We start from the raw sequence: 113,178 nt of genomic DNA, 5'->3' as shown, positions 1-113,178 counted from the left end.
CCTTGCCGCCGTGGCCCGGGTCGACCACAACGATGATGTCGCGCTTGGGGTGTGCCCGGTCCGACGCTGTTTCACGGGGCAACACAGGCGCGGCAACCGGCTGCGGGGCACGAACGGCGTTGCTCAGGTCCAGCACCAGGCGGTGGCCCTGGCCGTCCTGGGGCGGCAGCAAGAAGCTGTCGAGCCGCAGCGGCTCGACGAGGTCGAGGACGATCCGCGTATCGCCCTGGCCAAGGTGCCCGGAACGGATCGAACGAATCGGCGTGTTGGCCAGGGCCAGCTGGCTGAAATCGCCGCTGAGCTGCGCGCCACGAAGGTCGATGATCAGCCGCTCCGGGGCGCTGAGAGAAAACGTCTTGTATTGCACCGGCCCACTCAGGTCGAGCACCAGGCGCAGCTTGTCGGCCGAATTCCATAACCGCAGGTTGCGAACCTGGGTGGCGCAAACCCCCAACGGCAGAATCAGGACCGCACTGGCCAGCAACAGGTTGAGCAATTGACGTCTGTGCATGACTTACACCGCAGATTGAGGAGCTTCCGTACTCGATAAGGCTTGGTGAAAAAACGTTCAGGAAAAAGGTTTCATCGACTGCATTGTTATAATATAACATGGCGAATTGTTTCCAACGATGGACCTGCCCATGAATGCGCTGACTCTGCCGGATATCGCCGCGCAGGCCGCACGCCAGGCCCTGCCCCTTGAGTGGGTGGGCATGTGCGGCATTGCCTTACCTGTGTTGTTTGATGGCCAGCGGATTGGCGCAACAGCGGATGCCGGCGTCAGTCTCGACGACGGCGAAGCCCGCGGCATTCATATGTCGCGCCTGTATCTGGCACTGGAAATGCTCGAACAGGAAAACCTCACCCCAGCCCTGATGCGCCGTTTGCTGCAACGTTTCCTCGACAGCCACGACGGTTTGTCGAGCAGCGCCTACCTGCGAATCCATGCCGATCTGCTGCTGAAACGCCCGGCCTTGATCAGCCCATTGGCCGGCTGGAAAAGCTATCCGGTGAGCATCGAAGCGCGTCTGAAAAACGCAGTGTTCCACGTGGAACTAAAAATCGAGGTGCCTTATTCCTCGACGTGCCCCTGCTCCGCCGCGCTTTCCAGGCAGCTGATTCAGCAGCAATTCATCGATGATTTCGCCAATCGGCCGCTGCAGCATGAAGACGTACTGACCTGGCTCGGCTCCTCCAAAGGCATAGTCGCCACGCCCCACAGCCAACGCAGCAGCGCGCAACTGCAGCTGCGCCTGGATGATTTTCTCGACGAGCTACCGCTGATGGCGGCGATCAACGACGCCGAAGCCGCCCTCGGCACTGCCGTGCAAACCGCGGTGAAACGCGCCGACGAACAAGCCTTCGCCCTGGCCAACGGGCAAAACCTGATGTTCTGTGAAGACGCCGCGCGCCGCCTGAACCTGGCATTGCAACGCACGCCTGGCATCCGCGCCTTCCAGGTACGCGTGGTGCACGCCGAAAGCCTGCACGCCCATGACGCCGTGGCCGAGAGCCGCTGGAACTGGGAGCTCGCATGATCAGCCTGCAAGCGCTGCGTTGGGGCGCGCCCGGCCAACCCTTGGCGCCAGCGCTCGACCTGACGCTGGAGGCCGGCAGCCTGACGGCCATCATCGGCGCCAATGGCTCGGGTAAAAGCAGCTTGCTGAAGGTCATCGCCGGCCTGCAAAAACCCCTGGCCGGGAGGCTCGCCTTGCAGGTCCCGCGCCGTGGCGGCCTGTCCTATTTGCCGCAGCAGCAATACCTCGACCGGCAGTTCCCCATCACCTTGCAAGAGTTGGTGGCCGCCGGTTTCTGGGGCGCTCGACAAAACGCCCAACAGCGGGCCGAACGCTTGCAGCAGGTGCTCGCGGACTGGCGCCTGGACGGCCTGGACCAGCGCCCGCTGATGGCCCTGTCCGGCGGCGAATTGCAGCGTGCCCTGCTCGCCCGCCTGAGCCTCGCCGATACGCCGCTGTTGCTGCTGGACGAACCCCACGCGGCCCTGGACGAACTGGGCCAGGAGCTGTTGTGGCAACACATCCACGCCTGGCACCAGCAAGGCCGCACCCAAGTCGTGGTCTGCCATGACCTCGCCGCCGTGCGCCAACACATCCCCCAGACGCTGGTGATCAAGGCCGGCGGATGCCTGTTCGGCAGCAGCGAGGAGCTGATCGTCCAGCCCCTGCGGATGCAGGTGGCCTGATGCTCGCCGCCGCCCAGCTCTGGCAACCCTTCCACGAATTCGTGTTCATGCGCCGGGCGTTGCTCGGCGGCCTGGTGCTGGCGTGCAGCACCGCGCCGCTGGGAGTGTTCCTGATCCTGCGGCGCATGAGCCTGATCGGCGACGCCGTGGCCCACGGCATCCTCCCGGGCGCGGCGCTGGGCTTCTGGTTCGCCGGGCTGAGCCTGCCGGCGCTGACGCTCGGAGGGCTGGGCGCCGGCTTGGGCATGGCCGGCCTGGCCGCCTGGATTACCCGGCGCACCGGCTTGCGCGAGGACGCCAGCCTGGCCGCGATCTACCCGATCTCCCTGGCCAGCGGCGTGCTGATTCTCGGCCTGGCCGGCAAGCGCCTGGACCTGCTGCACCTGCTGTTCGGCTCGGCCCTGGCGGTGGACGGGCCGACGCTTGAGGGCATGCTCTGGGTCTGTGGGGTCAGCCTGCTAGCCATGGCGCTGATCTACAAGGCGCTGTTGCTGGACACCCTCGACCCGCTGTTCCTCAACAGCGTCAGCCGCCTCGGCCCCTTCGCCCACGGCGTGTTCCTGACCCTGGTGGTGCTGAACCTGGTGATCGGTTTCCAGGCCATCGGCGCCTTGATGGTGGTCGGCCTGATGATGCTGCCGGCCGCCGCCTCGCGCTTCTGGAGCCGTCGCCTGCCGGTGCTGATCGGCGTGGCCGCGGTGTTCGGCTGCCTCTCGGTGTGGCTCGGCCTGTTGCTGTCGTTCCACTACTCGCTGCCCAGCGGCCCGGCCATCGTCCTGGTGGCGGGCGGCCTGTACCTACTTTCCGTGGTGTTCGGGCCGGTGCACGGCCTGCTGCGCCGTCCGCCCTTGCCCACATCCCCATGAGGTGTTTCCCGATGCGCGCCCTACTCGTGCTCTTCAGTCTGTTGCTGCCGCTGTCGTTGTCGACCGCCCAGGCCGCCGACAAACTTGCCGTGGTCACCAGCTTCAGCATCCTTGCCGACATCACTCGACAGGTCGGCGGCGAGCATGTGCAGATCACCGACATGGTCGGCCCGGACGCCGACGCCCACACTTACGAACCGACTCCGGATGATGCCAAGGCCCTGCTCAAGGCCCGGCTGATCATCAAGAACGGCCTGGGTTTCGAGCCCTGGCTCGACCGCCTGGTGGCCAGCACCGGCACCCGGGCCATGGTGATCAGCGCCAGTCGCGGGGTCATTCCACGCTCGCTGGACGAGGACGGCGAAACCGTGTCCGACCCTCACGCCTGGCACAACCTGGCGAACGCCGAGCTCTATGTGGCCAACATCACCAAGGCGCTGGTCGCCGCCGATCCGGCGAACCAGGCCGACTACCAACGCAACAGCCAGGCCTACCTGAAACGCATCTACGCGCTGCTGGCCGAGGCCAAGGCCAAGCTCGGCTCGCTGCCGCCGGGCAACCGCAAGGTCGTCACTTCCCACGATGCCTTCGGTTATCTGGGGCAGGCCTACGGCATCGACTTCATGGCCCCGCAAGGCCTGTCCACCGAACGCGAACCCTCGGCGGCGGAAGTCGCGGCGCTGATCACCCAGATCCGCAACGCCAAGGTCAAGGCGGTATTCATGGAGAACATCAAGGACGCGCGCCTGCTCAAGCAGATCGCCGAAGAAAGCGGCGCCCACATCGGCGGCACCCTGTACTCCGACGCCCTCGCCGCCAAGGGCCCGGCCAGCACCTTCACCGGCTTGTTCGAATACAACCTGGACACCCTGTACGACGCCCTGAGCCAGCCATGAACAAGCGTCCGCCGCTGTCGATGCTCGACCTGGAAAGCGCGCCCCTGGACAGCCGCTGGCCGCTCACCGCTGTGCTCGAGGCGTTGCCGTGGAACGCCGACGGCCTGATCGCCGCCATCGCCCAGCAGCACGACACCGGCGAGGTGCTGATGCTGGCCTGGATGAACCGCAAGGCGCTGGCCGAGACCCTGGCCAGCGAGCAGGTTTGCTACTGGTCGCGCTCGCGCCAGCGGCTGTGGCGCAAGGGCGAAAGCTCGGGGCATCGCCAGCGGCTGGTCGAGGCGCGCCTGGACTGCGACGGCGACGCCGTCCTGCTGCTGGTGGACCAGCAAGGCCCGGCCTGCCACACCGGGCGCCCCAACTGTTTCTACAACGCCATTCGCGACGGCGCCGTACAAGTCATCAGCGCGCCGCTAGAGGAAACCCCAGCATGATTCGCAAGAACCCTTCCGGCGATCTGCCGGTCATCGCCGAGTCGGCCTACGTCGACAAGACCGCCATCATCTGCGGCAAGGTGGTGATCGGCGAAAACGTATTCGTCGGCCCCTACGCGGTAATCCGCGCCGACGAAGTCAACGAGCACGGAGCCATGGACCCGATCGTCATCGGCGCCAATTCGAACATCCAGGACGGCGTGGTGATCCACTCCAAATCCGGCGCGGCGGTGACCATCGGCGAGTTCACCTCCATCGCCCACCGCTCCATCGTCCATGGCCCGTGCTCGGTCGGCGACCGGGTCTTCATCGGTTTCAACAGCGTGCTGTTCAACTGCGTGGTCGGCAACCGCAGCGTGGTGCGGCACAACTCGGTGGTCGATGGCCGCGACTTGCCGCAGGGCTTCTACGTGCCCTCCACCACCCGCATCGGGCCCAATACCGACCTCTCGCAATTCCCGCCGGTCAGCGTCAGCGCCTCGGAGTTTTCCGAAGACGTGGCACGCACCAACGTCGACCTGGTGCGCGGCTACAAAGCCCTGCAGAACGAGTTTTGACCATGGGCAGCGTGCTGATTCGCAACGCCCGGCTGGTCAACGAAGGACGCGAGTTCGACGCCGACCTGCTGGTGGACCATGGGCGCATCGTGAAGATCGCCAGCAGCATCGAAGGCGAGAACGCCAGCCTCGAAATCGATGCCCGGGGCCAGTGGCTGGTGCCGGGAATGATCGACGACCAGGTGCATTTCCGCGATCCTGGCGCGCCGGAAAAAGGCAGTTTCTACAGCGAGTCGCGGGCGGCCGTGGCAGGTGGCATCACCAGTTTCATGGACATGCCCAACACCCAGCCCGCGACCCTGAGCCTGGCCGCGCTGGAGGACAAGAAGCGCCGCGCGGCCATCAACTCGGTAGCCAACTACGGCTTTCACTTCGGCGTCAGCCGCGACAATCTCGACACCGTCGCCGCCCTCGACCCGTGCCTGGTGGCCGGGGTCAAAGTGTTCATGGGCGCCTCCACCGGCAACATGCTGGTGGACGACCCGCAGGTCCTGGAGCGGCTGTTCGCCGAGGTGCCGACCATCCTCCTGGCGCACTGCGAACACACGCCCAGCATCCAGGCCAACGAGCAGCGCATGCAGGCACGTTTCGGCGAGGCGATTCCCGCCGTGGCCCACCCACTGATCCGCGATGCCGAAGCCTGCTACCGCTCCTCGTCGCTGGCCGTGGAACTGGCCAAGCGTCACGGTACGCGCCTGCACGTCTTGCACCTGACCACCGCCCGCGAACTGGTGCTGTTCGAAGACAAGCCCCTGGCGCAAAAGCGCATCACCGCCGAGGTCTGCCTGCACCATTTGCTGTTCGACGACCGTGATTACGCGCGCCTCGGGCACCTGATCAAATGCAACCCGGCGATCAAGACCCGCGCCGACCGCGACGCCCTGCGCCAGGCCTTGCTCGGCAATCGCCTGGATGTGATCGGCAGCGACCACGCACCGCACACCTGGGCGCAAAAGCAGCTGCCCTACCGGCAAGCGCCCGCCGGGTTGCCGCTGGTGCAACACGCCCTGCCCGCCCTGTTCGAACTGGTGGCCGACGGCGTGCTGCCCGTCACCACGCTGGTGGAAAAAACCAGCCACCGGGTCGCCGACCTGTTCGCCATTCCCGACCGCGGCTACCTGCGCGAAGGCTACTGGGCCGACCTGGTGTTGATCAGGCCCGAGCCCGAAGGCGTGGCCGTGGACCAGCAGCCGATCCTCGCCCAGTGCGGCTGGACGCCTTTCGCCGAGCGACGTTTGCGCCACAGCGTCGGCACCACCCTGGTCTCGGGGCAACTGGCCTGGCACGCCGGGCGCCTGCACGACAACTGCCAGGGTTTGCCGCTGCGCTTTACCCGCTGATCCCCCGCCGAATTCTTCCGCCCTGAAACACCAAGGAACACCCCGATGATTCACATCACCCTGCCCGACGGCTCACAGCGTGAGTACGACCAGCCACTTTCCGTATACGAGGTGGCCGCGAGCATCGGCCTCGGCCTGGCCAGGGCGGCCGTCGCCGGCCGGGTGAATGATCATCTGGTGGATTGCTCCTTCGTGCTCGAAAGCGCTGCCCGGGTCAGCATCGTCACCGCCCGCGAGCCCGAGGGCCTGGAGATCTTGCGCCACTCCTGCGCGCATCTGCTGGCCATGGCGGTGAAGGAGTTGTACCCCTCGGCCCAGGTCGCCATCGGCCCGGTGATCGAGGACGGCTTCTTTTACGACTTCGCCTACGAACGGCCCTTCACCCCCGACGACCTGCAGCGCATCGAGGCCCGCATGATCCGCCTCGCCGCGACCAACCATGCAGTGCGCCGGCGCGAGCTGAGCCGCGACGACGCGCTGGAATACTTCGCCAGCCTGGGCGAGCACTACAAGGCCGAACTGATCCGCGACATGCCCCAGGAGCAAGTGTTGTCGCTGTACCGCCAGGGCGATTTCGAAGACCTGTGCCGCGGCCCCCACGTGCCGTTCACCGGCATCCTCCAGGCATTCAAGCTGACCAAGGTCGCCGGCGCCTACTGGCGCGGCGACGCCAGGAACGCACCGCTGCAACGGATCTACGGCACCTGCTGGGCCACCCAGAAAGACCTCAAGGATTACCTGACCCGTCTGGAAGAAGCCGGCAAGCGCGACCACCGCAAGCTCGGCCAGCAACTGGACCTGTTCCACTTCGACGACTGCGCGCCGGGCTCGGTGTTCTGGCATGCCAAGGGCTGGACCCTGTTCCAGCAACTGATCGGCTACATGCGCAGGCGCCAGGACCAGGCTGGCTATCAGGAAGTGAACACCCCGGACGTGATGGACCGCAGCCTCTGGGAAACCTCCGGGCACTGGCAGAACTACCGCGACCACATGTTCAGCACCACCACCGAAGACCAGCGGGTGTTCGCCCTCAAACCGATGAACTGCCCCGGCGCGGTGTCGATCTTCAGCCGCGGCCTGAAAAGCTACCGCGACCTGCCGCTACGCATCGCCGAGTTCGGCAAGGTGCACCGCTACGAACCCTCCGGCGCGTTGCACGGGTTACTGCGGGTGCGCCATTTCACCCAGGACGACGCGCACATCTTCTGCACCCCGGCACAAATGCAGGCCGAATGCGCGAGCACCATCGCCCTGGTCTTCGACATCTATCGCGACTTCGGCTTCCACGATGTCGCGGTCAAGCTCTCCACCCGCCCAGCCCATCGCATCGGCAGCGACGCGCTGTGGGACCAGCTGGAAGGCGCCTTGTCCGGCGCCCTGGCAACGATGGCCATCGACTATCAGGTCAGCCCCGGCGAAGGCGCGTTCTACGGCCCGAAGCTGGAGTTCGTGCTGCGCGACGCCATCGGCCGCGACTGGCAATGCGGCACCCTGCAGGTCGACCTCAACCTGCCGGAACGCTTCGCCATCAGCTACATCGACGAACACGGCGAACGCCAGCGCCCGGTGATGCTGCACCGCGCGCTGTTCGGTTCCCTGGAGCGGTTTATCGGCATCCTCATCGAGCATTACAGCGGCGCCCTGCCGTGCTGGCTGGCGCCGCGGCAGGCGGTGGTGATCAACATCAGCGAAGGCCAGGCGGACTACGCCCGGTCAGTGGCCGACAGCCTGTCGCGCCAGGGCCTGCGCGCCGGCGCCGACCTGCGCAACGAGAAGATCAGCTACAAGATCCGCGAGCACAGCCTGCAAAAGGTGCCGTACCTGCTGGTGGTGGGCGACAAGGAAAAGGACGGGGGATTTGTCAGTTTGCGCAACCGCCATGGCGAGGACCTGGGACGGTGGCCGGTGAGCGAGGTGGCCGAACGGATGCGCTTGGGGTTGTAGCGGCAGCGCCTGGGCGGATGCTATCGCGGCCAAGTCGGATCGTCGTCCGCTCGCTCCTACCTCGCCTGTGTAGCGTCATGAACGCCCGCAGCGCGTCTTCTGTAGGAGCGAGGCTTGCCCGCGAAGCTTTCAGGCCCGGGGTTTGACCGTGCCGCAATCCTGCCCCAGCCACACCGCGCGGGTGTCCATGCTGCCCTTCTGCTGGAAGCCGGTGGCATTGAAGGTGCCGATGACGTTGGTGGTGAACTCGCGATCGCTGAGGAATTTCGCCACGCCCGAGCCTTGGGCTTTCGGGCAGCTGAAACGGAATTTCCATTGGTTGGAGGTACGGTCGGTGATCTCCTGGCGGCAGCCCGATTGCGGGTCTTGCAGCGGAATGCTGTCGGTCTTCACCTGCTCCGGCGTCAGGCAAACGCGAATGCCCTTGCCGCCCATGGTCACGCCCTGCTTCTCCAGCTGCGCCCGCTGCTCGGGGGTCAGCTGTTGTTGCAACTGGCCGAGAATCAACGACAGATCCGGCAGGTTCTGGTCATCGACCTTCATATTGCTGGTGGTCAGCTCCCACAGGCCCGGTTGCAGCATCTGGGCCTGCGCGGCCAGCGGAAACGACACAACGGCGGCCATGGCCAAACCCAGTAGACGAAGCTTCATCGAATGACTCCTAGACAGTAGTGGCCGTTAGACGCCAAAAATGCAGCGGCGTTGCATGGCGAATTAATTAGCGACAATCGTTGTGGAACATGGTCTGTTAGGGTCTGCACCAAGAGTTGGCGAGCACGTTCGAGCCTGTTTGCGCGTAGCGCCAAAGGCGCCCGGCACGCCGCTTTTCAAACGGACCCCAGCATTGAATCTTCAGGAGCAAGGCTGTCCCCATGGATTATTTTGGCCCACATATTTTTGGCTATCTGATTGCCCTGCTGCATTTTCTCGGCCTGATCGCCGCCATCCACGCCGTGCTGACCGTCAGGACCGCCCAAGGCTCCATCGCCTGGGCCCTGTCGCTGCTGTTCATGCCTTACCTGACCCTGCTCCCCTACCTGGTGTTCGGCCGCAGCACTTTCGATGCCTACATCAAGGCACGACGCCAGGCCAACCTGGAGATGCGCAAGGCGATCAACGACCTCAACTGGCGCCCCTGGGTCGAAGAAGCCCTGAGCGCCCGCGCCTCGGTGGCCTACACCTCGCTGCGGGCCATGCCCAAGCTGGGGCGCATGCCCTGCCTGGCCAGCAACCATGTGCAGCTGCTGGTCAACGGCGACGCCACTTTCGCGGCGATTTTCGCGGCCATCGAGCGTGCCCGCACGGCGGTGCTGATTCAGTTCTTCATCATCCATGACGACGACCTTGGCCGCCGCCTGCACAGCCTGCTGCTGAAAAAAGCCGGCGAAGGCGTGGCGATCCACCTGCTCTACGACCGCATCGGCAGCCATTCCCTGCCCCACGCTTATGTGCAGCCCCTGCGCGACGCCGGCATCCAGGTGCATGCCTTCGCCACCCGCAGCGGCTGGCTCAACCGCTTCCAGATCAACTTCCGCAACCACCGCAAGATCGTGGTGGTGGACGGCCTGCTGGGGTTCGTCGGCGGGCATAACGTGGGCGACGAATACCTGGGGAAAAAACCGCCCCTGGCGCCCTGGCGCGACACCCACGTGGCGGTCAGCGGGCCGGTGGTGGCTTGTTTGCAGGAGTCCTTCGCCGAAGACTGGTTCTGGGCCTCGCGACAATTGCCGCCGCTGATCCTGCCCGACGCTTACCCCGACGACGGCGTGCTGTGCCAGGTGCTGGCCAGCGGCCCGGCGGATTCCTATGAAACCTGCTCGCTGTTCTTCGTCGAAGCCATCCACGCGGCGACCGAGCGGGTGTGGATCACCAGCCCTTATTTCGTCCCCGACGAAGCCGTGTTCGCCGCCTTGCGCCTGGCCGCGCTGCGCGGGGTGGACGTGCGCATCCTCCTGCCGTCGCGCGCCGACCACCGGATCGTCTACGCGGCGTCCAGCCTGTACGCCTTCGAAGCGGTGCGCGCCGGCGTGCGGATCTTCCGTTACCAGCCGGGTTTCCTGCACCAGAAGGTGGTGCTGATCGACAGCGAAATCACCGCGATCGGCAGCGCCAACCTGGACAACCGCTCGTTCCGCCTGAATTTCGAAGTGATGTTGCTGACCGTCGACGAAGCCTTCGCCCGCCAGGTCGAACATATGCTCAACCAGGACTTCGAACAGTCGCGGGAAATCGCCAAGGAAGAAAGCCGGGAAACCCACCGCCTGCAACAGCTTGGCATGCGGGTCGCCCGGCTTATTTCACCGATTCTCTAGCGTCGGCGCTTCACGAGTAATACAGGTCGTCGCGGGTCCAAGGCAGCTCGTGGCTGCCATCGGCGTGCGCCTTGACCGCGAGAATCTGGTGCAGGTTGATCCAGCCGCGGGCGAAGGCGTAGGCACAGCCGGCCAGGTACAGGCGCCAGATGCGCAAGACCTGTTCCGGCACCAGCCGCGAGGCGGCTTCCAGGTTGTCTTCCAGGCGCTCGCTCCAGTGGTCCAGGGTGCGCGCGTAATGCAGGCGCAGGCTTTCCACATCGACGATTTCCAGCCCCGCCTCGCTGATCTCGGCCGAGATCATCGCCAGATGCGGCAGCTCGCCGTTGGGGAACACGTATTTCTCGATGAATTCGCCGGCCCCACGGCCCACGGGACGCCCATCGGTGTGCTTGGCGGTGATCCCGTGGTTCATCACCAGGCCGCCTTCACGCACCGCGCCGAACAGCGTCTTGCAGTATTGCGCCAGGTTGGCGTGCCCCACATGCTCGAACATGCCGACGCTCACCACCTTGTCGAAGCGGCCGTCCTGGGGCAGATCGCGGTAGTCCAGCAGTTGCAGCTCCACCTGGTCCTGCAAGCCTTCCTCGACGACCCGTTCCCGGGCCAGGGCCAACTGTTCCTTGCTCAGGGTAATGCCGAACACCTTGGCCCCGAATTCCCGCGCCGCATAGCGCGCCAGCCCGCCCCAGCCGCAACCGACATCCAGCAGGTATTCGCCGGGCTGCAAGCGCAACTTGCGGCACAGGTGGCGGAATTTGGCTTGCTGGGCCTGTTCCAGGCTTTCACTGCCGGTCTCGAAATAGGCGCAGGAATAGGCCATGTCGCTGTCGAGCCACAGCCGGTAGAAATCGTTGGAAAGGTCGTAATGGTAGGAAATGGCGGCCGCGTCAGTGGCCTTGTCGTGCAGGGAACGCACCGGCAGCGCTTGCTCTTCGCCGTCCAGCAACGCCTGGCTCAGCTCGTCGCAGACCCGGATGACTTCGCTGATCGAACCTTCCAGTTCAAGTTTGCCCTCGACGAATGCCGCCCCCAGCGAGTCGAGAGTGGGATGGGAAAACTGGGTAACCAGTTGTGGGTCCTTGACCACAATGGTGACGCTGGGCGACGGCCCCAGGTTGAATTCATGGCCGTCCCAGAGTCGCAGGCGCAGCGGAAGTTGCAGATTCTGTAAGGCCGGTGGAAGTTGCGCGAGCATGGATTATCCCCCTTGTTTCAGACGTCTGAGTGAGGTTAGACCATACTGAAAAATTAGCAGGCTATCGATCTGACAGACTGAAATTCATCAGTGCCGGCATTGCAACAATCCATGGGCGGCCACCGTTCCAGCCAGCCAACCCTCCGTGGGGCCGAACCCTCTTTCTGATGACCGCCAAGCGCGCGCACAGTTCGACCGGGCCGCCTTACGGCCCTGCGGCCCGAACCGTGCGATGACTGACCGCGACCTGCCTTTCTACAACTTTAGCAACGGCTCCTGGAAACGCAGCAACCGCCCGGCATTGCCCAGCACCAGCAACGTGCTGAGGTTGTGCAGCACCGCCGCGATCATCGCCCCGGCGGCGCCGAGCCAGCCGAACGCGGCAAAGGCGACGATGGCCAGGGTCCAGCCCAGGCCGATGATCACGTTGACCTGCAAGGTCTGGCGGCATTGGCGGCTCAACCGCACGCAGGTGCCGAGGCGCCGCAGGTCGCTGCCGATCAGCACGATATCGGCCGATGCCAGGGCGATATCCGCCCCGCCCGCGCCCATCGCCACACCGACCACGCCGGCCTTGAGCGCCAGGGAGTCGTTGATCCCGTCGCCCACCACCATCGGCCGGAAACCGCTGTCGATTTCCCCCAGCACGCGCTTGAGTTTGTCTTCCGGCAGCGCCTGGGCTTCGACGTCGCCAATGCCCACATCCCGCGCCAGGCTGTCGGCCACGCTCTGGCGGTCGCCGGTGAGCAACAGCTGGCGCCCCAGCCCCAGTTCGCGCAACTCGTCGAGGGCAAAACGCGCTTCCGGCTTGACGCTGTCGGCCAGCAGCAGCCAGGCGAGAAATTCGCCGTTCAGCGCCAGCCCGGCTATCGGCCCGTCATGCTCGGGCACCGCCGTGGTGGCGATGCCCAGCTGGCTGAACAATTCGGGGCGCCCCAGGGCGGCTTCGCCCTGCGCGGTCTGCGCCACCACGCCGAGGCCCTGGCGCTCGCGAATATCCGACAGCACCAGGAAATGCTCCTGGGCCACCAGCCCGGCCAGCGCGCGGCTGACCGGGTGGCTGCTGGCCGAACCGAGGCTGGCCGCCAGGTTCAGCAAGGCCTGGCGGTCTTCGCGCGGGCTGTCGATGGATTGCAGGCGCAAGGTGCCGAAGGTCAGGGTGCCGGTCTTGTCCACCACCAGCGAGGTCAGGTCCGCCAGTTCCTCGAGAAACGCCGAGCTGCGAATCAGGATGCCGTGCCGCGCCGCCACGGCGATCCCGGCAATTGCCGTGGCCGGCGCGGACAGCACCAGCGCGCAGGGGCAGGCCGCCACCAGCACCGCGAGCATGGCCTGGGCATCGTTGGTGATAAACCAGGTCACCGCCGCCAGCAGCAATACCAGCACCATGTAGCTGCCGGCATAACGCTCGAGCAAACGGGTGATCGGCGGCTTGGAACGCTCGGCGCTTTGCATCAGCGCGATGACCTTGCCCAGGGTCGATTCGTGGCCGGTGCGGGTCACTTCCAGGCGCAACAGGCCGTCGAGGTTGATCGCCCCACCGAACACCTGCATGCCGACCCCGGCTTCCAGCGGCACCGACTCGCCGGTGATCGGCGCGGTGTCGAGGCTGGCCTGCCCGGACAGCACCAAACCGTCGGCGGGCACCCGGTCGCCGGCGCGCACTTCGACCACATCGCCGGCCTTGAGCGTGGCGTTGTCCACTTCCAGAATGCTGCCGTCGGCCTGCACCCGGCGCGCGTGGCTGCGGGTCAAGCGGCCCAGGGCATGAATGGCTTCCTGCGAGCCGATGACGCTGCGCTCTTCCAGCACGTGGCCAAAAATCATGATGATCGGCAACAGCGCCGCGGTCAGCAGGTCGCCCGTGGCCCAGGCGCCGAGCATGGCCAGGGCGATCAACTGGTCGGTGATGCCGTGCAGGCTCGGGTAGCGCAGGCTGTACCAGGCCGAACGCATCACCGGCAACGCCACCAGCAACGAGGCGAACCCCAGCAGCAACTGGCTGACGCCGGCCTGTTCCGGGGCCAGCCAACGCCAGGCCAGGCCCAGGCCGAGCAGCCCCAGCGCCAGCATGGCCAGGGTCAGCTGGCGCGCGGCGCTGCGTTGTTCGGTGGAGGTCAGCATGCTCGCCGGCGCGGCGGCATGGGTGTGAACAGTCATGGTTGGGCTCCCTGAATAATCAGGCGGGAATCGTCTTGGGGATTGACCGTGGTTACCGAGCCGGCCTGCCCCAGGATCTTCGGCAAGCGTTCACGGTAGATGCGCAGGAGCATTTGCGGGTCGGTGCCGTTGCGTTGCGCCTGGGCCAGGCCCTGGATGGTCGCGGTATCCGCCTGGGCCTTGGCCAGGCGTTCACCGGCCTGGGCGTGCGCCACCTGCAAGGTGCGGTCGGCCTGTTCGTTGGCGGTCTGCGTGAGTTTTTCGGCTTCGGTGCGAGCGTTGGCCACCGCCTTGTCGGCCTGCTGGCTGGCGGTCAGCACGGCGTTGAAGGCGCTGACGGCCGGCCCCGGCAAACTGGACTGCACGTCGACCCGCGCCACTTCGATGCCGATCCCCTGCCCGGTCGCCGCCAAGTCCGCCAGGCGCTGGTTGATGCCTTGCACCAGATCGCCGCGCAACCGTTCGCGACGCTCGGCGGCCTGGTTGTCGGCGCCGATCAGTTCCGGACGCGCCACCAGAATGGTGTCCAAATCCCGCGCGGCGGTCAGGGCCAGGGCACTGCGCGTCACCAGCCGATCCAGCGCCGGCAACACATGCTCGCCCTGCCGTACAAAGGCATACGGCTCGGTGACTTTGTAGAACACCCGCACATCCAGCTGCACCACCCCGGCGTCGCCCGTCAGCAAGTAACCGGAACCGGCCAGGGCGTCGCTAAGGGGCACGGCGAAAGTCGCCACCTTGTCGCCCTGCAAGGCCTCGGCCGAGCGCAGCAAGCTTTCCACCCGGCGCTCGATCACCCGGTCCGCGGCCGGCAGCAGCACCACCTGTTCGAACGGCTGCGGCCAGGCCAGCAACAAACCGGCATTCTGGATGCGGTCCAGCGCGCCGAAATGCAAAACCACCGCGCGATTCTGCGGATCGATCTGCCGCACATTGGAGAAGGCCCAGGCCAACGCCGCCAGCACGGTTACCGCATACAGGGCGAGAAACGCCAGGCGACCGGCCTGAATCCACGGGCTGGAAAATTCATGTGTTCCACGTGGAACCAAACTCATGGTTGCGACCCGGCGGCTTTATTGCCGAGGCTCGGCGGACCGTCCACCAACACCCGGAACGGCGCGGCGTCGGTGCGCAGAATCAGCTTGGTGCCTGGGGTCACCACGGTGCCCAAGGTGTCCAGCGAGCGCAGCAAGTTGTACAGCTGCGGCGATCCGGCATAGGCGCGACCGTAGATCTCCGCCGCCTGCACCCGCGATTGCGCTTCGATATCGGCGGCTTTCACCGTGGCATCAGCCTGGACGATGCGCGCGTCGCGCTCGGCGGCGGAACGGATTTGCGCCGCTTCGCGCTTGCCGATGGCCGTGCGTTCGGTGGCGATGGTTTCACGCTCGGCGCGCATGCGGTCGACAGTAGCGGTCAGGGTCACCGAAGGCAGCGTCAGGCGTTCCACGCCGACTTGCAGCACGCGCACGCCGTAAGTGCTCAGCAACTGCTGTTCGATCTGTTTGCGTAACTGGGCTTCGAAGTCGCCGATGCGCACCTTGCTGGCGTCGGTGTTCACCAGGTTGGCCAGGTCGAAACTGCTGGCGGTGGTTTCCAGGGCCGAGCCGACAAAGGTGCGGATCTGCCGCGCCGCTTCGTCCGGCTGGTTCTGCACCGCGCGCATGAAGCGCTTCACGTTGTCCGCATCGCCCTGCACCTGCCACGCCACATAGGCCTGGACGATGATGCGCAGGCCGTCGCGGGTGCCGACATCCTGCAAGCCGCTGGAGGTGGTGCGCAGGCGCAGGTCCACCGGAATCGCCGCCTCGAACGGGGCCGGCCAGCGCCAGCCAAGGCCCGGCTCCAGCAACACCCGCGCCGGGTCGCCGAAACGGGTAATCACCGTGGCTTCGCCGGAACGCACCTGCACCAGGCTCGCGGCGGCGACGGCGAACAGCACCAGCAACAGCGCCCAGGCCATGCGCCGCCAGGGAAAGGGCCCCGCCTCTTCCGGCGCGCCGTGATGGTGATGATGGTGGCCGTGATGGTGATGGCCGCCATGGCCGTGATCGTGGCCGGCGTGATCCTGATGATCGTGGGAATGGGACTGGCTCAATGGACGGCTCCTGGCTGAGCGGTGTTACCCGGCACCGAAGGCTCGGTCGGCAAAGTGAATGTACGCAGGTCGAGGGTCGGTGCATTGGCGCCGCCCAGGCGATGATCGAGCACCAGCAACTTGGCGTTGCGCAGGCCCTGGCTCAGTTGGCTCAGGTACTGCTCCAGCACGAACGCCTGGCCGGCGCTGGCATAGGCCTTTCGCTCGGCGGTGAAACGCAGGTCGGCCGCCTGCGCCGTGGCTCGCACTTCGTGGGCCGTGGCCTGGGCCTGGTCGCGGGCGACGCTGGCCTGCAATTGCGCCTGGTTGGTCTGCTCGCTGGCGGCGCCGCGCTCGCGGGAAATCAGCGCCTGGGCGCCGATCTGTGCGGCCTGGACCCCGTGAAAGGCATTGGCGGCGCCCGCCGGCGGGTGAATGGCTTCGACCACGGTGGCGAGAATCTCCACGCCGCTGTCGAGCTTTTCCAGGTCGGCCTGCACCGCGCGGCCGATATCCTCGGCCAGGCTGGTTCGGTCTTCGCCCAACAGGCCATCGAGGGTGCGCGAGGCGAAATCGTGGACCAGGATGCGGCTGGCGGTGCTGCGAATCAGCAAGGGAATGTCGGCGCTGTTGTAGGTCGCCGCCAGCGCCGCCCGATCGCTCAGGCCGATGCGATAGACAAAACGCACGTCCATGTTGACGACCTGGAAGCTCTGCTGGTCGGCGCTGCCGCTGGCAATCACCTGGGATTTGTCATTCACATGGCTGGCGTCCCACAAGCGGTTGGCCACCAGCGGTGGCGGCCCTTCGGCGGGTGCCGGCTCGACCACGCCGGGCGCTTCGCCGACGCTGGTGGCCAGTTCGTGCACCACGCCGTTCTCGACACTCAACACCCGCCCCAGCGGCCAGGGCAACCCGGCGTGCAAGCCCGGGCCGAAGACCGCCACCGGCTTGCCGAAACGCTCGTAGATGCCCCGCCCCTGCAGCGGCACCTCATGCAGGCCGGTGAGCAGCCAGCCCACGCCAAGCACCACCAGCAGCACCGGCAGGAAGGCCCGGCGCATGTAAGTGAAGGCCCAGACCTGGCGCAAATCGATGCCGAAGCGGTTGTGCAGTTCGTGCTGCAAGGCCAGCAAGGGTTGCGGCGGCCAGCGCAGCAGATCGGCGACCACGCTGTGGGCCAGCATGCGCGGCTCCAGTTGCGCGCGGCGCGGGCTGAACAGCGAAAGCACCGCGCGCAGCAGCAATTCCACGGCCACCAGCGCCGGCAATGCCCCGATCAGCACGCCCAGGCGCACCGGCCACAGCGCCGTGTCGCTGCTGAACAGCAGGCACAGCGCCGCCACTACCAGGCTGATGATTGTCACCCGCGCCAACTGCGCCAGTGCCGCGGCTTCCGGCCATTCGGCCGGGTGTTCCTGGTTCAGCTGGCGCTCGAACACCAGCAAGCCGAAAGCCAGCAACAGCGCCAGCACCGCGCCGACATTGCCCGCCAGGCCCAGGGCCGCGGCGGGCAGGCCGAGGTTCCACGCTTGCTCGACGGCCAACAGCACCAGCAAGGCCCAGCCGCCCAGCCACAAGGTCGGCGCGCCGATCTGCGCCAGCCACGCCGAGCAACGCCGGCCGATGCGGTCCAGCAGGCGTTCGTACCACCCCTCCTCGGGCAGCGGTTCATCCAGCATCGGCTGCAGGAACCCAGCCGCTTCGGGCAACCGCAATGCCTGCACGCGCCAGGCGCTGACCCAGCCCGCCGCCTGCAAACCAGCGACCAGCACCAGCAAGGCCGCCGCCAGATTGACCAGCAACGCCGGCCATAGCGATTGCGGAGCAAACAGCTCGACGAAAAACGCCACGACCAGCCCCACTGCGGCCAGCACCGCCAGCCCGATGCCCCAACGCTTCAGACGGCGTTCATGAAAGGCCGCCCGCTGGAACCTCGGCAAGGCTTCGAGCCCCGCCCCCTCAGCCTCTAGATCGACTTGCATACCACTCCAACGTTGCTCGTTAACCGATTGCGGCCTGTGGATAAGTTCCTGGCAGGCCGCGATAAATCGCCATAAATCGTTACGATATAACGATAGTAGTGAAATTTTCGTCGCCCACCTATGCCTTTATTTGCCATGGATGCGTCACAAAGCCAGGGAAAACCGGCACTGCGCTGATGCCAGCCCGCAAGATCTGTGGCCATAATCCGTGGCCCACCGAGTGACAAGGAACCGTCCAGCCATGCTTTCTATCTACCAGCTCAAACCGCGCTTCCAGAACCTGTTGCGGCCGACGGTCCAGCGCCTGTACGACAACGGCACCACGGCCAACCAGATCACCGTGCTGGCCGGGGTGATCTCGCTGCTGGTCGGCGCCCTGGTCGCCAGCTTCGCCAGCCACCTTTGGCTGTTTATCCTGATCCCGCTGTGGATGATCCTGCGCATGGCGCTGAACGCCATCGACGGCATGCTGGCCCGGGAGTTCGGCCAGCAATCGCGCCTGGGCGCCTACCTCAACGAATTGTGCGACGTGATTGCCGACAGCGCGCTGATCCTGCCTTTCGCGCTGATTGCCGGCGTCAGCCTGCCGCTGGTCCTGCTGGTCACGCTGCTGGCGCTGTTCAGCGAATACGCCGGGGTGCTGGGGCCGATGATCGGCGCCTCGCGCCGCTACGACGGGCCCATGGGCAAGAGCGACCGGGCGTTCGTGCTCGGCGTGCTGGCCACCGGCATCGCCCTGGGCTGGCTGAGCGCCGCCTGGATCAACGGCGTGCTGGCGGTGGTCGGCGCATTGCTGGTCTACACCTTGATCAACCGGGTGCGCCAGGGCCTGCTCGACGCCCAGCGGCAAGACGCCCGGCCACACCCCCTGCCGCAACAAGAAGTGCCGCAAAACGCCCCCTCAGAATAAGGAAGTTGCCATGCGCGAAGCGCTCCATCAGACCTTCACCACCCACGACGGCGTCGAGCTGTTCTACCGCCACTGGCCGGCCACCGCCGTTCCCTCGGACGCCCCGCGCCAGGCCGTGCTGCTGTTCCATCGCGGCCATGAACACTCGGCGCGCATCGCCCACCTGGTGGACGAGCTGGACCTGCCGGCCTTCGATTTCTTCGCCTGGGACGCCCGCGGCCACGGCCAGTCGCCGGGCGCCCGCGGCGACAGCCCGAGCTTCGCCACCAGCGTGCGCGACGTGCAGACCTTCTGCGACCACCTGCGGGCCAGCCACGGCATCGAAGAAGAGCACATGGCGGTGGTGGCCCAGAGCGTCGGCGCGGTGATCGCGTCCACCTGGGTCCATGACTACGCGCCGCGCATCCGCGCCCTGGTGCTGGCGTCGCCGGCGTTCAAGGTCAAGCTCTACGTGCCTTTCGCCCGCCCGGGCCTGGCGTTGATGCGGCGTTTTCGCGGCAACTTCTTCGTCAACAGCTACGTCAAGGCGCGCTTTCTCAGCCACGACCCGGCGCGCGTGGCCTCCTATGACAGCGACCCGCTGATCACCAAGGCGATCTCGGTGAACGTGCTGCTCGGCCTGTACGAAGCCGCCGAGCGCGTGGTGGCCGACGCCCAGGCGATCCAGGTGCCGACCCAGCTGCTGATCTCCGGCGCCGACTTCGTCGTCCATCGCCGCCCCCAGGAGCAGTTCTTCGAGCGCCTGGGCAGCCTGCACAAGGAAAAACACATCCTGCCGGGCTTCTTCCACGACACCCTCGGCGAGAAAGCCCGGGCCCCGGCCGTCGCCAGCGTGCGGCGGTTCATCCTGCAGAACTTCGCGCGGCCCCTAAGCCGCCCTTCCCTGCTCGACGCCGACCGCCTGGGCCTGACCTGCGCCGAGTCCGAGGCGCTGGCGGCGCCCCTGCCCCGCAACTCGCTGCGCGACCTTTACTGGCGCATGACCCGCGCCAGCATGCGCCTGGGCAGCCGGCTCTCGGCCGGGGTCAAGCTGGGCTTCGACACCGGTTTCGACTCCGGCAGCACTTTGGACTACGTGTATCGCAACCGCCCGACCGGCACCTCGGCCCTGGGCCGGATGATCGACCGCAACTACCTGGACTCCATCGGCTGGCGCGGCATTCGCCAGCGCAAGCTGCACGTGGAGGAACTGCTGCGCCTGGCCATGGAGAAGTTGCGCGCCGAACAACGCGAAGTGCGCATCGTCGACATTGCCGCCGGCCACGGGCGCTACATCCTCGAAGCCTTGCAGGGCGTCAGCCCGCTGCCGGAATCGATCCTGCTGCGCGACTACAGCGACATCAACGTGCGCGACGGTAGCGCGCTGATCGCCGAGAAAGGCCTGGGCGAGATTGCCCGCTTCGTCAAGGCCGACGCCTTCGACCGCAACGACCTCGCGGCCCTGGAGCCCAAGCCGACGCTGGCGGTGGTCTCCGGCCTGTACGAGCTGTTCGCCGACAACCAGATGGTCAGCGACTCCCTGGCCGGCCTGGCCGCCGCCGTGGAACCCGGCGGCTACCTGGTGTACACCGGGCAGCCGTGGCACCCGCAGCTGGAACTGATCGCCCGCGCCCTGACCAGCCACCGCGCGGGGCAGGCCTGGGTCATGCGGCGCCGGACCCAGGCCGAGATGGACCAACTGGTGGAAGCCGCGGGGTTCCGGCGGATTAGCCTGCGCGTGGATCAGTGGGGCATTTTCAGCGTGTCGCTGGCGCAGCGGGTGCAATGATGACCGCCGCCGCGACATACACCCGCGAGCCCGGCCTGCTGAAACCCGCGGTGCTCTGGCTGTTGCTGCTGGCGCCGCTGTTTTTCGGCACCTATGGCTTCGCCACCTGGGTGACGGCGCAGCGCGCCGAGGTCGGCAGCCTGGTGTTCGACTGGGAGCGGCAGATGCCGTTCTGGGCCTGGACCATCGTGCCCTATTGGTCGATCGACCTGCTGTACGGCTTTTCCCTGCTGCTGCCCAACAGCCGGCAAGAGCTCAAGCGCCACGCCCTGCGCCTGTTGAGCGCGCAAGTCATCGCGGTCAGTTGCTTTTTGCTCTGGCCGTTGCGCTTCACCTTCCAGCGGCCGGAGCTGGATGGCCTGTTCGGCTGGCTGTTCGACGTGCTGGCCGGCTTCGACAAGCCGTTCAACCAGGCGCCATCGCTGCACATCGCGCTGCTGGTGGTGCTGTGGGTCTGCTACGCGCGGCATGTCCAGGGCGCCTGGCGCTGGCTGGTGCACGGCTGGTTTGCGCTGATCGGCGTGTCGGTGCTGACCACTTATCAACATCACTTTATTGATGTGCCGACAGGCGCCCTGGCCGGCTGGCTGTGCGTCTGGCTGTGGCCGCTGGACCGCCCCGGGATGCTGCAGAACCTGCGCCTGGCTCGCGATCGCCAGCGCTGGCGCCTGGCGCTGCGCTACGCCGTGGGCGCCGCGGCATTCGCCGCCCCGGCCTTTATCTTCGGCGGGGCCTGGCTGTGGCTGTTGTGGCCGGCGGTGTCGCTGCTGCTGGTGGCGCTGAACTATGCCGTGTTCGATGCCAGGGGCTTCCAGAAAGGCGCGGACGGCCGCCTCGACAGCGCCGCGCGCTGGCTGCTGGCGCCGTATCTGGCGGCGGCCTGGCTCAATTCGCGGCTGTGGACACGCAAACATCCACAGCCGGGCGAGGTTGTGGATAACGTCTGGCTGGGGCGCGTGCCGACCCCGGGCGAATTGCAGGACAGCCGGTTCAGCGCGGTGCTCGACCTGTGCGCCGAGCTGTCCGTGGATGGCCGCCACCTGGCCTATCGCTGCGTGCCGGTGCTCGACCTGACCGCGCCCACCACCGCGCAATGCCGCGAGGCCGCGCACGCCATCGAAAGCCTGCGCGAGCACGCGCCGCTGCTGGTCTGCTGCGCCCTGGGTTATTCGCGCAGCGCCACCGCCGTGGCCGCGTGGCTGCTGCACAGCGGCCGTGCCGCCAGCGTCGACGCGGCCATCGTGCAGATCCGCCGCGCCTGCCCGCACATCGTCCTGCACGCCGCGCACCGCGAGGCCCTGGAGCCTTTATCCACAGCCCGGGGGAGCGTCCATGGCCACTGACATGCAACTGCACACCGTGGCCAGCCTGTTGCGCCGCGGGCATTCGCTGGACCTGTTATCCACAGGCCTGGCGCTGCTCGGCGCCCTGCTCGGCCTCGGCCAGTTTTTGCTCGGCGTGGCCGCTCCCTGGGCCATCGGCCTGAGCGTCGCCCTGCTGGTGCTGGGCGTGCTGCAAAAATACTGGGCGCTGCGGGTGGCCTTCGACGCCGAGCTGTTCCAGCGGGTGGCGGACAGCCCGCTGCCGCTGACCGAGCGCGGCGCCGAGCTGGACCAGGCGCTGAGCGCCCTGGGCCTGCAACCGGCGCATGCCGGCGGTCGCCCGTGGCCACAACGCAGCCGCGGCGCCCTCGGCCTGTTGCGTCGCCAGGCCTGGCTGCTGGCGGCGCAAGTGCTGCTGACACTGGGTTTCATCCTGGCCAGCCCCTGGCTGGTCGTCGCCGGATAAGGAATTCTCATGCTCGAACCCCTGGTCGCTACCCTCATTACTTCCGCCGCCCGCACCATCACCGGGGCGCGCAGCCTGTGGCTCGGCTGCGGGCCGGAAGCGGTGCAACGCATCTATTTCGCCAACCACAGCAGCCACGGCGACTTCGTGCTGCTCTGGGCCTCGCTGCCGCCCGCGCTGCGCAAGGTGACGCGGCCGGTGGCCGGCGCCGATTACTGGCAGACCCGCCCGCTGCGCCGCTACATCATCAACCGCGTGTTCAATGGCGTGCTGATCGACCGCGAGCGCAAGGAGCCTGTGGATAACCCCTTGCAGCCGATGCTCGACGCCCTGGCCAACGGCGATTCGCTGATCATCTTCCCCGAAGGCACGCGCAACCTGGAGGAGGAAGGCCTGCTGCCGTTCAAGAGCGGCCTGTACCACCTGGCGAAGAGTTATCCACAGGCCCAGCTGATCCCGGTGTGGATCGCCAACCTCAACCGCGTCATGCCCAAGGGCCGTTTCCTGCCATTGCCGCTGTTGTGCACCACCCGCTTCGGCGCGCCGCTGTCCCTGGAAGACGGCGAAAGCAAAGAGCATTTCCTCGAACGCAGCCGCGCAGCGCTGCTGGCCATGGCCCCGGAGCATTGAGATGGATAGGCAAACCCTAATGTTGTTCGGCGGGATCGGCGCGGTACTGGTGCTGGCCTCGCTGATCGGTTTTCTGCTGAAGCTGCGCAGCCGCGGCGCGCCGAACTCGGTGATCGACAACCTCAACGCGCGCATCAACGCCTGGTGGGTGATGGTGCTGGTGATCGGCATCGCCTTCTGGCTCGGCACCAGCGCGGTGATCCTGCTGTTCTACGCGGTGTCCTTCTACGCCCTGCGCGAGTTCCTGACGCTGATGCCGACCCGGCGCAGCGACTACCCGGCGCTGGTGGCGGCGTTCTACCTGGCGCTGCCCCTGCAATATTTGCTGATCTATTTCGACTGGTACGGGCTGTTCTCGATCTTCATCCCGGTCTATGTGTTCCTGCTGCTGCCGATCCTCGCCTCGCTCGGGGGCGACAGCACGCACTTCCTCGAGCGCGCCTCCAAGGTCCAGTGGGGGCTGATGATCGCGGTGTTCTGCGTGTCGTTCGTCCCGGCGCTGCTGACCCTGGACATCGCCGGCTACGAAGGCCGCAACCTGCTGCTGATCGCCTACCTGGTGATCGTGGTGCAGATGTCGGATGTGTTGCAGTACGTCTGTGGAAAACTCTTCGGCAAACGCAAGATCGCCCCGCGGCTGTCGCCGTCCAAGACGGTCGAAGGCTTTGTCGGCGGCATCCTCCTGGCCTCGCTGATCGGCGGCGCGCTGTGGTGGATTACCCCCTTCACCATTTGGCAGTCGTTCCTGATCGCCCTGCTGATCAACCTGCTGGGCTTCGCCGGCGGCATCGTCATGTCGGCGATCAAGCGCGACCGCGGGGTGAAGGACTGGGGCCACATGATCGAAGGCCACGGCGGCATGCTCGACCGCCTGGACTCGGTGTGCTTCGCCGCGCCGATCTTCTTCCACCTCGTGCGCTACTGGTGGACCTGAACACCTCCCTTCTTCTGTAGGAGCGAAGCTTGCTCGCGAAAGCCGCGAAGCGGCGTGCCGTCAACCGGCACGCGTCATCGTTGGCGATCTTTTCGCGAGCAAGCTTCGCTCCTACAAGGCAGATGCAATCGCCATGCGGGGTGCGATCGCGGGCTTGACCGGGGTTGCTTCGCGCGCTCATATTACGACCGTAATTTTTTGCTCGACTATCTTTGAAAGCCTTCTTTTCCGATTGCAGGGAGAACAGCCATGAGCAGCTACGACGTCGTCATCCTCGGTGGGGGTCCCGGTGGCTACAACGCCGCTATTCGCGCTGGCCAGCTGGGGCTCAAGGCCGCCTGCGTGGAGGGTCGCGCGACCCTCGGCGGCACTTGCCTGAACGTCGGCTGCATGCCGTCCAAGGCCTTGCTGCACGCCTCGGAGCTGTACGACGCGGCCATGGGCAAGGAATTCGCCGAGCTGGGCATCGAGGTCGAGCCCCGCCTCAACCTCGCCCAGATGATGAAACAGAAGGACGACAGCGTGGCGGGCCTGACCAAGGGCATCGAGTTCCTGTTCCGCAAGAACAAGGTCGACTGGATCAAGGGCTGGGGCCATATCGACGGCCCGGGCCAGGTCACGGTGACCGACAGCGCCGGCGGCAAGACCCGGTTGCAGGCCAGGGACATCGTGATCGCCACCGGCTCCGAGCCGACGCCACTGCCCGGGGTGGAGATCGACAATCGGCGCATCCTCGACTCCACCGGCGCGCTGTCTCTTGCCGAAGTGCCCAGGCACCTGGTGGTGATCGGCGCCGGGGTGATCGGCCTGGAGCTGGGCTCGGTATGGCGGCGCCTGGGGGCCCAGGTGACGGTGATCGAATACCTGGACCGCATCTGCCCCGGCGTCGATGGCGAGGCGGGCAAGACCCTGCAACGCGCCCTGGCCAAGCAGGGGATCGCCTTCAGGCTCGGCACCAAGGTCAATAGCGCCAGCACCTCGGAGCACGGCGTGCAGCTGAGCGTCGAACCGGCGGCGGGCGGCGCCCTGGAACTGCTGGAAGCCGACTATGTGCTGGTGGCTATCGGCCGCCGGCCCTATACCCGGGGCCTGGGCCTGGAGAACGTCGGCCTGGACACCGATTCGCGCGGCATGCTCGCCAACCAGCGGCACCGCACCGCGGCCGCCGGCGTGTGGGTGATTGGCGACGTCACCTCCGGGCCGATGCTCGCCCACAAGGCCGAGGACGAGGCCATGGCCTGTATCGAGCAGATCGCCGGCAAGGCCGCCGAAGTGAATTACAACCTGATCCCCAGCGTGATCTACACCCGGCCGGAGCTGGCCAGCGTCGGCAAGACCGAAGAGCAGCTCAAGGCCGAGGGCCGGGCCTACAAGGCCGGCAAGTTCCCCTTCACGGCCAACAGCCGGGCCAAGATCAACCACGAGACCGAAGGTTTCGCCAAGGTCCTGGCGGACGCGCAGACCGACGAGATCCTCGGCGTGCATCTGGTAGGCCCGAGCGTCAGCGAAATGATCGGCGAATATTGCGTGGCCATGGAGTTCTCCGCCTCGGCCGAAGACATCGCCCTGACCTGCCACCCCCACCCGACCCGCTCCGAGGCCCTGCGCCAGGCCGCCATGGATGTCGAAGGGATGGCAACGCAGATGTAGCCCCGCTGCCGCGCCCTGTAGCCGCTGCCGCAGGCTGCGATCGCGACCGCAGGGCGCGCGCAAGGCCGCAAGATCGCCGAAGGCCTGCGGCCTTATCGCAGCCTTCGGCAGCGGCTACAAAAAACCGCGCCAGGCGTCGTTCCGCGAATTGCCCCTTCATCATTCCAGCAACCCCACCCCAGCCAACATTCACGGCCCCTGTAGCCGCTGCCGCAGGCTGCGATCGCGACCGCAGGGCGCGCAAGGATCTCAAGATCGCCAAAGATCTTCGGCAACGGCTCCAAACCGCGTCACGCCGGCAGATGCCCCAGCGGCAGCGCGCCCGGGGTTTTCACTGTGTGGATCGCGAAGTTGCTGCGGATATCGCTGACGCCCGGCAGTTTCAACAGGCTGCCGGTAAGGAAGCGGTCGTAGGCGCGCAGGTCCGGCACCACCACCTGCAGCAGAAAGTCCGACTCGCCAGACACCAGGAACGCCGAAAGCACCTCCGGCAGCGCCGTCACCGCGCGGTGGAAGGCTTCGGAATGCTCATCGGTGTGCCGCTCAACCTTGACCCCGACGAAGACCGTCAGCCCCAGGCCCACTTCATCGCGGTCGAGGTTGGCCTGGTAGCCGCGAATCACCCCGGCCTCTTCCAGCATCCGAACCCGGCGCAGGCAGGGTGAAGGCGACAGGCCGATTTCCTCCGCCAATTGCACATTGCTCAGGCGCCCGTCGCGCTGCAGCGCGGCGAGAATCTTGCGGTCGTAGGCGTCCAGTTTCATTTTTGGCATTTTCCGATAGTCACTCCAGGTCCAGGTGGAAGATTATGCCAATTTCCGCCTGCATGCTGGCTGACTACGCAAGCACCTGCCCTGCCCTTCGGCCCTAGACTCTGGTTACCGAATCGACAACGAAAGGGGGTGGCAAGGTGACGCAACTGTGGATGTTTTTCCTGGCATTGGCGGTGGTCTATCTGCTGCCCGGTCCCGATATGATCCTCCTGCTGCAAACCGGCGCCCGCCAGGGCAAGGGCCTGGCGCTGGCCACCGCGGTGGGCCTGGCGATTGCCCGGGGCTGCCATGTGGCCTTGGCGGCGCTGGGCCTGGCTACCCTGTTCAAGGCCGCGCCCTGGACCTTCGAGGTGGTGCGCCTGGGCGGCGCCGCGTACCTGCTGTGGCTCGGCGTGCAGTGTTTGCGCTCGAACATGCTGCCCAGCCTGCACAGCGACCAGGCCGCGAGCGCATTGCGCTGGCGCGAAGCGATCCGCCGCGGCCTGCTGACCAACCTGCTCAACCCCAAGGCGCTGCTGTTCTGCTCGGTGCTGCTGCCGCAGTTCGTCGACCCGCAGGCCGGCCCCGTGGCCGTGCAATTCGCCAGCCTGGGCCTGCTGCTGGTGCTGGTGGGGTTGCTGTTCGACAGCGTCTACGCCCTGGCCGGCGCCTGGATCGGCCGCTGGCTCGCACATAGCCGCACCGCCCAGCGGGCCCAGCAATGGTTGTTCGGCAGCCTGCTGATCGGCTTCGCCGTGCGCCTGACCTTCGTGCAACAGGCCTGAGGCAGGCCCGTAGCCGCTGCCGCAGGCTGCGATCGCGGCCGCAGGGCGCGCAAGACCTCAAGATCGCCGAAGGCCTGCGGCCTTATCGTCCGAACGCGGCCCGAGCCTTCGGCAGCGGCTACAAAAAACCGCGCCAGGCGTCATTTCGCAAACTGCCCCTTCGTCATTCCCGCAAAATCCACCCTTGCCCAACATTCACGCAGCCCCTGTAGCCGCTGCCGCAGGCTGCGATCGCGGCCGAAGGACGCGCAGGGTCGCAAGATCGCCGAAGGCCTGCGGCCTTATCGCCGCCTTCGGCAGCGGCTATAGGCCGGTTCAGGCCGGTTTGCGGGCGATGATGACTTGGCTCTTGGCGACCACGGCGTCCAGCGCGTGCTTGATCTGCACCCCGCGCGGCGAGTTGAGGATGGTCTGCCAGGTCTTCGCCCACTGGTCGAGCAACGGGTGGTCGGGGTTGCTGAATTCGACCTTGGCTTCCCAGAACAACAGCATCCACAGCGACCAATAGAAGCCGTACTGGCTGTGGCTGAGCACCTCCAGCCCGGCGTCGCTGACCATCTGCTTGAACTGCTCCTCGCTGATGATGCGGATATGGTTGGGCTTCTGGAAATACTCCGGCGCGGCGATGTCCTTTTGCAGGTCCTCGGAGCTCGGGTGCGGCACGCTCAGCAGGTACAGCGCGCCCGGCTGGCCGACCCGCACCAGCTCGGACAGGAACTGCGCCGGGTCGTCCACATGCTCGATGACCTCGGTGGACACCACGCGGCTGGCGGTGCCGTCGGCGATCGGCAGCGGGTTGCAGTCGGTGACATGGCATTCGACGCCGCGGGCCGGGGTATCGCTCAGCCGCTGGCGCGTCGCCTCGACCTTGGCCGCATCGATGTCGGCAATGATGATCCTCGCCCCGCGCATCGCGCAGTAATGCACGTTGCCCCCGTCACCACAGCCGACATCCAGCAGGGTGTCCTCGGCCGTCACCGGAAAACCGCTGAACAGTTCGCCGTTTTCCTGGTTGAACCAGCCACTGAGCATGGCGTCCTGCAGGCCCAGCATGTACGGGTCGACCTTGGCCGGCGGCGGTGCGTCAGGCGTTACGGCCGCAGGAGCGCTCGCCGTGAGTTTTTTCAGAAGGCTCAGCATGAAGTGACTCCAGTGGAGGGAACGGGAGAACGGGATGTGCCCAGGCGTTGCACCAGCTCGGCACCGCGGTTGCGCAGGGGCAATTCGATGACACGGTAGTTGAGTTCGCTCAGCAACAGCAGCAGGCCCACGGCGCAGGCCAGCGCCAGCAGCGGCTGGTCATTCAGCCCGTCCGCCCCATGGGGCGCCAGGCGGAACCAGGCTTCGCGGACCAGCAGAAACACCGGGACATGAATCAGGTAGATCCCGTAGGAACGGCTGCCGACCCAGGCCAGCAGGCTTTTCAGCCGGCCGCGGGGCAACAGGTAATCGCGGTTATAGGACGCGATCCACACCAACAGCGCGCAGAGCACCGCCAGGGCGCCAACCCGGTAACGGGTGACATTGAAACCATCGGTAGCCAACCAGCCCAGGCCCAGGCAGGACAGGATCAACAGCAGCGGGCCGAGCCCCGGATACCGTCCCAGCCACTTCGGTTCCCAGTGCCGGTAGCTGCCGCGGGCCGTCCACAGCGCCAGCAGCACGCCCAGGGCCATGGCGTCGGTGCGGATGACCATCAGCAGCGCCGAGCGCGTGGTCAGGAGTTGCACGAGCACCAGCGCCAGCAACACCCAGGCCAGGTATTTGCGGCACAGCAGCACCAGCACCGGCAGCAGCAGGTAGAACTGCTCCTCCAGCGACAGGCTCCAGTAGACGAAGCTGGCGCCGTATTCGTAATGGAAAAAACTGTCGGCAAAACGCAAGTTGGCAAATTGCAGCAAGCCGGCCAGGGTTGCCCACAGGTTGGCGTGCAGGCTGCCGAACGCTCCGGAACGATTGAGGAACAGGCTCGCCAGCAACATCAGCAGCAGCCATAACCACGCCGAAGGCAACAGGCGGAAGGCGCGGCGAATCCAGAAGTCGCGGGTCCGCTGCCAGAACTGCGCAGTGCTGGTGCAAGCGCGCAGTTGCGGGATCAGGCTGCGGGCGATGACAAAGCCGGAGATGGCGAAGAACAGGTCCACGCCCCACCAGAATTGCCCGTAGGCGGCGATGTCGCCCAGCCAGCCGACCCCGTCGCGAAACAGACTGCCTTGCAGATGATGGAACACCACCCCCAGCACCGCGAGGCCACGCAGCAGCTCGATGTCCATGATCCGCTTGTCGTTCAAGAGGCCGCGGCCCCTGCGCCGGAAAGCGGCTTGCGGGCGATGATGACCTGGCTTTTCGGCATGAAGCCGTCCAGCACCTGCTTGATCGCCAGCCCGTCGGGTTGCGCCAGCAGTTCATCCCAGGCCCGCGCCCAGCCTTCCATCAGCGCCGGGTAAGGCGCCTGGATGCGGTCGCGCACGGCGCCCGGCGGCTCGCGCCCGGCGGCCCGTTCGCTGGCCCAGAAGAAGATCATGCCCATGACCCAGAAAAAGCCCGTGGCCTGGCGGTGTTCGATGACCAGGCCGGCGTCCTCGATCATCTGGCCAAAGCCCTCGCGGGAAAATATCTGCACATGGTTCGGCGCGCGGTAATAGCCAGGCGGCGCGATGCCCTTCTGCAAATGCTCGCCCACCGGGTCCGGAACGCTGATCAAGTACTGCGCGCCGGGGCGGCCCATGCGCACCAGCTCGGCGAGAAACGGCTCGGGCTGCTCGATGTGCTCCAGCACCTCCATGCACACCACTTTGCTCGCGCAGCCCTGGGCCAGCGGCAGCGGCAAGCTGTTGCTGACCAGTCCCAGGGCGGGCACGTGCGATTGCTCGGCGACTTGCCGGGCCAGCTCGCGCACCTTGTCGAACTCGCTGTCGGTGAAAATCACCGAGGCGCCCTGGCGCATGGCGAACAGCGTCGCCACGCCCTCGCCGCAGCCGACATCGAGCAGGGTGTCCTCGGCGGTGATGGCAAAGCCCTTGAGCAGCTCGCCGGTTTCGGAGCGGAACCAGCCATCGAGCATGGCGTCGCGCAAGCCGCAATCGCGGGGAGAAACCGCCGGCCTCGGCGGCTCGGCCAGCACCGGCGAAGGCAATGCCGCGCCCCTGCGCAAACGCCGCAGAAACGCCCGCATCACGCGGGCAGCCCAGGTGCGGCGAGCGCCTTGCGCTGCTCCAGCACCTGCTCGAAGAACTCGCCCAGGCGCTGTTCGGCCGTGGCCTGGCTACAGAAGCGCCGCAGGCTTTCGATGGCCTGGGTCGACATCCGGGCATAACGCTCCGGGTCCTGGCAGGCGACGTCGTAGCTGGCGCGATAGGCCGAGCACAGCGAATCCCAGTTGGTGATGTAGCGCAGGGTGCGGTAGGCGGCCCGGGGGTCGTGGGGCCAGGCGGTCAGCTCGTCGGTGGAGTCGACGATGAAGGTGTTGCCGTGGTCGATGTAGTCGGCCATCGCGGTGTTGCACGGCGCCACCGCCGGCTTGCCGCAGGACATGAACTCCATCAGCGGCAGGCACTGCCCTTCGCCGAACGAGGAATTGACCACGTAACTGGTGGCCTCCACCAGCCGCTCGTAGTCCGGGTCGGCCAAAAAGCCGTGGATCAGCACGATCCGGCACTGGTAGGACTGGTTTTTGTAGAGGTGATGCAGCATGTCGGCCAGCGCGTTGCCGATGTCGTGGTGGGTCAGTTTCAGCACCAGCGTGGCGTCGGCACAGTCGCGAAAGGTGGTGCAGAACGCGCTGATCATGTCCTGCCAGTTCTTGCGCCCGTCGTAGGGGTTGAACACCGAGGTGTAGATCACCCCATCGAGCAGTAGCTGGCAATCGCGGGGCGCGGTATCGAGCGCCAGCGGCGTGCCTTCGCGCTGCGAGCCCGGGCCGTAGGCGTCCAGGTCCAGGGTCCGGCTGTCGAGCAGCAGGCCATGCAGGTTGAGGGTCACCCGCGACGCCCGCGCCTGCTTGCCCAATTGCTCGCCACGGTGGGCGAAGCGATCCCAGACCGGGGCCGCAATCGCGCAGATCGGATAGTCCTCGCCCATCGCATCGCGCACCGCTTGCACGGTAAAGCTGGAATGGGTGATCGCCGCGCCCGCGCGGCCCAAAACCAGGCGCCAGTCATGCCGCGGCTCGCCCTGCCAGCTTTCGGTGGGAATGGTGCTGAACTCCCAGGCAAACACCGGGATGGTCGGACAGGCGTAATGGTTGGGCGTGCGATGGGGTGGGGAGAACGACAGGAAGATGCACGCCTCGCCGCGGCTCTGGCAGTCGAAATACAGGCGGTCCACCTGCTCGTCGGGGTGGCTGACTTCCACCACCTGGCCCAGGCGTTCCAGCACCGGCCGGAATTCCTTGAGCACAAAGTAATAACTGTATTCGGGACGCCCCAGGTTCTGCTGGATGTTGCTCTTGTTGGTTTCCGAATGGATGAGGATCAGCATCAGGCATTCCCCGCCACAGCCAGGGAAGACGCGCCGTCGATCTCGCTCGCAGGAGGCAGTTCGAAAAAGTCCCGCAGGCGCCCCTGCACGCTGGCGAAGCTGCTGTATTGCTGCATGCGCCGGGCCGCGGCCAGGGACATCGACTGGTACCCCGCGGGGTTTTCCTTGGCCATGCGGTAACTGTCCTGGTAGGCGGTTTTCAACGATCCCCAATCCGGGCGATGGCGCAGGGTCCTGAACAGGATGCGCGAGTCCTGCGGCCAGATCGCCGGCTCCTGGCTGGAGGCGACGACGAAGGCCACCTCCTCGTCGATGTAATCGAGCATGGCCGTATGCCGTGGCGCGATCACCGGTTTGCCGCAGGCCATGAACTCCATCAGCGGCAGGCACAGGCCTTCGCAGCGCGAGGCGTTGACGTAGAAACTGGCCGCGCCGTAGAGCCTGGCGAATTCCTCGTCGTCCAGGTAGCCGTGCATGGCCACCACCCGGCAGCTGAACGGTGACAGCTGCGACAGCAGGGTCAGCATCTCGACGTAATAGGTCGACAGGTCGTTCTGGGTCATCTTCAACACCAGGGTGGCGTCTTCGACGTCGCGCATCGCCCAGCAGAACGCGGTGATCAACTGATGCCAGTTCTTGCGGCCGTCGTCGGGGTTGAACACGCTGACATAGACCACGCCCTCGACCTGGAACTGCACTTGCTGGTCGGTGGCCGGGAGGCTGGCCTGGGGGCGTTCCGGTTCAGGCGCGGGCTGCGGCGGGACGACAGGCAACGCCTTGTCCGGCCTGGACTTGGCCATCAGCGCCCGCAGGCGCTCGGGCACCTGGTCGCGCAGGCCCTCGCGATAGCATTGGCGAACATAGTGCTTGCTGATGAACAGCGGCCGGCGCCATTCGCCGCCGACCAGCGCCCGCAACCATTCGCGCAGGTAGTGCTTGGCGATGAACAGCCGGCGCCCGGCTGTCAGCGGCGGAGCCTCGACGACTTCAACTTCGACCGCGACTGGCGCGGCGGGCGGCGTTTCCTGCGGCACCGGGGCGATCAGGCCGTCGGCGGAAAGCCCGAGTATCCGGCTGTCGATGATGCAGCCGTTGACGTGCAAAGCCGTGCCGGGGTTGACCGCCACGTTGGGGAATTGCGCCCGGACGCCGTCGAAGCGCTCCCACAACGGGGTCGGCAGCACCAACACCGGAAACTGTTCACCCAGCGCCCGACGCACCGCATCGGCCGTATGACTGGACAAGGTGATCACCCGGCCATGGCGGCCGAGGACGCGGCTCCAGTCCTGGCGCGGGTCGTCGTCCCAGTATTCGCAGGGGATCGAGTCGAACTCCCAGGCCACCACGCACACGGTCGGGCAGTCCAGGTCGAAGAGGGTTTTCTGGGGTGGGGTGAACGAAAGGAACAGGCAGTCTTCGCCCTTGAGCCGCAGCTCGTGGTACAGCCGGTCGACCTCGTCCGGTGCCTGCACCACGTGAACCCGCCCAAGGCTTTCCAGCACCGGGCGATAAGCCTTGAGCACGAAGTAATAGCTGTATTCCGGACGCCCGAGGCTCTGGCTGATGGAGCCGTCGTTGACATCCGAATAAAGAATGAAATTCATGGCATCTCACGATGAAGCCGCCGTCCTGGCACTTCACACAATGACGGTAGAGCCATGGCGCCACGCCTGTGTCGAAGGGCGCGCGTCCATCGTCCTCATGCCCGTCTACGTTCTTGTTCTATTGGTCAGTTATGCATGGCTCCGAGACAGCCACTCTGATCGCTTTGGGGTCGAGACGAGGGGCATTCTAAACACATCCTCTGAAGATTCGGGAACCTCCCCGCAAGATTTTTCCTATGCTGAAAAACGAGAACTTACCGGTCACGGTAGGACCTGTTGAAATTCCAACTCAATTGGCACAGATTGAGCGCCAAACAACTACAACAAACTTCGTCAATAAGAACATTCTTCTTAAGTAGAAGATTTTTCGCTTTTTACACACGATTTGTGTATCCAAATATTGCCGAAGTCTCCCCGGAGAGGCTGCTTTTTGAAAAAGCGTTTGTTTGTCACAGGCCTGAATGGATTCGTGGGACGCCATCTGCGATCCCGCTTGAGTGCAGCCGACTCGCAATGGGAGTTGTTGCCCGCGCCCTCCTTCGACCTGACCCAACCGCAAAGCCTGCAAGACCTGTGGCCCGAATTGCCGGACGCGGTCATCCACCTCGCCGGCCAGACATTCGTCCCTGAAGCCTTCCGCGATCCTGGCAGGACCCTGCAGATCAACCTGCTGGGCACGCTCAACCTGCTGCAAGCCCTGAAAGCCCGTGATTTCAGCGGCACCTTCCTGTACGTCAGCTCCGGCGACGTCTATGGCCAGGTGAGCGAAAACGACCTGCCCATCGACGAGCGCCAGCCGCCCTGCCCGCGCAACCCTTATGCCGTGAGCAAGGCCTCGGCCGAACTCTTGTGCCTGCAATGGGGCATGAGCGAAGGCTGGCCGGTGATGGTGGCCAGGCCGTTCAACCACATCGGCACCGGCCAGCTGGAGAGCTTCGCCGTGGCCAGCGCCGCGCGCCAGGTGGCCCGGATCAAGCACGGCCTGCAGGCACCGCGGCTGGAGGTCGGCGATATCGACGTCACCCGCGACTTCCTCGATGTCGCTGACGTGGTGAACGCTTACCTCGCCCTGTTGCGCAGTGGCGTGCCGGGCCAGGTCTACAACATTTGCTCCGGCCAGGAGCACAGCATCCGCAGCCTGATCCTGCAGTTGGCCGACATCGCTCAGGTCGAAATGGAACTGGTGCAGGACCCCGCCCGTCTGCGACGGGCAGAACAGCGTCGCGTCTGCGGCAGTCATGCCAGGTTGCAGCAAGTCACCGGATGGACGCCTGAAACCACAATAAAACAATCCCTGCGGGCGATCCTGTCCGACTGGGAGTCACGGGTACGACAAGAATGACAAAAAGTGCACTGATCACAGGGATCACCGGGCAGGACGGCGCCTATCTGGCCAAGTTGCTGCTGGACAAGGGTTATCAGGTTCATGGCCTGGTGGCGCGACGCAGCAGCGACTCGCGCTGGCGCTTGCGTGAGATGGGCATCGAGGGCGAAATCCGTTACCTGGATGGCGACATGGCCGACGCCTGCTCCGTGCAACGGGCGGTGATCAAGGCCGCGCCCGACGAACTCTACAACCTGGCGGCGCAAAGCTTTGTCGCCGCCTCCTGGGACCAGCCGGTGACCACCGGCATCGTCGACGGGCTGGGCGTCACCCACCTGCTCGAGGCGATTCGCCAGTTCAGCCCGCATACCCGTTTCTACCAGGCCTCCACCAGCGAGATGTTCGGCCTGATCCAGGCCGAGCAACAGGACGAGAACACCCCGTTCTACCCGCGCAGCCCCTACGGCGTGGCCAAGCTCTACGGCCACTGGATCACCGTGAACTATCGCGAGAGCTTCGGCCTGCATGCCAATAGCGGCATCCTGTTCAACCACGAGTCGCCGCTGCGCGGCATCGAGTTCGTGACCCGCAAGGTCACCGACGCCGCCGCCCGGATCAAACAGGGCAAGCAGCAGGAACTGCGCCTGGGCAACATCGACGCCAAGCGCGACTGGGGGTTTGCCGGCGACTATGTCGAAGCCATGTGGCTGATGCTGCAACAGAGCAAGGCCGACGATTTCGTGGTGGCCACCGGCGTGACCACCACCGTGCGCGAGATGTGCCAGATCGCCTTCGAACACGTCGGCCTGAACTACCGTGACTACGTGAAAATCGACCCGGCGTTCTTGCGCCCCGCGGAAGTCGACGTGCTGCTGGGCAACCCGGCCAAGGCCCAACGGGTGCTCGGCTGGAAACCCAAGACTAATCTGGAAACCCTGATCCGCATGATGATGGATGCGGACATGAAACGCGTCGCCAAGGAGTAAGGCATGCTGATTCCAGTGATCCTTTCCGGCGGTGCCGGGACCCGCTTGTGGCCGGTTTCACGCGAAGGCCATCCCAAGCCCTTCATGCTCCTGCCCGACGGCCAGAGCCTGCTGGGCAAGACCTACCGCCGCGCCGCCGGGTTGCTGGCCGGTAGCGGCGATATCGTCACCGTGACCAACCGCGAGCACTTCTTCCAAAGCAAGGATCACTTCCTGGCCGCCCGGCTGGATCGGCATTACGGGCATTTCATCCTCGAGCCTTCGGGCCGCAATACCGCTCCGGCCATTGCCGCCGCGGCCCTGGCCCTGCAGGCCCGGCACGGCGACCAGGTGACCATGGTGGTGATGCCGGCCGATCACCTGATCCGTAACGAGGAGGCCTTCAAAAGCGCGGTCGCCCATGCCGCGCAACTGGCAGAAAGCGGCCACCTGGTGACCTTCGGCGTTACGCCGAGCACCCCGGAAACCGGCTTCGGCTACATCGAGTCCGGCGACGCCCTCGACGCGCATGGCGCCGCCAAAGTGCAACGTTTCGTGGAAAAACCCGACCTGAACACCGCCCTCGGCTACCTGCAAAGCGGCCGCTTCCTGTGGAACTCGGGGATGTTCTGTTTCACCGTCGCCACGCTGCTGGAACAGTTGCAACAGCACGCTCCCGAGCTGCTGGAACAGGCGCGCGCCTGCCTCGCCGCGAGCACGCCGGTGGAGACCGGCCGCATCATCCAGCATGAATTGCCCGCGGAGCATTTCACCGAGATGCCGGACATTTCCATCGACTATGCCTTGATGGAAATCTCGGAACGGGTCGCGGTCGTGCCCGCGCGGTTCGACTGGAGCGACATCGGCTCCTGGGGCGCGATCAGCGCCCTGGTCGACGCCGATGCCCAGGATAACCGCGCCACCGGCGAGGCCCTGTTCATCGACAGCCACGGCAACTTCGTACAGAGCGAAGGCCGGATGATCGCCACGGTGGGCGTCGACAACCTGATCGTGGTCGAGACCGCCGACGCGATCCTGGTGGTCCACGCCGACCGCGCCCAGGATGTGCGCCAGGTGGCCCGCCAGCTCAAGGATCGAAACCACGAGTCCTATCGCCTGCACCGCACGGTCAGCCGCCCCTGGGGCAGCTACACCGTGCTGGAGGAAGGCCCGGGCTTCAAGATCAAGCGCATCGTGGTCAAGCCGGGCGCGGCGCTGTCGCTGCAGATGCACCACCATCGCAACGAACACTGGGTGGTGGTCAAGGGCACGGCCATGGTCACCAACAACGGCGACGGCTCGCATCTGGTCAACAGCAACGAATCCACGTTCATCGCCGCCGGGCACAAGCACCGTTTGGCGAACCCGGGGGTGATCGACCTGGTCATCATCGAAGTGCAGAGCGGCGAGTACCTGGGCGAGGACGACATCGTCCGTTTCGAAGACCAATACGGCAGGACGGCCTGATGCTGCTCAATCTGTACCGTTCGCTGCGCAGCTACCGGGGCTTTATCCTCGGCAGCGTGCAACGCGAGTTCCAGGCCCGTTATCGCAACTCGCTGTTCGGTGCCCTGTGGACCGTGCTCAACCCGCTGTCGATGATCGTGGTCTACACGGTGATCTTTTCCCAGGTGATGCGCGCCCGCCTGCCAGGCGTGGAGGATGGCCTGGCCTACAGCGTCTACCTGTGCGCCGGGCTGCTGACCTGGGGCCTGTTTTCCGAGCTGACGCTGCGCAGCCAGAGCATGTTCCTGGAAAACGCCAACCTGCTGAAGAAGATCAGCTTCCCGCGCATCTGCCTGCCGGTGATCGTGCTGCTCAACGCCGGCATCAACTTCGCGATCATCCTCGGCCTGTTCCTCGGCTTCCTGTTGATTACCGGGCGCCTGCCGGGCCTGGCGCTGCTGGCGCTGGTCCCGCTGCTGCTGTTGCAGGTGCTGTTCTGCATCGGCCTGGGGATGATTCTCGGAGTGCTCAATGTGTTCTTTCGCGATGTCGGGCAGTTCTTCGGCATCTTCCTGCAGTTCTGGTTCTGGCTGACGCCCATCGTCTACCCCATCGGCATCCTGCCCGAGTCGATCCAGCGCCTGCTGGCGCTCAACCCGCTGACGGCGCTGATGCACAGCTACCAGAACCTGTTCCTCTACGACCAGTGGCCGCAGTGGAGTTCGCTGACCCCGATGCTGGTGATCAGCCTGGTGTTCTGTGCCCTGGGGCTGCGGCTGTTCCGCCAGCGCGTCGGTGAAATGGTGGATGAGCTCTGATGGGACATATACGCGTCACCGGCCTGGGCAAGGCCTATAAACAGTACCCGAACCGCTGGAGCCGGCTGTTCGAATGGATGATTCCGTTTTCCAGGCCGCGTCATCAGTTGCACTGGGTGCTGCAGGGCGTCGATTTCGAGATCGCGCCGGGCCAGGCCGTGGGCATTGTCGGGGTCAACGGCGCGGGCAAAAGCACCTTGCTGAAAATGATCACCGGCACCACCCAGCCAACCTGCGGCGAGATTCATCTGCGCGGGCGGGTGGCGGCGTTGCTGGAGCTGGGCATGGGTTTCCACCCGGACTTCACCGGGCGCCAGAACGCGGTCATGGCCGGCCAGCTGCTGGGCATGCAGGTGGAGGAAATCGAAGCGCTGATGCCGGACATCGAAGCCTTCGCCGAGATCGGCGAGGCCATCGATCACCCGGTGCGCACCTATTCGAGCGGCATGCAGATGCGCCTGGCGTTCAGCGTGGCCACCGCGCGGCGCCCGGATATCCTGATCGTCGATGAAGCGCTGTCGGTGGGCGACGCCTACTTCCAGCACAAGAGTTTCGAGCGCATCCGCAGTTTCCGGCGCGCCGGCACCACCTTGCTGATCGTGTCCCACGACCGCTCGGCGATCCAGTCGATCTGCGACACGGCAATCCTGCTCGAGCAGGGCCGCGTGGCCATGCACGGCAAGCCGGAAGAAGTGATGGATTACTACAACGCCATGCTCGCCGAACGCGAAGGCCAGACGGTGCGCCAGGAAATGCTCGCCAACGGGCAAGTGCGGACCATTTCCGGCACCGGCGAGGCCGGGATCCTCAGCGTGCACCTGCGCGACGAACGCGAACGCTCGATCGAGATGGCCGAAGTCGGCCAGCCGGTGGTGCTGGAGGTGCAGGTCGAGGTGCGCCAGGACATCGAGCGGCTGGTGCTGGGTTTCATGATCAAGGACCGCCTCGGCCAACCCATGTACGGCATCAACACCCATCGCCTGGACCAGGCCCTGACCGACCTCAGCGCCGGCGAAAAAGTCACCTTCCGCTTTGCCTTCACCATGGGCCTGGGCAAGGGCAACTATTCGGTGGCGCTGAGCCTGTCGCGGCTGGATTCGCACCTGGATCGCAACTTCGAATGGCGCGACTACGGCCTGGTCTTCCACGTCATCAATAACCGCCAGGAAGACTTCGTCGGCTGTTCCTGGCTACAGGCGCGGACCAGCATTGTCCGCTCGCCGTCGAAAACCACCCAGTCAACGCCTCAGCGAGCGGCCCAATGACCCGACTGTTGATTGAATGCACCTATGTGTTCGAACACCCCGAGACCAACTCGGGCATCCAGCGCGTGGTACGCAATGTGATTGGTGAATTGCCCGATACCGATGCCTCGGTGGAATGCATTCCGGTGGTCATGCTCGGCGGCAAACTGTATCGGGTCCTGAGCCTCAAGCCGCTACCGACCCGACGCTGGGATTTGATGAGCCTGCGTGTGCGCCTGGAGCAGATGGCCAATGTCTTCTGGCTGCGCCACCGGACTCTGGAGCGGCGCAAACCCTTTGCCGATTCATACATCGCCCGGCGCTTGCTCTATGTGGCGTGTCGCGTGACCGCCTTTGCCTTTCTCAGCATTCCCCTGCGCCTGTGCAACCGCTTGGTGAATGTGGATGACATCCCCCAGCGCTGCGTACCGCTGCAACATCAGCCGGGCGATCAACTGGTGCTGCTGGACTCGTCGTGGCACGCCGACTTTTTCCCCTTGGCCGAACAGCTCAAGCGCGATGGCGTGGGTATCGTCTCGGTGATCTACGACTTGATCCCGCTGACCCATCCGCAATTCTGCGACGCCGGGCTGGTCCGGGTGTTCAACCACTGGTTCGACTGGATAGCGCGCACCGCCGACGGCTACATCGCGATTTCCGCGACCATCCGCGACCAGGTCCGTGAAGAGATGCTCCGCCGGGTCGGGCGCCAGCAGGTGGCGCAGCGCTGGTTCGACTATTTCCACCTGGGTTCGGAGCTGGACCAGCGCAACGAACACTCGCGGATCAACCCGGACCTGATCCAGCTGTTCAAGCAGCCGGCGCCGGTGTTCCTGATGGTCAGCACCATCGAACCGCGCAAGAACCACGGGTTCCTGCTCGATGCCTTCGAGCGCGTCTGGGCCAGCGGGTCCCAGGCCCGCCTGTGCATCGCCGGGCGCATCGGCTGGAAATGCGAGGCGCTGATCGAGCGGATCCGCCGGCACCCGCAGCTGAACCGACGCCTGTTCATGTTCAATGCCCTGGACGACAACAGCCTCGAATACGCCTATTCCAAGGCCACGGCGCTGGTGTTCCCGTCCCATGTCGAGGGGTTCGGCCTACCCCTGGTGGAAGCCATGCAGCGCGGTCTGCCGGCCATGGGCAGCGACATTCCGGTGTTCCGCGAAATCGGCGGCGAGTTCATGGTCTATTTCGACCTCGACAACCCGCAAAGCCTGGCCGATCTGGTGATCCAGCAGGAAACCAGCGGCGTGTTCCCCGCGGCCCGCCATGTCGATGAGTGGCGCTGGCTGGGTTGGCGCGAAGCCAGCACCCAGCTGGTGGAACGCATCATGTTGCACAAGAGCCACGTGCCTTCGGTCAGGGAGACGCACGATGCGGATAGCCCTTAACGCTCGCATCCTGCAGTCACCGCGTACCGGAATCGGCCATTACGTAGCGGAGCTGGCCTCGGCCCTGGCGACCGAACAGGGGCTGGAATTGTCGCTGTTCCATGGCTGGGGCTGGAGCCCCGAGCTGCCGGCGGCCGCCCTGCCGGGCTATTCGCGACTGGCCCCTTGGCTGCGAAGGGTCCCCGGCGCGTACCAGGCCCGGCGCTGGCTGGAACAACAACGCTTCGACCAGGGGCAGCATCAGGCGATCGACCTTTACCACGAACCCAGCCTGTGGCCGCTGGAGTTCGACGGCCCGACCGTGATGACCCTGCACGACCTGACCCACCTGCATTACCCCGCCACCCAGCCACCGGCCCGCTTGAGGGAAATCGAGCGACGCCTCGGCGCAGGCGTGCAACAGGCGCTGCTGATCCTCACGGATTCGCAGTTCATCGCCGATGAAGCCCAGGACTATTTCGGCCTGCCACGCGACCGCTTTGTCGTGGCGCCGCTGGGAGTCGCCCCACGCTTTCATCCACGCACGCACACCGAACTGGAACAGGGTCTCGCGGCCCATGGCCTGCAACCTCAGGGCTATTTCCTGTGCATCGGCACGCTGGAACCACGCAAGAACCTGACCCAGGCCCTGCTGGCCCATGAGCAGATGGCCCCGGCGCTGCGGCGCCGGTATCCGTTGCTGATCGTCGGCATGGCGGGCTGGGGACAAGAGCACTTCAGCGAGCCCCTGCAAAAAGCCCTGGCCAGCGGCCATGTGCGCCTGCTGGGTTACCTGCCGGACGAACAAGTGGCCGAGCTGGTGGCCGGGGCCAGGGCGCTGATCTTTCCATCGCTGTACGAAGGCTTCGGCCTGCCGGTGCTGGAGGCCATGGCCAGCGGCACACCGGTCATCGTCACGCGGCGTTCGGCGATGCCGGAAGTCGCGGGTGCGGCGGGCAACTATGTCGAGCCTGGCGATGTGCACGGCGTGCACTACGCCATGCTGCGCCTGATTGACGACGAGCCTCATTGGCAGGCGTGCCGCGAAGCGGGATTGGCGCAGGCAAAACTTTTTTCCTGGGGTCGCTGTGCGCAGATCACTGCGCGTGCTTACCGTCAGGCCATGGGAGGCTGAATGCGGGTCTTACACTTCTATAAAACATACCTGCCTGATTCGATCGGTGGCACCGAACAGGTCATCTTTCAGCTCTGTGAGAGCGTTGCCCAGTACGGTATCGACGGCCAGGTCTTGACGCTGAGCAGCGCCCCCGCGCCCGGCGTGCTGAAAGTCGGCCAGCATGAGGTGCACCAGGCGAAGCTGGATTTCCAGTTCGCCTCCACCGGTTTTTCCTACAGCGTGTTCAAGCAGTTTCGCGAAATGGCCGCCGAAGCCGACGTGGTCAACTACCACTTCCCCTGGCCGTTCATGGACCTGGTGCATTTCATGAGCGGCATGAACAAGCCCTGCGTGGCCACTTACCATTCCGACATCATCCGCCAGCGCCACCTGCTCAAGCTGTACCGGCCGCTGATGAACCGTTTCCTGGACAGCGTCGACCGGATCGTCGCCGCTTCGCCGAACTACCTGCACACCAGCGATGTGCTGCAGCAATACCCGGACAAGACCCGGGTCATCCCCTACGGCCTGAACAAGGCCGGTTATCCACAGCCCGATGCCGAGCGCACGGCCCATTGGCGCCAGCGGCTGGGCGAGCGTTTTTTCCTGTTCGTCGGGGTGATGCGTTACTACAAGGGCCTGCACATCCTGCTCGATGCGCTCAAGGACGTGGACTATCCGGTGGTGATTGTCGGCGCCGGCCCGCTCGAGGCCGAACTGCACGCCCAGGCCGCGGCCCTGGGCCTGCGCAACCTGCATTTCCTCGGCCGCCTGGGGGATGAAGACAAGGTGGCCCTGCTGCAGCTGAGCTACGCCATCGTCTTCCCTTCGCACCTGCGCAGCGAGGCTTTCGGCATCTCGCTGCTCGAAGGCGCGATGTACGGCAAGCCGATGATCTCCAGCGAGATCGGCACCGGCACCAGTTACATCAATATCCATGGCGAAACCGGCCTGGTGGTGCCGCCGAGCGATCCCCTGGCCTTCCGCGCCGCCATGCGCCAGCTGTGGGACAACCCGCAGCAGGCCGCGCAGATGGGCCTCAAGGCCGAAGCCCGCTACCGGCAGCTGTTCACCGCCGAGCAGATGGGCCAGCGCTGGAACGAGCTGTACCACGAGCTGCTGGAAGAAAAAGCCCTGTCCTACGCCTGACCACTCCGTAGGAGCGAAGCTTGCTCGCGATAAGCGTTAACAAATACGCGTGCTCACCGGGAAAACGCGGTGTCCTGGCGTTTTTCGCGGGCAAGCCTCGCTCCTACGGGAAATGCCGGACCTCTCCGTAGGAGCGAGGCTTGCCCGCGATGCAGTCGCCGCCAGGTTAAGGTTTTACGCCAGGTCCGGCAGGCGCCAGCGCAGGGCCAGTGCCGCGGGACGGCGCAGCAGTTGCTCGACGTCGAAGTGCCACAGGCGTTCGGCGCCCGGGAAGGTGGCGATCTGCGGGTCGTCGAGGACGACTTCGGTGCGCCCGCTGAGCTGCAACAGGTCGCCGCGGTTGAAGTCGATGAACAACAGGCCGGCGCGGGGGTTGAGCAGCAGGTTGCCCAACGTGTTGAAGTGCAGGTTGCCGGCGAAATCCGCAATGCTCAGGCGGTTGCCCTCGACCCGCACGAAACCGGCCGGGCCGCCGCGGTGGGACACATCGACCCAGTACCGCCCCTCGACTTCCACATAACTGGCGACGAAAAACGTATCGGCGCCCCGGATCATCGACCTCGCCGCATCATCCAGCGCATCCAGGCGCTGCACGGGCCGATTCGCCGCCAGCGGCACCGCTTCGAACTGGCGCAATTGGATGTAGCGCGGGCAATTACCGAAGGATTGCTCGACGCCCAGGGTAAAACCGCGCTCGTCCAGCTCGATGACCCGACCGTTGAGCCGATTGCGTCGCCGAGTGTGCAGTTCGATGCCCAGCAGGCCGATGGCCGCGCCTGGCGTCAGCTGGGCGGGGTCCTCGGCGGCCGGCAGGCTACCCACCTGCAGCAGCCCGGGGGTCGGCGAATGGGCAAAGCCGACCGCCCCTTCGAGCACGCTGGCCCAGGGGTTGCCCTGGTTATCCACAGCCCCGAGCAGCATGAACGGCAACTGTTGATAAAACTGCCGGTGCTGGTCGGGCATCTCGCTGCGGATCACCTTGCGCCCGACGACGTCCATGCGCTCGGCAACGCCGGCTTGGGTTTGCAGGCGAGTCTCGCCCGCATGCCAGGGGGATAGGCTATTCATCATGGGTCTCCCCTGCGTCGAGGACGCAGCGTGCAGCCGGCCCGGGCGTGCCGGGCCGGCAGGTTCAGGCGCTTTGCAGGCCGACCGCGGTGCGCGGCATGCCGACGAAACCGGGCAAGGCTTCGATGCGTGCCAGCCAGGCGCGGACCTGTGGATAGTCGGCCAGCGACACATTGCCCTCGGGGGCGTGGGCGATGTAGCTGTAGCCGGCGATATCGGCGATGGTCGGCTCGCCGCCCGCCAGGTAAGGGCTGGCCGTCAGTTGCTGCTCGACCACCTTGAGCAGCTCATGGGAGCGGGCAATGGCCTCTTCGGCGTTGCGCTGGGCGCCGAATACGGTAATCAGGCGGGCCACCGCCGGGCCGAACGCAAGCGGTCCCGCCGCCGCCGACAACCAGCGCTGGACCTGCGCCGCGCCGAGCGGATCGGCAGGCAGCCAGCGGCCCTGGCCATATTTCTGCGCCAGGTACACCAGGATCGCGTTGGAATCGGCCAGCACCACGCCCTGGTCGTCGATCACCGGCACCTGGCCAAAGGGGTTCAGCGCCAGGAAGTCCGCCTGTTTATGCTCGCCTTTCGCCAGATCGACGATGATCGATTCAAAAGGCAGCCCCAGCAGCGACAACATCAGTTCGACGCGATGGGCATGACCGGAACGGGGGAAGTTGTAGAGCTTGATGGGGTGCATGGGCAGACTCCGCTGGCAAGGGTGCGACTCACAAGAGCGGCACTGAGGGCGCCATCTTCCCCCTCGCTTGAAAACAACGGAATCACCAAAAAACACAATCCATCATTTCAGCCAGTGCAACGGTGAGCGGCGCTACGCCTGCAACGCCGGATGTTCGCGCAGCGCCTGCACGGCGAAGTCGACGAAACCGCGCACCCGCGCCGGAGCCTTGCGCCCGCCCTGATACACCACATGGATCGGCAGCGGCGGCAGCTCGAATTCGGCCAGGATGATTTCCAGCTCGCCCGTCGCCACCTTGCCCGCCACCTGGTACGACAGCACCCGGGTCAGGCCCAGCCCGAGGCACGCGGCGCCGATGGCCGCCTGGTTGCCGGTGACTATCAGCCGCGGTTCCGTGCGAACGCTCAGGGAGGTGCCGCCCTCGTCGAACAGCCAGCTTCTGGACTGGCCGATGGACGATGGCGCAATCACCGTTGCCTGGCGCAACTCCTGGGGGTGCCGCGGCCGGCCATGCCGGGCCAGAAAGGCCGGGGAAGCGCAGATGACCCGCCGCACCTCGCCGACGCGCACCGCATGCTGGCCGCTGTCGGGTAGCTCGCCGATGCGCACCGCCACGTCCATGCCCTCCTCGACCATGCTCACCACCCGGTCGACCAGCAGGGCATTGATGCTGACCTCGGGAAAGCGCTCCAGGTAATCCACCATCAGCGGGGTCACGAACAGCTCGCCGAACAGCACCGGCGCGGTGAGCGTCAGTTGCCCGCGGGGCAACGCATGGACGCCGGCGGCCGAGGCTTCGGCGTCCTGCAACTCGGCGAGGATGCGCCGGCTGTCTTCCAGGTAGCGCTGGCCGGCCTCCGTCAGGTGCACGGTGCGCGTGGTGCGGGTCAGCAACGGCGTGCCGATACGCATTTCCAGCGCCGCCACCGCCCGCGTCACGCTGGGCGCGGACAGCCCCAGGCGCCGCGCCGCGGCAGCGAAGCCCTGCTCCTGGGCGACGCTGATGAACACCTGCATTTCCTGGAATCGGTCCATGACGGTCCTCGCTTTACGGCGCCCCGCCCGGCACGGTCCCGCTGGACCGCCCGGGGCTCAGGCAGGGACCTGGAGTCGCTGCCACAAGGCCTCATCGTTGAAGTCCCGGATGATACTCCGCGCACCCGCCTGGCGAAGCTGCGATTCCTCCAGGCCCGACAGCATGCCGAAGGTGTGGATGCCAGCCGCGGCCGCCGAACGCACCCCGGCCAGCGAGTCCTCGAAGGCCAGCGCCTGCTCGGCGCTCGCGTCCAGCAGGCGCAGGGCCGTCAGGTAAGGCAGCGGGTCGGGCTTGCCGCGCGCCAGTTCGCCGCCAATCACCAGCGCATCGAAGCGCTCGGCAATCCCCAGGCCCTGGAGCATGGCTTCGGCGTTTTCCCGTGGGGCATTGGTCACCACCGCCGTGGGGATGCCGGCGGCCTGGGCATGGTCCAGGGTGCGCAGCACGCCGGGCACCGGAACGGTGTCGCGCAGCTGGGCGCGGAACATGGCTTCCTTCTGCGCCGCCAGCTCCGGGTATTGCGTCGCCGGTGCCTGGGGAAACAGGCCGGAGAAAATCATATCGTCGGGAAACCCCATCACATGGGCCTTGTAGTATTCCAGGCTCATGGATTTCCCCCAGCGCGCCAGCAGTTGGTTGTAGGCGTTGAGGTGCAGGTCGTCGGTGTCGATAAGGGTGCCGTCGAGGTCGAACAACAGGGCGGATAGCTTCAAGGGCGTGCTCCAGGAATATGCAGACCGCGAACGATCGGCAGCATGAGAAAGGGATAGACGATCAACAGGCTGAAAGCCGCTTCGACACCGATCCGCGCCGACAGCAAGCCCAGCAGGAACGGCGCCAGCAACAACGCCACGCCCACCGCCTGCGAGGCCTGAGCGCTGATGGCCGAGCTGGCCTGGGGCGCGATGCGCATCGCCGAACCGAGGATCAACGGAAAGAAATTGCCCAGGCAGGCCCCCAGCACAAAGACGAACAGCGCGGTCAGCAGTCGGGTCTGGCTGAAGTACAGCACCAGCAAGGTGGCGATGGCGCCGAGCACCACGCCAACCAGCAACGGTAACGGGCGGATGCGGGTCAAGGCGTAACGGCTGGCCAGGCGCCCGCACACGGTGCCGGCAAAATACAGGCTCATCAGCGTGGCGGCGGCCGAGGCGCTGACCTGGGTGTGCACGGCCAGGTACTCCGCGCCCCAGAAGCCCACCCCCCACTCCGCCGAAATGCCCAGCAGCACCAGGGCCCACAGGCTCAGTTGCAGCCGCCGGTTCATTGGCGGTTGCCCGCCCTCGCCGGCTTGACCGGCCATGACGAAGCTCGGCGATACGTTCCAGGCGCTCAGCGACAGCAGGGTCAGCAGCAGCGCGAGGGCCGCGATACTGCCCGGCACCAGGCGCCAGGACAGCCCCAGGCCGGTCATGCCACCCACCAGCAAGGCTCCCCCGAGCACGCACAGCCCGGCGACGATATGCGCCTCCACCAGCCGGGGCGCGGCCTGTTCGCGGTAACGCTGGCCCAGGGCCGCCTGCCCCACCGCCAGCACGAACCCGCCCGACAGGCCCATCGCCGCGGCGGCGAGCAGGCTCAGCGACCAGTGCCCGGCAACCGTGAACAGGCTGCTGGCGACGACCACCGACAGGCACGCGGCGCTGGTCATGCTCGTCGAGCGCAGCCGTCGCTCCAGCCAGCGATAGGGCCAGCCGACCAGCGCCAGGCCGGCGGCATAGGCCGCGAAATGCAGGCCGGCCCAACTCAGGTCCAGCGCCAGGGTGCCGCGCAGGAACGGCATGATCGGCCCGAGCAAGCCTTGCTGGGCGCCGAACAGCCCGAACAGCAGGTACAGGAACCACGGGCGCGCCTCATGGACGAGGTCCTGGCGGGCAAGCGCCTGGCTGGAATCCGGCGCGGCTTCAGCCATGGGTCGACCCTCCGCCGAACAGCGCCTGCCAATGCCGGCAGCGCGCCGCCTTGTCGCGGCTGGCCTGCAAGGCGGCCAGCGGTTGCAGCGCGCCGACCGGGTGCGCCTGGCCCGGCACCACCTTGCCGTAACGCTGGCTGATCTGCGCCGCGGCCGGGGTGAGCATCCATTGCAATGCCTGCTGGGCATAGGCGGCGTTGGGCGACCCGGCCCGGCAGGCAAACACCTCGTCCTCATAACAGCGCGCATCCTCGGGCACGCACCAGCGCAACTGCGCGTGCTGTTCGGCGGCGCGGGTGGCGGCGGTCGACACCGTCACCCCCAGCCAGGCCCGCCCCTGCACGACGGCCTCGATCGGCGCGGTGGAGGAACCGCTGATCGCCGGGCCGTGCGCGGCCACCCGGGCCAGCAGCGCCCAGGCGGATTCACCGTAATGCTCGAGCAGCGCGCTCAGGTGCAGGTAGCCGGCGCCGGAGCGCCCGGGATCGGGCAAGGCGATGCGCCCGGCCCATTCGGGGTTTGTCAGGTCCTGCCAGCTGTGCGGCGCGACCAGGCCCTCACGGGCCAGGACCTTGGGGTCGTAACAGAAGGCCGGGACAAACCCCGATGCCGCGAACCAGCGGCGATCCGTGGCCACCGCGGCGTCCGGCAGGCCGGTGAACTCGACGTCGGTCAGCGGCATCAACTGCCAGGCCAGGCTTGGGTCGAGCAAGGCGGTGGCCGCCGTGCCCAGCAACAAGTCCCAGGCCCCGGCGCTGCCGTTGTGCAGGCGCTCGATCAGCTCCGAGGTGGAACAACGGGTCAGGCGCACCGGCATGCCGATGTGCTGGCTGATGCCCGCGACGAACTCGGCCAGCTCGGCGTTTTCCATCGAACTGATGGCGTTGAGTTCAGTCATCGGCGGCAACCTCCAGCAGCCGATGCAGCTTGGCGTACTGCAGCAGCATGATGGTCTTGCCGTCGCAGATCTCGCCGCGGTCGATCATCGCCAGGGCCTCATCGATCGGCAGTTCCAGCACTTCGATCTCTTCGCCCTCGTGCGCCAGGCCGCCGCCCTCGCCCTGCTTGTCTTCATCGAAATATTCGCCGACGAAAAAGTGCAGGCGCTCGGTGACCGAGCCGGGGCTCATGAAGGCTTCGAACACCTGGCGCACTTCGCGGATGCGGTAGCCGGTTTCTTCCTCCGTCTCCTTGTGGATGCAGGTCAGCGCATCGTCCTTGTCCAGCAGCCCGGCGCAGGTCTCGATCAGCATGCCGTCGTGCTCGTTGACGAAGGCCGGGAAACGAAACTGCCGGGTCAGCACCACCGTCTGCTTGGCCCGGCTGTAGAGCAAGATGGTGGCGCCGTTGCCGCGGTCGTAGGTTTCCCGGTCCAGGGTGCGCCAGACGCCGTCGCGGCCCTGGAAGTCGTAGGTGGTCTTGCGCAGCACGTACCAGTTGTCAGAAAGCACTTGGACCTGGTGGATCCGCACCCGGTCCTTGGTGGAGATGGCCTGGTTCATCGCTTCATTCCTTGTTCGCTGACAGATGGGTGGCATTGGGCGCGACGCTCAACAGGCGCTCGACCATGCGCGGGTCACGGTGTTCGGGCGCGGTCATTACCGCGGTGTCCAGGGCGCGGTCGCACCCGCAGGGGCAGGCACCGGCATGCCGGCCCAGGCGGGTCACGGCCGCGGTCACCAGGCGCCGGGTCAGGTTGAAGGTGTCGGCCATGCGTTGCGCCACCAGCGTGGCGTTCACCGGCTCGTGGGATTCGTGCCAGCAGTCGAAATCGGTGGGAATGGCGATCATCGCGTAGCAAAGCTCGGCCTCGCGGGCCAGCTTGGCTTCGGGCATCGCGGTCATGCCGATCACCGTGCCGCCCCATTGGCGGTACAGGTGGGACTCGGCGCGGGTGGAAAACTGCGGGCCTTCCATGACCACATAGGTGCCGCCGTTGCGCGCCTGGATGTCCTCGGCCTCGGCACTTTCGGCCAGCACCCCGCGCATGCGCGCGCAGACCGGCTCGCCAAAAGGCACATGGCCGACCAGCCCGGGGCCGAAAAAGGTCTTTTCACGCTGGATAGTGCGGTCGATGTACTGGTCGACCAGCACGAAGCTGCCCGGTGGCGCCTCGTGGGTCAGGCTGCCCACCGCGCTGACCGACAGCAGTTGCGTGCAGCCGACACTGCGCAGCGCGGCGATGTTGGCGCGGACATTGATCGAGGCCGGTGGAATCACATGGCCCACGCCGTGGCGCTGCACAAAGGCCACGGGCACGCCATTGAGCGTGCCCAGGGTGAGCGGCGACGACGGCGTGCCGAAGGCGGTCGTGCATTGCACCTGCTGGATGTCTTGCAGGCCGGGCAGCTGTTGCAGGCCGCTGCCGCCGATGATGCCGATACGTTGGACGTGCTGGGATGCGGTTGGGAATGTCACAGGCTACCTCTCGACTTCAGGGTGGACGGTTGGTGTTCGGTGCAGACCAGGCGCTCATAGAGTTCGGACAGGGCCGTGGGCGCATTGCCGCGCGGCAACAGCAGCCCTTCGCTGGCGTTGCTGCTGTAGCGCGGCTCGTGGATTTTCAGGTGCCGGTCGATCGCCGGCAGGTAGTTCCAGCGCACCCCGGGGTACAGCGAGTGCGCCAGGTGATAGGCGTCGGATGTCGGCGCGATGAACACCCGCACCAGCCAGCCGGAGATCCCGAAGTAATCGGTGGGCCGGCCGGCCAGGTATTCCAGCTCGCGGCGATTGCGCGCGTTGCCTTCGATGAACCAGCGGTGTTCGGTCAGCAGCGAGATCCAGGCAAAGACCGGATAAGACGTCAGCAATGGCAGCAACCAGGCGAACAACACGCCTTCCCAGCCGCCGAAGGCATACAGCAACGCCGCCACCGCCGCCACGCTCAGGCAGCGCACCAGGGTGGTCAGCCGGGAATGGTTGAGCAGGCTGCTGCGCACCAGGGTGCTGAGGTTCACCCAGGCCCCGCGAGGGGTCAGCGGGTACAGCAACAGGGCATAGAAACCGCTGGGCGTCAGGCCTGCCACATAGCCGCCGGCATGCACCCGCGCGCGGTTGGGGTCGAGCTGCGGATGGTTGGGGTGGCGATGGTGTTCCAGGGTGTGGGTCTGGTGCCGGCTGCGCATGTCGCGCTTGAACATCGGGAATTGGTAGAACACGTTGCTCAACCACCATTGCCAGCCGTGGTGGCGACACAGCGCGAAGTGCACCGCGTTGTGCCCGAATTCCTGCAACGCGCGCATGCGCCCGCCGCTCCACAGCAGCACGGCCAGCCAGGCCAGCGGCGACGAGTAGATCGACGCCGCCTGCACCGCGGCGACGATGTCCAGCCACGTCCAGACAAAGGGCAGCGGCGCGAGCCAGGCGTCCAGCGGGCGGTAATATTGTTCGCGCCGCCCTTCCAGGCGCGGTATCAGCTTGAGCAGGCGCAGCACCCGCTGCGCATCGCGGTAATAGAAAGCCACCAGCGCGCGCAACAGCAGCGAAGTGGCGATCAGGCCCAGCAGGACCAGGTGCGCGGTGTCCATATCAGGCTCCCTCCCGAACGACGGCGCGTCGCTCGTCACTGGCGTAATGCCCGAGCAGTTCGCCCAGCCCGGCGAAGACCGGGGCGCCGGCCTGCCGCAGGCGGTCGATGTCCTGGTGGCCGGTACCGACCAGCAGCGGCTGCCAGCCGACGGCCCGCGCCACGTCGTAATCGTGCAGGGTGTCGCCGATGAACAGGGTGCGCCCGGCCGGGGTGCCGAGCTTGTGCTGCAGCATCAGGGCCTCGGCGGTCTTGCTGGTGGCCTGGTTGTGGCTCAGCCCCACGACATGCTCGAAATGCCCGCGCAGGCCCTTGGCCTCCAGGGTCTGGAGCAGCACGTCGCTATGCGAGGCGGAGACGATGGAAACCCCGATGCCGGCATTGCTCGCCGCCTCCAGCACCTCGAACACGCCGTCGTGCAGCGGGCAGTGGGCAACGTTGGCGTCGAAGTGCTCAAGGTAGTGCTCGACGATTTGCGCAAAGGGCGTGCGTTGCAGGTCGAACCCCAGCGCGGCGTAGAAATCGGCGATCGGAAAGTCGAACAGCGCCCGGTAGCGCGGCGCATCGATGGGCGGCACGGCATAACGCTCGCCACAGCGATTGACCGCGCTGACGGCCAGCGCGATGTCGTCGATCAGGGTGCCGTTCCAGTCGAATACCAGGTGTTCGATCCCCGCGAAATGCAGTCGATCATCGATCATGGTCGGGTTTTCTCCGCAAGAAGGGCATTGAGGGCGATGCGTGAGGCGATCGCCGGTGTGTAGAGCTTGCTGGGCTCCATCACCAGGTTGGTGACGCCGATCTGGGTTTCCAGGGCGCGGCGATTGTTCGCCGAGACCTGGCCCAGGCCGGCGCCGTACCAATGATGGAAGCGCGTGCGCCAACTGCGCTGGCCAACGGTTTCGGGAAAGCGGAAGTCTTCGGTGGTGGCCATGCTCCAGGCGCCATCGACCACCCCGCACAGCCGGCCCTGCAGTTGGCGAAAGCTCTCGACGCCGCGCAGGGCCTGGTCGATGTGGCAATCGATGCAGTCGGCTTCCAGCGCGCCGATGGTCATGCCCTGGCTGTACAGCGGGTTCATGCTGCTCAGGGCGTCACCGACCACCAGCAGCCCGGCGGGCCAGTGCTCGACCCGGTCGAAATGCGTGCGGCGGCTGCCGGGCATCTTGAAGGTGTGGACCGGCGACAGCGGCTCGGCGTCGCGGATCACCTCATGGATATCCGGCACCGGCAACGCCGCCAGGGCTTGCAGGAACTCCTGCGGGTCCTTGCCGGGAAAGTGGCCGAACCAGCCCCCGGTGGTGACCATCCAGCGGTCGCCTTCGATGGGGCTGATCACGCCCATGGAGCGTTGCAGCGGCGCCTTGGGCAGCACCAGCAGCACCTGCCATTGCTCGGCATAGGCCGGAAGGCGCCGGTAGATGCGCGAGGCATACCCCAGCTCGGTCTTGACCACGCTGGTCTCGACCTCGCCGAAGCCGGCCTCTTTCAGCCACGTCGGCAAGCGCGTGCCCCGCCCGCTGGCGTCGACCAGCAGGTCGCAGCGCAGGGTCCGCTCGCTGTGGCCGTCGTCGACGGTCACCGCCTCGACCCGCCGCGAAGGATCGGCCCCGGCGAACTCGATGCGCGTGACCCGGGTACTCGACAACACCTCGACGTTCAGCACGCCGAGCAGGGCCCGGCGCAACTGGTTGTCGATCAGGCGCCGGCTGCAATAGTGGGCATAGATGCCACTGCGGTAACGGTTTTTCCAGCGCCCGCCCTGGTACCACTTCACGTCGTGGCCCAGGTCGGCCACTTGCGCGCCGCCCTGCTCCAGGGCGCCCAGGGTGCCGGGGAAGATGCCTTCGATGATCTGCTTGCCGCGCAGCAGCAACAGGTGCACGTGATGTTCCTGGGGCAGGCTCTGGCGCGGGCCGGTCTCGTCGAAGAAATCGCTCTTCTCGATCACCGTGACCCGCTGGAAACGCCGGGCCAGGACCGCCGCGGTCAGGCAGCCGGTGACGCTGCCGCCGATGACCACGGCGTGTCGGCCGTCCACGACGGTATCAGGCTGGGGAATAGTCATTGAGCACCTTTGCAATGTAAGCCAGGTCGTCCTGCGCCAGCCCCGGGTGCAGCGGCACCGTGGTCAGCGAACGCAGCAACCGGGCGGCGTTGGGGCAGTCGCGGCGGTACTGCGCCAGCAGCGGCAATTGGTACAGCGGCTGGTTGTCGTACTTGCCGATGTCCGAAGGGATGCCATGGCGCTGCTGGTAATGCACCAGCCGTCGCCCGTCGTGCCCCACCGCCTGCAACAGCAAGGCATAGGCGTTGGCTTCGCCCCCGGGGGTCAGCGGCAGCTCGCGGATCGCCGGGTTGTCCAGCTGCTCGAGCAATTGCCGGCGGTTGGCCTGGCGCTGGTGCAAGCGGCTTTCCAGCTGCCGCGAACGCGCCAGCCCGAGGGCGGCCTGCAGGCCGCCGAGCTTGAGGTTGATGCCCAGGGTTTCGCCGGTGAGGTTGCCAAAGCGGGTATAGGCGCGGATACGGCTGGCGCGCTCATCGTCATCGGTCATGACGAAACCGCCCTCGCCGGTGGACATGAACTTGCAGTCGTGGGTGCTGAAGCAGCTGATGTCGCCATGCTGCGCCAGCCAAGTGCCGTTGAGGCGCGTCAGGTGCGCGTGGGCCAGGTCCTGGATCAGCGGGATGCCGGCCTGGCGCGCCGCGTCCCAGGTGGTGTGCGAGGCAATCGGATACCCCCACATCGGCACCTCGATGATCGCGCAGGTGCGGGGGCCGATGCAGCGCTGCAGGTCGTCCGGGTCGAGCCCGAAGTTGTCCGGCGCGACATCGCAGAACACCGGCACCAGGCCCAGGGACAGGATCGGCAGGACGGTGCAGATCGGGCCCGTGGGCGCGACTATCACCTCGTCGCCCGGCTGGAACCGCACGCCGGCCAGTGCCGCGGTGACCGAGGCGGCCCCCGACGACACGGCAATCACGTGGCGCACGCCGTACAGCACGGCGAGCGCGGTCTCGTAGTCCTCGACGATCTGCGAGGTGCCGGTCAGCCCCGTCGCCAGGGCGCGTTGCAGCTCGGGCACATCGTCGGCGGTGTCGTGACCGCATTTTTCGGCGATGACCCGGGCGGGGCGGGAAAGGGCCTGGTTCATGGCGCCACCTTCCTGCCGACCATGTCCCACACCTCGGCATCGGCGAACACCCGGTCGACCATGCGCCGGAAGTTGGGGAACATCTTCAGCTCGGCGGTTTCCTGCCGGCTGAAGAAGCGTGCGTTTTCCACTTCGCGCTCCGGCGGGCAAGCCCGCAGGTCGGTGGCGGTGAGGTAGATCAGGTCCAGGTGGTAATGCGGCCCGCGCTTGTCATCGATGAATTCGCAGAGGATCCGGTAAGGCTGGTGCAACACAGTGACGTCGGTCTCGGCATCGGCCAGTTCCAGGTCACGCTCGCCCAGCAGGGCGGCGTGAATCCCGGTTTCCTCGTAGATCTCGCGCAACACCGCCACATCGGGGGTTTCCCCCTGTTCGATATGGCCGCCCGGGTACAGCCAGACCCCCAGCTTGCGATGGTGCAGCAGGAGCATTTTGCGGTCCGGGTTCAATACGAACGCCGAGGCCGTAAAGTGCCGATCCAGGGTCGAACGATCAGGAACGTCGCTCATCATGGCGCCCCGTACTGGTTGATCCGCTCCACCATGTAGTCCAGCTCGGCGTGGGTGATGTCCGGATGCACCGGGATGGTGGTCATGCTGGCCAGCAGCGCCTCGGCGTTCGGGCAGTCATTGCGGTATTCGGCCAGCGCCGGGAACTCGTAGAGCGCCTTGCAGCCGTAGCGCTTGATGTCCGACGGGATGCCCGCCTCGTCCAGGTAATCGATGAAGGCGCGGTTGTCGGCGAAATGCAGCTCCAGGTTGAGGAAGTAATAGTTGGTGCGCCCGCCCTCGATGATGACTTTTTCCCGCACCTTGCTGTGGTCCAGCCGTTGCAGGAAGTAAGCGGCGTTGGCGCGCCGTTGCTCGATCTGCGCGGCCAGCGAGTCCAGGCGGTTGGCGCCCAGCGCGGCAGGCAGCGCGGCCAGCTTGTAGTTGAGGCCGAAATCCTTGCCGTTGAGGTTGCCGAAGCGGCTGTAGTCGCGGCAGCGCTGGGCCAGCTGGTCGTCGTCGGTGAGGATGAAGCCGCCTTCGCCAGTGGCCAGCGGCTTGCGTTCGTGGGTGCTGAAGCACGACAGGTCGCCATAGGCCGACAGCGGCCGGCCATTGAGGGTGCTGCCGTGGGAATGCGCCAGGTCGAGGATCAGCTTGATGCCCAGCTCGCGGGTCAGGCCTTGCAGCTCGTCGACTTCAGTGGGGTAGCCCCACATTGGAATATCGATGATCGCCCGGGTGCGCGAGGTGATGCGGGCCTTGATCGATTCCGGGTCGGCACCGAAACCGTGGCGGCGGGTGTCGACGAAGATCGGGTTGGCGCCGGCGGCGATGATCGGATAGATGGTGCACAGCGGGCAGCTCGGGGTCAGCAGGACATCGTCGCCGGGACCGACGCCGGCGGCGTAGATCGCCACGCTCAGGGCGGCGCCTCCGGAGGAGACCGCGATCGCATGCCGGGCCTCGAACCAGGCCGCCAGCTTGGCCTCGTATTCGCTTACCACATCGCTGGTGCCGGACAGCGGCCGTTCCAGGGTGTTCTGCAAGGTCAGCAGATCGTCGGCGTATACCGGGCGGTATTTGTCGGAAACGGCAATACGGGCAGCGCTGGAGAGATTAGCGGACATTGGTCTGGGCTCCGAGAAAGGCAGGGGACTTGGCGGCATGCGTGGAATGCAGGGCGAGCAACGGGGCGACATCGGTGCGGGCGCTGTCGGCGTGGCAGATCTGCTCGATCACCTGGAAGGTCGGCAGCAGGCTTTCGAAGCTGGCTTCGTATGGCGAGCGGTTGCGCACCGCGTCGAAGAACTTCTCGAGTTCGCCGAAATAACCGCTGCGCTCGTAGCCCGAATCCAGCGGCCCCGGCTGCCACGCGCCGCGCCAGCGCTTGGCGGTGCCGGTTGCCCCGGTGCCATGCACCGGCTCGTGCAGGGTGATGTTCCACAGGTTGTTGAGCTCGACCATCATCGAGTTGGAGCTGACGATCTTCATGTCGAATTCGAAGTACGGGAACATGGTCCCGCTCAGCAGGCTGACCGTGGCACCGGAGCTGAACCCGAGCTCCAGGCTCACCAGCAACGAGTCTTCGTGGCGCTGCACCCGCGATTCGATATCGCGCAGCTCGCCGCCGCCGAAGGTCACGCCAAGGTCGATGGTGTGGATTGCCTGGGCCAGCAGGAACGAACGCAGCGTGGAGTCCAGGCCCCACAGCGGCGCGGTGGGTTTGCTCGCGTAGTGGTTGAGCTGGATGTGCACGACCTTGCCGAACTGCTCGGTGCGCGTCATATCGCGCAGCTGGCGCATGGGCTTGGCGTATTTGAAGTTCATGCCCACGCCGGTGACGACCTGGGCCTGGTTCGCCGCGCCGATCAGGCATTCGAGCTCGGCGAGGGTGAAGCACGGCGGTTTCTCGACGAACACGTGCACGCCCTTGGCCATTGCCTTGATCGCCAGGTCGCGGTGCGCCTGGGGCGGGCAGGCCATGACCACCGCGTCCAGCGCGGCGCTATCGAGCATGTCGTCGAAATCGTCGGTGATCGCCACGTCGGAGATGAAGCGGTGAATCTGTCCGGCGCGGGTCAAGTCGCTGTCGCACACCGCGACGATGCGAATATCCGGCATTTGCAAAAGCGTGGGCAGCAGATTTTCTTGCATCTGCGCGCCGAGGCCGACGATGCCAACTCTGAGTACAGTCATAACCATCTCCATCCTGGAAAAGTGGGTACTGCGTCATAAAAGGTTGGACGAACGACTACACGGGACCCGCCTCGGGCCACCTGTGGGGTGAGCCGAGCCGTTCCGACATTCGCTGCAATCGAGGCAGGATTGCCTCAGGACAACGGATCGCCTTGAGAGGGTCCGTTCGGGCCGTTGCCCAGGGTCACCCGGGTCGAACACCCGGATGTTTCACGCCACGCGCCGACACCCGGATGAGGCCGGGAAGCCATACAGGCGCGATGGGCAGAAGAAGTAGCGCCGCGAAGGCGAGCAGTACGGGGGGAATCAGGCCGGGTCGAATGCCGGTCGCAATAAACGACCAGGCCGAGAGCCTGGAATGAAGAAACGTGGTTTCGCTGGAAAACGGAACAACGACCAAAACGCCGATACGCATGCATGGCTGAATCATCCTTGAAGCGCTGAAACTATCCTTGTTATGCAGGAGTTCAGTTCCATGAACCCTTGCTTGCCACACACCTCATCAATGTGTGGCTTGGAGGTATAGGCCAAGCTTTTTCGAAGCGCAAATCAGTTGCTATATCGTTTCATCATAGTGTTTTGAACAATCCGGACATAAGGCAAGGAGCCATATCGGCCCGGAGCCGGCGGCGTCGGACCCACGTCCAAATTTGCCCCGGGCAATCCGCTGGGCCTTTGGCGCAAGCGCCGCGACGACCGGGCGTAGCGGGTTGCGCCATCCCGCGACCTAGGCCGCACGGGCCCTGGCGGAGAAGTTTGATCATTGTTGAGGATTATTGATTCGGATTATCCCGCCCCCGCGGGCAGCATTGCGCCACGCTTTGAGCGACGGGCAGGCATCGCCTGGCGTCAGCTCAAGGGTGCATCGGGGGCAAGGTTAGGAAACCGCAATGTCAACTTTCATCACTGGGAAACAGAACATATGTGCATGTCGAACAAATGGCTCGTAGGAATCGTCCTGAGTTGCGTATTCCAGGTCGGCTGTGTCTCGAAGGTGGCGCAGCAAGAGCAATATTCGGGCTTCTTGCCCAACTACGAGGGCCTGGAAGAACACACCACGCCCAGCGAGCAGACCGTGCTGCGCTGGGTAGCGCCTGGGTTTGATCCTCATGCCTATTCCACCGTCGTATTCAAGGAGGTGATGCTGTATCCCTCGCCGAAAGCGACCGAGCGGGTCAACCTGCAAACCCTCAAGGACCTGCAGGTCAATGCCAGCAACAGCGTAAGGAACGCATTCGCGCCGTCCTACACGGTCGTCTCGAGCGTGCGCCAGGCACCGGCCCATTCGAAGACCTTGATCCTGCAGGCGGCAATCACCCAGGTCAGCGCCAGCAACGAAGGCATGCATTGGTATGAGGTCGTCCCTATCGCGGCCATCGTCGGCGCAACGCAGGCCGCTACCGGTCATCGCGATCAGACGGCGGAGCTGTATCTGGAAGCAGATTTGATCGATGCTAAAACCGGTTTGCCGGTCGCCAAGATGGTTCGCAAGGTGTTCGGCGAGACCTTGGAAAATGCCAGCCAGCCGATAGTCGCCAATGACTTCAAGGCTGCATTCAAAGGCATGACAAACGACATGCAGACGTTGCTTTCCAAGCAGTAACCAACGCGCAGGCCCAGGTGCAAACGTTGCATTGCATCGAAAGGTCCGGGTTTGAGGAACGGCAGTCACGCTGCGTCTGCAAAGACAAACCGCCAGGCCGGGTAACGACGGCCAATGAGAGTCCGACTTGATGAAAATTTTCAGCTTTGCCTTATCGGCCTTTGTATTGCTCGCCAGCTCCGGTGCGATGGCGGCGACGGTGGTTCCATTAAAGGGCCAGACTTCCCAGACGATCCAGCAAGACACCAGCGCCTGCCAGTCGCAGGCCAACGCGCAGTTCCCGACACAGAACACCGTGCCGGCCGGCGGCCGGGTAAAAGGCGCCACCACCGCGGCCATCGCCGGGGCCACTGCCGCGGAGGTCCGGGGCCGGCAACATGAAAACGTCTACGACCAGATCGACGACGATATCAAGCAGGACTATCGCCAGAACCGTGCGCGCAGCGCCGCGACGGCCGGGGCAATGATCGGCGCGTCGAGACAGCGCCAGGAACGCAGGCAGGACCAGAAAACCAGCGAACAGAACGTCACCGCCAATAACTCGGTGTACACCAGTTGCCTGCAACAGCGTGGTTACAACGTCCTGCCTTGAGGCGCCGGACTTTTACACAGCGCGGGCATTCTTGATGCAGATTGGAAAATCAATTTCGCATGCTGCACTGGAATGCCTGCACGTTCGCCCCTCCCCTTAAGTACCGCCCCTCTTTTCTTCTCCCTCCGGCGAGCTCTCGCCCGCCATCCTTGTCCAGCGGTCCGCTGCAATACAGCACGGCGGATATGACTGGCCGCAAGCTTGTGCTTGAATAACAGGCCGTCCGATACACTGCCTTGCACTTTTCGGATGGCGCAGATGACTCGCACTGAGCATCATCGCTGCCTGCGATTAACTCCCGTGGTTTCCTTGCTTGATTCCAGTGAGACTTTTGATGGGCTGTTCCAGCAGTGTCCAGTGATTCTCCCTGCACTTCGCGCGCCCATCCGCGTGCCATCGACGCCGTCTCTATACTCAGCCAGAACCACCTGAACGAAGGATTCCCATGCGCTACGCCTTCAAGTTGAAAAACGACGCCATGGTTGTTTTCGACCCGGATACCGCCTTGCTCTCTATCACCACACCTCTTGGAGAGGTGCAAAACTCCACGATAGGCAGGGCTGAATCGCGTCTACTGAATCTGCTGCTGATGGAACCGGGTCAGACTAAAAGCCGCGAGGAAATCATCGACTACACCTGGAATGACCGTGTCGTCGCCTCCGGCAGTTTGAATCAGGCCGTTTTTTCTCTTCGCAACATTCTCAACGACAGTCGAGATCACGAGATCTTGATGACGGTTCCGCGAAGAGGCTATTGCTTCAATCGCCAGTATGTAGTCGATGCGCCCGCCGACTTGCCGATGCCGCCAGATACCGCCGCGCAACCGGTCGAGCCGGTCATTGAAGTGCCTGAAGCCCCGAAAGATCCGCTGCCGTTGCCTGCGGAAAAAGCCAGGCCATCGACTCGCATCACCAAGGCCCAGTTGATCGGTTACGTCCTGACCTTGGGCGTGTGTGCCTTTACCGGTTTCCGCTCGGGCTTCGACACTCCGAAAATTGAAGTTTCCAGCATAAAACAGAACGATCTGGTCATTCATGCAGTGGCCAACACGGTCGCCGAAGCCCAATCGCTGAGGGATCTTTCGGCCAAACAGGTTCAACAGTCACCCGAGTTGAAAGGCCAGGTCTGGTTGACTCTCGCTAAATCAAATTATTCCGTTTCGTGCGCCCGCCCGGATCTCAGCACTGCAAACCTGCAATGGCACAGCGAACAGAAAGACTTCGCACTGATGATCCGGCAATGTTTGGAGGCCACCCTATGAAGCCAACCATATCGTCGACCGCCCATTGGCTAGTGCTGGGAGCCATTAACGCCGCGTGTATTTTCTCGCTGACTTACTCGCCCACTCACTACATGGAAAACATCAGTTATCAAACCATCACCCAACAGTGGCTGGAAGATTCGAACCAACTCAATACGGAAGAGTACATGACCATTGGGCACGGTCGACTTACCCAGACCACGCTGGAAAGCCTGAACGGAAAAATTCGTAACTCTACTATTTCGGCGGACGTTATCCGTGAGAGTAATCATCACGTTCAAATCAAGATCAGGACCGTCAAGTTAAGCCAGGATAACGAACTGTTCGCCATCGAAAAGACGCCGGATCTTTTTTTCAAACGCCAATACGTCCTGCAAGAAGGCGCTGTTCTGAATTACGAACTGATCCCCACTACCGATAAAAACACCATGTGCGTTTATGTGCATGAACTGAGCCGCCTGCGCTGCATGAACCACTAGCCCCTGCCACGCCCCACTCAAGCTTGACCAGGCGACAGGGGCTTGATGCCCGTTGTCCGCCAATGCCGATTCAAACAGAAAAATAATAATCACTGATTTGAATCAGACGCTCCCTCCCCCTGAAGATCTCGCCATTGTCGCGTTCGGAGCCGTGCCTGTTGCCCCCCGGGCAGAAACCGGCTCCGCGTCCCTCATTCAAACACTCTTGCGGGTGCCCGATGAAAACGTACCTTTTTTTGCGAGTCGTCAAATCGATGATAACCAGGATCCTGGCAGTGCTCTCCCTGGCTGCGCTGCCCTTTTATTCGGTGGCGCAAAACGAGCACTCCAGCGCCAGCACCGAGATCGAGCTCTACCAGATCGAGTTGAGCCCGAACGAGAAGCTGAAACTGTCGCAACTGAAAATCTACTTTGAAAATGAACAGCATGACGACGAAGGCACGATGGATCTTCCCGTTCCTTTCCCGCCACCGGACACCATTAATGAAGTTCAAGACTATTCATTAATTCCCATTTGATCGTGGCTCCCTAGCGGGCTGGCCGGACTTTGAAAAAACCCAATCCGCTATTTGATCGTCGACCACCTGAGTTCTGGCCTTAATACGCATCGCAAGACTATCCACAGGCCAAGCCGTGAAGCGATGCGGCTGACGCTGTGTTCTGCCTGAAAATCATTAATAAGGAACGCACATCAATGCTGCTAAAAAATCTCGCAACCGTCTCTTTTGGTGTCGTGCTTTCGCTCAAGGCCATGATCAAGGATGAGGAAGTCTACCGGCCTGACCTGACCACTATTGAAAACCGCAAAAAGACATTGGCCGATGAACAGTCCAACTACAGGATTCGCAGCGACTATCCAGCCAACGATTACTTTGCCTTTGATGCAGCGGCCATCGACCCGACAGTTCAGAAAACGGCGATTTTCGGTTCGAAAACAGCGTCGTGCAAACTTCAAAACCTGAATTTGCCAACAAGCGATACGTACGTTTTTTCAGCAGCATTGGAGCTTACGCCAGAGCCAACGACGCCTGAAAAAACCGTTTAGCACTATCCATTGGCTGAAGAGTATTCAATTCCATGCGCAACATTCCTGATGACGTCTTTCATGTAACTTCAATTCCCGCGGGCACTCCCAAGAGAACGATTGGGCCGTGGGGGATGAACCTCATTCCATCAGAGCGCAAAGCAAGCATTCGACAACACAGGCTCATTCACAGCTCCAGGTTCCAATGCAGCCGGCTGGAGTTCGATTCAGCTGTCACCCTGACCGGTTCGGTTCCCCATGGCTTTGTGACCTTTGTCATTTCACAGACTTCCGTCGGCCGTCCGCTGGTAAACAACCATGCGCTGCGGCCTAACGAAATCGTCGTGCTCCATAGCTGCGAGCCCGTGCATTACATTTGCGAGCCGAATGAGACCATTTTCATCCTCAGCACAACGCTGGAACATTATGCGCAGTGCCTGGAAGAACATTCGGTGATCGATATATTTGCACATCGAAAGGAGCAGCGCTTTCAGGCTGCGAACTTCAAGCTGATTCAAGCTGCCCTGGAGAAAATCGGCACTTATTTTATCAACGCCAAACAGCGCCGCGGCGCCGCCATTGAAAGTGTTCTGCTGGTTTCCCTATTACGGGCCCTGACGCCTGTTAGTCGCTCTGAACTTAACTCTCCGAGAAGAAGGAAAGTCGCGACGGACGTCATGGATTACATTCACCAGAACACCAAGAAATCGCTCAACATGACAGCGCTGGTCACGCAGTTTGAAACCACCTCGCGCAGTTTGCACCACGGTTTTTCCGAAACTTTCGGGATTTCGCCGATTGCCTATATTAAAAACCTGAGGCTCGCGAATGTCCGTCGAGACTTGATCCGCAACACCTGGCCAACGGTTACCGAAACCGCGATGTATTGGAATTTCCACCACTTGGGCCGGTTTTCCAAGGCCTATCAGGACGCCTATGGGGAACCTCCGTCAGAAACGGCCAGGCGCAACGCCGCGAACTGACGGCCGCGCAGCGCCCTGCAGCGGCATCAAGCCCAACAAATGACAATCAATAATTTTCATCCGCCAAGCCCAATGGCCAATATTGATTATTTCCAACCCAAGGGACGGACAAGCATGCGCTATCGATTAAATGCACTGTCGCTCAAACAGAAGATCTTCTATTGCCTTGCCGCCTATTTGTGTGGAGTCGCGTTGGCCTGGTTGATTGATTGTTACTAATACTCTTGCTTCAAAAAAATCGCCCCGCAGTTAGTTATTTCCATCAATAACTTCCCGCGTTTTTTGCTTGGCGATGTCACATATCAATATCAATCAATGCCGTTATCGGCTTCGCGATTAATCGAATTCAAATAACCCGATCGATAAACCTGTAAAGGATTTTATTTCACATGCTATTGCGAAAAATTGGCGTCGTTTCATTGCTTTCGTTGCTGTCTTTTCAGGCACTGGCCGATGACAAAGGCCTGTATCTTGGCGCAGGCGTGAGCAGCATCGAAACCGATAAAACCCATCTGAGCGATGAGGATTACAGCTACAAGGTTTTTGCAGGCTATCGCGTCAACAGCTACCTGGCCTTTGAAGGCGCCTTCGTCGATCTCGGCCAATTCAAGGACGAGGATCTCGATTTCGATGGCAAATCCGTTCAGGCCAGTGCCCACCTCGGCTTTCCGCTGGGAGAGCGGGTGCGCGTCTTCGGCAGTCTCGGTGCCCATGCCTGGGATGCCGACGGGAATGCCAGCGACGATGATACCGGGGTGAATATGACCTACGGCGCCGGCGTCGAGTTTGATGTATTTCGCAACATCGGTCTGCGCGCCGAATATGAAGTGCTGGAAGTCGGCGACATCAACCTGAATCAGACAACGGCGTCCGCTTTCATTCTCTGGTAACGCCCGCAGGCATCGAGCGGCCAGACTGGCCGCTCAACGTGCCTCACATCTCTATGTTGGACTTGCCGCCTGAACGACGGCAGACCGGCCGGCGCCGGCGCAAGCGTCATGACCGGCGTCGGAGCGATGTCGGACGCCGGTAGCCAGCCTGATCTTAGAGAATTAAAACTGTCGCTGCGGGGCCCCACGATACGGGACCTGCAGCCCTGTTGAGAGGAAACGCAAAACTGACTCCCTGATGATGTTGGTTTGCAAACTCAGCGTGTTGACTTCAGATACCAAGCAAGTCCCTCAACTATCACCCGGCATCGCTTGTGCCTCTCGCAGTTTGGTCGCTATTTCATTCAAGTCATCCTGCTTTTCCTGCAGTTTGCTTTCGAGCTTCTCCACGCTTGTGATCTGACTGACGTAGCTGTGGTCGACACAATAGGCGTTTATTCTACTCAGCGCCCTTTTCAGTCCTGCCACGCGGTGAGTATTGCCGTACTTCTCCGCTTGCAGGATCTGATATTCAATGGCCGCACGTTTATGTGCGCAATCAGCAGAGGCCGGAGTAGAGAATACTGCCCCCAAGGTGAGTACTAACGGAAATACAGAAGTTGTCAGCTTTTTCATAGTTGAAGTCCTTAACAAAAACTCAAAAATAGGGAAGTTGTCCCGCCTCCCGTTTATTTGGTGCGCTCAGGCATACCTACAGATCCGCCTCCACCCAAGCTGTCGCAGCCAGGAGCGGCGCGGTTTTGACGCAGATGCTGGAGCACTGCCAACAGCTCAACATCATGACCTTAGAATCTTCGGTGAGGGAAATCGGCAATGATCGCGATCGAACAGGTTTGGGTTGTTCTGTCGACTGGAACATCACACGGGCCTCTTTCTGCAAAAGCCGTTCAGGCTTGATGAATCAATGTAGCAATCAACTAAACTCGAACAGTTTTTCTCGGCTACAGCGAGCGCCCGCCAGCTGTTTGTTAATAGGGGTACCTGCCAGTTCCACGCACACGCTTAAACAAGTGTTCTTCATGTTCCCTCGCCCCACAGCCCCTGAAATATATCACTGCTCCTTTTGAACAATTATTGGAACCGCAAGCGCAGAGAGACTTAACGACTCTGTTTATCATCAAGAATTCCCACCACCTATCCAATTCGAGACACAACTCGCCGCCTCACAAGACATGTCTTGTTAATCCTGCTCATCTCGCCTTCTAGAATTTCCCGGCGCTGAAACATAGCGTCATTGCCTGAAATAAACCTGCACGGAAGTTCTGTCTCCATGAAAGCAATCAAGTTCCTGATGTTCGCCTCCGCCGCCTGCGTACTGAGCAGCAATGCTATGGCCGCCGACGGCACTATCAACTTCACCGGCGAGATCACCGCCGCATCCTGCGTGGCCTCAGCGGGTGCCGGCTCCTCCGTTGGCGGTACCAAGGGCCAGCAGATCGTCGATGTGAACCTGGGCAAGGTCAGCATGGACGCACTGGCTGGTTCGAGCGAATCGGGCCTCGCCGCCGGCACCTCGATCAACCTGAACCTGGATTGCGGCAACACCGCCGCCGGCCTGACCACCGTCAAGTTCGGCTTCGACCCGATGTCCGGCTCGGGCGTCGATCCGAAGAACAACAGCCTGCTGAAAATTACCGGCACCGCCACCGGTGTGGGGATCGGCATGTATGACGAGAACAGCAAGCTGATCAACCTGTCGGCGAACGAAGCCTATAGCGCGCCACTGACCGTCGCCGGCGAAGGCGCAGAAGCCAAATACTCCGCCGCTCTAAACATGCGTGCCTCTTACGTCGCCAACGGCGATGTGCTTATGCCGGGCACCGCCAACGGCACCCTGCCATTCACTCTTACTTACGAGTAAGCCGCTGCAGTGGGGGCGCATCACGCCCCCGCGTTTTCGTTCCTTTGACTTTTTCCGAGCCAGCCATGAAACCTGGATTCCTTTTCCGCCTCTGCACGCTGCTGACGCTGTCCATGATCGCTGGGACCTGCCTGGCCGGCATCCAGGTCGGCGGTACTCGCATCATCTTTCCCGCCAGCGACCATGAGGCGTCCATGCAGGTCAGCAACCTGGGTACCGAGGACATCATGATCCAGTCTTGGATAGAAGCCGAACCGGGCCGTCCTGAGGTAGATGTGCCCTTCGCCGTTACGCCTTCACTGGCGCGACTGGGCCACCGCAAACAACAGACACTGCGCATTTTTTACCAAGGCAAGGGCCTCGCGCAGGATCGTGAATCGGTGGTCTGGTTGAGCATTCAGGAGATCCCGCAGATCTCCGAAACCAGCAACAACCTGCAGGTCGCCTTCCGGCAGCGTCTCAAGTTGTTCTACCGACCCAACGGCCTTCCCGGTAGCGCGGACGAGGCAGCCAACCAATTGAAGTGGAACCTGCTCAAGACCGACGGTGCGCCGATGGTGTTGGCCACCAACGATTCCGCCTTCCACGTCTCGCTGGCCCAGGTCCGCGTCATTGCCGGCGAGAAGGAATACCCAGTTGAGTCCGCCATGGTCGGCCCGCGGGACACTCGCAGAATGATTATCAAGGGACTTCCCGCCGGCTTCAGTGGCGCTGCAAAGATTCGCTGGGAGTCGATCAACGACTACGGCGCCCTGAACAGGCACGACGCTCCACTCCAATTCTGACGCCCTCTCCACGCTCACATCCGTACAACTCTTGCGCACGCTGAGTTCTCAGCTCGCGTTCCTATGCGCACAGGAAAGTGCTGTTCATGAACATGAATGAATACAAGAAGAGGCCTGAAAAGAAGCGAACCTGGAAGTGTTCGAGTACCGGAATTCCTCTCCTCACCGCGGCCAGCCTGCTGGGTGCTACTTCGGTCTCCGCCGCGCAATTCAACCCCATGTTCCTGCAGAACAAGGGCGCCGATATCGATCTGCGCTACTTCGAACAGAACAATGGTGTTGTTCCGGGCAAGTACAGCGTAGACCTGTACCTGAACCAGCGTTTGGAACGTCGTGAGGAAATCAGCTTTCGCGCCGATGACGAGGGTGGCTCCAACGACGCTCAGCCGGTCCTGAGCCTGAGCCTGCTGCGCGAAATCGGCGTGGACGTCGAGCGCCTTAAGCGTGAAGGCATTGTTTCGTCCGACAGTGCGGACAACGACCCGGTGATCCTGCTGCGCATCGAGGGTGCGTCCATAGAAATGGACGCCTCCCGACTCGCGCTGTACGTAAGCGTGCCACAAGCGTACATAAAGCGCCGTTCGCGCGGCTACGTCGATCCCTCCCTATGGGACGACGGCGTGACTGCCGCTTTCACTAACTACCAGCTGAACCTCAACCGCAACCGCGGCGATGGCTTCAAGAGCGACTATGCCTACCTGGGCCTGCGCAACGGCTTCAACATTGGCCAGTGGCGCTTTCGCAACGACTCGTCGATCAGCCAGAGCACCGGTCTGTCGCGTCACTTCTCCAGCAACCGGACCTACCTGGAGCATGACGTCACCGCGCTGAAAGGACGCTTCGCTATCGGTCAGCTCTACACCAACGGAGATATCTTCGATAGCAGTCGCTTCCGGGGTCTGCAGTTGGCGTCGGACATCGGCATGTTGCCGGATAACGAATCTGGCTACGCACCGATGGTGCGCGGTATCGCGGAAACCAATGCGACGGTGGAAGTTCGCCAGAACGGCTATGTCATCTACTCGACGACCGTGTCGCCCGGCGCCTTCGAGATCAGCGATATCTATCCCAGTGGTTCCAACGGCGATCTGGAAATCACGATCATCGAATCGGATGGCCGTGAGCGCAAGTTTACCCAGGCCTATTCCTACCTGCCGGTGATGGTGCGCCGCGGGACCTTTCAGTACAACCTGTCACTGGGTCACTACGACAACGAAGGGGAGAAGAATCCAAGTCTTTGGCAGGGCACGGCGGTCTATGGAGCCAGCGACAACCTCACCACCTACGGCGGCCTGCTCGGGGCCGACGGATACAACGCCGTCAACCTGGGTCTGGGCCTTAACACGCCGGTAGGCGGTATGTCGCTGGACGTGACCAACAGCAATTCGCGTCCGGACCATGGCAAGGCCAGCACTGGGCAGAGTGCGCGGTTCCTCTACTCCAAGACGCTCAACAGTACTAACACGACTTTCACCATGGTCGGCTACCGCTATTCCACTTCCGGCTATCGCACACTCAGCGAGCACATTCAGGAAATGACCGAGGTCGATCGCCAGAGCTTCATCAGCGTCAGGCCCAAGAACCGCCTCGACCTGAGCATCAACCAGACCGTGTACAACAACGACTCGGTGTTTCTTAGCCTCGGTGAAACCACCTACTGGAACCGCAGCGGCAATACCCGCCGTATTCAGTTGGGCTACAGCGGCAATATTGGCGAGGTCAGCTACAACATTTCCGCGTCACGCACCCAGAGCGCCGGGCGTTCGAAAGGCTCGGACAACCAAGTGGCGCTTTCGGCGAGCATTCCGTTCGGCTCCCGCTCGCGCTCGCAGCGTGTGTACAGCAGCTACACGACCGCAGGCAAAGGTGACGACAACCTGCAGGCGGGGGTCTCCGGCTACCTGAACGATGCCAGCACCCTGTCCTACTCGGCACAGGCCGGCCAGGCCGGCAGCGATCGTTCGGGAAGCGTAGGCCTGGGCTGGGATGCGCCCTCGGCCAAGCTCGCCGGCAACTATGCGAAATCCGGTTCATCCCGCCACCTGGACCTGACAGCTACCGGCTCAGTGGTCGCCCACAGCGGAGGGATCACCTTCGGTCAGCCCGTGGGCGAAACCTTCGCCCTGGTCGAGGTACCAGGCGTCAAAGGTGCCAGTCTGGAAGGCGCAACGGCGCGCACCAATGGCGCCGGCTACACCATCGAAGGCTACGTGCAGCCTTACCGCTACAACGACCTCAGCCTCAACACCCAGACCCTGGGAACGGACGTGGATGTCAGCGAGACCTCGACGCGGGTCGTGCCCCGCCGGGGCGCCGTGGTCAAGGCGCGCTTCGACGCCTCCTCCGGACGACGCGTGCAATTCGACCTGCTGCAGGCCGATGGCACGCGGATTCCCTTTGGCGCGCAGCTGTTCGACGGACAGAAACTGCTGGCCGTGGTGGACAACCAGTCCCGAGCGCTGGTGTTCGGCGTTACCGAGAAAGGCCAGTTGCAAGTGCGCTGGGCGGGGGGCAGTTGCAGCCTTCCCTATACATTACCTGAGCGCGATGCGTCCCTGGTGTACGACCAGGTGAACGCGGCATGCGTCGCTCAGCCGGCAACGGAGTCCTGAGATGAAAATGAAGCTTCTAGCCCTGGCGGCGACCTGCGCCGTGCTGGGTTCAAACGTGGCACAGGCGGCCAACCCGGACGGGTGCTACTGGAATAAGGGCGGTGTTGGCGACCAGAAAAGGTACTTTACGATGACTGCACCGAGCCAGATGGACCTGCAGAGCGTGGCTATCGGCGGTGTTATGGCTAGCGCACCGAATGCGACCATCCATACCGAAATCATGCAGATAAAGTGCCCGTATCCGGCCGTTCAGAACTACCGGGGCGACTACTACGTGTCCGATGCTGAACTGGCGGACGGTTTCACCGATGTGTACAAGACCAGCATTCCCGGCCTCGGCGTGCGGTTCAAGAGCAACGCCAGCGGCACCATTGGCAACCTGCCGATGATTGACCCATACCCTAATGCTGCCACCATCTACACCAACGTGATCAAGGCTGTGCAGCTCGAATTCATCCGTACCGCACGTGACGTCGGCCAGGGCATGGTGTCGATGAACTTCACCATCGAGCAAAATATCAACGGCTGGAATGCGGCGCAGATCAAGGTCGGCGGTAGCACCAGTTTTGAAACCCGCAGCTATTTCTCTGGCTGCGCAGGCGTCGAGAAGCTCACCATTCCCCTGGGGAAGATTTCCATCTCGGAAATCGGCAAGCAGCAGAAGCAGTTCAATCTTGACGTGCTCTGTTCCGGATTGCCGGCGGGCACAAAGATTCCTGTACGGGTCTATTTCGAAGGCAGTTCCGATGGGCCGGGGCGTCTGAACCTCGATGCGGGGGGAGCGAAAGGCGTGGAGATCGCACTTAAAGATGGCAAAGGCGCCCTGCTGCCCTTCTCGAAGGGCAGCGCCCTGGCCATGGACTGGATCAACAGCCAACCCGGCGGCGAGCTTTATCGCCTGTCCGTCAGCGCTGGCTATGCACACAAGAACGCGCAGACCATCGAGGTTGGTAAGGCGAACGGGACGCTGAACTACATCATCGATTACGACTGACCCAAGTATGAGTCGGTGGGGCCGGGGCTGAACCCCCGGCCTTTTCATTTCAGAAAGGTTGTTGCGAGCGCTTCAACCATGCGTCCAGCGAACCTACCGGCATGGGCTCAGCGTAGAGATAACCTTGGCCAAAACAGGCACCCAATTGCATCAGTAGCGAACGCTGCGACTGGGTCTCGATTCCTTCCACAATCAATTGCATCCCCAAGTCCTCAGCCAGGAACAGCGCATGCCGGACGATAGCTCGCGCGCGCGGCGAACTTTCTAGCTGGGCCGTGAACTCCCTCGCCAGCTTGATCTCATCGAATGGCAGTTGGTTGAGACGCCACAGCGAGGAGTAACCCGTGCCGAAATCATCCATCGACAGGCGTACGCCAAGTTCCTTCAGGCACACAAGGCGCTGCTGAACAGCGGGCGAGACGCTGGTGAATGCATCCTCGGTAATTTCCAGTGTCACCGACGACAACGGCAGCGGATGCTGCTGCAGTCGTGCGGCCAACTGATCGACCAGCGAATCGCTGGCAAGCTGATGCAGACTGAGGTTGAAAGCGAAACTCAGTTCGCGACCTTGCCGATGCAGTTCGACCTGACAGGCCAGGCCCTGCGCCAGAAGACTACTCAGTAGTTCATCGAGCAACTGCTCACGGGTCATCAGGGAGATGAACGCTGCTGGAGTCATGAGGCCCCACTGGGAATGCTGCCAGCGTGCGAGGACTTCCACACCCTGCACCGCCTGGCTCTGCAGGTCGAACTTGGGCTGCACATAAGCCTGGAACTCGCCGCGTCGCAGTCCCCTGCGGATATCGATGGCATCAGGCTGCTGTGCCGCAGCAGCGAGCCGGGGAGAACGTCGGCTTTCGCCGTCGGGAAACTGGGTGGAGAGTGCGATGGACATGTTGGGAACCCTGGTTCAAATCACCCGCAAAGCCTATGCGAATGACCTTTCCCACCCTCAAAGACGCATCTGCAAAGTGACTGAGACGGTTCTCGATTCGAGCCGAGAATCTTCTGGGGTCACGCCATCTGTAGGGACAGGTTGATCTGCTCCAGGGCATTGAGCAGCGCTTGGGCCGCCTCGTTCAGCTCCTGGGTGAGCCCGTCGACGCACAGTTCCTCGACCTCGACACACCGCTCCAGCAACGCCCGGTGATTGAGCAAGTAGGCGGTGCCCTTGAGCTTGTGGGCAATGCTCCGCAGCGCGGGCACATCTCCGTCGTCCAGCGCTTGGCGCAGCGCAACGCTTTCACCCTGGTTGCTCGCCACTACCTGGCCAACCATCGAGGCGCGGATGTCATGGGTCCAAGACGGCCCGTCGGGTGCGTGGATCTGCTCGGCGCCAAGTTTGGGAATCAGGCGGTTGAGTATCACCAGGTTGGTCGGTTTCACCAGCGCATGATCCATTCCAGCATCGTGGCATTGCCCCAGACTCTCACGTTGCGCATCCGCCGTGAGACCGATGATCAGGCAGGGCCTGGTGCCTTGCAGACCTTCCAAGCGACGGATCGCCCGGGTCATTTCCAGTCCGTCCATTTCCGGCATGTTGCAGTCTGTGATGACGATGTCGACCGCATGCTCGTTCCACAGGGAGAGTCCCTCCAAGCCGTTGCAGGCGGTCAACGTGCGATGCCCCAGGTAACCGATCTGCTGGACAAGCAGATACTGGCTCGGCAGGTGGTCCTCGACGACCAGGACCGTCAGCGGTTCATCGATCTTCATCGTATTGCCCGAACTTTCGGGCAATACGATGGAGTCGACCTTCACCCGTTCCAGGGAGACTGCGAAGCTCATTCGCGTACCGCTGCCCTCCTCGCTCTCCACTTCCAGACCGCTGCCCATCAGCACGCACAGAGACTGGCTGATCGCAAGGCCCAGACCCGCGCCGGCATTAGGATTACCCACAGCGCCATCGACGATGTAGAAGGGCTTGAACAGCTGATCCAGCTGCGCGGCGGGAATGCCTGCACCACTGTCGGTCACGCTGATTCGCAAGCTCAATGTCGCATCCCCGGCCTCAACTACCGAACAGCTCAGGTCGACGCCGCCGTGCTCGGTGAATTTGATCGCGTTACTTAACAGATTGGAAACAATCTGCTTGACCTTCACCGCGTCCACCCAGACCAGCTCGGTAGCCCGCGCGTCTATATCCAGGGTCAGCCGTAACTGCTTCTGCCTTGCCAGCCCCGAGAACACATTACCCACACACTCCAGCAACTCGCTGATGCGCGCCGGCTCAGGTATCAGCGTCAGATTTCCCGACTCGATGCGGGAAATGTCCAGGATATCGCCGATCAAGGCGAGCAGGCCGATGGCCGACTCGTAGGCGATATGCACCGACTGCCGATTCAGTTCGGTTTCGCTGCGGCGTGTCAGCACCAGCTCCAACATACCGATGATGGCGTTGAGCGGGGTGCGGATTTCGTGGCTCATGGTGGCAAGAAACACTGTCTTGGCGCGGTTCGCACCGTCCGCCGACTCCTTCGCCTGCTGCAGCTCATCAAGCAGCAACTGGCGTTGTTCCAGCTCCGAGCGTTTGCATCGAATACGTCGACGCTGGACGACTATCAGCACACCGGCGACCAACAGCAACACACCGAGCAGCCCCACGGAACGCCAGATTAAGGATGCGACGCCCTCCCAGTACTTGTCGTTGTTGGCCGAGTTGGCCCGCCAACGGCCGGCGAGCCGCAGGTACTCGCGTGGGGTGATCTCCAGCAGCGCCTCGTTCAGGATGGCAACCAGCTGCCCCTGGTCCTTCGCCGCGCTGAACACGATCCGCACAACTAGGCCGTTGAAGACTCCGCCGACCTTCAAGCTACTCTCGTACTTGTAGGCCAGGTAGTAACGCGCCAGGTTGGCAGGGGCCAGGACTATGTCGGCATCGCCATCGCGCACCAGATTGAAGGCCTCGCCCATGGTCTCGGTTTTGCTGAACACCAGGTTCGGATACAGGGCGCTGAACTGACGGGGATCGAAGTAGCCGTTGGCGACCACGACCGTTGCGCGGGTCTGTGCATCGAGCGTCATCGGCTGCGCATCCTGGCGCTGCACAAACAGGTAGGGGGCCGTGACCAGCGCGCTGGTATGCAGGTAAGGCCGATCGAGAAAGGCTGTTTGAGGGAGGATGCTCAAGCTCGCCGCACCTCGGTCGAGCAAGGCACCGGCCTTGCTCAACGAGCTGACGCGATCGATCTCGAAGTGCAGTCCGGTCTTGCGCCGAATGATGTCCAGCAGGTCCGAAGCTATACCGCTGAAGCGTCCTCGATTGTTGAAAAATGCGTAGGGGGCAATGTCCTCGCTGACTGCCAGGCGCACGGTACCGGCGTTCTCAAGCCACGCTCTCTGATCTGCACTGAGACGGCTGCGGAAGTCATCGGGCCAGCACTCTTCGGTATCGCCCCAGATGTACTGCGCGTCGATCTTCTGGCATCGGTTCAGCCCCCCCAGAGCACGCCTGAGAATGCCTTCTAGCACCCGATTGCCCGGCATCAGGCCGAAACCGACCTGAACCTCGGGCAACTTAACGCTCTGGTTGACCACCAGCTGGTTGCTGAACAGCTGGCTTGAGAGGAAGTGGGTGGAAAGCTCGTCGCCGAGAAACACGTCATTCTCGCCGCTCAGCACCGACGCCATCGCCTGCAACGCTGACGGATAGCGCTGAAACCGGCCGTCACCACCGGCACTGCGAAAAAGCTCCAGCATCATGCCGTTTGCGACGGCGATGCGCGTCTGGCCATCAGTCGTACTGTATTCGCGGAGGTCTCCACTTTCTGAGAACAGCGACAGCTCGGTCAGGGCATAGGCCGGGCTCAGGACCAGACCGTAGTTAGAGGCCATCAGCGGATTGATGTTGCTGACCATGTCAATGCGCCCATCGCGCAATGCGTCATACATGGCCTCGCGAGTCTGGAACGAGTGGACGTGAATCGGCGTACCCAGTTCCCGCTGTAAGGCCACAATGTAATCAGCCAGAAGGCCTTCCAGGCGCTGGCCCCCGGCAAAGATCCGCAGCGGTGGAAGCGGATCCTTCAGAACACCAACCATCAGGGAGGGTTTCTGCGCCAGCCACTGCTGTTCGGATACGGACAGCGTTACCTTCAGATCTTCGAGCGATTGCCGGGCGAACGGCAGCAGTTCGTACTCTTGCGCCATGCCGCTGCGCCAGCAAAATAGCAGGATTAGCACTGTCAGGCAGCGCAGCAGGCACGAATGGCTCATTGTCGGCTCAGACCAGCTCATGCCGGCGCGCGATATCGGCCAGCTCGATCACTGAGACCGCCCCCAATTTGGCCTGAATGTTTACCTTGTGCCCGCTGACAGTCTTACGGCTCAGGCTCAGCCGTGCAGCGATCTCACCGTTGGAAAAACCCTCGGCCAGCAGCTTGAGTACCTGCAGTTCGCGATCAGTGAGGTCTTCCAAGTCCCCCGTCGACTCCGGCTTGCCGAGCAGCGTCATACAGTCCTTCGGGAAGAACACATAGCCCTCGGCAACCGTTTCGATTGCCTTGATCAGCTTGCTGATCGACTCGCTTTTACTGACGAAGCCACTGGCGCCGGCATGCAGGCAGCGGACTGCGTAGTTCTCCTTGGCCTGGGAGGTGAACACTAGCACGCGGGTATCGAGCTTCTCTCGGGTGATGCGCTTGAGCACGGTGAGACCATCAAGTTTCTCCAGGCCGATATCGAGGATGACCACGTCTGGTGCCAACGTCTGGATCATGCGCAACGCATCCACGCCATCGGCTGTCTCGCCAACGGCCTCGAAGCCGATAGATACAAGGGCCTGGCGGATTGCCTGGCAGACTAAGGGGTGATCATCGACGATTAGGGCTTTCATACTCATAACAACCACCGGAGTCAAAAAGGCTTGAACACTTTGAAAAGTGGCAACAGGAATCTGGACGCGTCTCAACGTTGCGCTTACCGGTATGGTCTATCGGATTCGTTTTGACTGGGCGGCTTCTCCTGTTGCGCGGCTGGATGATTCTGCCGCCCGAACGCCCCGGTTAGCGTCAAGACAGGTCCGGATATACCTCCAGACACTTCTTGAGTTTTGAGTCAGGCGCAAGAAATTGTGAGTCTCCAAGACCTCCACTTCCCGCTTGCGCATCTTGGTGACGAAGTCGAAGTGATCGTGCTAGGCCTGACTCACCCTGATCACATCGTCGAACAGCAGTTCGTTGTAGTTGCTGGGCGTAGGCCGCTGGTGGGATAGGGCTGGCGGAAACGCCACCACCTTGTGCAATTTGCCGGTTTCGGAAGGGTGCCTAACTTGGTTATTTCCGTACTGATGGATACTTCCAATATTCCTCGCGATAGTTGAACTCCTCTTAAGAAATCAAGGTTTTCAAGTATTAAACTCGGTATTTTGGAAAAGCGACATGACATGCATCAAAGACGAATTGAGCCTTTTGCCCGCGTAGACAGTCGGCCTACGGCCAGGACGGTGAAAGGATCAAATGGACAGCATCCAGGCCATCCCATATGCGCAGTGATTTTACGTAGGTCCATCGAGCTTCAGCTGGACCTGGAAAGGCTCTCGAACAACTCGACGGTCAGATTTCTCCAATTCAAATGGAGATTTCGCTCGATGTACGAATGCAAGGATTCGTCAGGTTGATTCGTACAATCATGAGGATACGTAGCCACCCTGACGCCTACCGGTGAGCAGGGTAAGGACTCGCCAATGTCTGCAGAGGAGCAAATCCTCCTCTGCGACAGTTTTTATTGTCTAAAAAGCAACCATGCGGCCGACTGTGGATAACTCACTCCACCGTGACGGACTTGGCCAGGTTGCGTGGCTGGTCGACGTCAGTGCCCTTGAGCACCGCTACGTAATACGACAGTAATTGCAGGGGGATGGTGTAGAGGATCGGCGACAGGATGTCGTGGATATGCGGCATGTGGACAACATGCGTGCCCTCGCCATTGGTCATGCCGGCTTTCTCATCGGCAAAGACGACCAGCTGACCGCCACGGGCGCGGACTTCCTGCAGGTTCGACTTGAGCTTTTCCAGCAGCTCGTTGTTCGGCGCGACGGTGACTACCGGCATGTCGTTATCCACAAGGGCCAGCGGACCATGCTTGAGCTCGCCGGCCGGGTAGGCTTCAGCGTGGATGTAGGAGATTTCCTTGAGCTTGAGCGCCCCTTCCATCGCCACCGGGAATTGCGCGCCACGACCCAGGAACAGGGTGTGGTGCTTCTCGGCGAACAGCTCGGCGATTTTTTCCACCGTGCCGTCCATTGCCAGGGCTTCGCCCAGGCGGGTCGGCAAGCGCCGCAGTTCTTCCACCAGGGTCGCTTCGACGCCTTCGCCCAGCGTGCCGCGGACCTGGCCCAGGGACAGAGTCAGCAACAGCAGGCCGACCAGCTGGGTGGTAAAGGCTTTGGTCGATGCCACGCCGATCTCGCGACCGGCCTGGGTCAGCAGGGTCAGGTCGGATTCGCGGACCAGCGAGCTGATACCGACGTTGCAGATCGCCAGGCTGGCGAGGTAGCCCCCTTCTTCTCTAGAAAGCACCTTGGCGTTGCGCAAAGCGGCCAAAGTGTCGGCGGTTTCGCCGGACTGGGAAATGGTCACGAACAGGGTGTCCGGCTGCACCACCACCTTGCGGTAGCGGAATTCGCTGGCCACCTCGACCTGGCATGGAATCCCGGCCAGTTCTTCCAGCCAGTAACGGGCAACCATGCCGGCGTGGTAGCTGGTGCCGCAGGCGACGATCTGCACGTTGCGCACTTTGGCGAACAGCTCGGCGGCCTGTGGACCGAAAGCCTGGACCAGCACTTGGCCCTGGCTCAGGCGACCTTCGAGGGTGCGTTGCACCACGGCTGGCTGTTCGTGGATTTCCTTGAGCATGAAGTGACGGAATTCGCCCTTCTCGGCGGCTTCGGCCCCATCGCGGTATTGCACGGCTTCGCGTTCCACCGCTTTGCCGTCGATATCCCAGATCTGCACGCTGTCGCGGCGAATCTCGGCGATATCACCCTCTTCCAGGTACATGAAGCGGTCGGTGACCTGGCGCAGGGCCAGTTGATCGGAAGCCAGGAAGTTTTCACCCAGGCCCAGGCCGATCACCAATGGGCTGCCACTGCGGGCGGCGACCAGGCGGTCCGGCTGGCTGGCGCTGATCACGGCCAGGCCATAGGCGCCATGCAGCTCCTTGACGGTGGCTTTGAGGGCCACGGTCAGGTCGCCCAGGTCCTTGAGCTTGTGCTCCAGCAGGTGGGCGATGACTTCGGTGTCGGTGTCCGACGTGAATACATAACCCAGGCCCTTCAGCTGTTCGCGCAGGGCTTCATGGTTTTCGATGATGCCGTTGTGCACTACCGCCAGGCCGCCGGAGAAATGCGGGTGGGCGTTGCGTTCGCACGGCGCGCCGTGGGTGGCCCAGCGGGTGTGGGCGATGCCCAGGCGGCCGGCCAGTGGCTCGCCGGTCAGGGCCTGTTCCAGCTCGCTGACCTTGCCCGGACGACGCATGCGCTCGAGCTTGCCATCGCCGGTGAGGACCGCCACGCCGGCGCTGTCGTAGCCGCGGTATTCGAGGCGCTTGAGACCTTCGATCAGGATGGCCGTGATATTTCGCTCAGCAACGGCACCAACAATTCCACACATGGGTTTCTCTCCTAGATGACTGCCGCGCAAATCAGCGTGATGCCGCGGGCCTGAATCTGATCGCGGGCCTCTGCGGGCAGGCGATCATCGGTAATAAGGGTATGGATGCTGCTCCACGGCAGCTCCAGGTTGGGAATCTTGCGGCCGATCTTGTCGGCCTCGACCATTACCACGACTTCCCGCGCCACCTCGGCCATCACCCGGCTCAGGCCGAGCAACTCGTTGAAGGTGGTGGTCCCGCGCACCAGGTCGATGCCGTCGGCCCCGATAAACAGCTGGTCAAAGTCATAGGAACGCAATACCTGCTCGGCTACCTGCCCCTGGAACGACTCGGAATGAGGGTCCCAGGTGCCGCCGGTCATCAACAGCACCGGCTCATGCTCCAGTTCGCTCAGGGCATTGGCCACATGTAGCGAGTTGGTCATGACCACCAGGCCCGGCTGCAGGCCGAGTTCGGGAATCATCGCCGCGGTGGTACTGCCGCTGTCGATGATGATGCGTGCATGTTCACGAATCCGCGCCACCGCCGCCCGGGCGATGGCTTGCTTGTATCGGGAGACTGGCTGGCCGACATCGCCGACCAGTTCCTGCGGCATGGTGATCGCTCCGCCATAGCGTCGCAGCAACAGTCCGTTGCTCTCCAGGGCAGCCAGGTCCTTACGAATCGTAACTTCGGAAGTTTCGAAGCGTTTAGCCAGCTCATCCACGCTCACCTCGCCCTGTTCATTGAGCAAGGCCAGGATGTTGTGACGGCGCTGGGGAGTGTTGCGTTTCGACATGAGCACTTAAGTTTCGATTCGAAAGATAACGGAAGCAATCAAAACCTATTGCCGGAAATTCGTCAAGCCAGCGCCAAGAAAAAAATCTGTGGATAAAAGCATCGCGGGCAAGACTCGCTCCTACAGATATCACTGTCTGTTGGAGCGAGGCTTGCCCGCGAAAGCAATCTCGAGAGTACCGGCCACCGGGTTGTGGATAACTCAGCTCTTCTTGATTTTCACCGGGCGTTTCCAACCGTCGATGTTCTTCTGCCGGGCACGGGCCACCGCCAGTTGGGCTTTTTCCACAGTCTGGTTAATGGTCGAGCCAGCCGCCGTGGTCGCGCCGTCGCGGATATCCACAGGCGCCACCAAGGAGTTGTTGGAACCAATAAATACGTCTTCGCCCAGCACTGTCCGATGCTTGTTGGCGCCATCGTAGTTGCAGGTGATGGTGCCGGCGCCAATGTTGCTGCGTGCACCGATCTCGGCATCGCCCAGGTAGGCCAGGTGACCGGCTTTGGCCCCCTCGCCCATGCGTGCGTTTTTCAGCTCGACAAAGTTACCCACATGGGCACGGGCTTCGAGAACGGTGCCCTCGCGCAGACGGGCAAACGGGCCGGCATCGCTGCCCTCGCCAAGCACCGCACCTTCGATATGGCTGTTGGCCTTGATTACCACGCCCTTGCGCAGGGTGCTGTCCTTGATCACGCAGTTCGGGCCAATCACCACGTCGTCCTCGATAACCACACGGCCTTCGAGAATCACGTTGATGTCGATCAGCACGTCGCGGCCCACCGTCACTTCACCGCGCACATCGAAACGTGCCGGGTCGCGCAGGGTCACGCCCTGGGCCATCAGGCGGCGAGCTTCACGCAACTGGTAATGGCGCTCCAGTTCGGACAACTGCTTGCGGTCGTTGGCGCCCTGCACTTCCATCGGATCGTGCGGTTGCTCGGTGGCCACCAACAAACCATCGCTGACCGCCATCTCGATCACGTCGGTCAGGTAATACTCGCCCTGGGCGTTATTGTTCGACAGACGACTCATCCAGTCGGCAAGGCGATTGGCCGGCACGGCAAGGATGCCGGTGTTGCCTTCGGTGATAGCGCGTTGTGCTTCGCTGGCGTCCTTGTGCTCGACAATGGCTGCGACCTTGCCGTCGGCGTCACGAACGATCCGGCCGTAACCGGTCGGGTCGTCCAGCTCCACGGTCAGCAGGCCCATCTGCCCGGGGACAACATGCTTGAGCAAGCGCTGCAGGGTTTCGACTTCGATCAGCGGCACGTCACCGTAGAGAATCAGCACGGTGTCGGCGGTAATGAACGGCACCGCCTGGGCGGTAGCGTGACCGGTACCCAGTTGCTTGTCCTGCAGCACGAAATTCAGGTCATCGGCCGCCAGGCGCTCGCGAACCGCGTCGGCGCCATGGCCGATGACTACATGGATGCGTTGTGGATCGAGTTGTCGGGCGCTGTGGATAACATGCCCGAGCATGGAGTTGCCCGCCACCGGGTGCAGTACTTTCGGCAACGCGGAACGCATGCGGGTGCCTTGACCGGCAGCGAGAATAACGATTTCAAGAGACATGACTGGCTACCAATCCTGGGTGGTCAGCGATTGCGACCATGAAGTGAATTGCAAAAAATAAAAAGGGTAGCCGAGGCTACCCTTTTTAATCAATCACGCGGAAATCCCGCGGCTTAGCCGCCGAACTTCTTGCGGATCTGCTGGACGGTGCGCAGCTGGGCTGCGGCCTCGGCCAGACGTGCAGCAGCAGAACCGTAGTCGAAATCTGCGCCTTTTTCATTCAGGGCCTTCTCAGCAGCCTTGACGGCTTCCTGAGCGGAGGCTTCGTCCAGGTCGGCAGCACGTTGCACGGTGTCGGCAAGAACCTTGACCATGTTCGGCTGAACCTCGAGGAAACCACCGGAGATGTAGAACACCTCGGCTTCCCCGCCCTGCTTGATCAAGCGGATCGGACCTGGTTTCAGATTAGTGATCAGCGGAGCGTGACCCAGGGCGATACCAAGATCCCCGAGCTCGCCGTGTGCGATCACCATCTCGACCAGACCGGAGAAGATCTCTCCTTCCGCGCTGACGATATCGCAATGGACTGTCATAGCCATCTGCTTGCCTCAACCTAAATTAGCGCCCGTTGCCGGGCGCCGGGATTACAGTTTCTTGGCTTTCTCGATCGCTTCTTCGATGCCACCAACCATGTAGAACGCTTGTTCTGGCAGATGGTCGTAGTCACCGTTGAGGATGCCTTTGAAGCCAGCGATGGTGTCTTTCAGGGAAACGTATTTGCCTGGAGAACCAGTGAAGACTTCAGCCACGAAGAACGGCTGCGACAGGAAGCGCTGGATCTTACGAGCGCGGGATACCAGTTGCTTGTCGGCTTCGGACAGTTCGTCCATACCCAGGATCGCAATGATGTCCTTCAGCTCTTTGTAGCGCTGCAGCACGTACTGAACGCCGCGAGCGGTTTCGTAGTGCTCGTTGCCGATCACGTTCGGGTCCAGCTGGCGGGAAGTCGAGTCCAGTGGGTCTACCGCTGGGTAGATACCCAGGGAAGCGATGTCACGGGACAGTACGACGGTGGCGTCCAAGTGGGCGAAGGTGGTCGCTGGCGACGGGTCGGTCAAGTCGTCCGCAGGTACGTATACCGCTTGGATCGAGGTGATCGAGCCTTGCTTGGTCGAAGTGATACGTTCTTGCAGAACGCCCATCTCTTCAGCCAGGGTCGGCTGGTAACCTACTGCCGAAGGCATACGGCCCAGCAGTGCGGATACTTCGGTACCGGCCAGGGTGTAACGATAGATGTTGTCGACGAACAGCAGAACGTCGTTACCTTCGTCACGGAACTTCTCGGCCATGGTCAGACCGGTCAGAGCTACGCGCAGACGGTTTCCCGGCGGCTCGTTCATCTGGCCGTATACCAGTGCCACTTTGTCCAGAACGTTGGAATCCTTCATCTCGTGGTAGAAGTCGTTACCCTCACGAGTACGCTCACCCACACCGGCGAACACGGAATAACCGCTGTGCTCGATGGCGATGTTACGGATCAGTTCCATCATGTTTACGGTTTTGCCCACACCGGCACCACCGAACAGACCGACTTTACCGCCCTTGGCGAACGGGCAAACCAGGTCGATAACCTTGATGCCGGTTTCCAGCAGGTCGTTGCCGCCAGCTTGTTCAGCGAAGGTCGGCGCAGGACGGTGAATGCCCCAACGCTCTTCTTCGCCGATCGGGCCAGCTTCGTCAATCGGGTTGCCCAGTACGTCCATGATCCGGCCCAGGGTCGCTTTACCGACCGGTACGGAGATGGCTGCGCCAGTGTTGTTGACGTCCAGACCGCGCTTCAAGCCCTCGGTGGAGCCCATCGCAATGGTACGTACCACGCCGTCGCCCAGCTGCTGCTGAACTTCCAGAGTGGTTTCGGCGCCTTGAACCTTCAAGGCGTCGTAGATGCTCGGTACGCTGTCGCGTGGAAATTCCACGTCGATAACGGCGCCGATGATTTGAACGATACGTCCGCTACTCATAGCTGGATCCTCTGAATATTTGAACCGTTAAACCGCGGCAGCGCCGCCGACGATTTCCGAGATCTCTTGGGTGATCGCAGCCTGACGCGCCTTGTTGTAGATCAGCTGCAAATCGCTGATCAAATCACCGGCGTTGTCGGTAGCGTTCTTCATCGCGATCATCCGCGCAGCTTGTTCGGCCGCGTTGTTCTCGACCACCGCCTGGTAGACCTGCGACTCCACGTAGCGAACCATCAAGCCGTCAAGCAGCTCTTTGGCGTCCGGTTCGTAGAGATAGTCCCAGTGGTGCTTGAGTTCTTGATCCGGGGTTGCCACCAGCGGAATCAACTGCTCCACCGTAGGCTGTTGCGTCATGGTGTTGATGAACTTGTTGGACACCACGGACAGGCGGTCAATCCGGCCGTCCAGGTAGGCATCCAGCATCACCTTGACGCTGCCGATCAGATCATTGATCGACGGCTCTTCACCCAGGTGGCTGATTGCAGCGACGACGTTACCGCCGAAGTTACGGAAGAAAGCCGCACCTTTGCTGCCAACCACGCACAGATCGATCTCGACGCCATTTTCGCGGTTTACCGCCATGTCCTTGACCAAAGCCTTGAACAGGTTGGTATTCAAACCACCGCACAGACCACGGTCACTGCTCACCACGACATAACCGACGCGCTTGATTGCACGGTCGATCATGAATGGGTGGCGATATTCCGGGTTGGCGTTGGCCAGATGACCAATAACCTGGCGGATGCGCTCCGCGTAAGGACGGCTAGCAGCCATGCGCATTTGTGCCTTGCGCATTTTGCTGACCGCCACTTTTTCCATGGCGCTGGTAATCTTTTGCGTGCTTTTGATGCTCGCAATCTTACTGCGAATCTCTTTTGCGCCTGCCATGTAACACCTATCAGGTTAGCAAGCGGGAGCCTCGCGGCCCCCGCTGCGGCTTACCAGGTTTGGGTGGCCTTGAACTTCTCGATACCGGCTTTCAGGCCAGCGTCGATTTCGTCATTGAAGTCACCCTTCACGTTGATCTTCGCCATCAAGTCGGCGTGATCGCGGTTGAAGTAAGCAATCAGCGCTTGTTCGAAGCTACCGATCTTGGCGATTTCGACGTCAGTCAGGAACCCACGCTCAGCGGCATACAGCGACAGCGACATGTCAGCGATGGACATCGGCGCGTATTGCTTCTGCTTCATCAGCTCGGTAACGCGCTGACCGTGTTCAAGTTGCTTACGGGTCGCTTCGTCCAGGTCAGAAGCGAACTGGGCGAATGCCGCCAGTTCACGGTACTGAGCCAGAGCGGTACGGATACCACCGGACAGCTTCTTGATGATCTTGGTCTGAGCGGCACCACCTACACGGGATACCGAAACACCGGCGTTCACTGCCGGACGGATGCCGGAGTTGAACATGGCCGATTCCAGGAAGATCTGACCGTCGGTGATGGAAATCACGTTGGTCGGAACGAACGCGGAAACGTCGCCAGCCTGGGTTTCGATGATCGGCAGTGCGGTCAGGGAACCGGTCTTGCCAGTTACCGCGCCGTTGGTGAACTTCTCTACGTACTCTTCCGAAACGCGGGATGCGCGCTCCAGCAGACGGGAGTGGAGATAGAACACGTCGCCTGGGTAAGCTTCACGGCCTGGTGGACGGCGCAGCAGCAGGGAAATCTGGCGGTAAGCCACTGCTTGCTTGGACAGATCGTCATAAACGATCAGCGCGTCTTCACCGCGGTCGCGGAAGAATTCGCCCATGGTGCAACCGGAGTACGGTGCCAGGAATTGCAGGGCAGCGGATTCGGAAGCACTGGCAGCCACGATGATGGTGTTGGCCAGAGCGCCGTTTTCTTCCAGCTTGCGAACAACGTTGGCGATGGTCGATTGTTTCTGACCGATAGCCACGTATACGCAGAAGATGCCGCTGTCTTTCTGGTTGATGATCGCGTCGATCGCCAGAGCGGTCTTACCGATCTGACGGTCACCGATGATCAGCTCACGCTGGCCACGGCCGACTGGGATCATGGCATCGACAGCCTTGTAGCCAGTCTGTACAGGCTGGTCTACCGACTTACGCCAGATCACGCCTGGAGCAACTTTCTCGACCGCGTCGGTCTCGGTGTTGTTCAGCGGACCTTTGCCGTCAACTGGGTTACCCAGTGCGTCGACTACGCGACCCAGCAGTTCCTTACCAACCGGAACTTCGAGGATGCGGCCGGTGCACTTGGCGCTCATGCCTTCAGCCAGAGTCGTGTATGCGCCCAGTACAACGGCACCTACGGAGTCTTGCTCGAGGTTGAGTGCCATACCGTAGACACCGCCCGGAAACTCGATCATCTCGCCGTACATAACGTCGGCCAGACCGTGAATCCGCACGATACCGTCAGAAACGCTGACGACAGTGCCTTCGTTACGGGCTTGAGAGGTCACATCGAGTTTTTCGATGCGGCCCTTGATAATTTCACTTATTTCGGAAGGATTGAGTTGCTGCATTGCTCTGCTGCCCCTTCAAACTCAAGATTTCAATGCTTCGGCAAGTTTCGCGATTTTGCCGCGAATCGAGCCATCGATAACCAGGTCGCCGGCGCGGATGACGACACCACCAATCAGGGCAGCGTCCTCCGCAACTTGCAGGCGCACTTCCCGGTCGAGTCGTGCACTGAGAACCTTGGCGAGTTTGTCTTGCTGTTCTTGGTTCAACGCAAAAGCACTGGTGACTTCCACATCTACCGATTTCTCTTGCTCGGCCTTGTACAGGTCGAACAGAGCGGCGATCTCCGGCAGAAGCAGGAGACGGTCGTTTTCGGCAACGACGTGGATGAAATTCTGTGCCTTGGCATCGAACTTGTCGCCGCACACGTCGATAAACGTGGCGGCCTTGTCTGCGCTCGTCAGTCGCGGGGCCTTGAGCACGCGCCGCATGGTGTCGTCTTGCGACACTGCTGCGGCCAGGCCGAGCATGGCTGACCAAGAGGCCAGCTGCTGGTGGGCCTGAGCGTGCTCGAAGGCCGCCTTAGCGTAAGGTCGGGCCAACGTGGTCAGTTCTGCCATGATCGCCCTCGCTTAAATTTCAGCAGCCAGTTTGTTAACCAGCTCCGCGTGCGCGTTTTGATCGATTGTGGCACCCAGGATCTTCTCGGCACCGCCAACGGCCAGCACACCCAGTTGGGCACGCAGCGCGTCTTTGACACTGTTCAGTTCCTGCTCGATCTCGGCCTGAGCCTGAACCTTCACACGGTCAGCGTCGATACGGGCTTTTTCAACAGCCTCTTCGACGATCTGGTTACCGCGTTTCTTGGCTTGCTCAATGATTTCGGCTGCCTGAGCTTTTGCTTCGCGCAGTTGCTGACCCGCTTTCTCTTGGGCCAGTTCCAGGTCGCGAGCTGCTCGGCTGGCAGCGTCCAGTCCATCCGCGATCTTCTTCTGACGTTCGTGCAAAGCCGCGATGACCGGAGGCCACACGAACTTCATGCAAAACAGTACAAAAATGAAGAACGCAACGGACTGGCCAATCAGGGTTGCATTAATGTTCACGCCAACACCTCGCTCGTTCGTTGTCCATCACACCAATCAACTCGAAAATTCGAGTGATTAGCCAGCGAGTTGACCAACGAAGGGGTTCGCGAAGGTGAAGAACAGAGCGATACCAACGCCGATCATGGTTACGGCGTCGAGCAGGCCAGCAACGATGAACATTTTAACTTGCAGCATTGGAACCATTTCTGGCTGACGCGCAGCGCCTTCCAGGAACTTGCCGCCCAACAGGCCGAAACCAATTGCGGTACCCAGTGCGCCCAGGCCGATCAACAGTGCAACAGCGATAGCGGTTAGACCAACTACAGTTTCCATCTTTCCTCCCGACTTTTACGTCGTATGGTTTAGGTTTTTTAGATTAAAGCGGTAAAACAAATCGTTTCATCGTGCCCTAGACGGGCCCCCTCCCGTTTGACCGGGAGGGACATCAGACTGGTCGAGACCGGTCTTAATGGTTCTCTTCGTGCGCCATCGACAGGTAGACGATGGTCAGCATCATGAAGATAAACGCTTGCAGGGTGATGATCAGGATGTGGAACACAGCCCACGCCCATTGCAGCACCACGCCCAGGCCGCTGAGCCAGAGCAGGCCGCTGCCGAACATCACGGCGATCAGGATGAACACCAGTTCGCCAGCGTACATGTTGCCGAACAGACGAAGTGCCAGGGAGATTGGCTTGGCTACCAGCGTCACGAATTCAAGCAGGAAGTTCACCGGAATCAGCAGTGCTTGAACGAAGATGTTCTTGCTGCCGAATGGGTGCAGGGTCAGTTCGCCGATGAAACCGCCGATGCCCTTGACCTTGATGCTGTAGAAAATGATCAGAGCGAACACCGACAGGGCCATGCCCAGGGTCGCGTTCGGGTCGGTAGTCGATACGGCACGGAAAGGAATGTGCGAATCGCCGGAGATCAGGATGGCCAGTTGAGGAATCCAGTCGACCGGAATCAGGTCGATGGCGTTCATCAGGAACACCCAGACGAAGATGGTCAGTGCCAGCGGTGCAATCACTGGGCTACGGCCATGGAAGCTGTCTTTCACGCTGCCATCGACGAACTGGACCAATACTTCAACGAAGTTCTGCAAAGCACCTGGCTGACCGGAAGTTGCCTTCTTGGCCGCCATGCGGAAAAGAAGAACGAAGATCAGACCCAACGCGACAGACCAGCCGAGAGTATCGACGTGGAATGCCCAGAAGCCCATTTCTTTGGCTTCTGCTGCGGTGTGGGCAAAGCCCCAGCCGCCATTAGGTAGCTGACCGAAGGTCAGGTTCTGCAAGTGGTGCTGGATATAGCCCGAAGCGGTTGTTTCTGCCATGGTTGCCTCAAACGCCCTAAGGTCTCGAAAGTCTTGTTCTCATAAGCAGGGGAGCGAACCAGCTGACCAGTTGGGTCAGCACGAAGACGCCGAATACAGCTAGCGGCGCCAATGGCTTCACACCTGCGAACGTCAATGCAAAGAGCACTGCCGTCAAAATCAGTTTGCCTGCCTCGCCGGCATAAAAAGACCGGACGATGGCTTGAGCTGCTCGGGCGCCGGAAAACCGAAATGCCCTATGAGCGAAATACACATTCGGCAGCAAGGCTATCAGTCCCCCACAAAGGCCTGAATATCCGGCTACGACTCCATGCCAATGCCAGAGCGCCAACGCGGCCAGCAATAAAACGACCAATTGAGCCAATAAAACCGGGAAAACCGCCAAGCGATGGAACGGCAAGCGGTTTGGCGTGCGGGTTTCCATCACTCTTGCTCCTCATGGGTCGGCTGCCAGAATTCAATAACTTGGCATAATTTGTGCCGACAAAATGCGCGCAGAGTATAGGGGCGGTTCAGCCCCTATTCAACTGCCGGGTAGTGATTTCCGACTGCACGCTACATGAGGAAATGTTTCAGCGAATGTGTGCAAGGACGCCTTGAAGCTCATCGAGGGAGTTATACCCGATCACCAGCTGACCTTTCCCTTTCTTTCCGTGACGAATCTGCACCGCAGAGCCTAGGCGCTCGGCCAGGCGTTGCTCCAGACGCGCGATATCGGGGTCGGGTTTGACGGGTTCGGCAGGCTGCTGTTTGCCACTCAACCACTGGCGAACCAGGGCTTCGGTCTGGCGCACAGTGAGGCCGCGTGCGACAACGTGTCGCGCCCCTTCAACCTGTTGATTTTCCGGCAAACCCAGCAAGGCACGGGCATGACCCATTTCCAGGTCGCCGTGGGACAACATGGTCTTGATCACTTCAGGCAAAGCGATCAGGCGCAGCAGGTTAGCGACAGTGACGCGGGACTTACCCACAGCCTCGGCAACCTGCTGCTGAGTCAGCTGGAATTCCTGCTGCAGGCGCTGCAGGGCAACCGCTTCCTCGACGGGGTTGAGGTCTTCGCGCTGGATATTCTCGATCAGCGCCATGGCGATGGCGGTTTCGTCCGGGACATCGCGAACCATCGCGGGGATGGTTTCCTGACCCGCCTGCTGGCTGGCGCGCCAGCGGCGCTCACCGGCGATGATTTCAAAACGCCCGGAGCCGATAGGACGCACCACGATCGGCTGCATCACGCCCTGAGTCTTGATCGAGCTCGCCAGTTCTTCCAGTGCCTGTGGGTCCATGTCCCGGCGCGGCTGATACTTGCCGCGCTGGATCAGGTCCAGCGGCAAATGTTGCAGCTCACGCACATCGGCTTGAACCGCTTGTTCTTCCAGCGAGCTGACAGTCGGACCACTCAACAGTGCATCCAGTCCACGTCCGAGACCTCGTTTCTTGACGGCCATGGGGATTCCTTAAGTTGGCTGGGCGGCAGCTGCGCGTGAGTTTTTCCGTTGCCGACGAACCATCTCGCCAGCGAGGGCCAGATAAGCGATGGCACCGCGCGACTGTTTGTCGTAGACCAAGGCCGGCATGCCATAACTGGGGGCTTCCGCCAGACGGATGTTGCGTGGGATCACTGTGTCGTACAACTGATCGCCGAAGTGTTCCTTGAGCTGCGCGGAAACATCGTTCATCAGGCTCAGGCGCGGATCGTACATGGTACGCAGCAGGCCCTCGACCTTGAGGTTCGGGTTCAGCAGTTCGGAAATGCGCTTGATGTTATCCACAAGGTCGCTCAGCCCTTCAAGGGCAAAGTACTCGCACTGCATGGGGATAATGACCCCATCGGCGGCAACCAGGGCGTTGAGCGTCAGCATCGACAGCGACGGCGGACAGTCGATCAGAATGTAGTCGTAGTTTTCCCGGATCGGTGCCAAGGCGCTGCGCAGGCGGCTTTCCTTCATCTGCATTTCCAGCAGGACGACTTCCGCGGCGGTCAGGTCGCGGTTCGCCGGCAGCAGCTGATAACCGCCATGCTCGGAATAGTGCATGGCCTGGGCCAGATCGCATTCGCCGATCAGCAGGTCGTAGACCGAATTTTCCAGGCCATGTTTATCCACACCGCTACCCATGGTGGCGTTGCCCTGTGGATCGAGATCGATCAACAGCACCCGGCGCTTGGTAGCAACCAGCGATGCTGCGAGGTTGATGCAGGTGGTGGTCTTGCCCACACCACCTTTCTGGTTCGCTATCGCGAATACCTTAGCCATTCTTGCTTGTGTTCCCAATCATGCCGTGCGGCGCAGTATCAGCAGATGGCGTTGGCCTTGGCAACCGGGTACGGCCAGGGCGTGTTCGCTATCGAGGTGGAAGTCTGCCGGCAATGCTATCAGCTCATCGGCGGGATGAACGCCCTTCATTGCCAGCCAACGTGTGTCGCGATCGCCCAGGTGGCGAGTCCAGTTGGTGAAGTTCTCCATGCTGCTGAATGCCCGGGAAATGATCCCGTTGAAAGGCTGCTGCGGCTGGAAGGCTTCGACGCGACTGTGGATAACTTGCAGGTTGTCCAGTTTCAGCTCGAGTTTGACCTGGGTCAGGAAGCGGGTTTTCTTGCCATTGCTGTCCAGGCAGGTCACTTGCGAGTCCGGAAACAGGATAGCCAATGGAATTCCCGGCATCCCGCCGCCACTGCCAACGTCCAACCAACGACCGTTTTCGATGAAGGACATCACGCTCAGGCTGTCGAGCAGGTGCCGCGAGACCATTTCATCCGGATCGCGCACGGCGGTCAGGTTGTAGGCCTTGTTCCATTTGATCAACAGCGCCAGATAACCCAGCAGCAGTTCGTGCTGGGTTTCTGTCAGGTTGACACCGAGTTGGCGAGCACCTGTGGATAACTCTTCTGCATGTTGCGAGGTGACCTGCGAACTCAAGCGCTTTGCTCCAACTGACGGCCCGCGCCGCGTTTTTTCAAATGAATCATCAACAGCGAAATCGCTGCCGGGGTCACGCCCGGAATCCGCGAAGCCTGGCCCAGGGTTTCTGGACGAGTCGCGCCGAGCTTGCTCTGGATCTCTTTCGAGAGGCCGGAGATGGTGCTGTAGTCGATATCCACAGGCAGCTTGGTGTCTTCGCTAGCCCGCAGACGAGCAATTTCATCCTGCTGGCGATCGATGTAGCCGGCGTACTTGGTCTTGATCTCGACCTGCTCGGCGACCTGGGGATCTTCCGCACCCTGCCCGGTCACTTCGACCAGACCAGCGTAGTCGATTTCCGGACGGCTCAGCAGGTTCAACAAGTTGTACTCATGGGTCAGCGGCGTGCCGAACTTCTCGGCGATCGCATCCCCCTGCTCGGTGCCCGGGCGTACCCAGGTGCTTTTCAGGCGTTGCTCTTCCAGGGCAATGCCTTCGCGCTTCTTGCAGAACGCAGCCCAACGGACATCGTCCACCAGGCCCAGTTCCCGACCTTTTTCAGTCAGGCGCAGGTCGGCGTTGTCTTCGCGAAGGATCAGCCGATATTCGGCGCGGGATGTGAACATCCGATACGGTTCCTGGGTTCCCAGGGTAATCAGGTCGTCGACCAACACTCCGATGTAGGCTTCATCGCGACGCGGGCACCAGCTGTCTTTGCCCTGCGCGCGCAATGCGGCGTTGGCCCCGGCGAGCAAGCCTTGGGCGCCGGCTTCTTCGTAACCGGTGGTGCCGTTGATCTGGCCGGCAAAGAACAGGCCGCCGATCACTTTGGTTTCCAGGCTGTATTTCAGGTCGCGCGGGTCGAAGTAGTCGTACTCGATGGCATAGCCGGGACGCACGATGTGGGCGTTTTCCATGCCGCGGATCGATTGCACGATCTGCAACTGCACATCGAACGGCAGGCTTGTGGATATCCCGTTCGGATACAGCTCGTGAGTAGTCAGGCCTTCCGGCTCGATGAAGACCTGGTGGCTTTCCTTGTCGGCAAAGCGATGGATCTTGTCTTCGATCGACGGGCAGTAGCGCGGGCCAATGCCCTCAATCATCCCGGCATCGGAATACATCGGCGAACGGTCGAGGTTTGCAGCGATGATTTCGTGAGTCCGCGCATTGGTATGAGTAATCCAGCAACTGACCTGCCGCGGATGCTGTTCCTTGTTGCCCAGGAAAGACATGACCGGGATCGGCGTATCGCCCGGTTGCTCGGTCATCACCGAGAAATCCACAGACCGGCCATCGATGCGCGGTGGTGTACCGGTTTTCAGGCGGCCGACACGCAGAGGCAGTTCGCGCAGACGGCGAGCCAGAGCAATAGACGGCGGATCACCGGCACGACCACCGGAGTAATTCTGCAAACCAATGTGGATAAGTCCGCCGAGGAAGGTACCAGTGGTCAACACCACGGACTCGGCGAAGAAACGCAGGCCCATTTGGGTCACTACGCCGCGGACCTGGTCCTGCTCGACGATCAGGTCGTCCGCTGCCTGTTGAAATATCCACAGGTTCGGCTGGTTTTCCAGGGTTTCGCGGACAGCGGCCTTGTACAGGATACGGTCGGCCTGGGCGCGAGTAGCGCGCACGGCCGGGCCTTTGCGGCTGTTCAACACCCGAAACTGAATACCACCTTTATCGGTAGCCATGGCCATCGCGCCGCCGAGGGCGTCGATTTCCTTGACCAAATGGCTTTTGCCGATCCCGCCAATTGCGGGGTTGCAGCTCATTGCTCCGAGGGTTTCCACGTTGTGCGTCAGCAACAGGGTTTTTGCCCCCATGCGCGCTGATGCAAGTGCTGCCTCGGTACCGGCATGACCGCCGCCGATGACGATCACTTCAAAACGGGAAGGGAAATCCACCACGCACCTCGTGCCTGCTTATATGGGTAAAAAAAGGATGGGTTCTTGGGCTAACGGACAAGTATAGGGTCTTCGCCCTTCCTAAAGAACCCTTTGCACAAAATTTAACCAGCTGTGGATGACTCACGGACAATAGAAATTAAAAAGAAAGAAATTTATTAAATCTTTGTTTTTATGTTTATTCTTAGGCACCGACCTATCTGTGGATAGATTCATACAGCCATTTGTTTTCAATGTGTACAGAGATTCAAAACTCTGTGGTTAGGTGGCCAGGAGGCCGTTGGATAACCGGTGTAAGCCTGTGGATTAAAGTAGCGGTTATCCACAGAGCGGGTTTTCCTCACTTTTTGCGCCCTGTTATCAACCGAGCCTAAGGGCAGTTATTCACAGAGCTTAATCCACAGAAAAAGGTTCGGACAGCCAAACGGCGCCCACAAAAAATCCGCCGGAACGCTCGGTGGCGCTCGGCAAATTCGAAAATGATGGGGATAGCGCTGGTTTGCGCGTGATGCAGGCGAGCAGGGCCTTGAGTATCACGCGTAATCGAGCCGTCGACCGACGGCTCCTACAAGAAGATCGGGTTATTTACCGATACAGAAGCTGGAGAAGATCCGGCCCAGCAGGTCGTCCGAGCTGAAAGCGCCGGTAATTTCCCCCAGTGACTGCTGTGCCTGGCGCAAATCTTCCGCCAGCAGCTCGCCCGCGCCGGCGAGGGTCAGTTGCGAACGGCCATGTTCAAGCGCTTCACTGGCGTGATGCAGGGCTTCCAGGTGACGCCGGCGTGCGCTGAAGCTGCTTTCGGAGGTCTGTTCATAACCCATGCAGGCTTTGAGGTGTTCACGCAACAGCTCCAGACCCTCGCCACCCGCCTTGGCGCTCAGGCTGATCGTGACGTGGCCATCGTCGCTGACTTCCAAAGCGATCGCTTCATTGGTCAAGTCGGCCTTGTTGCGGATCAGGGTGACTTTCGCCGGATCCGGACGCTGTTCCAGGAACTCCGGCCACAAGGCAAAAGGATCCGTCGCTTCCGGAGCGGTGGCGTCGACTACCAGCAATACGCGATCGGCCTCGCCGATAGCCTTGAGGGCACGTTCCACTCCGATCTTTTCCACCTGGTCCTCGGTATCGCGCAGCCCCGCGGTATCCACAACGTGCAGCGGCATGCCGTCGATGTGGATATGTTCGCGCAGCACATCCCGGGTGGTGCCGGCGATCTCGGTAACGATCGCTGCTTCGCGTCCGGCCAGGGCATTGAGCAGGCTGGATTTGCCGGCATTCGGCCGCCCGGCGATGACCACGGTCATGCCGTCGCGCAGCAAGGCGCCCTGCCCAGCTTCGCGGACCACGGTGGATAACTCATCGCGCACGGTGTCGAGCATCTGCAGGACGTGGCCGTCGGCGAGGAAATCGATTTCTTCCTCGGGAAAATCGATGGCCGCCTCGACGTAAATGCGCAATGCGATCAGTTGCTCGGTCAGGTTATGCACACGCTTGGAGAATGCCCCCTGCAAAGAGCGCAACGCATTGCGCGCGGCCTGTGCGGAACTGGCCTCGATCAGGTCGGCGATGGCTTCGGCCTGGGCCAGGTCGAGCTTGTCATTGAGGAAGGCGCGCTCGCTGAATTCCCCTGGCCGGGCCAGTCGGCATCCCAACTGCAGGCAACGTTGCAACAGCATGTCCAGGACAATCGGGCCGCCGTGGCCCTGCAATTCCAGTACGTCTTCGCCGGTAAAGGAGTTTGGCCCAGGGAAATACAGGGCAATCCCCTCATCCAGGACTTCATTCCGATCGCTAAGAAACGGTCCGTAATGGGCATAACGCGGTTTCAGCTCGCGGCCGCTGATGGCCTTGGCGGCAACGCTGGCCAACGGTCCGGAAATACGCACGATGCCCACGCCACCGCGCCCCTGGGCGGTGGCTACAGCTGCGATGGTTTCACGAGGGACATTCATAACCCGCTCCAGACATAAAGAGGCAGACAAAAGTGACAGATAGCAAAACGCCCCACTAGGGGGCGTTTTGAGTGGTTATCCACAGCGTAGGTCAGGCAGCTGCTTTCTTGGTAGCAGCTTCGATCTTACGTGTGATGTACCACTGTTGTGCGATCGACAGGCAGTTGTTCACAACCCAGTACAGCACCAGGCCTGCCGGGAACCACAGGAAGAAGAAGGTGAAGATGATTGGCATCATTTTCATCACCTTGGCCTGCATCGGATCCGGAGGAGTCGGGTTCAGCTGCTGCTGGATGAACATGGTGGCGCCCATGATGATCGGCAGGATAAAGAACGGATCCTTGATCGACAGGTCGGTAATCCACAGCATGAACGGGGCCTGGCGCATTTCCACGCTTTCCAGGAGTACCCAGTACAAGGACAGGAACACCGGCATCTGCACGAGGATTGGCAAGCAACCACCCAGCGGATTGATCTTCTCCTTCTTGTACAGCTCCATCATGGCTTGCGACATTTTCTGCCGGTCGTCGCCATGTTGCTCTTTCAGAGCGGCCAGTTTCGGCGCTACCGCACGCATACGGGCCATGGATTTGTAGCTGGCTGCCGACAGTGGGAAGAAAATCCCCTTGATCAGCATGGTCAGGAAGATGATCGACCAGCCCCAGTTACCCACAATGCTGTGGATATGTTGCAGCAGCCAGAAGATCGGCTGGGCAATGAACCACAGGATGCCGTAGTCGACGGTCAGTTCCAGGCCTGGGGACAACTCTTTCAGCACGGCCTGGCTTTTCGGACCGGCGTACAGAGTGGCGGTGGTTTCAGCCTTGGCACCTGGTGCAACGGTCAGCGCCGGGCCAGTGAAACCGATGATGTAGTTGCCTTGGTTATCCTTGCGGGTCTGCACCACGTTGCTTTCGTTCTTCGCCGGAATCCAGGCGGTCACGAAGTAGTGTTGCAGCCAGGCAACCCAGCCACCTTGTACGGATTCTTTCAGCGAGCCCTTGTCGATATCTTTCATCGACACTTTTTTGTACGGCTCGGAACTTGTCCACAGGGCAGCGCCCAGGTAAGTCGCGGTGCCGGTGGCGGTGCTGGAAGAAGGATCGGAGCTGGCGTCGCGCTTGAGCTGGGCAAACAGGTTGCCAGTCCAGGCCTTATCGCTGGTGTTGTCGATCAGATAGGTGACTTTCAGATCGTACAGGCCGCGGGTAAAGGTGAAACGCTTGATGTAGTTGACGCCGGCTTCGCTGAATTTCAGGTCGACATTCAGCTGGTTCTGGCCGTTAGCCAGTTGATAAGTCTTTTTCTCGGCCGAGTAAACCGGGCGTCCTGCAGGACGGGCATCCGGACCGTTGACGCCGGTCAGGCCGCTTTGCGCCAGATAAGTACGCTCGCCACCGTTATCGAACAGCTGGAACGGAATTTCCGGATGGTCCTGGCGACGTGGATACAGCGGCAGCTTCAGCTGGGCGATATCACCACCTTGAGGATCGATAGCCAGATCGAGCACATCCGTTTTTACCTGGATGAGGTCTTTGCTTGCCGCTACCGGAGTTTCGGTAGGGGTGCTGGTATCGGTATTCGCGTTGGGTACATCGGCACTGGCGGAAGCATTGTTACCAACAGGCGTATCCGGTAGAGCCGGAGTGGCAGTGTTGGCAGCAACATTCTGAGTCGGCAGGGCAGCCTGGCCATAATCCTGGTTCCACTTAAGAACCATGACGTAGGACACGATTGCCAGGGCGACGATCAGGATCGTGCGTTTAATATCCATGATTACTCGGCCATCGAAGAAGAACGGGAGGTAGGGATAGGTGGAACCGGGTCATAACCACCGGGATTCCACGGATGACAGCGACCTAAACGACGAAAGGTCAGCCAGCCACCGCGCAGAAGGCCATGATTTTCAATGGCTTCATACGCGTAGCAGGAACAGCTGGGGTAGAAACGACAGTGACTGGCCATCAGGGGACTAATGGCGTAGCGATAAAACTGGATCGGAACGAGTGCCAGTTTACGCATTCGGGCTGTCTACCCCTACAGTTTCGGTTTTGACTGCTGGTGCCGGCTTGTTACGGGCCAGACGCTTCCAGAGTTTGTCGAAATGCTGAATCAATTCGGGGTTTTCTACATCGCCCAAACCTTTGCGCGCGACGACAACGATGTCCCAGCCGACCAGAGAATCCTGGTGCAGGCGAAACGATTCGCGCATCAGACGTTTGAGACGATTGCGCTCAACGGAGAGCTTGACGCTCTTTTTTCCGATAACCAGCCCCAGACGGGGGTGATCCAGATCGTTGTCGCGCACAAGGAGCAGGAGATTTTTCCCCGGAACCTTGCCGGTAGGGGAGTCAAAGACTGCCTTGAAATGCCGGGGAGTAAGCAGACGCTTTTCCCGACTGAAGTCCTGACTCACCTCCAGTGCCGGAGTATCAAACTGCCAGACGCGCACGACCTTTGGCGCGACGACGCGACAGGACGGCACGACCGTTCTTGGTAGCCATGCGAGCACGGAAACCGTGGGTACGAGCGCGTTTGATAGTGCTTGGTTGGAAAGTACGTTTCATTGTCGTGTTACCTGGTTCGTCCACAACGGGCCGGAATGGCCCCCGTTTTAAGAGATCGGCGATTCTAGAGAAAGCAAGCCTCTAGGTCAATTTCCAACCAGCTTTTCCTTTATCTGGGTATGTCCGCTCAGCGAGCCGAAGAACCAGGTCAGCCAGATATAGAAATAAAGAAGGGAATTATTTAAAGCTTTTCTGTAAAGCTTATAAAGGCTAGGGCCCTGCCCATCTGTGGATAACTGCATTCAGCCCTTATAGAACGTACTGTACAGAGAATGACAACACTGTCGAGAAGCGGTGTTCTGCCTGTGCTGCGCTATCGGAAAAGCTGTGTGTGGAAAGGCTAGTTATCCACAGGCGGGTTATCCACTGAGTTTCGCCCCCAGTTGTGCAAAGCCCTCAGGGGCGGTTATCCACAGAGCTTATGCACATACCATTGGTCGTGTTTTTTCGGGATAAAGCGTTGATTCGTAGTGGCCTGTGATCAACCTACATGTGGATAAGTGGGCGTCTGGTCGCTACAATGGCGGCTTGTTTTTGCCTCACCGGCTTTCAACTTAGGGGATATCCGTGTCAGTGGAACTTTGGCAGCAGTGCGTGGAGCTTCTGCGTGATGAGCTGCCTGCCCAGCAATTCAACACTTGGATCCGTCCGCTACAGGTCGAAGCCGAAGGCGACGAGTTGCGTGTCTACGCACCGAATCGTTTTGTTCTCGATTGGGTCAACGAAAAGTACCTGGGCCGTGTGCTCGAGCTGCTGGATGAGCATGGCAATGGCATGGCGCCGGCGCTTTCCTTATTAATAGGCAGCAAACGCAGTTCCGCTCCTCGTGCGGCACCCAATGCGCCATTGGCCGCCGCCGTTGCCTCTCAGGTTCAGCAGGCAGCCGCTGCCGCCCCGGTTGCTACGCCGGCTCCGGCCGCTCCGACTAAACCGGCGACCCAGAAGATTGCCGAGGTCAGCGAAGAACCCTCTCGTGACAGCTTCGACCCAATGGCGGGGGCCAGTTCGCAACAGGCTCCAGTGCGCGCCGAACAGCGCACCGTCCAGGTAGAAGGTGCGCTCAAGCACACCAGTTACCTGAACCGCACCTTCACGTTCGAAAACTTTGTGGAAGGTAAGTCCAACCAGCTGGCCCGTGCTGCGGCCTGGCAGGTAGCCGACAACCCCAAGCACGGTTACAACCCGCTCTTCCTTTATGGTGGCGTAGGTTTGGGTAAGACCCACTTGATGCATGCTGTGGGTAACCATCTATTAAAGAAGAATCCGAATGCCAAGGTCGTGTACCTGCATTCCGAGCGCTTCGTCGCGGACATGGTCAAGGCGCTGCAACTCAACGCCATCAACGAATTCAAGCGCTTCTACCGTTCGGTGGATGCATTGCTGATCGACGATATCCAGTTCTTCGCCCGCAAGGAGCGTTCCCAGGAAGAGTTTTTCCACACCTTCAACGCCCTGCTCGAAGGCGGCCAACAGGTGATTCTCACCAGTGACCGCTATCCGAAGGAGATCGAAGGCCTGGAAGAACGCCTGAAATCACGTTTCGGCTGGGGCCTGACAGTGGCGGTAGAGCCACCGGAACTGGAAACCCGCGTCGCGATCCTGATGAAGAAAGCCGACCAGGCCAAAGTCGAACTGCCTCACGATGCGGCGTTCTTCATTGCCCAGCGGATTCGCTCCAACGTGCGTGAACTGGAAGGTGCGCTCAAGCGCGTCATCGCCCACTCGCACTTCATGGGGCGCGACATCACCATCGAGCTGATTCGTGAGTCGCTGAAAGACCTGCTGGCCCTGCAGGACAAATTGGTCTCTGTGGATAACATTCAGCGCACAGTCGCCGAGTACTACAAGATCAAGATCTCCGATCTGCTGTCCAAGCGGCGCTCGCGCTCGGTCGCGCGGCCGCGTCAGGTGGCCATGGCCTTGTCCAAGGAACTGACCAACCATAGCCTGCCGGAAATCGGCGATGTGTTTGGCGGCCGCGACCACACCACGGTCTTGCACGCATGCCGCAAGATCAATGAACTTAAGGAATCCGACGCGGACATCCGCGAGGACTACAAGAACCTGCTGCGTACTCTGACCACTTGATGACTCCAGCGCAGCTTATTAAGGCAAGGGACTAGACCATGCATTTCACCATTCAACGCGAAGCCCTGTTGAAACCCCTGCAACTGGTCGCCGGCGTCGTCGAACGTCGTCAGACCTTGCCGGTACTTTCCAACGTGCTGTTGGTTGTCGAAGGCCAGCAACTGTCGCTGACCGGTACCGACCTGGAAGTCGAACTGGTCGGTCGCGTGCAGCTGGAAGAGCCGGCGGAGCCAGGCGAGATCACTGTCCCGGCACGTAAGCTGATGGACATCTGCAAGAGCCTGCCGAACGATGCCCTGATCGACATCAAGGTCGACGAGCAAAAGCTGGTGGTCAAGGCTGGCCGTAGCCGCTTTACCTTGTCCACTCTGCCGGCCAACGATTTCCCGACCGTGGAAGAAGGCCCGGGCTCGCTGACTTGCCAGCTGGAGCAGAGCAAGCTGCGTCGCCTGATCGAGCGCACCAGCTTCGCCATGGCTCAACAGGACGTGCGTTATTACCTCAACGGCATGCTGCTGGAAGTCTCCGCCGGCATCATCCGCGCCGTGGCCACCGACGGTCACCGCCTGGCCATGTGCTCGATGCAGGCCGATATTGGTCAGCCGGATCGCCACCAGGTGATCGTGCCGCGCAAAGGCATCCTGGAACTGGCCCGCCTGCTCACCGAGCCGGACGGCAACGTCAGCATCGTGCTGGGTCAACACCACATCCGTGCGACCACCGGCGAGTTCACCTTCACTTCCAAGCTGGTCGACGGCAAGTTCCCCGACTACGAGCGCGTACTGCCGAAGGGCGGTGACAAGCTGGTATTGGGCGACCGCCAGGCGCTGCGTGAAGCCTTCAGCCGTACCGCGATTCTGTCCAACGAGAAGTACCGCGGTATCCGCCTGCAACTGGCCAACGGTCAGCTGAAAATCCAGGCGAACAACCCGGAGCAGGAAGAAGCGGAAGAAGAAGTAGGCGTGGAATACAACGGCGGTTCGCTGGAGATCGGCTTCAACGTCAGCTACCTGCTCGACGTGCTGGGCGTGATGACCACCGAACAGGTACGCCTGATCCTGTCCGATTCCAACAGCAGTGCGCTGGTGCAGGAATCTGACAACGACGACTCGGCTTACGTTGTCATGCCGATGCGCCTGTAATCATGCTCAGCAGAAGCTAGATGTCCCTCAGTCGCGTCTCGGTCACCGGGGTGCGCAATCTGCACCCGGTGACCTTCTCCCCCTCTCCCCGCATCAATCTCCTTTACGGCGCCAACGGCAGCGGCAAAACCAGCGTGCTGGAAGCCATCCATCTGTTGGGGCTTGCTCGTTCGTTTCGCAGTGCTCGTTTGTTGCCGGTAATCCAGTACGAGCAGCCCGCTTGTACGGTATTCGGTCAGGTCGAACTGGCAGATGGGGGACATAGCAGCCTGGGGATATCTCGCGATCGGCAAGGCGAGTTCCAGATCCGCATCGACGGGCAGAACGCTCGAAGTGCTGCGCAGCTGGCGGAAATCCTGCCGTTACAATTGATCAACCCGGACAGTTTCCGCTTGTTGGAAGGTGCTCCGAAAATCAGGCGCCAGTTCCTTGATTGGGGCGTGTTCCACGTGGAACCCCGCTTCATGTCAACCTGGCAGCGCTTGCAGAAGGCCCTGCGGCAGCGGAACTCATGGCTGCGGCATGGTACACTTGACGCCGCTTCGCAAGCAGCCTGGGACAGGGAACTGTGTCAGGCCAGCGCTGAAATTGATGAATACCGCCGCGCTTATATCAAAGCCTTGAAACCAGTCTTTGAGCGGACCTTGAGCGAGCTGGTAGAGCTCGAGGGCTTAACGCTTAGCTATTACCGTGGTTGGGATAAAGAGCGAGAGCTCAGTGCAGTGCTCGCGGCATCCCTCCATCGTGATCAGCAAATGGGTCATACCCAGGCCGGCCCCCAACGTGCTGATTTGCGTCTCAGATTGGGCGCACACAACGCTGCGGATATCTTGTCCCGCGGTCAGCAGAAGTTGGTGGTCTGTGCCTTGCGGATCGCCCAGGGGCACCTGGTCAGCCAGGCCCGGCGCGGTCAGTGTATTTATCTTGTGGATGACTTGCCGTCCGAGTTGGACGAGCAGCATCGCCGCGCACTTTGTCGCTTGTTGGAAGACTTACGCTGCCAGGTGTTCATCACCTGTGTAGACCACGAATTATTGAGGGAAGGCTGGCAGACGGAAACGCCAGTTGCCCTGTTCCACGTGGAACAGGGCCGTATCACCCAGACCCACGACCATCGGGAGTGAAGGCATGAGCGAAGAAAACACGTACGACTCGAGCAGCATTAAAGTGCTGAAAGGTTTGGATGCCGTACGCAAACGTCCCGGTATGTACATTGGTGACACCGACGATGGCAGCGGTCTGCACCATATGGTGTTCGAGGTGGTCGATAACTCGATCGACGAAGCTTTGGCCGGCCACTGCGACGACATCAGCATCATCATCCACCCGGACGAATCCATCACCGTGCGTGACAACGGTCGCGGCATCCCGGTAGATGTGCATAAAGAAGAAGGCGTTTCCGCGGCCGAGGTCATCATGACCGTGCTGCACGCCGGCGGTAAATTCGACGACAACTCCTACAAAGTATCCGGCGGTCTGCACGGTGTAGGTGTGTCGGTAGTGAACGCCCTTTCCGAAGAGCTTGTTCTCACTGTGCGCCGCAGCGGCAAGATCTGGGAACAAACCTACGTTCACGGTGTGCCTCAGGCACCTATGGCAATCGTTGGTGACAGCGAAACCACCGGTACCCAGATTCATTTCAAGGCTTCCAGCGAGACCTTCAAGAACATCCATTTCAGCTGGGACATCCTGGCCAAGCGGATTCGTGAACTGTCCTTCCTCAACTCCGGTGTCGGTATCGTTCTGAAGGACGAGCGCAGCGGCAAGGAAGAACTGTTCAAGTACGAAGGCGGCCTGCGTGCATTCGTCGAATACCTGAACACCAATAAGACTGCGGTCAACCAGGTGTTCCACTTCAACGTCCAGCGTGAAGATGGCATCGGCGTGGAAATCGCCCTGCAGTGGAACGACAGTTTCAACGAGAACCTGCAGTGCTTCACCAACAACATCCCGCAGCGCGATGGCGGTACTCACCTGGTGGGCTTCCGCTCGGCACTGACGCGTAACCTGAACAACTACATCGAACAGGAAGGCCTGGCGAAGAAGCACAAAGTCGCCACCACCGGTGACGATGCCCGCGAAGGCCTGACTGCGATTATTTCGGTCAAGGTGCCGGATCCCAAGTTCAGCTCCCAGACCAAAGACAAGCTGGTGTCTTCCGAAGTGAAGACCGCGGTCGAACAGGAAATGGGCAAGTACTTCTCCGACTTCCTGCTGGAAAACCCGAACGAGGCCAAGCTGGTTGTCGGCAAGATGCTCGACGCTGCCCGGGCCCGTGAAGCGGCGCGTAAGGCCCGTGAAATGACCCGTCGTAAAGGCGCGCTGGATATCGCCGGCCTGCCGGGCAAACTGGCGGACTGCCAGGAAAAAGACCCTGCCCTTTCCGAACTCTACCTGGTGGAAGGTGACTCTGCTGGCGGCTCCGCCAAGCAGGGACGTAACCGCAAGACCCAGGCGATCCTGCCGCTCAAGGGCAAGATCCTTAACGTTGAGAAAGCGCGTTTCGACAAGATGATTTCCTCGCAAGAGGTCGGCACCTTGATCACTGCACTCGGTTGCGGCATCGGCCGCGAAGAGTACAACATCGACAAGCTGCGCTATCACAACATCATCATCATGACCGACGCCGACGTCGACGGTTCGCACATCCGTACCCTGCTGCTGACCTTCTTCTTCCGTCAGTTGCCGGAGCTGATCGAGCGTGGCTACATCTATATCGCTCAGCCGCCGCTGTACAAGGTCAAGAAAGGCAAGCAAGAGCAATACATCAAAGACGACGACGCCATGGAAGAGTACATGACGCAGTCGGCCCTGGAAGATGCGAGCCTGCACCTGAACGAAGACGCACCGGGGATTTCCGGCGAGGCGCTGGAGCGCCTGGTGAACGACTTCCGCATGGTGATGAAAACCCTCAAGCGTCTGTCGCGCCTGTACCCGCAGGAACTGACCGAGCACTTCATCTACCTGCCGGCCGTTAGCCTGGAAATGCTTGGCGACCACGCCAAGATGCAGGACTGGCTGGCCCAGTACGAAGTCCGTCTGCGCACCGTCGAGAAGTCCGGCCTGGTCTACAAGGCCAGCCTGCGTGAAGATCGTGAACGTGGCGTGTGGCTGCCAGAGGTCGAACTGATCTCCCACGGCCTGTCGAACTACGTCACCTTCAACCGCGACTTCTTCGGCAGCAATGACTACAAGACCGTCGTTACCCTCGGCGCTCAGTTGAGCTCCCTGCTGGACGAAGGCGCGTACATCCAGCGCGGCGAACGCAAGAAGGCGGTGGTCGAGTTCAAGGAAGCCCTGGACTGGCTGATGACCGAAAGCACCAAGCGCCACACCATCCAGCGATACAAAGGTCTGGGTGAGATGAACCCGGATCAGCTGTGGGAAACCACCATGGACCCAAGCGTGCGTCGCATGCTCAAGGTCACCATCGAAGACGCCATCGGCGCCGACCAGATCTTCAACACCCTGATGGGTGATGCGGTCGAACCTCGTCGCGACTTCATCGAAAGCAACGCCCTGGCGGTATCCAACCTGGACTTCTGATCCGGTGTCGATGGGCACATTAAGTGTCGCGAGTGGGCGGGTTATTGTCGCTCTCTAATGAAAACCCCCGGCCTCGTGCCGGGGTTTTTCTATGTATTGATCTATAAATATGGCCCCATGGTCGATCAATTTGTTGGTGGGCTGAATGGACAGGCCGCGCTCAGTTTGCATATCTCTTCGTCCGGCAGGTATCGACTAATTTCAAGGTTGCAATCGTCTGGCACAATCTCGCTAACGGCGATTTTGATCGCCATCGGATTGTTCACGGTGCTCAGTAACTGTGGAAGCTTGGTCAGTTCAGTGCGTTTTTCGGGGCCGCTAGCGGTGAACTCATCTGTCACCTTCACGAATCGAATGGAGTCGGATGGTTTCACCGTATTGAGAATCATCACTGAAGCAGCAGTCGAAGATCCGGAGAACAACCCGTCGGGTAGGCCGATGACGGTGTGGATCATCCGCTTGTGAAGCAAAACCTTGGTTTTTTGCCCCCGGCGCTGATACAGCTTGCTCAACTCGGAACTGTTGCATTTCACGCTCAGGCAATGGTGCTCATGTGTGGATTTTTTTCGACCGTAATGTTTCTGCTTTTGATGCACGCCGCCTAGGTGCTTCGATCATCAGTCATGCCTCGGCGCGCGACCACGGCTGAGAGCGCGCATCTGGTACTTGATGCTGGTCATGTAGGCGCGGGCCGCCAGCAGCTTGTGCTTCCAGCGGATCATCGGCAGGCGGGCCTGCATGCCCTGATGGTCGCGCCAGACCTTGGGCAGTTGCGGATAGATGGCCAGGGCCTAGGCCATGCCCACCATGGCGACGCCGTCGGCAATCACACGCTGTGCCACCTCGCGCCGGCTGATTCCACCGGTGACCATCAGCGGCATTCGCGCGCAGGTCACCATATCGCGGGCGAATTCTAGGAAGTACGCCTCGCGGGCCAAGGTCCGGCCGTCGCGCGTGTCGCCCTGCCTGGCCGGCGCCTCGTAGCTGCCACCGGAGAGTTCCACCAGGTCCACCGGCCGCTCATTGAGCATCTCCAACATTCGTCGCGCGTCGTGGACATCGAAGCCGCCGCGCTGGAAATCCGCAGAGTTGAGCTTGACCGCCACGCAGAAGGTCGGCGCCACCTGCGCGCACCGCGCGGATAATCTCCAGCAGCAGGCGGGCGCGGTTCTGCACCGAGCCGCCCCAGCGGTCGGTACGGCGGTTGCTCAGCGGCGAGAGGAACTGGCTGAGCAGGTAGCCATGGGCGGCATGAATCTGCACGCCGGTAAAGCCGGCCTGCTCGGCGAGCACGGCGGTGTGGGTGAAGCGACGGACAACCTCAGCGATGTCCGCCTCGATCATCTCCCGCGGCACCTGGAACATCCGCGACAGGGCACCGAGCTTCAGCGCCACCACCGACGGCGCCATGGTTGGCTGACCAAGGCTGGCGAGCATCTGCCGGCCGGGGTGGTTGATCTGCAACCAGAACTGCGCGCCCCGGCTGCGCCCAGCCTTGGCCCATTACGTGAAGTGCTGCAGTTGCCGGTCGCTTTCCAGCAGCACGCCGCCCGGGCCGGTCAGCGCGTGGCGGTCGACTATGACGTTGCCGCTGAGGATCAACCCAGCGCCGCCGTCGGCTCAAGTCTGATACAGACACAACAACGCTTCGGAGGGAGCATGTTCGGCATCGCTCATATTCTCCTCCATCGCCGCCTTGCACAGGCGGTTGGGAACAGTGGCACCGTTGGGCAGTTGCAGCAGGTCGAAGAGGTTCATGGGACAGAACTCGATCGGTGAAGTTCTCGCAAGCCTAGGTTTAAAGCCTGGTTTAAGATCAAGCGACATTTCGCCATCGGATCGGGTGGTATTCACGCGCTCCGTCGGGGCTGTCGGCAGCCTATGCTGCACGCTCTCCATACGCGCCGAGGGCCTAGCATGAACCAAGAACGCCTTGAACACAGAACCCTGCCGACGGTGCTCGGGCAGTTGCGCGTGCGCGTCGGCGGGAACGGACCGGCGATCCTGTTCTGGCCCAGCCTGTTGATGGACGGTACGATGTGGCAGGGGGTGGCGGAGCGGTTGGCCGAGCGCTACCGGGTGGTGCTGATCGACCCACCCGGTCACGGCGGCAGCACGGCGCTCACACGCCATTTCGACTTTTCTACCTGCGCCGAATGCATCGTCCAGGTCATGGACGGGCTGGGCATCGATCGTGCCCATTACGTCGGCAATTCATGGGGCGCGATGATCGGCGGGACCTTCGCCGCGCGTTACCCGGGGCGGGTGGGCGTGGCCGTGCTGATGAACGGCACGGCCTCTCCTTGCGGCCCTGCCCAGCGCCTGCAATTCAGGCTGATGGTGTCGCTCGGACGCTTGCTGCGCGGCATCCGCGGGCCGCTGCGTACCAGCGCGACGGCGGCGTTCCTAGGACCCACCAGTCGCCGCGACCGGCCCCAGGTGGTGGCCCAGGTCCGCGCCGCGCTAGCGCGGGTCGACTTCCGCTCGGTGCGTTGGGCAGTGGAAAGTGTGGTGATCCGCCGCCCATCTCAGGACGCGCTGCTGCGCACGGTCCGCACGCCGGTGATGGTCGTGGCCGGCATTGAGGACGCGACCTTCCCCGTGGCCGAGACCCGTGCTATGGCGCAGGTGATTCCGGGGGCGTCATTCGTGCTAATGCAAGGCGCGGCGCACCTGGCGGGGCTCGAATGTCCTGGCGAGGTCAGCAAGTTGATCGAGGCATTTATTCGGCGGCAGGGATAAGGGGCTACTCGCCTGCTCTCTGTGTAGAGGCTATTGGAACCTGGGGCAGTTTTCAGTCGGCAGAACAGCCTTTACTGGGTCAGTTTTCGGTCAGCGGCAACACTGGACACTTCCTGGTAATAAAAGGGTAGCTTTCAACGAACTTGTTTCCGCATTGCAGCAGCATTGGCTGTTCCTCGCTCCCCGCTATCCCAACGTTGAGGATATACAGGTCATCGGTATTGACCTCACCAAGCGAGGAGCAGAAGTGCCCAAACCCAAGAAGGAAAGTTCGCCTCGCAAGAAGAAGGCGTCAACGGGGACGCTTTTCGGAATGACGTAACTCTATCATCTGAATCGCCCCTGGTTTCTAGACATTCAAGCCATGGTTGGAGAGTGCCTTAATGCTAGCGAAGCCTGACCTGACGCTAGCTATTCAGGCTCTCTTGGGCACTAATCCCACGGTTTGGACAGGCAAAGCTCATGGTTTTTTTGATTGAAACCAAGCGGTGAGATAATTTGCACCAATAGCGCCGACAATCGCCGGAAACATAACGACCCAGAGGGCCAGATGCTGTTGGGCGTTCGATGCTACTTCTTCTGTCAGAGTGCCCTGGCTCTGCAAAGCTTTAAAAAGAGGCGCAAAATCCGTCATCATCCCTAGCATCAGTGTTGCGTTTGCGACCAAAGCAAGGCCGGCTATCAATGTCCAAATGCGCCAAGGCTGCATGCCTTTCACTGCACTTAGGATTATAAATGCTGGTGCCACGCCCAAAACGACGCCAAGCATGCTCGGTAGACTTTCCATTCTCACCTCATATCTATCGGATCGATTATCGCCCAAAGTACACACTGCACTAAGCGGTGAAGCTCAGATAATGCTGGGTTTGCTCGTGAGCACACTACGCCTTAACTGTATATAAACACATACTGGATTAATATCCATTTGTGCAAATTGTCGTGCATGAAAGTAGATATCCGGGGCTGTCGTCATTTTCATTCCGGGAACGAATCTCACATGATTTCCATCAATCACGACACCCTCGAGCTACCCAAGGTTAAAGCCTCCAAGCCAAACAATGAGGCGCCTGTAGGAGGTGCCACACGAACAGCTGCGCCAGCCCGAAGAACTAAAAAAGGCAGATGGTCAACAAGTGATCGAAAGTAGCTTCTGTCTCGGAGATGGCTGTGCAATCGGGTGTGTCCGTTCACAGCCTCTATGTCTGAATCAAGCGCTATCCATGCCAAGGATCAGTACGTTCAGGAGGACGATTAGTGCGTTGAGCTTCGCTACCTGCGTATTGAGCTAAAACGGGGGAACGGAGTTGTGTGACATCTTTAAAAAGCTGCCGCGTACCTTGCCTAGGAGTGGCTGACATGAGCCTTTATTAAGCTACAGGGATTGGCCTACTGGCTGGCAGCGTCTCCGCCCCCATGACGCGGCGTGCCCCATGTTCCACGTGGAACCAACTATTCTGTGAGGCGAGTAGGCTTTTCTCATTTATTTTGTGAATCCCATCCGGCGGTCTCACAAAAAAGATGATTTTCTGCCAGCGTTTGCTGGGGCTCCCGAGTCATCTATTTTGTGATCCTACATCCGGGTTGCATCGCCGAAATAAAAAAGGCCAACGCTCTGCGTTGGCCTTTTTTATTGCCCGGCTGAAAGGGCTGCCCTACTCCGCTGCCGCGACACTTTCCAACCGATAGCCATAGCCATAAATGGTCAGCAGCTGCCAGCCACGATCCGCGGTCAGCCCCAGCTTGTTGCGCAAGCGGTAGATGTGAGTGTCCAGGGGCCGGGAGGAGACGATTTCTTCATGGGTCCAGAAGCGCTCGTAAAGATACTCCCGGGATAAAGGGCGACCCAGATTGGCGAACAGGCAGCGGGCCAGGCGGTATTCGCGCTCGGTGAGGCTGATCGGGTTGCCGGCACGAGTCACGGTCAGCTCGGCGTCATCGAAGACCAGGTCGTTGAAGGTTTGCACCTCGACAGCAGCCGATCGCTGCAAGCCGTGGCGCCGCAGCACGGCGGTCACCCGGGCCTTGAGTTCGTTAGGGCGGAAGGGTTTGCTCACATAATCGTCGGCACCAGTGTTGAGCGCCTGGACGATGTCGCTCTCGGCATCGCGGCTCGTGAGCATGATCGCGGGTGGAGGAGCCTCCATGTGTTCACGGGTCCAGCGCAGCAGTGACAGCCCGCTGAGGTCCGGCAGCTGCCAGTCGAGAATCAGCAGGTCGAAGGTTTCGCGCCGCAGCTGACGCAGCAAGTCCTCGCCGCGCTCGAAGCTGTGCAGCGTCCATGGCTGTTCCCCGGGGCCGGGGATCTGTCGCAGTGTCTGTTCCACCCGCGCCAGTTCGGCGGGTTCGTCATCCAGTATTGCGACACGCATGCGGGGCAGTTCCTTTTATCGCGAGAGGTGCTGATGGCCTTGTTGGTGGCCTTCCAGGCGCTGAGTTTAGGCTGATCGGACGAATCTGAACAATTGTGGCGAATTGCTCAAGTTCATACCTTTGCTCGGTACGCTGATGTCATATAGCCGGTAGCCGACAGGAGCACTGTCCATCCGGCCTGCATTCGTTGCAGAACGATACCGGCTCGAACGTGCAAGGAAAAGGACTATGGGGAACATCCTGGGGAAGGGGCGGTTGCTCTACACAAACGTTGTCCAGGCAGCAGACCTGGCGCGATTTTCCACGTTGATGCTCATGGCTTGCCTGAGCCTGGCGCCGACCGCAGAGCAGCCTGCGCTGCAGTCTTCGGAATACGCCTTGCCGGTGCAGCGTTACTTCAGCCCGTCCGCGACGCCCAGCGGGTTCAGCGACTCCCAGGGGTTCGCACCGATCAGCGCGCCGCAGATGACGCAGCCCGTGGTGTATCAGGAGCAGCAGCGTTGGGTGTTCTAGCTCGGGCAAATCTGAACAAATATTGCAAACCGGCCCGGTCTCCACACCATGCCGGTAAATTCGTAGTCGCTGAGTGGCACACAGGGGCATTGGGAAGTGCTCCGACACAGGGAGTGTCAACCGCCGGATTGGCGGGCGTCAGACCGAGGCTTGACCTCGATTTGCAGTACAGGGGAATACAGGGAGTGCCTCCTCAGGACGTAATGCTTCGACACAAGGATGTGTCATCCCTCCTCTCCCGTGCGGGCCCACGGCGCCGCCAGCCAACAAACAACTCCTCATTTCTTATTTGTGAAGGCCTCTGATGAAGACATTCGGCGCTGAATTTTTCGGTACGTTCTGGTTGGTCCTGGGCGGATGCGGGAGCGCCGTGCTGGCGGCCGGCGTTCCGCAGTTCGGGATTGGTTACCTGGGGGTTGCCCTGGCCTTCGGCCTGAGCGTGCTGACCATGGCTTATGCATTGGGGCCGATTTCCGGGGCGCACCTCAACCCTGCCGTCTCGGTTGGCCTGTGGCTGAGTGGGCGTTTTCCCGGTAGCCGGCTGCTGCCCTACATCGTTGCCCAGGTCCTCGGCGGACTCGCCGCGGGTGGCGTGCTGTTCCTGATCGCCTCCGGCAAGGCCGGGTTCGACGCCTCGGCGGGCTTCGCGGCCAACGGCTACGGTGAACATTCCCCAGGCGGTTACTCGATGTTCGCCGCGCTGTTGGCCGAAGTCGTGCTCACCGCCATGTTCCTCCTGATCATCCTGGGCGCCACCGCCAAGCGCGCGCCCGCCGGTTTTGCGCCGATTGCGATTGGCCTGACGCTGACCCTGATCCACCTGATCAGCATTCCGGTCACCAATACTTCGGTCAACCCGGCGCGCAGCACCGCCGTCGCCTTCTTTGCAGGCGAATGGGCTGTGTCCCAGCTGTGGCTGTTCTGGGTCGCACCGCTGCTGGGCGCAGGCCTGGGAGCGCTGGCCTATCGGTTGATCTCCAGCGAGCGGGACTGACCAGAGCGGCGGGATGCGGTGGTTCGCTTCCCGCCGGCATGGAACCAGACAGCCCAGCCGCTCTCCAGCGGTTGTGCTGTTTGTTCCATAAAGGAATGACCCTGGCCGGCCTTGGTTCAAGAGGTATGGTCAGAACGCTAACAATGCAGTTCTAATGGCACGGACTTCAGAAGAGCGCGACTAGGGACCAATGAACCCATGACCTCCTTGCACATCCGCCACCGGGCCATGCTTATGTCGTTTCTTCTCGGCAGCGCAGTGGCCTTTTCCACGGTGCAGGCTGCGATTGCAGCGCCCAAGCGCCCTGCCTATATCGATGACAACCAGCAATGCCGTGGCCAGCCGCTGCCGGCGACGGTCGAACACCTCACGGGCGAAGCCTGGAAACTCGATGCCAAGGGCAACCAGGTTCCCCTGGAAGAAGGCATGAGCGTCGATGAGCTCGAAGGGGTGAAGACCTCGCCTTCGGCCTTTGTCAGCCTGTCCCTGGGGGATGGCTCGCTGGTGGTGCTGCCCTCCAGTTCGCAGATCACCCTGCACTTGAATGAGGAACAGGCGATCCCCCAGGTCGCGCTCGAGCAGGGGCAGATCGAATCCTATGTCATCAAGCGCCCAAGCGATTACGACCGCTTCCAGATCGTCACGCCGATTGGCGTGCTGGGTGTGCGCGGCACGCACTTCCGGGTGCGCAACGACGATCAGCAATCGCTGGTGGAAGTGCTCAACGGCCAGGTAGCAGTCAATCGCCAGGACGGTGAAACGCCCAAAAAGACCAAGGGCAAAAAACGCCCTGTGGATAAACCGGTCGGGCCAGCTCCCGGCGAGGTCCAGGTCATGGGGCGGCAAGGCCTGCGCATCCAGAAAGAAGGCCCGCTGAAGCCGGTCGACCTGTTGCCCGCGCCGCAGCTGATGGGCCAGGCGGGCCAGACTGGTGATCTGCCGGTCTGGCAGCTGATCATGAAGCCCTTGCCTGGCGCCAAGCGCTACCGGGCCCAGGTGGCGACCGACAAGACCTTCCTCAATATCAAGCAGGAACAGTTTTCCAGCACGCCGGAAGTCAACTTCAGCGGCCTGGAAGCGTTTTTCTATCATGTCCGCCTTTCTGCTTTCGATGAGCATGGGCTCGAAGGAGAGACGGGTGTCTATGACATCTTCTATTACCCCAGGACCACGCGTGTTCAGTAAGTGCGCGGCGGTTTGTCGGTGAGGCGCTGGCGCCGGCCCGAAGGCCGGGAACCGACGCAAGCCCAGCGATTGTTTGGCGGCCTGGTGCGGGAATGGGCATGGGTCAGCCTGATCCTGCTGCCATTGACCGTACTGCTGTCGCTGAGCCAAGGGCTGGCGCTGAATAATCTGCTGTATGACAACCTGCGGCGGCTCAGCCCGCTGCCGGTCGATTCACGCCTGCTGATGATCACCATCGACGACTACAGCCTGCAGCAGCTGGGCCAGTGGCCATGGCCGCGTACCCTGCACGCCGACCTGCTGGATCGGCTGACGGCGGCCCAGGTCCGCGGCGTGTTGTTCGACGTGATCTTCAGCGAGCCCGACAGCATTCCCGAGAACGATCAGCGTCTGGCCCAGGCGGTCTGCCGTGGCGGCAATGTGTTCCTGCCGCTGCTGCGCGAAAGCGTGGCCCGCTATGGCCAGCCGCTGGGCGAAATCGAACCGGTGCAGCCATTGAATCAGTGCGCCAAGGCCGTCGGCCATATCAATGCCCAAGCCGATACCGACGGCACGGTGCGCAGCGTCTACCTGCGCGAAGGCCCACCGCAGGCGCCCAAGGCGCAATTGGCCTGGCTGCTTTATCAACAGGCGCACCCGGCGGGCACCGCCCTGTCGATGCCCGGCGCGGACAACGCACAGATCACCCAGGGCTGGCTGCGCAGCAATGAAATACGCATCCCCTTTATCAGCCCGCATGCCGGGTTCCCCAGTGTTCCCTATGTCAGCGTGCTGCGCGGCGAGGTCCCGCCGGAGCTGTTGCGCGACAGGCTGATCCTGATCGGCACCACTGCCCCGGGCCTGGGCGACCGTTACGTCACCCCGCAATCGGCGAGCGTCGGCACCACCCCCGGTATCGAGATCCAGGCCAACCTGCTCAACGGCTTGTTGCAGCAGCGCACGATCGTCGCCCTGGGACAATGGCCGGCAGCCGCGCTGTCGGTGCTGCTGGTGGCGGCCCTGCTGGGCTTGCTGCTGGTGCGGCCGCGACATGCATTGTGGCTGACCCTGGCCTGCATGGCGGTTGCCCTGCTCGGTTCGGCCGGGCTGTTGCGTCTGGGGTTGTGGTGGCCGCCGGTGGCCAGCCTGTTGGGAATGCTGCTGGCCTACCTGATCTGGAACTGGCGCCGCCTGAGCGTGATCCTCGCCTACTTCGGCTGGGAGCTGGCGCGTCTGGACAGCGAGCCGAAGGTGCTGCCCGAACGCCGGCGGACCCAGGCTCCCGCCGGGGACGTGTTACAGGGGCGGATCGTGGCCCTGGAGCAGGCCTTGAGCCGCACCCGCGACACCCGCCGGTTCATTGCCGACGGGCTGGAGTATTTACCGGTGGCCACCCTGATCAGCGATCCGGACGGCTGCGTGCTCCTGGCCAACCGCAACGCCCGCGAAGTGTTTGGCAATGCGCTGATCGGCGAGGACCTGGTGCAGCAATTGGCCGGCCTGGGCTATCCCGATTTGCAGGACGGCCAACGCCCTGCCCTGGCCCAACTGCAGCCTCTGGAGTTTCGTGATATCGAGCAGCGCAGCCTGCGCGTGGACCTGGCCCCCTTGCTGCCGATCGACAGCGAGACCCCCATCGGCTGGCTGTTGAGCCTTACCGACCTGAGCCTGGAACGGGATGCCGAACAGCAGCGGGCAACCCTGTTGCGCTTCCTGTCCCACGACCTGCGCGCGCCGCATTCGGCGATCCTGGCGTTGCTCGATGTACAGCGCCATCAAGGCTCGGGCGACACGCGCATCTATAACCAGATCGAACTGCAGGTGCGCCGCGCCTTGGGGCTCACCGAAGCCTTCGTGCAGCTGGCGAAGGCCGAGTCCGAGGCCTATAAGTTCCAGCCGAGCATGTTCGCCATGCTGGTGCTGGACGCATTCGACCAGGCGATGACCATCGCCCAATTGAAAAATATCCAGCTGGTGCATGACCTCGACGACGATGCCGAAGGCATGGTCCTGGCCGACCAGTCCCTGCTGACCCGGGCCTTGTTCAATCTGCTGGAAAACGCCATCAAGTACAGCCCGTCGGGCTCGACGGTCCGCGTGCAGGTCGCTTGCACAGAAGGCTGGTTGACCTGCGATATCAGCGACCAGGGCAAAGGCATCGCGGCCGATGATCTGCCGCAGCTGTTCATGCAATACCAGCGCTTTGCCTCGGCCCACGGCAGCGAAGGCCTGGGGCTTGGCTTGTCGATGGTCAAGGCGGTGGTCGACCGGCATGAAGGGCGGATTATCTGCCGCAGCGTGGTCGGTGAGGGGACGACTTTCAGCCTGCAATTGCCGTTGCTCACAGACTGAATATCCACAGGCGAAAAAAAACCGGCTTCTGGCCGGTTTTTTTTGCGTCGCAAAAAACTTATGCACCTTTTCCGGTATTTTATTTCTTTAGGAAATATCCATATAAATCATAGTTTTACGAAATTATTATAGCGATTTTCGCTAAAACGGTACACAGGTTATCCACAGAAATTCAAATTGCCATTTTGTCCGGTGCCGCGGCTACCGGAGGCAGCGAACCCATGTCGCGCTGCGCCTGTTCGTTCCAGGCCGCGACCCGGTCGTTGAGCTCGGCGATCGCCCGTGGGCCGGAGCCTTCGGCGTACATCGGCGC

Annotated in this window: 105 protein-coding genes and 2 pseudogenes (2 of these 107 running past the window's edge); 47 read left to right on the top strand and 60 right to left on the bottom strand. The window is 62.2% G+C overall.

Translation table 11 applies throughout. The features are described from left to right. A protein-coding gene (locus BLV20_RS04465) for an N-acetylmuramoyl-L-alanine amidase (RefSeq protein WP_092297565.1) crosses the window boundary here: on the bottom strand, nucleotides 1-511 show its 5' portion. 698 nt of this gene lie to the left of the window's left edge; only the first 511 of its 1,209 coding nucleotides appear in the window; the start codon lies at nucleotides 509-511; its stop codon lies off the left edge, out of view. A 130-nt stretch (nucleotides 512-641) separates the two neighbouring features. Between BLV20_RS04465 and folE2 the strand changes: the two genes are divergently transcribed. The 8 genes from folE2 to thrS are packed head-to-tail and all read left to right on the top strand — an operon-like array spanning nucleotide 642 to nucleotide 8,240. Further along, a complete protein-coding gene (folE2, locus tag BLV20_RS04460; protein ID WP_092297561.1) occupies nucleotides 642-1,538 on the top strand; it encodes a GTP cyclohydrolase FolE2 in 897 nt (298 codons plus the stop codon). Beyond that, the gene (locus BLV20_RS04455; RefSeq protein ID WP_092297558.1) at nucleotides 1,535-2,203 is read left to right on the top strand and encodes a metal ABC transporter ATP-binding protein; all 669 of its coding nucleotides are present in this window, start codon (nucleotides 1,535-1,537) and stop codon (nucleotides 2,201-2,203) included. Before folE2 ends, BLV20_RS04455 begins: the two co-directional genes overlap by 4 nt. Next, complete coding sequence (locus BLV20_RS04450; RefSeq protein WP_092297555.1) at nucleotides 2,203-3,069, top strand: metal ABC transporter permease; 867 nt, start codon at nucleotides 2,203-2,205, stop codon at nucleotides 3,067-3,069. Before BLV20_RS04455 ends, BLV20_RS04450 begins: the two co-directional genes overlap by 1 nt. Before the next feature lie 11 nt (nucleotides 3,070-3,080). Then, nucleotides 3,081-3,965 (top strand): metal ABC transporter substrate-binding protein, encoded by an 885-nt coding sequence (locus tag BLV20_RS04445; protein WP_092297552.1) that lies wholly within the window; start codon nucleotides 3,081-3,083, stop codon nucleotides 3,963-3,965. Beyond that, nucleotides 3,962-4,399, top strand: coding sequence for a phosphoribosyl-AMP cyclohydrolase (hisI, locus tag BLV20_RS04440; protein WP_092297549.1), 438 nt, complete (start codon nucleotides 3,962-3,964; stop codon nucleotides 4,397-4,399). The genes BLV20_RS04445 and hisI overlap by 4 nt, the downstream gene beginning before the upstream one ends. After that, entirely contained in the window at nucleotides 4,396-4,956 is a 561-nt protein-coding gene (locus BLV20_RS04435; RefSeq protein ID WP_092297546.1) for a gamma carbonic anhydrase family protein, read from the top strand. Before hisI ends, BLV20_RS04435 begins: the two co-directional genes overlap by 4 nt. Before the next feature lie 2 nt (nucleotides 4,957-4,958). Continuing rightward, entirely contained in the window at nucleotides 4,959-6,296 is a 1,338-nt protein-coding gene (locus tag BLV20_RS04430; protein WP_092297543.1) for a dihydroorotase, read from the top strand. Nucleotides 6,297-6,341: 45 nt separating this feature from the next. Then, on the top strand, nucleotides 6,342-8,240 hold the full coding sequence (gene thrS, locus BLV20_RS04425; RefSeq protein WP_092297540.1) for a threonine--tRNA ligase: 1,899 nt from the start codon (nucleotides 6,342-6,344) through the stop codon (nucleotides 8,238-8,240). 129 nt (nucleotides 8,241-8,369) lie between these two features. Here the strand turns inward: thrS and BLV20_RS04420 are convergent, their stop codons facing one another. Further along, complete coding sequence (locus BLV20_RS04420) at nucleotides 8,370-8,891, bottom strand: DUF3617 domain-containing protein (protein WP_092297537.1); 522 nt, start codon at nucleotides 8,889-8,891, stop codon at nucleotides 8,370-8,372. Nucleotides 8,892-9,112: 221 nt separating this feature from the next. On the opposite strand from BLV20_RS04420, the gene cls reads away from it, so the two are divergent. Next, the gene (gene cls / locus BLV20_RS04415) at nucleotides 9,113-10,552 is read left to right on the top strand and encodes a cardiolipin synthase (protein WP_092297534.1); all 1,440 of its coding nucleotides are present in this window, start codon (nucleotides 9,113-9,115) and stop codon (nucleotides 10,550-10,552) included. 10 nt (nucleotides 10,553-10,562) lie between these two features. Here cls and cfaB read toward each other — a convergent pair whose 3' ends face one another. From cfaB to hflK (BLV20_RS04390), 5 genes are all read right to left on the bottom strand, one after another. Continuing rightward, a complete protein-coding gene (gene cfaB, locus BLV20_RS04410; protein ID WP_092297531.1) occupies nucleotides 10,563-11,750 on the bottom strand; it encodes a C17 cyclopropane fatty acid synthase CfaB in 1,188 nt (395 codons plus the stop codon). A 255-nt stretch (nucleotides 11,751-12,005) separates the two neighbouring features. Beyond that, on the bottom strand, nucleotides 12,006-13,910 hold the full coding sequence (locus BLV20_RS04405; protein WP_092297528.1) for a cation-translocating P-type ATPase: 1,905 nt from the start codon (nucleotides 13,908-13,910) through the stop codon (nucleotides 12,006-12,008). After that, entirely contained in the window at nucleotides 13,907-14,965 is a 1,059-nt protein-coding gene (gene hflK, locus BLV20_RS04400) for a protease modulator HflK (RefSeq protein WP_092297525.1), read from the bottom strand. The genes BLV20_RS04405 and hflK (BLV20_RS04400) overlap by 4 nt, the downstream gene beginning before the upstream one ends. After that, nucleotides 14,962-16,008, bottom strand: coding sequence for a protease modulator HflC (hflC, locus tag BLV20_RS04395; RefSeq protein WP_092297521.1), 1,047 nt, complete (start codon nucleotides 16,006-16,008; stop codon nucleotides 14,962-14,964). Before hflC ends, hflK (BLV20_RS04400) begins: the two co-directional genes overlap by 4 nt. Beyond that, a complete protein-coding gene (hflK, locus tag BLV20_RS04390; protein ID WP_092297518.1) occupies nucleotides 16,005-17,972 on the bottom strand; it encodes a protease modulator HflK in 1,968 nt (655 codons plus the stop codon). The genes hflC and hflK (BLV20_RS04390) overlap by 4 nt, the downstream gene beginning before the upstream one ends. 241 nt (nucleotides 17,973-18,213) lie before the next feature. Between hflK (BLV20_RS04390) and BLV20_RS04385 the strand changes: the two genes are divergently transcribed. From BLV20_RS04385 to lpdA, 7 genes are all read left to right on the top strand, one after another. Next, nucleotides 18,214-18,882: a CDP-alcohol phosphatidyltransferase family protein gene (locus BLV20_RS04385; protein WP_092297515.1), complete on the top strand. Its 669-nt coding sequence runs from the start codon at nucleotides 18,214-18,216 to the stop codon at nucleotides 18,880-18,882. Between the two features lie 10 nt (nucleotides 18,883-18,892). Continuing rightward, nucleotides 18,893-20,650, top strand: coding sequence for a bifunctional alpha/beta hydrolase/class I SAM-dependent methyltransferase (locus tag BLV20_RS04380; protein ID WP_092297512.1), 1,758 nt, complete (start codon nucleotides 18,893-18,895; stop codon nucleotides 20,648-20,650). Next, nucleotides 20,650-21,993, top strand: coding sequence for a phosphatase PAP2/dual specificity phosphatase family protein (locus tag BLV20_RS04375; RefSeq protein ID WP_092298482.1), 1,344 nt, complete (start codon nucleotides 20,650-20,652; stop codon nucleotides 21,991-21,993). Before BLV20_RS04380 ends, BLV20_RS04375 begins: the two co-directional genes overlap by 1 nt. Next, nucleotides 21,983-22,438 (top strand): hypothetical protein, encoded by a 456-nt coding sequence (locus BLV20_RS04370; RefSeq protein WP_092297509.1) that lies wholly within the window; start codon nucleotides 21,983-21,985, stop codon nucleotides 22,436-22,438. The genes BLV20_RS04375 and BLV20_RS04370 overlap by 11 nt, the downstream gene beginning before the upstream one ends. Nucleotides 22,439-22,447: 9 nt before the next feature. After that, on the top strand, nucleotides 22,448-23,068 hold the full coding sequence (locus BLV20_RS04365) for a lysophospholipid acyltransferase family protein (RefSeq protein ID WP_092297506.1): 621 nt from the start codon (nucleotides 22,448-22,450) through the stop codon (nucleotides 23,066-23,068). 1 nt (nucleotide 23,069) lies between these two features. Beyond that, a complete protein-coding gene (locus tag BLV20_RS04360; protein WP_092297503.1) occupies nucleotides 23,070-24,002 on the top strand; it encodes a phosphatidate cytidylyltransferase in 933 nt (310 codons plus the stop codon). 249 nt (nucleotides 24,003-24,251) lie between these two features. After that, nucleotides 24,252-25,652, top strand: coding sequence for a dihydrolipoyl dehydrogenase (gene lpdA / locus BLV20_RS04355; RefSeq protein WP_092297500.1), 1,401 nt, complete (start codon nucleotides 24,252-24,254; stop codon nucleotides 25,650-25,652). A 290-nt stretch (nucleotides 25,653-25,942) separates the two neighbouring features. Here lpdA and BLV20_RS04350 read toward each other — a convergent pair whose 3' ends face one another. Further along, nucleotides 25,943-26,416, bottom strand: a complete 474-nt coding sequence (locus BLV20_RS04350) for an Lrp/AsnC family transcriptional regulator (RefSeq protein WP_009041428.1) — start codon at nucleotides 26,414-26,416, stop codon at nucleotides 25,943-25,945. Nucleotides 26,417-26,562: 146 nt separating this feature from the next. Between BLV20_RS04350 and BLV20_RS04345 the strand changes: the two genes are divergently transcribed. Further along, entirely contained in the window at nucleotides 26,563-27,189 is a 627-nt protein-coding gene (locus tag BLV20_RS04345) for a LysE family translocator (protein WP_092297497.1), read from the top strand. 315 nt (nucleotides 27,190-27,504) lie between these two features. Here BLV20_RS04345 and BLV20_RS04340 read toward each other — a convergent pair whose 3' ends face one another. The 5 genes from BLV20_RS04340 to BLV20_RS04320 are packed head-to-tail and all read right to left on the bottom strand — an operon-like array spanning nucleotide 27,505 to nucleotide 33,272. Beyond that, nucleotides 27,505-28,329 (bottom strand): class I SAM-dependent methyltransferase, encoded by an 825-nt coding sequence (locus BLV20_RS04340; RefSeq protein ID WP_092297494.1) that lies wholly within the window; start codon nucleotides 28,327-28,329, stop codon nucleotides 27,505-27,507. After that, nucleotides 28,323-29,480, bottom strand: coding sequence for an acyltransferase family protein (locus BLV20_RS04335; RefSeq protein WP_092297492.1), 1,158 nt, complete (start codon nucleotides 29,478-29,480; stop codon nucleotides 28,323-28,325). Before BLV20_RS04335 ends, BLV20_RS04340 begins: the two co-directional genes overlap by 7 nt. Next, a complete protein-coding gene (locus BLV20_RS04330) occupies nucleotides 29,477-30,364 on the bottom strand; it encodes a class I SAM-dependent methyltransferase (protein ID WP_092297489.1) in 888 nt (295 codons plus the stop codon). Before BLV20_RS04330 ends, BLV20_RS04335 begins: the two co-directional genes overlap by 4 nt. Then, complete coding sequence (locus tag BLV20_RS04325; protein ID WP_092297486.1) at nucleotides 30,364-31,668, bottom strand: glycosyltransferase; 1,305 nt, start codon at nucleotides 31,666-31,668, stop codon at nucleotides 30,364-30,366. The genes BLV20_RS04330 and BLV20_RS04325 overlap by 1 nt, the downstream gene beginning before the upstream one ends. Next, the gene (locus BLV20_RS04320) at nucleotides 31,668-33,272 is read right to left on the bottom strand and encodes a glycosyltransferase (RefSeq protein ID WP_092297483.1); all 1,605 of its coding nucleotides are present in this window, start codon (nucleotides 33,270-33,272) and stop codon (nucleotides 31,668-31,670) included. The genes BLV20_RS04325 and BLV20_RS04320 overlap by 1 nt, the downstream gene beginning before the upstream one ends. 430 nt (nucleotides 33,273-33,702) lie before the next feature. Between BLV20_RS04320 and BLV20_RS04315 the strand changes: the two genes are divergently transcribed. The 8 genes from BLV20_RS04315 to BLV20_RS04280 are packed head-to-tail and all read left to right on the top strand — an operon-like array spanning nucleotide 33,703 to nucleotide 42,708. Beyond that, the gene (locus BLV20_RS04315) at nucleotides 33,703-34,614 is read left to right on the top strand and encodes a GDP-mannose 4,6-dehydratase (protein WP_092297481.1); all 912 of its coding nucleotides are present in this window, start codon (nucleotides 33,703-33,705) and stop codon (nucleotides 34,612-34,614) included. Then, nucleotides 34,611-35,582, top strand: a complete 972-nt coding sequence (locus BLV20_RS04310; RefSeq protein ID WP_092297478.1) for a GDP-mannose 4,6-dehydratase — start codon at nucleotides 34,611-34,613, stop codon at nucleotides 35,580-35,582. The genes BLV20_RS04315 and BLV20_RS04310 overlap by 4 nt, the downstream gene beginning before the upstream one ends. A gap of 3 nt (nucleotides 35,583-35,585) precedes the next feature. Then, on the top strand, nucleotides 35,586-37,028 hold the full coding sequence (locus tag BLV20_RS04305) for a mannose-1-phosphate guanylyltransferase/mannose-6-phosphate isomerase (RefSeq protein WP_092297475.1): 1,443 nt from the start codon (nucleotides 35,586-35,588) through the stop codon (nucleotides 37,026-37,028). Then, on the top strand, nucleotides 37,028-37,825 hold the full coding sequence (locus BLV20_RS04300; RefSeq protein ID WP_092297472.1) for an ABC transporter permease: 798 nt from the start codon (nucleotides 37,028-37,030) through the stop codon (nucleotides 37,823-37,825). Before BLV20_RS04305 ends, BLV20_RS04300 begins: the two co-directional genes overlap by 1 nt. Next, complete coding sequence (locus BLV20_RS04295) at nucleotides 37,825-39,090, top strand: ABC transporter ATP-binding protein (protein ID WP_092297469.1); 1,266 nt, start codon at nucleotides 37,825-37,827, stop codon at nucleotides 39,088-39,090. Before BLV20_RS04300 ends, BLV20_RS04295 begins: the two co-directional genes overlap by 1 nt. Beyond that, nucleotides 39,087-40,463 carry a glycosyltransferase family 4 protein gene (locus BLV20_RS04290; RefSeq protein ID WP_092297466.1) on the top strand — a complete coding sequence of 459 codons (1,377 nt, stop codon included), beginning with the start codon at nucleotides 39,087-39,089 and terminating at the stop codon, nucleotides 40,461-40,463. Before BLV20_RS04295 ends, BLV20_RS04290 begins: the two co-directional genes overlap by 4 nt. Beyond that, nucleotides 40,447-41,577, top strand: a complete 1,131-nt coding sequence (locus BLV20_RS04285) for a glycosyltransferase family 4 protein (protein WP_092297463.1) — start codon at nucleotides 40,447-40,449, stop codon at nucleotides 41,575-41,577. The genes BLV20_RS04290 and BLV20_RS04285 overlap by 17 nt, the downstream gene beginning before the upstream one ends. Beyond that, complete coding sequence (locus BLV20_RS04280) at nucleotides 41,578-42,708, top strand: glycosyltransferase family 4 protein (RefSeq protein ID WP_092297460.1); 1,131 nt, start codon at nucleotides 41,578-41,580, stop codon at nucleotides 42,706-42,708. It begins immediately after the preceding gene. 174 nt (nucleotides 42,709-42,882) lie between these two features. On the opposite strand, the gene BLV20_RS04275 is transcribed toward BLV20_RS04280, so the two are convergent. From BLV20_RS04275 to BLV20_RS30855, 16 genes are all read right to left on the bottom strand, one after another. After that, nucleotides 42,883-43,776 (bottom strand): pyridoxamine 5'-phosphate oxidase family protein, encoded by an 894-nt coding sequence (locus tag BLV20_RS04275; RefSeq protein WP_092298479.1) that lies wholly within the window; start codon nucleotides 43,774-43,776, stop codon nucleotides 42,883-42,885. A 64-nt stretch (nucleotides 43,777-43,840) separates the two neighbouring features. Next, nucleotides 43,841-44,464, bottom strand: coding sequence for a glutathione S-transferase family protein (locus BLV20_RS04270; protein ID WP_092297457.1), 624 nt, complete (start codon nucleotides 44,462-44,464; stop codon nucleotides 43,841-43,843). A 132-nt stretch (nucleotides 44,465-44,596) separates the two neighbouring features. After that, complete coding sequence (locus BLV20_RS04265) at nucleotides 44,597-45,499, bottom strand: LysR substrate-binding domain-containing protein (RefSeq protein ID WP_092297454.1); 903 nt, start codon at nucleotides 45,497-45,499, stop codon at nucleotides 44,597-44,599. Between the two features lie 57 nt (nucleotides 45,500-45,556). Beyond that, nucleotides 45,557-46,213, bottom strand: a complete 657-nt coding sequence (locus tag BLV20_RS04260) for an HAD family hydrolase (RefSeq protein WP_092297451.1) — start codon at nucleotides 46,211-46,213, stop codon at nucleotides 45,557-45,559. After that, nucleotides 46,210-47,412: an MFS transporter gene (locus tag BLV20_RS04255; RefSeq protein WP_092297448.1), complete on the bottom strand. Its 1,203-nt coding sequence runs from the start codon at nucleotides 47,410-47,412 to the stop codon at nucleotides 46,210-46,212. The genes BLV20_RS04260 and BLV20_RS04255 overlap by 4 nt, the downstream gene beginning before the upstream one ends. Continuing rightward, nucleotides 47,405-48,310 carry an ABC transporter substrate-binding protein gene (locus tag BLV20_RS04250; RefSeq protein ID WP_092297445.1) on the bottom strand — a complete coding sequence of 302 codons (906 nt, stop codon included), beginning with the start codon at nucleotides 48,308-48,310 and terminating at the stop codon, nucleotides 47,405-47,407. The genes BLV20_RS04255 and BLV20_RS04250 overlap by 8 nt, the downstream gene beginning before the upstream one ends. Further along, complete coding sequence (locus BLV20_RS04245) at nucleotides 48,303-48,914, bottom strand: NUDIX domain-containing protein (RefSeq protein WP_092297442.1); 612 nt, start codon at nucleotides 48,912-48,914, stop codon at nucleotides 48,303-48,305. The genes BLV20_RS04250 and BLV20_RS04245 overlap by 8 nt, the downstream gene beginning before the upstream one ends. 4 nt (nucleotides 48,915-48,918) lie before the next feature. Beyond that, nucleotides 48,919-49,830, bottom strand: coding sequence for an S-methyl-5'-thioadenosine phosphorylase (gene mtnP / locus BLV20_RS04240; protein WP_092297439.1), 912 nt, complete (start codon nucleotides 49,828-49,830; stop codon nucleotides 48,919-48,921). Next, nucleotides 49,827-50,939, bottom strand: a complete 1,113-nt coding sequence (locus BLV20_RS04235) for a fatty acid desaturase family protein (RefSeq protein ID WP_092297436.1) — start codon at nucleotides 50,937-50,939, stop codon at nucleotides 49,827-49,829. Before BLV20_RS04235 ends, mtnP begins: the two co-directional genes overlap by 4 nt. 1 nt (nucleotide 50,940) lies before the next feature. Further along, complete coding sequence (locus BLV20_RS04230) at nucleotides 50,941-51,639, bottom strand: HAD family hydrolase (RefSeq protein WP_092297433.1); 699 nt, start codon at nucleotides 51,637-51,639, stop codon at nucleotides 50,941-50,943. Further along, nucleotides 51,636-53,006 (bottom strand): NAD(P)/FAD-dependent oxidoreductase, encoded by a 1,371-nt coding sequence (locus BLV20_RS04225; protein WP_092297430.1) that lies wholly within the window; start codon nucleotides 53,004-53,006, stop codon nucleotides 51,636-51,638. Before BLV20_RS04225 ends, BLV20_RS04230 begins: the two co-directional genes overlap by 4 nt. Continuing rightward, entirely contained in the window at nucleotides 52,987-54,093 is a 1,107-nt protein-coding gene (locus BLV20_RS04220; RefSeq protein ID WP_092297427.1) for a DegT/DnrJ/EryC1/StrS family aminotransferase, read from the bottom strand. The genes BLV20_RS04225 and BLV20_RS04220 overlap by 20 nt, the downstream gene beginning before the upstream one ends. Beyond that, complete coding sequence (locus BLV20_RS04215; protein WP_256577651.1) at nucleotides 54,090-54,602, bottom strand: NUDIX hydrolase; 513 nt, start codon at nucleotides 54,600-54,602, stop codon at nucleotides 54,090-54,092. The genes BLV20_RS04220 and BLV20_RS04215 overlap by 4 nt, the downstream gene beginning before the upstream one ends. Next, a complete protein-coding gene (locus BLV20_RS04210; protein ID WP_092297421.1) occupies nucleotides 54,602-55,711 on the bottom strand; it encodes a DegT/DnrJ/EryC1/StrS family aminotransferase in 1,110 nt (369 codons plus the stop codon). The genes BLV20_RS04215 and BLV20_RS04210 overlap by 1 nt, the downstream gene beginning before the upstream one ends. Further along, on the bottom strand, nucleotides 55,701-56,780 hold the full coding sequence (locus BLV20_RS04205) for a Gfo/Idh/MocA family protein (RefSeq protein WP_092297418.1): 1,080 nt from the start codon (nucleotides 56,778-56,780) through the stop codon (nucleotides 55,701-55,703). Before BLV20_RS04205 ends, BLV20_RS04210 begins: the two co-directional genes overlap by 11 nt. A 184-nt stretch (nucleotides 56,781-56,964) precedes the next feature. After that, complete coding sequence (locus BLV20_RS30855) at nucleotides 56,965-57,195, bottom strand: hypothetical protein (protein WP_139192682.1); 231 nt, start codon at nucleotides 57,193-57,195, stop codon at nucleotides 56,965-56,967. A 507-nt stretch (nucleotides 57,196-57,702) separates the two neighbouring features. On the opposite strand from BLV20_RS30855, the gene BLV20_RS04200 reads away from it, so the two are divergent. The 8 genes from BLV20_RS04200 (at nucleotide 57,703) to BLV20_RS04165 (ending at nucleotide 63,612) form a co-directional block, all read left to right on the top strand. Next, nucleotides 57,703-58,383: a DUF3313 domain-containing protein gene (locus BLV20_RS04200; protein WP_092297415.1), complete on the top strand. Its 681-nt coding sequence runs from the start codon at nucleotides 57,703-57,705 to the stop codon at nucleotides 58,381-58,383. A 130-nt stretch (nucleotides 58,384-58,513) separates the two neighbouring features. After that, a complete protein-coding gene (locus BLV20_RS04195) occupies nucleotides 58,514-58,975 on the top strand; it encodes a hypothetical protein (RefSeq protein WP_092297412.1) in 462 nt (153 codons plus the stop codon). A 445-nt stretch (nucleotides 58,976-59,420) separates the two neighbouring features. Further along, nucleotides 59,421-60,236 (top strand): transcriptional regulator, encoded by an 816-nt coding sequence (locus BLV20_RS04190; protein ID WP_092297409.1) that lies wholly within the window; start codon nucleotides 59,421-59,423, stop codon nucleotides 60,234-60,236. Then, on the top strand, nucleotides 60,233-60,715 hold the full coding sequence (locus BLV20_RS04185) for a hypothetical protein (RefSeq protein ID WP_092297406.1): 483 nt from the start codon (nucleotides 60,233-60,235) through the stop codon (nucleotides 60,713-60,715). Before BLV20_RS04190 ends, BLV20_RS04185 begins: the two co-directional genes overlap by 4 nt. 275 nt (nucleotides 60,716-60,990) lie before the next feature. Continuing rightward, a complete protein-coding gene (locus BLV20_RS04180; protein WP_175540139.1) occupies nucleotides 60,991-61,233 on the top strand; it encodes a hypothetical protein in 243 nt (80 codons plus the stop codon). Nucleotides 61,234-61,409: 176 nt separating this feature from the next. After that, on the top strand, nucleotides 61,410-61,760 hold the full coding sequence (locus BLV20_RS04175) for a hypothetical protein (RefSeq protein ID WP_092297403.1): 351 nt from the start codon (nucleotides 61,410-61,412) through the stop codon (nucleotides 61,758-61,760). A gap of 32 nt (nucleotides 61,761-61,792) precedes the next feature. After that, nucleotides 61,793-62,722 (top strand): AraC family transcriptional regulator, encoded by a 930-nt coding sequence (locus BLV20_RS04170; RefSeq protein ID WP_092297400.1) that lies wholly within the window; start codon nucleotides 61,793-61,795, stop codon nucleotides 62,720-62,722. 389 nt (nucleotides 62,723-63,111) lie between these two features. Then, nucleotides 63,112-63,612, top strand: coding sequence for an outer membrane beta-barrel protein (locus tag BLV20_RS04165; RefSeq protein ID WP_092297397.1), 501 nt, complete (start codon nucleotides 63,112-63,114; stop codon nucleotides 63,610-63,612). Nucleotides 63,613-63,903: 291 nt separating this feature from the next. Here the strand turns inward: BLV20_RS04165 and BLV20_RS04160 are convergent, their stop codons facing one another. After that, nucleotides 63,904-64,227, bottom strand: coding sequence for a DUF1090 family protein (locus BLV20_RS04160; protein ID WP_092297395.1), 324 nt, complete (start codon nucleotides 64,225-64,227; stop codon nucleotides 63,904-63,906). A 655-nt stretch (nucleotides 64,228-64,882) separates the two neighbouring features. On the opposite strand from BLV20_RS04160, the gene BLV20_RS04155 reads away from it, so the two are divergent. From BLV20_RS04155 to BLV20_RS04140, 4 genes are all read left to right on the top strand, one after another. Further along, on the top strand, nucleotides 64,883-65,473 hold the full coding sequence (locus BLV20_RS04155) for a fimbrial protein (RefSeq protein ID WP_092297392.1): 591 nt from the start codon (nucleotides 64,883-64,885) through the stop codon (nucleotides 65,471-65,473). A 65-nt stretch (nucleotides 65,474-65,538) separates the two neighbouring features. Next, nucleotides 65,539-66,258, top strand: coding sequence for a fimbrial biogenesis chaperone (locus tag BLV20_RS04150; protein WP_092297389.1), 720 nt, complete (start codon nucleotides 65,539-65,541; stop codon nucleotides 66,256-66,258). 92 nt (nucleotides 66,259-66,350) lie between these two features. Next, nucleotides 66,351-68,870, top strand: coding sequence for a fimbria/pilus outer membrane usher protein (locus BLV20_RS04145; protein ID WP_092298473.1), 2,520 nt, complete (start codon nucleotides 66,351-66,353; stop codon nucleotides 68,868-68,870). 1 nt (nucleotide 68,871) lies between these two features. Continuing rightward, complete coding sequence (locus BLV20_RS04140; protein ID WP_092297386.1) at nucleotides 68,872-69,864, top strand: fimbrial protein; 993 nt, start codon at nucleotides 68,872-68,874, stop codon at nucleotides 69,862-69,864. Nucleotides 69,865-69,913: 49 nt separating this feature from the next. Here BLV20_RS04140 and BLV20_RS04135 read toward each other — a convergent pair whose 3' ends face one another. The 25 genes and pseudogenes from BLV20_RS04135 to rpmH form a co-directional block, all read right to left on the bottom strand. After that, nucleotides 69,914-70,759, bottom strand: a complete 846-nt coding sequence (locus BLV20_RS04135; RefSeq protein ID WP_092297383.1) for an EAL domain-containing protein — start codon at nucleotides 70,757-70,759, stop codon at nucleotides 69,914-69,916. A 119-nt stretch (nucleotides 70,760-70,878) separates the two neighbouring features. Continuing rightward, nucleotides 70,879-74,079 carry an ATP-binding protein gene (locus BLV20_RS04130; RefSeq protein ID WP_175540138.1) on the bottom strand — a complete coding sequence of 1,067 codons (3,201 nt, stop codon included), beginning with the start codon at nucleotides 74,077-74,079 and terminating at the stop codon, nucleotides 70,879-70,881. A gap of 7 nt (nucleotides 74,080-74,086) precedes the next feature. Next, nucleotides 74,087-74,704, bottom strand: a complete 618-nt coding sequence (locus tag BLV20_RS04125; protein ID WP_092297380.1) for a response regulator — start codon at nucleotides 74,702-74,704, stop codon at nucleotides 74,087-74,089. A 222-nt stretch (nucleotides 74,705-74,926) separates the two neighbouring features. Beyond that, a pseudogene (locus BLV20_RS31670) lies at nucleotides 74,927-75,153 on the bottom strand (arginine deiminase family protein); the annotation flags it as partial. 473 nt (nucleotides 75,154-75,626) lie between these two features. After that, nucleotides 75,627-77,474 carry a glutamine--fructose-6-phosphate transaminase (isomerizing) gene (gene glmS, locus BLV20_RS04115; RefSeq protein ID WP_092297377.1) on the bottom strand — a complete coding sequence of 616 codons (1,848 nt, stop codon included), beginning with the start codon at nucleotides 77,472-77,474 and terminating at the stop codon, nucleotides 75,627-75,629. 11 nt (nucleotides 77,475-77,485) lie between these two features. Continuing rightward, nucleotides 77,486-78,253, bottom strand: a complete 768-nt coding sequence (locus BLV20_RS04110; RefSeq protein ID WP_092297374.1) for a DeoR/GlpR family DNA-binding transcription regulator — start codon at nucleotides 78,251-78,253, stop codon at nucleotides 77,486-77,488. A gap of 201 nt (nucleotides 78,254-78,454) precedes the next feature. Next, entirely contained in the window at nucleotides 78,455-79,822 is a 1,368-nt protein-coding gene (glmU, locus tag BLV20_RS04105) for a bifunctional UDP-N-acetylglucosamine diphosphorylase/glucosamine-1-phosphate N-acetyltransferase GlmU (RefSeq protein ID WP_092297371.1), read from the bottom strand. A 113-nt stretch (nucleotides 79,823-79,935) separates the two neighbouring features. Continuing rightward, entirely contained in the window at nucleotides 79,936-80,361 is a 426-nt protein-coding gene (locus BLV20_RS04100; protein WP_009041460.1) for a F0F1 ATP synthase subunit epsilon, read from the bottom strand. A 45-nt stretch (nucleotides 80,362-80,406) separates the two neighbouring features. Beyond that, entirely contained in the window at nucleotides 80,407-81,783 is a 1,377-nt protein-coding gene (gene atpD / locus BLV20_RS04095; RefSeq protein WP_009041461.1) for a F0F1 ATP synthase subunit beta, read from the bottom strand. A gap of 27 nt (nucleotides 81,784-81,810) precedes the next feature. Further along, nucleotides 81,811-82,671 carry a F0F1 ATP synthase subunit gamma gene (gene atpG, locus BLV20_RS04090; protein WP_092297368.1) on the bottom strand — a complete coding sequence of 287 codons (861 nt, stop codon included), beginning with the start codon at nucleotides 82,669-82,671 and terminating at the stop codon, nucleotides 81,811-81,813. 50 nt (nucleotides 82,672-82,721) lie between these two features. Beyond that, nucleotides 82,722-84,266 carry a F0F1 ATP synthase subunit alpha gene (gene atpA / locus BLV20_RS04085; protein WP_007924506.1) on the bottom strand — a complete coding sequence of 515 codons (1,545 nt, stop codon included), beginning with the start codon at nucleotides 84,264-84,266 and terminating at the stop codon, nucleotides 82,722-82,724. Between the two features lie 21 nt (nucleotides 84,267-84,287). After that, complete coding sequence (locus BLV20_RS04080) at nucleotides 84,288-84,824, bottom strand: F0F1 ATP synthase subunit delta (RefSeq protein WP_007924505.1); 537 nt, start codon at nucleotides 84,822-84,824, stop codon at nucleotides 84,288-84,290. Between the two features lie 12 nt (nucleotides 84,825-84,836). Continuing rightward, nucleotides 84,837-85,307, bottom strand: a complete 471-nt coding sequence (locus BLV20_RS04075) for a F0F1 ATP synthase subunit B (protein ID WP_023967697.1) — start codon at nucleotides 85,305-85,307, stop codon at nucleotides 84,837-84,839. Nucleotides 85,308-85,364: 57 nt separating this feature from the next. Beyond that, on the bottom strand, nucleotides 85,365-85,622 hold the full coding sequence (atpE, locus tag BLV20_RS04070) for a F0F1 ATP synthase subunit C (RefSeq protein ID WP_002555987.1): 258 nt from the start codon (nucleotides 85,620-85,622) through the stop codon (nucleotides 85,365-85,367). Nucleotides 85,623-85,755: 133 nt separating this feature from the next. Further along, nucleotides 85,756-86,625, bottom strand: a complete 870-nt coding sequence (gene atpB / locus BLV20_RS04065; RefSeq protein WP_092297365.1) for a F0F1 ATP synthase subunit A — start codon at nucleotides 86,623-86,625, stop codon at nucleotides 85,756-85,758. 16 nt (nucleotides 86,626-86,641) lie between these two features. After that, on the bottom strand, nucleotides 86,642-87,049 hold the full coding sequence (locus tag BLV20_RS04060) for a F0F1 ATP synthase subunit I (protein WP_037004398.1): 408 nt from the start codon (nucleotides 87,047-87,049) through the stop codon (nucleotides 86,642-86,644). Nucleotides 87,050-87,197: 148 nt separating this feature from the next. After that, entirely contained in the window at nucleotides 87,198-88,070 is an 873-nt protein-coding gene (locus BLV20_RS04055) for a ParB/RepB/Spo0J family partition protein (protein WP_092297362.1), read from the bottom strand. A gap of 9 nt (nucleotides 88,071-88,079) precedes the next feature. Further along, nucleotides 88,080-88,877: a ParA family protein gene (locus BLV20_RS04050; RefSeq protein ID WP_007924494.1), complete on the bottom strand. Its 798-nt coding sequence runs from the start codon at nucleotides 88,875-88,877 to the stop codon at nucleotides 88,080-88,082. Nucleotides 88,878-88,895: 18 nt separating this feature from the next. Beyond that, on the bottom strand, nucleotides 88,896-89,540 hold the full coding sequence (gene rsmG / locus BLV20_RS04045; RefSeq protein WP_092297359.1) for a 16S rRNA (guanine(527)-N(7))-methyltransferase RsmG: 645 nt from the start codon (nucleotides 89,538-89,540) through the stop codon (nucleotides 88,896-88,898). After that, nucleotides 89,537-91,435, bottom strand: coding sequence for a tRNA uridine-5-carboxymethylaminomethyl(34) synthesis enzyme MnmG (gene mnmG / locus BLV20_RS04040; protein ID WP_092297356.1), 1,899 nt, complete (start codon nucleotides 91,433-91,435; stop codon nucleotides 89,537-89,539). The genes rsmG and mnmG overlap by 4 nt, the downstream gene beginning before the upstream one ends. Nucleotides 91,436-92,016: 581 nt before the next feature. Next, nucleotides 92,017-93,387 (bottom strand): tRNA uridine-5-carboxymethylaminomethyl(34) synthesis GTPase MnmE, encoded by a 1,371-nt coding sequence (mnmE, locus tag BLV20_RS04030; protein WP_092297353.1) that lies wholly within the window; start codon nucleotides 93,385-93,387, stop codon nucleotides 92,017-92,019. Nucleotides 93,388-93,478: 91 nt separating this feature from the next. Next, nucleotides 93,479-95,161: a membrane protein insertase YidC gene (yidC, locus tag BLV20_RS04025; RefSeq protein WP_092297350.1), complete on the bottom strand. Its 1,683-nt coding sequence runs from the start codon at nucleotides 95,159-95,161 to the stop codon at nucleotides 93,479-93,481. 2 nt (nucleotides 95,162-95,163) lie between these two features. Then, on the bottom strand, nucleotides 95,164-95,409 hold the full coding sequence (gene yidD, locus BLV20_RS04020) for a membrane protein insertion efficiency factor YidD (protein ID WP_010465488.1): 246 nt from the start codon (nucleotides 95,407-95,409) through the stop codon (nucleotides 95,164-95,166). Then, nucleotides 95,402-95,803 carry a ribonuclease P protein component gene (gene rnpA, locus BLV20_RS04015; protein WP_218190295.1) on the bottom strand — a complete coding sequence of 134 codons (402 nt, stop codon included), beginning with the start codon at nucleotides 95,801-95,803 and terminating at the stop codon, nucleotides 95,402-95,404. The genes yidD and rnpA overlap by 8 nt, the downstream gene beginning before the upstream one ends. Nucleotides 95,804-95,819: 16 nt before the next feature. After that, the gene (rpmH, locus tag BLV20_RS04010; protein ID WP_003213577.1) at nucleotides 95,820-95,954 is read right to left on the bottom strand and encodes a 50S ribosomal protein L34; all 135 of its coding nucleotides are present in this window, start codon (nucleotides 95,952-95,954) and stop codon (nucleotides 95,820-95,822) included. 567 nt (nucleotides 95,955-96,521) lie between these two features. On the opposite strand from rpmH, the gene dnaA reads away from it, so the two are divergent. The 4 genes from dnaA to gyrB are packed head-to-tail and all read left to right on the top strand — an operon-like array spanning nucleotide 96,522 to nucleotide 102,730. Then, the gene (gene dnaA, locus BLV20_RS04005) at nucleotides 96,522-98,042 is read left to right on the top strand and encodes a chromosomal replication initiator protein DnaA (protein WP_092297344.1); all 1,521 of its coding nucleotides are present in this window, start codon (nucleotides 96,522-96,524) and stop codon (nucleotides 98,040-98,042) included. Between the two features lie 38 nt (nucleotides 98,043-98,080). Beyond that, complete coding sequence (gene dnaN / locus BLV20_RS04000; protein WP_009046209.1) at nucleotides 98,081-99,184, top strand: DNA polymerase III subunit beta; 1,104 nt, start codon at nucleotides 98,081-98,083, stop codon at nucleotides 99,182-99,184. Between the two features lie 20 nt (nucleotides 99,185-99,204). Beyond that, nucleotides 99,205-100,308, top strand: a complete 1,104-nt coding sequence (gene recF, locus BLV20_RS03995) for a DNA replication/repair protein RecF (protein ID WP_092297341.1) — start codon at nucleotides 99,205-99,207, stop codon at nucleotides 100,306-100,308. Nucleotides 100,309-100,312: 4 nt separating this feature from the next. Beyond that, nucleotides 100,313-102,730: a DNA topoisomerase (ATP-hydrolyzing) subunit B gene (gyrB, locus tag BLV20_RS03990; RefSeq protein WP_092297338.1), complete on the top strand. Its 2,418-nt coding sequence runs from the start codon at nucleotides 100,313-100,315 to the stop codon at nucleotides 102,728-102,730. 125 nt (nucleotides 102,731-102,855) lie between these two features. On the opposite strand, the gene BLV20_RS03985 is transcribed toward gyrB, so the two are convergent. After that, nucleotides 102,856-103,242, bottom strand: coding sequence for an N-6 DNA methylase (locus BLV20_RS03985; protein ID WP_139192680.1), 387 nt, complete (start codon nucleotides 103,240-103,242; stop codon nucleotides 102,856-102,858). A 41-nt stretch (nucleotides 103,243-103,283) separates the two neighbouring features. Here BLV20_RS03985 and BLV20_RS31980 point away from each other — a divergent pair, with 41 nt between their 5' ends. Continuing rightward, entirely contained in the window at nucleotides 103,284-103,379 is a 96-nt protein-coding gene (locus BLV20_RS31980) for a hypothetical protein (RefSeq protein ID WP_371914296.1), read from the top strand. On the opposite strand, the pseudogene BLV20_RS03980 reads toward BLV20_RS31980, so the two are convergent. Continuing rightward, nucleotides 103,360-104,488: pseudogene (locus BLV20_RS03980) on the bottom strand (NADH:flavin oxidoreductase/NADH oxidase family protein); the annotation flags it as partial. The gene BLV20_RS31980 and the pseudogene BLV20_RS03980 overlap by 20 nt on opposite strands. Before the next feature lie 159 nt (nucleotides 104,489-104,647). Here BLV20_RS03980 and BLV20_RS03975 point away from each other — a divergent pair. Then, nucleotides 104,648-105,472: an alpha/beta fold hydrolase gene (locus tag BLV20_RS03975; protein ID WP_053263213.1), complete on the top strand. Its 825-nt coding sequence runs from the start codon at nucleotides 104,648-104,650 to the stop codon at nucleotides 105,470-105,472. A gap of 460 nt (nucleotides 105,473-105,932) precedes the next feature. Here the strand turns inward: BLV20_RS03975 and BLV20_RS03965 are convergent, their stop codons facing one another. Next, nucleotides 105,933-106,259 carry a hypothetical protein gene (locus BLV20_RS03965; RefSeq protein WP_139192678.1) on the bottom strand — a complete coding sequence of 109 codons (327 nt, stop codon included), beginning with the start codon at nucleotides 106,257-106,259 and terminating at the stop codon, nucleotides 105,933-105,935. Nucleotides 106,260-107,124: 865 nt separating this feature from the next. Next, nucleotides 107,125-107,841, bottom strand: a complete 717-nt coding sequence (locus tag BLV20_RS03960; protein WP_092297330.1) for a response regulator transcription factor — start codon at nucleotides 107,839-107,841, stop codon at nucleotides 107,125-107,127. 229 nt (nucleotides 107,842-108,070) lie between these two features. Here BLV20_RS03960 and BLV20_RS03955 point away from each other — a divergent pair, with 229 nt between their 5' ends. The 4 genes from BLV20_RS03955 to BLV20_RS03940 all read left to right on the top strand — a co-directional run bounded on the left by BLV20_RS03955 (nucleotide 108,071) and on the right by BLV20_RS03940 (nucleotide 112,865). After that, the gene (locus tag BLV20_RS03955) at nucleotides 108,071-108,355 is read left to right on the top strand and encodes a hypothetical protein (protein ID WP_092297326.1); all 285 of its coding nucleotides are present in this window, start codon (nucleotides 108,071-108,073) and stop codon (nucleotides 108,353-108,355) included. 304 nt (nucleotides 108,356-108,659) lie between these two features. After that, entirely contained in the window at nucleotides 108,660-109,349 is a 690-nt protein-coding gene (gene aqpZ, locus BLV20_RS03950) for an aquaporin Z (protein WP_092297323.1), read from the top strand. Nucleotides 109,350-109,547: 198 nt separating this feature from the next. Beyond that, nucleotides 109,548-110,534 (top strand): FecR family protein, encoded by a 987-nt coding sequence (locus BLV20_RS03945; protein ID WP_092297319.1) that lies wholly within the window; start codon nucleotides 109,548-109,550, stop codon nucleotides 110,532-110,534. 12 nt (nucleotides 110,535-110,546) lie between these two features. Then, nucleotides 110,547-112,865 carry a CHASE2 domain-containing protein gene (locus BLV20_RS03940; protein ID WP_092298467.1) on the top strand — a complete coding sequence of 773 codons (2,319 nt, stop codon included), beginning with the start codon at nucleotides 110,547-110,549 and terminating at the stop codon, nucleotides 112,863-112,865. 172 nt (nucleotides 112,866-113,037) lie between these two features. Here the strand turns inward: BLV20_RS03940 and BLV20_RS03935 are convergent, their stop codons facing one another. Beyond that, nucleotides 113,038-113,178, bottom strand: partial view of a lysophospholipid acyltransferase family protein gene (locus BLV20_RS03935; protein WP_092297316.1) — the 3' end only. The gene runs 630 nt beyond the window's last position; 141 of the gene's 771 nt are visible here — the last part of the coding sequence; its start codon lies beyond the right edge, outside the window; it ends in the stop codon at nucleotides 113,038-113,040.

Source organism: Pseudomonas sp. NFIX28, from assembly GCF_900107395.1.
Taxonomy (GTDB): Bacteria; Pseudomonadota; Gammaproteobacteria; order Pseudomonadales; family Pseudomonadaceae; genus Aquipseudomonas.
Note: the sequence above shows the minus strand (reverse complement) of the source record. Positions and strands in the feature narration are given on the sequence as shown.

What these genes read in the sequence shown, in the direction of transcription:
- folE2 (WP_092297561.1), top strand. Translation starts at nt 642, where the DNA reads ATGAATGCGCTGACTCTGCCGGATATCGCCGCGCAGGCCGCACGCCAG.
- BLV20_RS04455 (WP_092297558.1), top strand. Translation starts at nt 1,535, where the DNA reads ATGATCAGCCTGCAAGCGCTGCGTTGGGGCGCGCCCGGCCAACCCTTG.
- BLV20_RS04450 (WP_092297555.1), top strand. Translation starts at nt 2,203, where the DNA reads ATGCTCGCCGCCGCCCAGCTCTGGCAACCCTTCCACGAATTCGTGTTC.
- BLV20_RS04445 (WP_092297552.1), top strand. Translation starts at nt 3,081, where the DNA reads ATGCGCGCCCTACTCGTGCTCTTCAGTCTGTTGCTGCCGCTGTCGTTG.
- hisI (WP_092297549.1), top strand. Translation starts at nt 3,962, where the DNA reads ATGAACAAGCGTCCGCCGCTGTCGATGCTCGACCTGGAAAGCGCGCCC.
- BLV20_RS04435 (WP_092297546.1), top strand. Translation starts at nt 4,396, where the DNA reads ATGATTCGCAAGAACCCTTCCGGCGATCTGCCGGTCATCGCCGAGTCG.
- BLV20_RS04430 (WP_092297543.1), top strand. Translation starts at nt 4,959, where the DNA reads ATGGGCAGCGTGCTGATTCGCAACGCCCGGCTGGTCAACGAAGGACGC.
- thrS (WP_092297540.1), top strand. Translation starts at nt 6,342, where the DNA reads ATGATTCACATCACCCTGCCCGACGGCTCACAGCGTGAGTACGACCAG.
- BLV20_RS04420 (WP_092297537.1), bottom strand. Translation starts at nt 8,891, where the DNA reads ATGAAGCTTCGTCTACTGGGTTTGGCCATGGCCGCCGTTGTGTCGTTT.
- cls (WP_092297534.1), top strand. Translation starts at nt 9,113, where the DNA reads ATGGATTATTTTGGCCCACATATTTTTGGCTATCTGATTGCCCTGCTG.
- cfaB (WP_092297531.1), bottom strand. Translation starts at nt 11,750, where the DNA reads ATGCTCGCGCAACTTCCACCGGCCTTACAGAATCTGCAACTTCCGCTG.
- BLV20_RS04405 (WP_092297528.1), bottom strand. Translation starts at nt 13,910, where the DNA reads ATGACTGTTCACACCCATGCCGCCGCGCCGGCGAGCATGCTGACCTCC.
- hflK (WP_092297525.1), bottom strand. Translation starts at nt 14,965, where the DNA reads ATGAGTTTGGTTCCACGTGGAACACATGAATTTTCCAGCCCGTGGATT.
- hflK (WP_092297518.1), bottom strand. Translation starts at nt 17,972, where the DNA reads ATGCAAGTCGATCTAGAGGCTGAGGGGGCGGGGCTCGAAGCCTTGCCG.
- BLV20_RS04385 (WP_092297515.1), top strand. Translation starts at nt 18,214, where the DNA reads ATGCTTTCTATCTACCAGCTCAAACCGCGCTTCCAGAACCTGTTGCGG.
- BLV20_RS04380 (WP_092297512.1), top strand. Translation starts at nt 18,893, where the DNA reads ATGCGCGAAGCGCTCCATCAGACCTTCACCACCCACGACGGCGTCGAG.
- BLV20_RS04375 (WP_092298482.1), top strand. Translation starts at nt 20,650, where the DNA reads ATGACCGCCGCCGCGACATACACCCGCGAGCCCGGCCTGCTGAAACCC.
- BLV20_RS04370 (WP_092297509.1), top strand. Translation starts at nt 21,983, where the DNA reads ATGGCCACTGACATGCAACTGCACACCGTGGCCAGCCTGTTGCGCCGC.
- BLV20_RS04365 (WP_092297506.1), top strand. Translation starts at nt 22,448, where the DNA reads ATGCTCGAACCCCTGGTCGCTACCCTCATTACTTCCGCCGCCCGCACC.
- BLV20_RS04360 (WP_092297503.1), top strand. Translation starts at nt 23,070, where the DNA reads ATGGATAGGCAAACCCTAATGTTGTTCGGCGGGATCGGCGCGGTACTG.
- lpdA (WP_092297500.1), top strand. Translation starts at nt 24,252, where the DNA reads ATGAGCAGCTACGACGTCGTCATCCTCGGTGGGGGTCCCGGTGGCTAC.
- BLV20_RS04350 (WP_009041428.1), bottom strand. Translation starts at nt 26,416, where the DNA reads ATGAAACTGGACGCCTACGACCGCAAGATTCTCGCCGCGCTGCAGCGC.
- BLV20_RS04340 (WP_092297494.1), bottom strand. Translation starts at nt 28,329, where the DNA reads ATGCTGAGCCTTCTGAAAAAACTCACGGCGAGCGCTCCTGCGGCCGTA.
- BLV20_RS04330 (WP_092297489.1), bottom strand. Translation starts at nt 30,364, where the DNA reads ATGCGGGCGTTTCTGCGGCGTTTGCGCAGGGGCGCGGCATTGCCTTCG.
- BLV20_RS04325 (WP_092297486.1), bottom strand. Translation starts at nt 31,668, where the DNA reads ATGCTGATCCTCATCCATTCGGAAACCAACAAGAGCAACATCCAGCAG.
- BLV20_RS04320 (WP_092297483.1), bottom strand. Translation starts at nt 33,272, where the DNA reads ATGAATTTCATTCTTTATTCGGATGTCAACGACGGCTCCATCAGCCAG.
- BLV20_RS04310 (WP_092297478.1), top strand. Translation starts at nt 34,611, where the DNA reads ATGACAAAAAGTGCACTGATCACAGGGATCACCGGGCAGGACGGCGCC.
- BLV20_RS04305 (WP_092297475.1), top strand. Translation starts at nt 35,586, where the DNA reads ATGCTGATTCCAGTGATCCTTTCCGGCGGTGCCGGGACCCGCTTGTGG.
- BLV20_RS04300 (WP_092297472.1), top strand. Translation starts at nt 37,028, where the DNA reads ATGCTGCTCAATCTGTACCGTTCGCTGCGCAGCTACCGGGGCTTTATC.
- BLV20_RS04295 (WP_092297469.1), top strand. Translation starts at nt 37,825, where the DNA reads ATGGGACATATACGCGTCACCGGCCTGGGCAAGGCCTATAAACAGTAC.
- BLV20_RS04290 (WP_092297466.1), top strand. Translation starts at nt 39,087, where the DNA reads ATGACCCGACTGTTGATTGAATGCACCTATGTGTTCGAACACCCCGAG.
- BLV20_RS04285 (WP_092297463.1), top strand. Translation starts at nt 40,447, where the DNA reads ATGCGGATAGCCCTTAACGCTCGCATCCTGCAGTCACCGCGTACCGGA.
- BLV20_RS04280 (WP_092297460.1), top strand. Translation starts at nt 41,578, where the DNA reads ATGCGGGTCTTACACTTCTATAAAACATACCTGCCTGATTCGATCGGT.
- BLV20_RS04275 (WP_092298479.1), bottom strand. Translation starts at nt 43,776, where the DNA reads ATGAATAGCCTATCCCCCTGGCATGCGGGCGAGACTCGCCTGCAAACC.
- BLV20_RS04270 (WP_092297457.1), bottom strand. Translation starts at nt 44,464, where the DNA reads ATGCACCCCATCAAGCTCTACAACTTCCCCCGTTCCGGTCATGCCCAT.
- BLV20_RS04265 (WP_092297454.1), bottom strand. Translation starts at nt 45,499, where the DNA reads ATGGACCGATTCCAGGAAATGCAGGTGTTCATCAGCGTCGCCCAGGAG.
- BLV20_RS04255 (WP_092297448.1), bottom strand. Translation starts at nt 47,412, where the DNA reads ATGGCTGAAGCCGCGCCGGATTCCAGCCAGGCGCTTGCCCGCCAGGAC.
- BLV20_RS04250 (WP_092297445.1), bottom strand. Translation starts at nt 48,310, where the DNA reads ATGACTGAACTCAACGCCATCAGTTCGATGGAAAACGCCGAGCTGGCC.
- BLV20_RS04245 (WP_092297442.1), bottom strand. Translation starts at nt 48,914, where the DNA reads ATGAACCAGGCCATCTCCACCAAGGACCGGGTGCGGATCCACCAGGTC.
- BLV20_RS04235 (WP_092297436.1), bottom strand. Translation starts at nt 50,939, where the DNA reads ATGGACACCGCGCACCTGGTCCTGCTGGGCCTGATCGCCACTTCGCTG.
- BLV20_RS04230 (WP_092297433.1), bottom strand. Translation starts at nt 51,639, where the DNA reads ATGATCGATGATCGACTGCATTTCGCGGGGATCGAACACCTGGTATTC.
- BLV20_RS04225 (WP_092297430.1), bottom strand. Translation starts at nt 53,006, where the DNA reads ATGACTATTCCCCAGCCTGATACCGTCGTGGACGGCCGACACGCCGTG.
- BLV20_RS04220 (WP_092297427.1), bottom strand. Translation starts at nt 54,093, where the DNA reads ATGAACCAGGCCCTTTCCCGCCCCGCCCGGGTCATCGCCGAAAAATGC.
- BLV20_RS04215 (WP_256577651.1), bottom strand. Translation starts at nt 54,602, where the DNA reads ATGAGCGACGTTCCTGATCGTTCGACCCTGGATCGGCACTTTACGGCC.
- BLV20_RS04210 (WP_092297421.1), bottom strand. Translation starts at nt 55,711, where the DNA reads ATGTCCGCTAATCTCTCCAGCGCTGCCCGTATTGCCGTTTCCGACAAA.
- BLV20_RS04205 (WP_092297418.1), bottom strand. Translation starts at nt 56,780, where the DNA reads ATGACTGTACTCAGAGTTGGCATCGTCGGCCTCGGCGCGCAGATGCAA.
- BLV20_RS30855 (WP_139192682.1), bottom strand. Translation starts at nt 57,195, where the DNA reads ATGCGTATCGGCGTTTTGGTCGTTGTTCCGTTTTCCAGCGAAACCACG.
- BLV20_RS04200 (WP_092297415.1), top strand. Translation starts at nt 57,703, where the DNA reads ATGTGCATGTCGAACAAATGGCTCGTAGGAATCGTCCTGAGTTGCGTA.
- BLV20_RS04195 (WP_092297412.1), top strand. Translation starts at nt 58,514, where the DNA reads ATGAAAATTTTCAGCTTTGCCTTATCGGCCTTTGTATTGCTCGCCAGC.
- BLV20_RS04190 (WP_092297409.1), top strand. Translation starts at nt 59,421, where the DNA reads ATGCGCTACGCCTTCAAGTTGAAAAACGACGCCATGGTTGTTTTCGAC.
- BLV20_RS04185 (WP_092297406.1), top strand. Translation starts at nt 60,233, where the DNA reads ATGAAGCCAACCATATCGTCGACCGCCCATTGGCTAGTGCTGGGAGCC.
- BLV20_RS04175 (WP_092297403.1), top strand. Translation starts at nt 61,410, where the DNA reads ATGCTGCTAAAAAATCTCGCAACCGTCTCTTTTGGTGTCGTGCTTTCG.
- BLV20_RS04170 (WP_092297400.1), top strand. Translation starts at nt 61,793, where the DNA reads ATGCGCAACATTCCTGATGACGTCTTTCATGTAACTTCAATTCCCGCG.
- BLV20_RS04165 (WP_092297397.1), top strand. Translation starts at nt 63,112, where the DNA reads ATGCTATTGCGAAAAATTGGCGTCGTTTCATTGCTTTCGTTGCTGTCT.
- BLV20_RS04160 (WP_092297395.1), bottom strand. Translation starts at nt 64,227, where the DNA reads ATGAAAAAGCTGACAACTTCTGTATTTCCGTTAGTACTCACCTTGGGG.
- BLV20_RS04155 (WP_092297392.1), top strand. Translation starts at nt 64,883, where the DNA reads ATGAAAGCAATCAAGTTCCTGATGTTCGCCTCCGCCGCCTGCGTACTG.
- BLV20_RS04150 (WP_092297389.1), top strand. Translation starts at nt 65,539, where the DNA reads ATGAAACCTGGATTCCTTTTCCGCCTCTGCACGCTGCTGACGCTGTCC.
- BLV20_RS04145 (WP_092298473.1), top strand. Translation starts at nt 66,351, where the DNA reads ATGAATGAATACAAGAAGAGGCCTGAAAAGAAGCGAACCTGGAAGTGT.
- BLV20_RS04140 (WP_092297386.1), top strand. Translation starts at nt 68,872, where the DNA reads ATGAAAATGAAGCTTCTAGCCCTGGCGGCGACCTGCGCCGTGCTGGGT.
- BLV20_RS04135 (WP_092297383.1), bottom strand. Translation starts at nt 70,759, where the DNA reads ATGTCCATCGCACTCTCCACCCAGTTTCCCGACGGCGAAAGCCGACGT.
- BLV20_RS04130 (WP_175540138.1), bottom strand. Translation starts at nt 74,079, where the DNA reads ATGAGCCATTCGTGCCTGCTGCGCTGCCTGACAGTGCTAATCCTGCTA.
- BLV20_RS04125 (WP_092297380.1), bottom strand. Translation starts at nt 74,704, where the DNA reads ATGAGTATGAAAGCCCTAATCGTCGATGATCACCCCTTAGTCTGCCAG.
- glmS (WP_092297377.1), bottom strand. Translation starts at nt 77,474, where the DNA reads ATGTGTGGAATTGTTGGTGCCGTTGCTGAGCGAAATATCACGGCCATC.
- BLV20_RS04110 (WP_092297374.1), bottom strand. Translation starts at nt 78,253, where the DNA reads ATGTCGAAACGCAACACTCCCCAGCGCCGTCACAACATCCTGGCCTTG.
- glmU (WP_092297371.1), bottom strand. Translation starts at nt 79,822, where the DNA reads ATGTCTCTTGAAATCGTTATTCTCGCTGCCGGTCAAGGCACCCGCATG.
- BLV20_RS04100 (WP_009041460.1), bottom strand. Translation starts at nt 80,361, where the DNA reads ATGGCTATGACAGTCCATTGCGATATCGTCAGCGCGGAAGGAGAGATC.
- atpD (WP_009041461.1), bottom strand. Translation starts at nt 81,783, where the DNA reads ATGAGTAGCGGACGTATCGTTCAAATCATCGGCGCCGTTATCGACGTG.
- atpG (WP_092297368.1), bottom strand. Translation starts at nt 82,671, where the DNA reads ATGGCAGGCGCAAAAGAGATTCGCAGTAAGATTGCGAGCATCAAAAGC.
- atpA (WP_007924506.1), bottom strand. Translation starts at nt 84,266, where the DNA reads ATGCAGCAACTCAATCCTTCCGAAATAAGTGAAATTATCAAGGGCCGC.
- BLV20_RS04080 (WP_007924505.1), bottom strand. Translation starts at nt 84,824, where the DNA reads ATGGCAGAACTGACCACGTTGGCCCGACCTTACGCTAAGGCGGCCTTC.
- atpE (WP_002555987.1), bottom strand. Translation starts at nt 85,622, where the DNA reads ATGGAAACTGTAGTTGGTCTAACCGCTATCGCTGTTGCACTGTTGATC.
- atpB (WP_092297365.1), bottom strand. Translation starts at nt 86,625, where the DNA reads ATGGCAGAAACAACCGCTTCGGGCTATATCCAGCACCACTTGCAGAAC.
- BLV20_RS04060 (WP_037004398.1), bottom strand. Translation starts at nt 87,049, where the DNA reads ATGGAAACCCGCACGCCAAACCGCTTGCCGTTCCATCGCTTGGCGGTT.
- BLV20_RS04055 (WP_092297362.1), bottom strand. Translation starts at nt 88,070, where the DNA reads ATGGCCGTCAAGAAACGAGGTCTCGGACGTGGACTGGATGCACTGTTG.
- BLV20_RS04050 (WP_007924494.1), bottom strand. Translation starts at nt 88,877, where the DNA reads ATGGCTAAGGTATTCGCGATAGCGAACCAGAAAGGTGGTGTGGGCAAG.
- mnmE (WP_092297353.1), bottom strand. Translation starts at nt 93,387, where the DNA reads ATGAATGTCCCTCGTGAAACCATCGCAGCTGTAGCCACCGCCCAGGGG.
- yidC (WP_092297350.1), bottom strand. Translation starts at nt 95,161, where the DNA reads ATGGATATTAAACGCACGATCCTGATCGTCGCCCTGGCAATCGTGTCC.
- yidD (WP_010465488.1), bottom strand. Translation starts at nt 95,409, where the DNA reads ATGCGTAAACTGGCACTCGTTCCGATCCAGTTTTATCGCTACGCCATT.
- rpmH (WP_003213577.1), bottom strand. Translation starts at nt 95,954, where the DNA reads ATGAAACGTACTTTCCAACCAAGCACTATCAAACGCGCTCGTACCCAC.
- dnaN (WP_009046209.1), top strand. Translation starts at nt 98,081, where the DNA reads ATGCATTTCACCATTCAACGCGAAGCCCTGTTGAAACCCCTGCAACTG.
- recF (WP_092297341.1), top strand. Translation starts at nt 99,205, where the DNA reads ATGTCCCTCAGTCGCGTCTCGGTCACCGGGGTGCGCAATCTGCACCCG.
- gyrB (WP_092297338.1), top strand. Translation starts at nt 100,313, where the DNA reads ATGAGCGAAGAAAACACGTACGACTCGAGCAGCATTAAAGTGCTGAAA.
- BLV20_RS03975 (WP_053263213.1), top strand. Translation starts at nt 104,648, where the DNA reads ATGAACCAAGAACGCCTTGAACACAGAACCCTGCCGACGGTGCTCGGG.
- BLV20_RS03965 (WP_139192678.1), bottom strand. Translation starts at nt 106,259, where the DNA reads ATGGAAAGTCTACCGAGCATGCTTGGCGTCGTTTTGGGCGTGGCACCA.
- BLV20_RS03960 (WP_092297330.1), bottom strand. Translation starts at nt 107,841, where the DNA reads ATGCGTGTCGCAATACTGGATGACGAACCCGCCGAACTGGCGCGGGTG.
- BLV20_RS03955 (WP_092297326.1), top strand. Translation starts at nt 108,071, where the DNA reads ATGGGGAACATCCTGGGGAAGGGGCGGTTGCTCTACACAAACGTTGTC.
- aqpZ (WP_092297323.1), top strand. Translation starts at nt 108,660, where the DNA reads ATGAAGACATTCGGCGCTGAATTTTTCGGTACGTTCTGGTTGGTCCTG.
- BLV20_RS03945 (WP_092297319.1), top strand. Translation starts at nt 109,548, where the DNA reads ATGACCTCCTTGCACATCCGCCACCGGGCCATGCTTATGTCGTTTCTT.